The 114,978-nt window shown below is 49.1% G+C and carries 108 protein-coding genes (2 of these 108 only partly in view); 69 read left to right on the top strand and 39 right to left on the bottom strand.

All coding sequences use genetic code 11. The features are described 5' to 3' along the window. The 7 genes from JT719_RS08435 to JT719_RS08405 all read right to left on the bottom strand — a co-directional run. Positions 1-1,209, bottom strand: partial view of a hypothetical protein gene (locus tag JT719_RS08435; protein WP_207432411.1) — the 5' portion only. It extends 330 nt beyond the left edge of the window; only the first 1,209 of its 1,539 coding nucleotides appear in the window; it begins with the start codon at positions 1,207-1,209; its stop codon lies beyond the left edge, outside the window. 13 nt (positions 1,210-1,222) lie between these two features. Beyond that, positions 1,223-2,797, bottom strand: a complete 1,575-nt coding sequence (locus tag JT719_RS08430; RefSeq protein WP_207432409.1) for an NAD(P)/FAD-dependent oxidoreductase — start codon at positions 2,795-2,797, stop codon at positions 1,223-1,225. Between the two features lie 104 nt (positions 2,798-2,901). Then, positions 2,902-3,552 (bottom strand): flavin reductase family protein, encoded by a 651-nt coding sequence (locus tag JT719_RS08425; protein ID WP_207432407.1) that lies wholly within the window; start codon positions 3,550-3,552, stop codon positions 2,902-2,904. 273 nt (positions 3,553-3,825) lie between these two features. Further along, positions 3,826-4,455 (bottom strand): RNA polymerase sigma factor SigZ, encoded by a 630-nt coding sequence (gene sigZ / locus JT719_RS08420; RefSeq protein ID WP_207432405.1) that lies wholly within the window; start codon positions 4,453-4,455, stop codon positions 3,826-3,828. An 89-nt stretch (positions 4,456-4,544) separates the two neighbouring features. Continuing rightward, complete coding sequence (locus JT719_RS08415; protein WP_207432403.1) at positions 4,545-5,054, bottom strand: GNAT family N-acetyltransferase; 510 nt, start codon at positions 5,052-5,054, stop codon at positions 4,545-4,547. An 18-nt stretch (positions 5,055-5,072) separates the two neighbouring features. Continuing rightward, positions 5,073-5,519: an ArsI/CadI family heavy metal resistance metalloenzyme gene (locus tag JT719_RS08410; protein ID WP_207432401.1), complete on the bottom strand. Its 447-nt coding sequence runs from the start codon at positions 5,517-5,519 to the stop codon at positions 5,073-5,075. A gap of 297 nt (positions 5,520-5,816) precedes the next feature. Next, positions 5,817-6,902, bottom strand: a complete 1,086-nt coding sequence (locus tag JT719_RS08405; protein ID WP_242693105.1) for a mannose-1-phosphate guanylyltransferase — start codon at positions 6,900-6,902, stop codon at positions 5,817-5,819. 337 nt (positions 6,903-7,239) lie between these two features. On the opposite strand from JT719_RS08405, the gene JT719_RS08400 reads away from it, so the two are divergent. The 15 genes from JT719_RS08400 to JT719_RS08330 all read left to right on the top strand — a co-directional run bounded on the left by JT719_RS08400 (position 7,240) and on the right by JT719_RS08330 (position 25,770). Then, a complete protein-coding gene (locus JT719_RS08400; RefSeq protein ID WP_207432400.1) occupies positions 7,240-8,592 on the top strand; it encodes a UDP-glucose dehydrogenase family protein in 1,353 nt (450 codons plus the stop codon). Positions 8,593-8,628: 36 nt separating this feature from the next. Beyond that, entirely contained in the window at positions 8,629-9,606 is a 978-nt protein-coding gene (locus tag JT719_RS08395; protein ID WP_207432399.1) for a UDP-glucuronic acid decarboxylase family protein, read from the top strand. Positions 9,607-9,986: 380 nt separating this feature from the next. After that, a complete protein-coding gene (gene asnB, locus JT719_RS08390) occupies positions 9,987-11,894 on the top strand; it encodes an asparagine synthase (glutamine-hydrolyzing) (protein ID WP_207433317.1) in 1,908 nt (635 codons plus the stop codon). A gap of 63 nt (positions 11,895-11,957) precedes the next feature. Continuing rightward, a complete protein-coding gene (locus JT719_RS08385) occupies positions 11,958-13,310 on the top strand; it encodes a UDP-glucose dehydrogenase family protein (RefSeq protein ID WP_207432398.1) in 1,353 nt (450 codons plus the stop codon). A 1-nt stretch (position 13,311) separates the two neighbouring features. After that, positions 13,312-14,289: a UDP-glucuronic acid decarboxylase family protein gene (locus tag JT719_RS08380; protein WP_207432397.1), complete on the top strand. Its 978-nt coding sequence runs from the start codon at positions 13,312-13,314 to the stop codon at positions 14,287-14,289. A gap of 124 nt (positions 14,290-14,413) precedes the next feature. Beyond that, positions 14,414-15,853 (top strand): oligosaccharide flippase family protein, encoded by a 1,440-nt coding sequence (locus tag JT719_RS08375; protein ID WP_207432396.1) that lies wholly within the window; start codon positions 14,414-14,416, stop codon positions 15,851-15,853. Next, on the top strand, positions 15,853-16,998 hold the full coding sequence (locus JT719_RS08370; RefSeq protein WP_207432395.1) for a glycosyltransferase: 1,146 nt from the start codon (positions 15,853-15,855) through the stop codon (positions 16,996-16,998). Before JT719_RS08375 ends, JT719_RS08370 begins: the two co-directional genes overlap by 1 nt. A 58-nt stretch (positions 16,999-17,056) precedes the next feature. Continuing rightward, positions 17,057-17,998 (top strand): glycosyltransferase family 2 protein, encoded by a 942-nt coding sequence (locus JT719_RS08365; protein WP_207432394.1) that lies wholly within the window; start codon positions 17,057-17,059, stop codon positions 17,996-17,998. 111 nt (positions 17,999-18,109) lie between these two features. Then, complete coding sequence (locus JT719_RS08360) at positions 18,110-19,405, top strand: glycosyltransferase family protein (RefSeq protein ID WP_207432392.1); 1,296 nt, start codon at positions 18,110-18,112, stop codon at positions 19,403-19,405. Positions 19,406-19,488: 83 nt separating this feature from the next. Then, positions 19,489-20,667 (top strand): glycosyltransferase family 4 protein, encoded by a 1,179-nt coding sequence (locus JT719_RS08355; RefSeq protein ID WP_207432389.1) that lies wholly within the window; start codon positions 19,489-19,491, stop codon positions 20,665-20,667. Beyond that, positions 20,651-21,343 carry a CatB-related O-acetyltransferase gene (locus tag JT719_RS08350; protein ID WP_207432387.1) on the top strand — a complete coding sequence of 231 codons (693 nt, stop codon included), beginning with the start codon at positions 20,651-20,653 and terminating at the stop codon, positions 21,341-21,343. The genes JT719_RS08355 and JT719_RS08350 overlap by 17 nt, the downstream gene beginning before the upstream one ends. Next, positions 21,327-22,451, top strand: coding sequence for a glycosyltransferase family protein (locus tag JT719_RS08345; RefSeq protein WP_207432385.1), 1,125 nt, complete (start codon positions 21,327-21,329; stop codon positions 22,449-22,451). The genes JT719_RS08350 and JT719_RS08345 overlap by 17 nt, the downstream gene beginning before the upstream one ends. Next, entirely contained in the window at positions 22,444-23,283 is an 840-nt protein-coding gene (locus JT719_RS08340) for a glycosyltransferase family A protein (RefSeq protein ID WP_207432383.1), read from the top strand. Before JT719_RS08345 ends, JT719_RS08340 begins: the two co-directional genes overlap by 8 nt. Positions 23,284-23,430: 147 nt before the next feature. Next, positions 23,431-24,657 carry a glycosyltransferase family protein gene (locus JT719_RS08335; RefSeq protein WP_207432381.1) on the top strand — a complete coding sequence of 409 codons (1,227 nt, stop codon included), beginning with the start codon at positions 23,431-23,433 and terminating at the stop codon, positions 24,655-24,657. 42 nt (positions 24,658-24,699) lie between these two features. After that, positions 24,700-25,770 carry a glycosyltransferase family 4 protein gene (locus JT719_RS08330; RefSeq protein WP_242693104.1) on the top strand — a complete coding sequence of 357 codons (1,071 nt, stop codon included), beginning with the start codon at positions 24,700-24,702 and terminating at the stop codon, positions 25,768-25,770. On the opposite strand, the gene JT719_RS08325 is transcribed toward JT719_RS08330, so the two are convergent. Together JT719_RS08325 and JT719_RS08320 are read right to left on the bottom strand one after the other, a co-directional pair. Beyond that, positions 25,722-27,065: a hypothetical protein gene (locus JT719_RS08325; RefSeq protein ID WP_207432379.1), complete on the bottom strand. Its 1,344-nt coding sequence runs from the start codon at positions 27,063-27,065 to the stop codon at positions 25,722-25,724. The two genes, JT719_RS08330 and JT719_RS08325, sit on opposite strands and share 49 nt — an antisense overlap. A gap of 16 nt (positions 27,066-27,081) precedes the next feature. Further along, positions 27,082-28,350, bottom strand: a complete 1,269-nt coding sequence (locus JT719_RS08320; protein WP_207432377.1) for a tetratricopeptide repeat protein — start codon at positions 28,348-28,350, stop codon at positions 27,082-27,084. Between the two features lie 228 nt (positions 28,351-28,578). On the opposite strand from JT719_RS08320, the gene JT719_RS08315 reads away from it, so the two are divergent. The 10 genes from JT719_RS08315 (at position 28,579) to JT719_RS08270 (ending at position 40,057) form a co-directional block, all read left to right on the top strand. Beyond that, positions 28,579-29,493 (top strand): M20/M25/M40 family metallo-hydrolase, encoded by a 915-nt coding sequence (locus tag JT719_RS08315; protein ID WP_207432373.1) that lies wholly within the window; start codon positions 28,579-28,581, stop codon positions 29,491-29,493. Positions 29,494-29,600: 107 nt separating this feature from the next. Further along, positions 29,601-31,847 (top strand): sodium-translocating pyrophosphatase, encoded by a 2,247-nt coding sequence (locus JT719_RS08310; protein ID WP_207432371.1) that lies wholly within the window; start codon positions 29,601-29,603, stop codon positions 31,845-31,847. A gap of 113 nt (positions 31,848-31,960) precedes the next feature. Beyond that, on the top strand, positions 31,961-32,500 hold the full coding sequence (hpt, locus tag JT719_RS08305) for a hypoxanthine phosphoribosyltransferase (protein WP_207432369.1): 540 nt from the start codon (positions 31,961-31,963) through the stop codon (positions 32,498-32,500). A gap of 130 nt (positions 32,501-32,630) precedes the next feature. After that, the gene (locus JT719_RS08300) at positions 32,631-33,224 is read left to right on the top strand and encodes an adenylate kinase (RefSeq protein ID WP_207432367.1); all 594 of its coding nucleotides are present in this window, start codon (positions 32,631-32,633) and stop codon (positions 33,222-33,224) included. Between the two features lie 137 nt (positions 33,225-33,361). Beyond that, a complete protein-coding gene (obgE, locus tag JT719_RS08295; RefSeq protein WP_207432365.1) occupies positions 33,362-34,357 on the top strand; it encodes a GTPase ObgE in 996 nt (331 codons plus the stop codon). Positions 34,358-34,725: 368 nt separating this feature from the next. Beyond that, a complete protein-coding gene (locus tag JT719_RS08290; protein ID WP_207432363.1) occupies positions 34,726-35,301 on the top strand; it encodes a nucleotide exchange factor GrpE in 576 nt (191 codons plus the stop codon). Between the two features lie 4 nt (positions 35,302-35,305). Beyond that, the gene (gene dnaJ / locus JT719_RS08285) at positions 35,306-36,454 is read left to right on the top strand and encodes a molecular chaperone DnaJ (RefSeq protein WP_205499647.1); all 1,149 of its coding nucleotides are present in this window, start codon (positions 35,306-35,308) and stop codon (positions 36,452-36,454) included. Between the two features lie 389 nt (positions 36,455-36,843). Further along, entirely contained in the window at positions 36,844-37,749 is a 906-nt protein-coding gene (locus JT719_RS08280) for an ABC transporter ATP-binding protein (protein WP_207432361.1), read from the top strand. 4 nt (positions 37,750-37,753) lie between these two features. Next, a complete protein-coding gene (locus JT719_RS08275) occupies positions 37,754-39,064 on the top strand; it encodes an ABC transporter permease (protein WP_207432359.1) in 1,311 nt (436 codons plus the stop codon). A 120-nt stretch (positions 39,065-39,184) separates the two neighbouring features. Beyond that, a complete protein-coding gene (locus tag JT719_RS08270) occupies positions 39,185-40,057 on the top strand; it encodes a ChaN family lipoprotein (RefSeq protein ID WP_207432357.1) in 873 nt (290 codons plus the stop codon). A 912-nt stretch (positions 40,058-40,969) separates the two neighbouring features. Here the strand turns inward: JT719_RS08270 and JT719_RS08265 are convergent. Then, positions 40,970-41,320 (bottom strand): HesB/IscA family protein, encoded by a 351-nt coding sequence (locus tag JT719_RS08265; protein WP_207432355.1) that lies wholly within the window; start codon positions 41,318-41,320, stop codon positions 40,970-40,972. 208 nt (positions 41,321-41,528) lie between these two features. Here JT719_RS08265 and JT719_RS08260 point away from each other — a divergent pair, with 208 nt between their 5' ends. Further along, entirely contained in the window at positions 41,529-42,065 is a 537-nt protein-coding gene (locus JT719_RS08260; protein ID WP_207432354.1) for a DUF7935 family protein, read from the top strand. A 66-nt stretch (positions 42,066-42,131) separates the two neighbouring features. Then, positions 42,132-42,629 (top strand): DcrB/PsbP domain-containing protein, encoded by a 498-nt coding sequence (locus JT719_RS08255; RefSeq protein ID WP_207432353.1) that lies wholly within the window; start codon positions 42,132-42,134, stop codon positions 42,627-42,629. Between the two features lie 63 nt (positions 42,630-42,692). On the opposite strand, the gene JT719_RS08250 is transcribed toward JT719_RS08255, so the two are convergent. Both JT719_RS08250 and dinB read right to left on the bottom strand, forming a co-directional pair. Continuing rightward, complete coding sequence (locus JT719_RS08250) at positions 42,693-43,499, bottom strand: class I SAM-dependent methyltransferase (protein WP_207432352.1); 807 nt, start codon at positions 43,497-43,499, stop codon at positions 42,693-42,695. A 362-nt stretch (positions 43,500-43,861) separates the two neighbouring features. Beyond that, positions 43,862-44,923, bottom strand: a complete 1,062-nt coding sequence (gene dinB, locus JT719_RS08245) for a DNA polymerase IV (protein WP_341350747.1) — start codon at positions 44,921-44,923, stop codon at positions 43,862-43,864. A gap of 256 nt (positions 44,924-45,179) precedes the next feature. Here dinB and JT719_RS08240 point away from each other — a divergent pair, with 256 nt between their 5' ends. Next, the gene (locus JT719_RS08240; RefSeq protein ID WP_207432351.1) at positions 45,180-45,788 is read left to right on the top strand and encodes a hypothetical protein; all 609 of its coding nucleotides are present in this window, start codon (positions 45,180-45,182) and stop codon (positions 45,786-45,788) included. Positions 45,789-45,888: 100 nt separating this feature from the next. Here JT719_RS08240 and JT719_RS08235 read toward each other — a convergent pair whose 3' ends face one another. Both JT719_RS08235 and JT719_RS08230 read right to left on the bottom strand, forming a co-directional pair. Then, positions 45,889-46,074 carry a hypothetical protein gene (locus JT719_RS08235; protein ID WP_207432350.1) on the bottom strand — a complete coding sequence of 62 codons (186 nt, stop codon included), beginning with the start codon at positions 46,072-46,074 and terminating at the stop codon, positions 45,889-45,891. A 223-nt stretch (positions 46,075-46,297) separates the two neighbouring features. After that, positions 46,298-46,687, bottom strand: coding sequence for a hypothetical protein (locus JT719_RS08230; protein ID WP_207432349.1), 390 nt, complete (start codon positions 46,685-46,687; stop codon positions 46,298-46,300). 244 nt (positions 46,688-46,931) lie between these two features. Between JT719_RS08230 and JT719_RS08225 the strand changes: the two genes are divergently transcribed. After that, entirely contained in the window at positions 46,932-49,187 is a 2,256-nt protein-coding gene (locus JT719_RS08225) for a Tex family protein (RefSeq protein ID WP_207432348.1), read from the top strand. Positions 49,188-49,421: 234 nt separating this feature from the next. Here JT719_RS08225 and JT719_RS08220 read toward each other — a convergent pair whose 3' ends face one another. Both JT719_RS08220 and JT719_RS08215 read right to left on the bottom strand, forming a co-directional pair. After that, entirely contained in the window at positions 49,422-50,912 is a 1,491-nt protein-coding gene (locus JT719_RS08220; RefSeq protein WP_207432346.1) for a S41 family peptidase, read from the bottom strand. 87 nt (positions 50,913-50,999) lie between these two features. After that, positions 51,000-52,241: a helix-turn-helix domain-containing protein gene (locus JT719_RS08215; protein ID WP_207432345.1), complete on the bottom strand. Its 1,242-nt coding sequence runs from the start codon at positions 52,239-52,241 to the stop codon at positions 51,000-51,002. Between the two features lie 381 nt (positions 52,242-52,622). Between JT719_RS08215 and JT719_RS08210 the strand changes: the two genes are divergently transcribed. From JT719_RS08210 to JT719_RS08175, 8 genes are all read left to right on the top strand, one after another. Continuing rightward, positions 52,623-53,051, top strand: a complete 429-nt coding sequence (locus JT719_RS08210) for a hypothetical protein (RefSeq protein WP_207432344.1) — start codon at positions 52,623-52,625, stop codon at positions 53,049-53,051. 23 nt (positions 53,052-53,074) lie between these two features. Then, entirely contained in the window at positions 53,075-53,266 is a 192-nt protein-coding gene (locus tag JT719_RS08205; RefSeq protein WP_207432343.1) for a hypothetical protein, read from the top strand. A 10-nt stretch (positions 53,267-53,276) separates the two neighbouring features. After that, on the top strand, positions 53,277-53,537 hold the full coding sequence (locus tag JT719_RS08200; protein WP_207432342.1) for a hypothetical protein: 261 nt from the start codon (positions 53,277-53,279) through the stop codon (positions 53,535-53,537). A gap of 138 nt (positions 53,538-53,675) precedes the next feature. Beyond that, positions 53,676-54,353: a response regulator transcription factor gene (locus JT719_RS08195; RefSeq protein WP_207432341.1), complete on the top strand. Its 678-nt coding sequence runs from the start codon at positions 53,676-53,678 to the stop codon at positions 54,351-54,353. Next, a complete protein-coding gene (locus JT719_RS08190) occupies positions 54,350-55,612 on the top strand; it encodes a sensor histidine kinase (protein ID WP_207432340.1) in 1,263 nt (420 codons plus the stop codon). The genes JT719_RS08195 and JT719_RS08190 overlap by 4 nt, the downstream gene beginning before the upstream one ends. Before the next feature lie 224 nt (positions 55,613-55,836). Further along, positions 55,837-56,277 carry a hypothetical protein gene (locus tag JT719_RS08185; RefSeq protein ID WP_207432338.1) on the top strand — a complete coding sequence of 147 codons (441 nt, stop codon included), beginning with the start codon at positions 55,837-55,839 and terminating at the stop codon, positions 56,275-56,277. A gap of 165 nt (positions 56,278-56,442) precedes the next feature. Then, on the top strand, positions 56,443-57,327 hold the full coding sequence (locus tag JT719_RS08180; protein WP_207432336.1) for an SdiA-regulated domain-containing protein: 885 nt from the start codon (positions 56,443-56,445) through the stop codon (positions 57,325-57,327). Positions 57,328-57,375: 48 nt separating this feature from the next. After that, positions 57,376-58,335, top strand: a complete 960-nt coding sequence (locus tag JT719_RS08175; RefSeq protein WP_207432335.1) for a bestrophin family protein — start codon at positions 57,376-57,378, stop codon at positions 58,333-58,335. 112 nt (positions 58,336-58,447) lie between these two features. Here the strand turns inward: JT719_RS08175 and JT719_RS08170 are convergent, their stop codons facing one another. Beyond that, positions 58,448-58,810 (bottom strand): SPW repeat domain-containing protein, encoded by a 363-nt coding sequence (locus tag JT719_RS08170; protein ID WP_207432334.1) that lies wholly within the window; start codon positions 58,808-58,810, stop codon positions 58,448-58,450. A 193-nt stretch (positions 58,811-59,003) separates the two neighbouring features. Between JT719_RS08170 and JT719_RS08165 the strand changes: the two genes are divergently transcribed. The 5 genes from JT719_RS08165 to JT719_RS08145 all read left to right on the top strand — a co-directional run bounded on the left by JT719_RS08165 (position 59,004) and on the right by JT719_RS08145 (position 63,379). Next, complete coding sequence (locus JT719_RS08165; RefSeq protein ID WP_207432333.1) at positions 59,004-59,855, top strand: SPFH domain-containing protein; 852 nt, start codon at positions 59,004-59,006, stop codon at positions 59,853-59,855. Between the two features lie 3 nt (positions 59,856-59,858). Further along, the gene (locus JT719_RS08160) at positions 59,859-60,062 is read left to right on the top strand and encodes a type II toxin-antitoxin system antitoxin (RefSeq protein WP_207432332.1); all 204 of its coding nucleotides are present in this window, start codon (positions 59,859-59,861) and stop codon (positions 60,060-60,062) included. Between the two features lie 359 nt (positions 60,063-60,421). Continuing rightward, a complete protein-coding gene (locus JT719_RS08155) occupies positions 60,422-61,747 on the top strand; it encodes an inositol-3-phosphate synthase (protein ID WP_207432331.1) in 1,326 nt (441 codons plus the stop codon). Between the two features lie 445 nt (positions 61,748-62,192). Next, the gene (locus JT719_RS08150; RefSeq protein ID WP_207432330.1) at positions 62,193-62,564 is read left to right on the top strand and encodes a GtrA family protein; all 372 of its coding nucleotides are present in this window, start codon (positions 62,193-62,195) and stop codon (positions 62,562-62,564) included. 35 nt (positions 62,565-62,599) lie between these two features. Next, on the top strand, positions 62,600-63,379 hold the full coding sequence (locus JT719_RS08145; protein WP_207432329.1) for a CDP-alcohol phosphatidyltransferase family protein: 780 nt from the start codon (positions 62,600-62,602) through the stop codon (positions 63,377-63,379). 61 nt (positions 63,380-63,440) lie between these two features. Here the strand turns inward: JT719_RS08145 and JT719_RS08140 are convergent, their stop codons facing one another. From JT719_RS08140 to JT719_RS08130, 3 genes are all read right to left on the bottom strand, one after another. Beyond that, positions 63,441-64,466 (bottom strand): alkaline phosphatase family protein, encoded by a 1,026-nt coding sequence (locus JT719_RS08140; RefSeq protein WP_207432328.1) that lies wholly within the window; start codon positions 64,464-64,466, stop codon positions 63,441-63,443. Positions 64,467-64,495: 29 nt separating this feature from the next. Continuing rightward, positions 64,496-65,785 carry an exo-beta-N-acetylmuramidase NamZ family protein gene (locus tag JT719_RS08135; protein ID WP_207432327.1) on the bottom strand — a complete coding sequence of 430 codons (1,290 nt, stop codon included), beginning with the start codon at positions 65,783-65,785 and terminating at the stop codon, positions 64,496-64,498. Between the two features lie 93 nt (positions 65,786-65,878). Continuing rightward, positions 65,879-67,684 carry a glycoside hydrolase family 3 protein gene (locus JT719_RS08130; RefSeq protein WP_207432325.1) on the bottom strand — a complete coding sequence of 602 codons (1,806 nt, stop codon included), beginning with the start codon at positions 67,682-67,684 and terminating at the stop codon, positions 65,879-65,881. Positions 67,685-67,876: 192 nt separating this feature from the next. Here JT719_RS08130 and JT719_RS08125 point away from each other — a divergent pair, with 192 nt between their 5' ends. After that, positions 67,877-68,893 carry an NAD(P)H-binding protein gene (locus JT719_RS08125; RefSeq protein WP_207432323.1) on the top strand — a complete coding sequence of 339 codons (1,017 nt, stop codon included), beginning with the start codon at positions 67,877-67,879 and terminating at the stop codon, positions 68,891-68,893. 124 nt (positions 68,894-69,017) lie between these two features. Here JT719_RS08125 and JT719_RS08120 read toward each other — a convergent pair whose 3' ends face one another. From JT719_RS08120 to JT719_RS08105, 4 genes are all read right to left on the bottom strand, one after another. Continuing rightward, positions 69,018-69,815 (bottom strand): dienelactone hydrolase family protein, encoded by a 798-nt coding sequence (locus JT719_RS08120; protein WP_207432321.1) that lies wholly within the window; start codon positions 69,813-69,815, stop codon positions 69,018-69,020. Positions 69,816-69,894: 79 nt separating this feature from the next. Next, a complete protein-coding gene (locus tag JT719_RS08115; RefSeq protein ID WP_207432319.1) occupies positions 69,895-70,920 on the bottom strand; it encodes an AraC family transcriptional regulator in 1,026 nt (341 codons plus the stop codon). Positions 70,921-70,961: 41 nt separating this feature from the next. After that, a complete protein-coding gene (locus tag JT719_RS08110; protein ID WP_207432317.1) occupies positions 70,962-71,789 on the bottom strand; it encodes a phosphatase PAP2 family protein in 828 nt (275 codons plus the stop codon). A gap of 272 nt (positions 71,790-72,061) precedes the next feature. After that, a complete protein-coding gene (locus JT719_RS08105; protein ID WP_207432315.1) occupies positions 72,062-72,526 on the bottom strand; it encodes a DUF2059 domain-containing protein in 465 nt (154 codons plus the stop codon). Positions 72,527-72,692: 166 nt separating this feature from the next. On the opposite strand from JT719_RS08105, the gene JT719_RS08100 reads away from it, so the two are divergent. The 11 genes from JT719_RS08100 (at position 72,693) to JT719_RS08050 (ending at position 83,296) form a co-directional block, all read left to right on the top strand. Beyond that, positions 72,693-73,232, top strand: coding sequence for an NUDIX domain-containing protein (locus tag JT719_RS08100; RefSeq protein WP_207432313.1), 540 nt, complete (start codon positions 72,693-72,695; stop codon positions 73,230-73,232). Between the two features lie 301 nt (positions 73,233-73,533). Beyond that, positions 73,534-74,073: a hypothetical protein gene (locus JT719_RS08095; RefSeq protein ID WP_207432312.1), complete on the top strand. Its 540-nt coding sequence runs from the start codon at positions 73,534-73,536 to the stop codon at positions 74,071-74,073. Positions 74,074-74,285: 212 nt separating this feature from the next. Beyond that, entirely contained in the window at positions 74,286-76,832 is a 2,547-nt protein-coding gene (ligD, locus tag JT719_RS08090) for a DNA ligase D (RefSeq protein WP_207432311.1), read from the top strand. A gap of 4 nt (positions 76,833-76,836) precedes the next feature. Next, positions 76,837-77,859, top strand: coding sequence for an SDR family NAD(P)-dependent oxidoreductase (locus tag JT719_RS08085; protein WP_207432310.1), 1,023 nt, complete (start codon positions 76,837-76,839; stop codon positions 77,857-77,859). A 220-nt stretch (positions 77,860-78,079) separates the two neighbouring features. Then, entirely contained in the window at positions 78,080-78,421 is a 342-nt protein-coding gene (locus tag JT719_RS08080) for a cupin domain-containing protein (RefSeq protein ID WP_207432309.1), read from the top strand. Positions 78,422-78,566: 145 nt separating this feature from the next. Beyond that, the gene (locus JT719_RS08075) at positions 78,567-78,953 is read left to right on the top strand and encodes a CZB domain-containing protein (RefSeq protein ID WP_207432308.1); all 387 of its coding nucleotides are present in this window, start codon (positions 78,567-78,569) and stop codon (positions 78,951-78,953) included. Positions 78,954-79,112: 159 nt separating this feature from the next. Further along, complete coding sequence (locus JT719_RS08070; protein ID WP_207432307.1) at positions 79,113-79,394, top strand: hypothetical protein; 282 nt, start codon at positions 79,113-79,115, stop codon at positions 79,392-79,394. Positions 79,395-79,620: 226 nt separating this feature from the next. Beyond that, complete coding sequence (locus JT719_RS08065) at positions 79,621-80,550, top strand: M48 family metalloprotease (RefSeq protein WP_207432305.1); 930 nt, start codon at positions 79,621-79,623, stop codon at positions 80,548-80,550. Between the two features lie 172 nt (positions 80,551-80,722). Continuing rightward, positions 80,723-81,643 (top strand): M20/M25/M40 family metallo-hydrolase, encoded by a 921-nt coding sequence (locus JT719_RS08060; RefSeq protein WP_207432304.1) that lies wholly within the window; start codon positions 80,723-80,725, stop codon positions 81,641-81,643. Between the two features lie 257 nt (positions 81,644-81,900). After that, positions 81,901-82,383 carry an RlpA-like double-psi beta-barrel domain-containing protein gene (locus JT719_RS08055; protein WP_207432303.1) on the top strand — a complete coding sequence of 161 codons (483 nt, stop codon included), beginning with the start codon at positions 81,901-81,903 and terminating at the stop codon, positions 82,381-82,383. Positions 82,384-82,615: 232 nt separating this feature from the next. Then, positions 82,616-83,296, top strand: coding sequence for a porin family protein (locus tag JT719_RS08050; protein ID WP_242693103.1), 681 nt, complete (start codon positions 82,616-82,618; stop codon positions 83,294-83,296). Positions 83,297-83,369: 73 nt separating this feature from the next. On the opposite strand, the gene JT719_RS08045 is transcribed toward JT719_RS08050, so the two are convergent. Both JT719_RS08045 and JT719_RS08040 read right to left on the bottom strand, forming a co-directional pair. After that, positions 83,370-84,062, bottom strand: coding sequence for a ferritin-like domain-containing protein (locus JT719_RS08045; RefSeq protein WP_207432302.1), 693 nt, complete (start codon positions 84,060-84,062; stop codon positions 83,370-83,372). A 148-nt stretch (positions 84,063-84,210) separates the two neighbouring features. Next, the gene (locus JT719_RS08040) at positions 84,211-84,762 is read right to left on the bottom strand and encodes a hypothetical protein (protein WP_207432301.1); all 552 of its coding nucleotides are present in this window, start codon (positions 84,760-84,762) and stop codon (positions 84,211-84,213) included. Between the two features lie 264 nt (positions 84,763-85,026). Between JT719_RS08040 and JT719_RS08035 the strand changes: the two genes are divergently transcribed. Further along, the gene (locus tag JT719_RS08035) at positions 85,027-86,805 is read left to right on the top strand and encodes an aminopeptidase P family protein (protein ID WP_207432300.1); all 1,779 of its coding nucleotides are present in this window, start codon (positions 85,027-85,029) and stop codon (positions 86,803-86,805) included. Between the two features lie 254 nt (positions 86,806-87,059). Next, positions 87,060-88,151 carry a bifunctional transcriptional activator/DNA repair enzyme AdaA gene (locus JT719_RS08030; protein WP_207432298.1) on the top strand — a complete coding sequence of 364 codons (1,092 nt, stop codon included), beginning with the start codon at positions 87,060-87,062 and terminating at the stop codon, positions 88,149-88,151. Positions 88,152-88,252: 101 nt separating this feature from the next. On the opposite strand, the gene JT719_RS08025 is transcribed toward JT719_RS08030, so the two are convergent. After that, positions 88,253-89,950, bottom strand: a complete 1,698-nt coding sequence (locus JT719_RS08025; RefSeq protein WP_207432296.1) for a M28 family metallopeptidase — start codon at positions 89,948-89,950, stop codon at positions 88,253-88,255. 402 nt (positions 89,951-90,352) lie between these two features. Here JT719_RS08025 and JT719_RS08020 point away from each other — a divergent pair, with 402 nt between their 5' ends. Next, positions 90,353-92,437, top strand: a complete 2,085-nt coding sequence (locus JT719_RS08020; protein ID WP_207432294.1) for a prolyl oligopeptidase family serine peptidase — start codon at positions 90,353-90,355, stop codon at positions 92,435-92,437. 109 nt (positions 92,438-92,546) lie between these two features. Here the strand turns inward: JT719_RS08020 and JT719_RS08015 are convergent, their stop codons facing one another. Then, positions 92,547-94,703: a S9 family peptidase gene (locus JT719_RS08015; protein ID WP_207432293.1), complete on the bottom strand. Its 2,157-nt coding sequence runs from the start codon at positions 94,701-94,703 to the stop codon at positions 92,547-92,549. Positions 94,704-94,895: 192 nt separating this feature from the next. On the opposite strand from JT719_RS08015, the gene JT719_RS08010 reads away from it, so the two are divergent. From JT719_RS08010 to JT719_RS07990, 5 genes are all read left to right on the top strand, one after another. Beyond that, complete coding sequence (locus tag JT719_RS08010; RefSeq protein WP_205499697.1) at positions 94,896-95,177, top strand: ATP-dependent Clp protease adaptor ClpS; 282 nt, start codon at positions 94,896-94,898, stop codon at positions 95,175-95,177. A 16-nt stretch (positions 95,178-95,193) separates the two neighbouring features. Continuing rightward, positions 95,194-95,802 (top strand): recombination mediator RecR, encoded by a 609-nt coding sequence (recR, locus tag JT719_RS08005; RefSeq protein WP_207432292.1) that lies wholly within the window; start codon positions 95,194-95,196, stop codon positions 95,800-95,802. A 141-nt stretch (positions 95,803-95,943) separates the two neighbouring features. Then, positions 95,944-97,851, top strand: coding sequence for a glycosyltransferase family 2 protein (locus tag JT719_RS08000; RefSeq protein WP_207432291.1), 1,908 nt, complete (start codon positions 95,944-95,946; stop codon positions 97,849-97,851). 208 nt (positions 97,852-98,059) lie between these two features. After that, complete coding sequence (locus JT719_RS07995) at positions 98,060-99,283, top strand: pyridoxal phosphate-dependent aminotransferase (RefSeq protein ID WP_242693102.1); 1,224 nt, start codon at positions 98,060-98,062, stop codon at positions 99,281-99,283. Positions 99,284-99,389: 106 nt separating this feature from the next. Then, entirely contained in the window at positions 99,390-100,427 is a 1,038-nt protein-coding gene (locus tag JT719_RS07990; RefSeq protein ID WP_207432290.1) for a bifunctional heptose 7-phosphate kinase/heptose 1-phosphate adenyltransferase, read from the top strand. Positions 100,428-100,827: 400 nt separating this feature from the next. Here the strand turns inward: JT719_RS07990 and hemE are convergent, their stop codons facing one another. From hemE to JT719_RS07975, 3 genes are all read right to left on the bottom strand, one after another. Continuing rightward, positions 100,828-101,859, bottom strand: a complete 1,032-nt coding sequence (gene hemE, locus JT719_RS07985; protein WP_207432289.1) for a uroporphyrinogen decarboxylase — start codon at positions 101,857-101,859, stop codon at positions 100,828-100,830. A 139-nt stretch (positions 101,860-101,998) separates the two neighbouring features. Continuing rightward, a complete protein-coding gene (locus JT719_RS07980) occupies positions 101,999-102,616 on the bottom strand; it encodes a MarC family protein (RefSeq protein WP_207432288.1) in 618 nt (205 codons plus the stop codon). A 75-nt stretch (positions 102,617-102,691) separates the two neighbouring features. Next, positions 102,692-103,168 carry a hypothetical protein gene (locus tag JT719_RS07975; protein ID WP_207432287.1) on the bottom strand — a complete coding sequence of 159 codons (477 nt, stop codon included), beginning with the start codon at positions 103,166-103,168 and terminating at the stop codon, positions 102,692-102,694. A 315-nt stretch (positions 103,169-103,483) separates the two neighbouring features. Between JT719_RS07975 and JT719_RS07970 the strand changes: the two genes are divergently transcribed. The 3 genes from JT719_RS07970 to JT719_RS07960 are packed head-to-tail and all read left to right on the top strand — an operon-like array spanning position 103,484 to position 105,681. Next, positions 103,484-104,611, top strand: coding sequence for a 5-(carboxyamino)imidazole ribonucleotide synthase (locus JT719_RS07970; protein WP_207432285.1), 1,128 nt, complete (start codon positions 103,484-103,486; stop codon positions 104,609-104,611). After that, positions 104,608-105,135, top strand: a complete 528-nt coding sequence (purE, locus tag JT719_RS07965) for a 5-(carboxyamino)imidazole ribonucleotide mutase (protein WP_207432283.1) — start codon at positions 104,608-104,610, stop codon at positions 105,133-105,135. The genes JT719_RS07970 and purE overlap by 4 nt, the downstream gene beginning before the upstream one ends. 3 nt (positions 105,136-105,138) lie before the next feature. Beyond that, entirely contained in the window at positions 105,139-105,681 is a 543-nt protein-coding gene (locus tag JT719_RS07960; protein WP_207432282.1) for a GNAT family N-acetyltransferase, read from the top strand. On the opposite strand, the gene JT719_RS07955 is transcribed toward JT719_RS07960, so the two are convergent. Together JT719_RS07955 and JT719_RS07950 are read right to left on the bottom strand one after the other, a co-directional pair. Further along, positions 105,676-106,935, bottom strand: coding sequence for an outer membrane beta-barrel protein (locus JT719_RS07955; protein WP_207432281.1), 1,260 nt, complete (start codon positions 106,933-106,935; stop codon positions 105,676-105,678). The genes JT719_RS07960 and JT719_RS07955 overlap by 6 nt on opposite strands. Positions 106,936-107,158: 223 nt before the next feature. Further along, on the bottom strand, positions 107,159-107,515 hold the full coding sequence (locus tag JT719_RS07950; RefSeq protein ID WP_207432280.1) for a transmembrane 220 family protein: 357 nt from the start codon (positions 107,513-107,515) through the stop codon (positions 107,159-107,161). A 119-nt stretch (positions 107,516-107,634) separates the two neighbouring features. Here JT719_RS07950 and JT719_RS07945 point away from each other — a divergent pair, with 119 nt between their 5' ends. From JT719_RS07945 to JT719_RS07935, 3 genes are all read left to right on the top strand, one after another. After that, positions 107,635-109,095 (top strand): PQQ-dependent sugar dehydrogenase, encoded by a 1,461-nt coding sequence (locus JT719_RS07945; protein WP_207432279.1) that lies wholly within the window; start codon positions 107,635-107,637, stop codon positions 109,093-109,095. Then, positions 109,092-109,493, top strand: coding sequence for a c-type cytochrome (locus JT719_RS07940; RefSeq protein ID WP_207432278.1), 402 nt, complete (start codon positions 109,092-109,094; stop codon positions 109,491-109,493). Before JT719_RS07945 ends, JT719_RS07940 begins: the two co-directional genes overlap by 4 nt. An 87-nt stretch (positions 109,494-109,580) precedes the next feature. After that, complete coding sequence (locus tag JT719_RS07935) at positions 109,581-110,156, top strand: histidine phosphatase family protein (RefSeq protein WP_207432277.1); 576 nt, start codon at positions 109,581-109,583, stop codon at positions 110,154-110,156. 70 nt (positions 110,157-110,226) lie between these two features. Here the strand turns inward: JT719_RS07935 and JT719_RS07930 are convergent, their stop codons facing one another. The 3 genes from JT719_RS07930 to JT719_RS07920 all read right to left on the bottom strand — a co-directional run bounded on the left by JT719_RS07930 (position 110,227) and on the right by JT719_RS07920 (position 112,343). Further along, positions 110,227-110,991, bottom strand: a complete 765-nt coding sequence (locus tag JT719_RS07930) for a hypothetical protein (RefSeq protein WP_207432276.1) — start codon at positions 110,989-110,991, stop codon at positions 110,227-110,229. Positions 110,992-111,059: 68 nt separating this feature from the next. Next, positions 111,060-112,022: a helix-turn-helix transcriptional regulator gene (locus JT719_RS07925; RefSeq protein ID WP_207432274.1), complete on the bottom strand. Its 963-nt coding sequence runs from the start codon at positions 112,020-112,022 to the stop codon at positions 111,060-111,062. Positions 112,023-112,124: 102 nt separating this feature from the next. Continuing rightward, positions 112,125-112,343: a hypothetical protein gene (locus JT719_RS07920; RefSeq protein WP_207432273.1), complete on the bottom strand. Its 219-nt coding sequence runs from the start codon at positions 112,341-112,343 to the stop codon at positions 112,125-112,127. 99 nt (positions 112,344-112,442) lie between these two features. Between JT719_RS07920 and JT719_RS07915 the strand changes: the two genes are divergently transcribed. After that, positions 112,443-113,579 (top strand): neutral zinc metallopeptidase, encoded by a 1,137-nt coding sequence (locus JT719_RS07915; protein ID WP_207432272.1) that lies wholly within the window; start codon positions 112,443-112,445, stop codon positions 113,577-113,579. A 103-nt stretch (positions 113,580-113,682) separates the two neighbouring features. Here JT719_RS07915 and JT719_RS07910 read toward each other — a convergent pair whose 3' ends face one another. The 3 genes from JT719_RS07910 to dnaK form a co-directional block, all read right to left on the bottom strand. Next, positions 113,683-114,303 (bottom strand): 3'-5' exonuclease, encoded by a 621-nt coding sequence (locus JT719_RS07910; protein WP_207432271.1) that lies wholly within the window; start codon positions 114,301-114,303, stop codon positions 113,683-113,685. A gap of 189 nt (positions 114,304-114,492) precedes the next feature. Further along, positions 114,493-114,735 carry a hypothetical protein gene (locus tag JT719_RS07905; protein ID WP_207432270.1) on the bottom strand — a complete coding sequence of 81 codons (243 nt, stop codon included), beginning with the start codon at positions 114,733-114,735 and terminating at the stop codon, positions 114,493-114,495. Between the two features lie 203 nt (positions 114,736-114,938). After that, positions 114,939-114,978, bottom strand: partial view of a molecular chaperone DnaK gene (dnaK, locus tag JT719_RS07900; protein ID WP_207432269.1) — the 3' portion only. It continues 1,892 nt past the right edge of the window; 40 of the gene's 1,932 nt are visible here — the last part of the coding sequence; its start codon lies off the right edge, out of view; it ends in the stop codon at positions 114,939-114,941.

Below are 114,978 nucleotides of genomic sequence, written 5' to 3'. Positions count from 1 at the left end.
AGAAGAAATTACCCCTTCATCCGTCGCAAATTTGTAACTGGTAGGCAATGATTTCAGGTATTGAGCTACTTCTTTTCCTGTATAGAAGGGGGATTCCCAATCTGTATACAACGCGTACATTCCAGCAACAATTTGTAAAAAGCCAAAGATGTAAAGAGAGGCAAAAAGTGTGATATTGATCCAGCCCGGGTTCCTCTTTTGTTTGGGGCTTTGTTCATAGAAAGTTCTAAGCCAAAGCAGCACTATGGTGAAAGTAAAGAAATGGCCGTGGTGCCGCATACTGCCTTCCATCTTGAGGAAAAATAGAAAGAGCATAGCACTGAATAAGAGAAGCAGAGCAATCAATAGCCGCGAGATTCTGTGAAACACCGCGTAAAGAAGAATAACCAGTAGAGCGGAGAGAGGTATCTCAACACTGATTCTTAGAAAGGAAGTGTTCCAAAACTCAGTAATGAAATTGGGGACAGGAGCAAAAGCCTGCCAAATACGGGCTATAGCCTGGTAGAAGTAATAGGGATGGAAAAAGGAGAACAGTGATCCTTGGGTTTCATTAGGGCGCACCATACTCAAAAATGAGTAAAGGCAACATGCCGCCCAAATAAGCAATCCGATGGTTTTGTGAACCGCGGAGACCGGTACCCAGTGCGGAGATTGTCTCCAGATTCTGAAGGCTTCTGAAAATAGCAACAATCCCAATACACCGGCCATAAAGAAACCAAACAAGTTCGTCTGAGCAAGTATCCCCAACAATAGGATATATAGATACCAATGGGAGAAGCGCTTGGGGTATAAGGCACAAACCAAAAACACGGTGGCCAGTTCAATTGCGTAAAGCCTGCTAATGATTCCGTATTCAAAAAGGCCATAGTACCCGAAACAGAACATTAACCGAAGAGCCTTGGAGAATGGAGCAAACCGAAGGAAAAGGTAAACAAATGTTATCGCGAAAACAGCCTGGGTAATTTGAAGTGCCTTTAGGTTGTGAGTAAACTTTGTGATGACAAACAGGATGCTGTACCACAGGTTAGGGTGCCCCTCAAATCGTTTATTTTGTAGAAGATCAGCGTACGAATTACTATAGAGTCCCAGAAGCCAAGGTTCGGTTTCGTCAAACCATAGCTCATGAAACCCCATTGCCCAGGCAAGCAACAGGGCATAAAGCAATGTGAAAAAGAGTGCGAAGGAACTATCGCGTTGAAAAAGTATCATGAACTTATTGGGCTTATTCAGACTGTTCATGATACTCTTGCTCGGTGTTCACTTCCCAAATAGTTGATTTATCTGTACGCCCTTGGGCTATGTTTTCAACAGCCAGCATGGCGGTCAGCATGGAGTGGTCCTGGTTGTTGTATTTGTGCATGCCGTTCCGGCCTATCAGGAACAGGTTCTCTATCCCGTCTAAAAAGGCTTGAACCTTAGGGAACTCGTCATAGGAACCGAAGTAAGCCGGATATGCCTTAGGCATCTTCACTACGGTACCGTCAATGACTTGGTCAGCAGAGATAATGCCCAGCTTTTGCAGTTCTTTGACAGCTAATTGCTGTAACTCCGCTTCAGACATTTGCCATAATTCATCTTCTTCCTGGCAGAAGTATTCTACACCAAGCCACACTTTATCAGGATCTGTGACCAGGTAAGGGCTCCAATTATTGAACAGTTGGAGTCTTCCCGCCAGGACATCAGGTTCCTGGATATAAATCCAGTTGTCCTGTATAAGAGGATTGTCATCGGTTTGGATGGCCAGTTTGTGCAGCAGCAATCCCACGGAAATGAAGTTGCGGTAGGGAAGCTTCTCCGCAATTGCACGAATATCAGCTGGCACCACTTCGCCCAAGGCACAGATCAGATTCCGGATGGGCATGGTGGAAATCACGTACTCCGGGTTCAACTGGTAAGTAGTACCGGTTATATCATTCTGGACAGTGGCAGATACAATGCGGTTATTGCTCAACTCCAGCTTTACCACCTTCTGCTGCATATGAACCTCAGCGCCTTGGTCCTGTACTTTGCGGGTTACTACTTCCCACAAGTGCCCCGGACCTAATTTGGGGTATAGAAACTGCTCAATGAGTGAGGTTTGGGTTGTTTTCTGGGTAAAATCAGTAGAAGAGGATGAAAACTGTTGCCGCAGAAAGTGCTTGATGGCTTGGGTAATGGAAAGAGTCTTGATGCGCTGGGCACCCCATTCAGCACTAATTTCCTTGCAGGGCACGCCCCATACTTTCTCAGTGTACGCTTTGAAAAAGGTTAAATACAAGTGTTCGCCAAATCTGTTGATGAAAAACTCCTCCAGATTTTTCTCCTCTTTGATAGGCTGCACCACCTGTTTCAGGTAGCTCATCACCGCTTTTACGGACCAACCAATCCCTAACTGAGAAAACGTTCCCAGAGAAAAGGACAGGGGGTAATCAAAGAACTTTCTCCGGAAAAAAATGCGGGACTTCCGCTGGCGGAGCAACATCACATTGTCGCCTAAGGATTTATCAGAAGCCGAAACAGTGGGGATGGAGCGGCTTTTCCCTTGGTAGTTAAGTTCGCCTATGGTTTGTCCCGGTTCCAGTTGCAGCGGCAGAATAGAAAGCCACCAATCCATCACCCGGTCAGACTTGGAGAAGAAGCGATGCCCTCCAATATCCATGCGGTTGCCCTTGTAATTGATGGTGGCCGAAATGCCCCCAATCCGATCTGTGGCTTCTACCACGTACGGATGTATTTGGGTCTGTTGCAGCAATTCATAAGCGGCCGTTAAACCGGCCGGACCAGCTCCAATAATCAGAGCGGTGGAGGGAGAGGACATACACAAACAAATAAACTATTCAAAGATAACAGGAGAAAGCGGTTCTCCGAAGGCTATCTTACAAGGGGAAGGCTGGTTATGCGATTTGAATAGTTCTAACGCTTTTAAGAAAGCATTGACTCAGTGGAAACGATAAAGGAAGAGTCTGCCTCGGGGGTTGGTAACCGGTTGAGCCGATGGGTCACATGGTAACTGTCTAACCCTGAAACGGTCATGCTTTGGGCTTTTTCAAGGTCTACATACCCGTCTTCCTGCAGGCATTCTTCCGGTACCAGTGCTTCCACTATCTCCCCAATCACCAGAATGGTCCCGTTCAATTTAATATAGGTGCGCTGTACCAGTTTCAAACCCAGCTTAATGGAGGCCTCCTGCACATAAGGCGCCGGGTGCAAGTCTGAGAACTGAGGCGTAAATCCGCAGAGCTCAAACTCTGACTGGGTATGGTGGGCGCTGGCGTGATGCGCTGCCTGGTAGAACTCCGGCCGAACGTGGTTAAGGGTAAAATGACCGGTTTTGATGATGTTGTTCAACGTATCCCGCACCACTGTATCTGGTCGCACCAATATCCCAATCAGCGGCGGATTGGCACCCACATGGAATACCTGAGAGTATAGCCCCAGATTGGTTCGGCCTTTGGGATCTGTGGTGCCAACCAGACAGATGCTTTTGAAGCCGGAAAGGGAAGTGATGAAATTAGCCCGAAAGGGCTGCTCCATCTGGATGATATCGGCGGTTGAAAATTGGGTGTCTGTCATGGGAGAAGGGGATTAGCATGGAGACAACAACGCCCTCTAAAGGGATAGTAAGATAAAAAGAAATCAGAACAGCACCTAATCTTACTCGTTTTCTTGAGGAATTTAGCCCCTATTTCTAAAAAGAGGCGAATAACGATTTCAAGGGCAGAGGGCCTCGTTTTTAGTGTTGTGCCGATAAGCTATACGAAACGACGAATTAGACTTTGCACAATAAAAAGAGCCGTTTCGGGGCTGTTTTTACCAAAACAGCCCCGAAACGGCAAAACAAGAAGTCTAGGGTAAGCACTCCTGGAGAGCCCCGCAATCTGGCCTGATCTCGGCACTTATGAGGCGACCTTGTCGGTCAAGTTCCAGGTGACAACATTCCGCAAAGACGGCTTTCAGCTTTTCCCGGCCTCGTTGGATGCGGGATTTTGCCCCGGAGAGCGAAAGCCCTAATCTGCGTGCGATTTCCTGCTGCGGCACACCTTCCAGATCGCTCAACCGAAGGGGCTCTGCGTAGGCCTCGGGAATCAGTTTCAGCAGCGGAAGCACACAATCGGCCAGTTCCTGTACCGGGCTCTCTTCTGTTGCGGCAGCTGGTATATCTGTGTCATCGGGTAAAAAAGTTTCGCGCTGCCGGGCCCTGTTGAAATCATGCACTACATGCCGGGTAATTTCATACAGCCAGGCCCGCACGTTCCTGACTTGCGGTAACGTTTCGCAGTGCCGATGTACCTTCAGCAAGACTAGATGGGCCAGATCCTCGGCATCGGCTTGGTTTGGCACCCGCTTCCTGATGAAGCCCTGCAAAGCCTCCTGGTAGGTAAGGAACACCGGACCTACTGCCGCGCAGGGATCAGGCACCGGTCCAGCGTTGTAGGAGTTAGAGGTATGAGTACAGGAGGGTGTTTTGAATTGCATAAGGTTTTGAATTGCATAAGGATAGTAAAGGTTTGCCGTTTTGGACTTTGTTTTAGGAAATTACCTCCCAAACGTCTGACTAATTTACATTAATTTCCTACTACTTGGCTTCTGCGTTCTAACAGGTAAATGTCCCGCCAGTGGCCGTTTAGTTTTCCCAGCTTTTCCCGCAAACCAACTACCCTGAATCCGCACTTTACATGTAGCGCAATGCTTGCCTCATTCTCCTTCATGATGCTCGCTTGCAGTGTCCAGATGCCATTCTCTTCTGATGCCGTGATGAGGTGTTGGAGCAGCATCTGCCCGATGCCTTTTCCCCGGAAGGTTTCATCCAGATAGATGCTCACCTCGGCTACTCCGCCGTACACGCATCTGCCCGAGACCGGACTCAAGGCAGCCCACCCCGCCACTTGTCCTTGGGGCGAAAGGGCTACCAACCTGCTGTGAGAAAGGTGGCCGGCATCCCATTTTTCCCAGTCAGGGGCATTGGTTTCCAGGGTGGCATTCTGGCTCTCTATTCCTTGTTCATAAATCTCCCTTACTGTAGGGTAAAACTTAGCCTGTAAAGGCTCTACCGAGATGGTGGTGATCGTTTCCATGGAAGTTGCAAAGGGCATTTAGAGGGTAGTAGTTTCAGCAGGAGCCGGTGCGCAACAGGTGGAGGCACAACAAGTAGTTGTTTCTATGTCCCCACCATAGGTGGTGGACTCCCCAAAGGTATAGAACGTTTCCCACTCAATGCCCTGTGGATCTTGTATCCAGGATTTCTCAGACCTGGCATAGCAACAAGTAGTATTTCCTTCTACCCGAACGGTGCCTTTCGCTTTCTCCAAACGGGCGAATACCACTTGTAGTTCTTCGGGTGTTTCCACCTGAATCCCTAGATGCTCAACTCCCGCTACTTCCCCGTGCGTAGAGATGGCGAAGTTCACTCTGGGGTCTTCCAGCATCCATTTGGCGTAATCAGCTTTGAGTACCGTTGGCCCTGCCGCGAACAAAGCCGCGTAGAAGTTCACGGACTCTTCCAGATTGTGTACGGTAAGGTTTACATGTAGTCTTTTCATGGCTCTCTATTTTGATGTATGCCCCGATGACGGGGAAAGACCTGAAAAGACGCAGGATTGATGAAGATTTTTTAAAAATTGAATTAGACATCCGAACCTAGGATGCGGTAGAAAATAAACTAATAGTTTAAGGCAGAACTTCTAATATCAAGCTATAAACAGACTTGCTTTCTGACTTGTCTAAGGAATTGTTTGTCCTGAAAATGAACAGGATATCCCAGGTGTTTAACTCAAAATAAAAAGAGCAGATCCAGCACATAGCCTGAATCTGCTCTTCTCTTAACTAGAAAATCCTTGTTACACATACTCCAACCCCTTGCTTGCCTTCACGTCAGAGACAAAATCTTTTACTTTTTGCTCATTATTGCGCGGACAGATCATGAGAATGTTGTGATGTTCGGCTACTATATAGTCTTGTAGTCCTTGTATCACAACCAGTTTGTCCTGTGGCGTTTTGATGATGCAGTTCTGTGTGTCATATAACAAGGTGTCGCCATCTATCACATTGCCTTCCGGAGTTTTATCGGCTATGCTGTAAAGAGAATTCCAGGTACCCACATCAGACCAGCCCAAATCTCCCAAGATGACATGAACATTGTCCGCTTTTTCCATAATGCCATAATCAATGGAGACGTTCCGGCAGGTGGAGTAGATGGTGTCTATGAAAGAACTTTCTTCTGAAGTATAATAGGCAGCACTTCCTGCTTCAAAAAGCTCAGCAACTTCTTTCAAATGCTCTCTGAAAGCTGCTAAAATAGACTGAACATTCCAGACGAAGATGCCTGCGTTCCATACAAAGTGGCCATTCTCCAGAAACTTCTGAGCCACTTCTAAGGATGGTTTCTCTGTAAAAGTTTTGACTTTCTTCAAAGAGCACGCTTCGTCTGGTACATATTGTATATAGCCGTATCCGGTGTCAGGTCGGGTTGGTTTAATACCTAAAGTGACCAGCAGATTTTCTTTATCGGTAACTTCAAGAGCCTGATGTATACACTCCAGGAAAGCTTGTTCTCTCAGGATCACATGATCAGCGGGGGCAACAATCACATTGGCTCTGGGGTTCTTTTGAGCTATCTTATAGCAAGCGTAAGCAATACAAGGAGCAGTGTTGCGACCTACTGGTTCCTGAAGGATTTGGTCTTCCCCAAGTTCTGGAAGGTGTTCCTGTACCAGAAATTTGTACTCCCTGTTCGTTACTATGTATATGTTCTCTTTAGGGCAAACGGTGGAAAAGCGCTTAACGGTGGATTGAATCATGCTTTCCCCAATACCAAGTACGTCATGGAATTGTTTGGGGTAGTTATTCCTGCTAAACGGCCAAAACCTGCTTCCAACTCCACCTGCCATCACAACTACATACGTATTCTCTGATAAGCTACTCATATTAAATATACTTTAAGGTAAGTTCAGGTTTATATATTAAAAAGGTATAAAGCAAAATTAAGTAATTCTTTGTAATATACAAGATAATATTTAGTTTATTCAATAATACTAAAATATTGCATGAGGTAATATGTAATATCTAATTATTTGTATGAATTAATCTGATTGATTGAGAATGTGTTAATGTTTTGGATATACATCTACTCTATTGATAGCGTATGTTGTAGATGTTTTGCATTTAAATTTTGTTTTATAGAACAAAACCTTTATGTTTAAACGAAAGTTGTTTAAAAATGTACTAAGTAGGTTTGATATTTTACAGCTTAAATAGAAGATTATGAGAATCGCAGTAGTAGGCACTGGTTACGTGGGCCTGGTGACGGGCACGTGCTTCGCCGAGGTGGGCATCGACGTGACCTGCATCGACGTGAACGTCAAGAAGATCGAGGACCTCAAGCAGGGCATCCTGCCCATCTACGAGCCGGGGCTGGAGGAGATGGTGCTCCGCAACGTGGAGAAGGGCCGGCTGGGCTTCTCCACGGACCTTTCCGCGGCCATCAAGGGCTGCGACGCAGCCTTCATCGCGGTGGGCACGCCCCCCGGTGAGGACGGCTCGGCGGACCTGAAGTACGTCTTGGGGGTGGCCCGGGAGATCGGCCAGCACATGGACGACTACCTGGTCGTGGTGACCAAGAGCACCGTGCCGGTGGGCACCGCCAATAAGGTGAAGAACGCCGTGGCCGGGGAGCTGGCGAAGAGAGGGTCTGACTTAACATTTGATGTTGCCTCGAACCCCGAGTTCCTGAAGGAGGGCGCCGCGATCGACGACTTCCTCAAGCCCGACCGGATCGTGATCGGGGTGGAGAGCGAGCGGGCCGAGGAGGTGATGCGCAAATTGTACAAGCCGTTCCTGTTGAACGGGCACCCGATCATCTTCATGGACGTGCCCTCGGCGGAGATGACCAAGTACGCGGCCAACTCGATGCTGGCGACCAAGATCAGCTTCATGAACGACATCGCCAACCTGTGCGAGCTGATGGGGGCGGACGTGAACATGGTGCGCCGCGGCATCGGCTCGGACTCGCGCATCGGCAACAAGTTCATCTACCCGGGCATCGGCTACGGCGGCTCCTGCTTCCCCAAGGACGTGAAGGCGCTCATCAGGACGGCCGAGGAGAACGGCTACTCCATGCAGATCCTCAAGGCGGTGGAGAGCGTGAACGAGAACCAAAAAGAAGTTCTTTTCAACAAGGTGATGAAGCACTTCAATGGGGAGCTGGCGGGCAAAACCTTCGCCCTGTGGGGCCTCTCGTTCAAGCCCAAGACGGACGACATGCGCGAGGCCCCCTCGCTGGTGATCATCGAGAAGCTCCTGGCCGAGGGCGCCTCCGTGGTGGCCTACGACCCGGTGGCCATCAAGGAGGCCCGCCACATGATCGGGGAGAACGAGCGGGTGAAGTACGCCAAAGATGAATATGAAGCCCTGATCGACGCCGACGCGCTGCTGGTGGTGACCGAGTGGCCCGAGTTCCGCTCGCCCAACTTCCAGGTCATCGGCAAGCTGCTCAAGAACAGGGTCATCATCGACGGGCGCAACATCTACGAGGCCAAGGAGCTGCAGGAGCTGGGCTTCTGCTACTACGGCATCGGGGTGCAGGAGGTGCTGCCCGCCGTCGAGACCACCAACTAGAAAGGATTTACCACCAGACGCTACATTTGGATTGCAATGGCAAAAACGGATAGAAAACGCGTGTTGATCACCGGGGCGGCCGGTTTCCTGGGCTCGCACCTGTGCGACCGCTTCATCAAGGAGGGCTACCACGTGATCGGGATGGACAACCTGATCACGGGTGATTTGAGGAACATCGAGCACCTGTTCAAGCTGGGGCAGTTCGAGTTCTACCACCACGACGTGTCCAAGTACGTGCACGTGCCGGGGGGGCTGGACTACATCCTGCACTTCGCCTCGCCGGCCTCGCCCATCGACTACCTCAAGATCCCGATCCAGACCCTCAAGGTCGGGTCCCTGGGCACGCACAACCTGCTGGGGCTGGCCAAGGCTAAGGGCGCTAGGATCCTGATCGCCTCCACCTCGGAGGTGTACGGCGACCCGGAGGTGCACCCGCAGACCGAGGAGTACTGGGGGAACGTGAACCCGGTGGGCCCCCGGGGCTGCTACGACGAGGCCAAGCGCTTCCAGGAGGCCATCACCATGGCCTACCACCATCACCACGGCCTGGAGACCCGCATCGTGCGGATCTTCAACACCTACGGCCCCCGCATGCGCCTCAACGACGGCCGCGTGCTGCCCGCCTTCATGGGCCAGGCGCTGAGGGGGGAGGAATTGTCTATCTTCGGGGACGGCTCCCAGACGCGCTCCTTCTGCTACGTGGATGACCTCATCGAGGGCATCTACCGGCTGCTGCTGAGCGACTACGCCCTGCCGGTGAACATCGGCAACCCCTCCGAGGTGACGATAAAGGAGTTCGCCGAGGAGATCTGCAAATTGACCGGGGTGGAGCTCAAACTGGGCTACCAGCCCCTGCCCGAGAACGACCCGCAGAGAAGGCGGCCCGACATCTCCAAGGCCAAGGCCATCCTGGGTTGGGAACCCAAGGTCTCCCGACAGGAGGGCCTCAAAAGGACCCTGGAGTACTTCCGGGAGAACGTGGAGGTCGCCGAGGTCGAGCATCGCGTGTTCTAGTCAGAAAGATTTACACAAATCAAAAAGGCTTGCTGCAAACTGTAGCAAGCCTTTTCTGTTTCCGGTGGCCTCAGTATTACCAAATACTTGCTAATCTGAGTATTTACAGCATTTCTGGCCTCTTTCTAAGAAAATAGGCCTAAATCAGACTCCATGAAAGCTATTCAGGCTATCTGATGAGTTGTCAAAGGTTAGTGGGTCATTTTACAGATATTAAATAATATAATTTTAACCTGAAGTGATGTGGTAGTCAAGTTGCTGACTTTTAGTATTTTATATCAGTGGTAGGCTTGGTTAATGGCTGCTGGTATTTAGTTTAATCATATTAAAAAGAACTAGGTAAAAACCATTTCGCAGATATGTCGTACCTTTGCGGCAATATGTGCGGTATATCAGGAATCTACGCTTTTACTCAGGAAGGCCAATCGGCCATTCAACGTTTATCAGACTCAACTGACGCGCTTCAGCTACGAGGACCCGACTCCGGGGGGCATTTTACTCATGGCGTGGTAGGGTTAGGGCATCGGCGCTTATCCATCATTGACGTAAGCGATGTGGCGTGTCAGCCTATGCACACCGAGAATGAACGCTATACCATCGTGTTCAATGGTGAGATTTTCAATTATCAAGAGTTGAAAAAACAGCTTCTGGACAAAGGCTATACCTTCTTCTCGCAGTCTGATACTGAGGTTCTCCTTAAATACTACATTGAGGAAGGCCCCTCTTTCCTGAAAAAGCTGAACGGCTTCTTTGCCTTCGCCATCTATGACAAGGAGAAAGAATCATTGTTCGTGGCCCGTGACCGCTACGGAGTAAAACCGCTCCTGATGTACCAGGACGAAGACAAACTGGTGTTTGCTTCTGAGATGAAGTCCTTGCTGGCTTTCGATATTCCCCGTAAGCTAGACTATGTTTCTCTGTATGAATACCTTCAGTTAAACTACATTCCAGCCCCGGCCTCTATTTTCAAGGGAGTTAAGAAACTCATGCCTGGCCATTACCTGATGATTTCCAAGAATGGCAAGGTTGAGAATAACCGCTGGTACAAAATCCCATACGACGAGAAAAAAGTTAAGAAAAACGACCTCTCGTATGAGGCACAACAGAAAAAGTTGGTTGACCTTATGGATGGTGCCGTGCAGCGCCGCATGATCGCCGATGTTCCTTTGGGGGCTTTCCTAAGCGGGGGAATCGACTCTTCCGTGATTGTGGCCTTGGCTTCCCGCCATACAGATCACCTCAATACTTTCTCTATTGGCTATAAAGACGAGCCTTTCTTTGACGAAACTCGGTATGCAAAACTGGTAGCCGACCGTTACAAGACCAACCATACCGTTTTCTCGCTTACTAATAATGATTTGTACGAGCACCTGTTCCGGGCGCTTGACTATATAGATGAGCCTTTCGCCGATTCTTCTGCCTTGGCGGTAAACATCCTCAGCCATTATACCCGTCAAAAAGTAACGGTAGCCCTGTCCGGCGACGGGGCCGATGAGCTTTTTGCCGGCTACAACAAGCACATGGCCGAGTATAAGGTACGCCAGGGAGGCTTTGTGGCCGAAACAGTAGCAGCCTTGCTGCCCGTTTGGGAAATGATGCCAAAGTCGCGTAACTCTGCTTTAGGGAACCGAATCCGGCAGTTCCAACGGTTTGGCGAGGGAATGAACCTTTCAGCCAAAGACCGTTACTGGCGCTGGGCCTCCTTTGCCACCGAAGAAGACGCCAAGTCTTTGCTCAGCGGTAAAGCAAGACGTATACTTTCCAAAAACATCTACAAAAAACGCCGTCAGAAGATTTTAAGCCACCTTTCCCAAAAAGGGGACATAAACGAGGTGCTGTATACAGACATGCAGTTGGTGTTGCCAAATGACATGCTCACCAAAGTGGATCTGATGTCCATGGCCAATAGCCTGGAAGTGCGTACCCCATTCCTAGATTATAAGGTGGTGAACTTCGCCTTCTCCTTGCCGCAGTCGTCCAAAATTGATGGTAATATGAAGAAGAAGATCGTGCAGGATGCCTTCCGGGAAATGCTCCCAGCGGAATTATACAAGCGGCCAAAGCATGGTTTTGAGGTTCCTTTGCTGAAATGGTTCCAAAACGAGCTTCGGCCCATGATTATGGATGATCTCCTTTCAGACTCCTTTATCGAGGCCCAGGGAATTTTCAACCTGAAAGAGATTCAGCGTTTGAAAGCCCAGCTTTTCTCCAAGAATCCAGGAGATATTCATGCCCGCATTTGGGCCTTGGTGGTCTTCCAGCACTGGTGGAAAAAGTGGATGGCCTAAGAGCATAAATATCTTTTAATACTAGAATCGCACTAGAACAATCTTAACATTTAGAATTCTCCCATGAAAATTGCAGTAGTAGGAACAGGCTACGTGGGCCTGGTGACAGGTACTTGCTTCGCAGAAGTAGGTATTGATGTAACTTGTATTGACGTCAATGTAAAAAAGATTGAAGATCTTAAGCAGGGCATCTTGCCTATCTACGAGCCAGGTCTCGAAGAAATGGTAATGCGAAATGTAGCGAAGGACAGGCTACATTTTTCCACTGATTTGGCTACTGCTATTCAAGGGTGTGATGCAGCTTTCATCGCTGTGGGTACTCCTCCAGGTGAAGATGGCTCTGCGGATCTAAAATATGTGTTGGGCGTAGCCCGGGAGATTGGCCAACACATGAATGATTACCTAGTGGTGGTTACCAAAAGCACCGTACCGGTAGGAACAGCTAATAAAGTAAAACAGGCCGTGGCCGAAGAATTAGAGAAGAGAGCCTCTGACCTTTCTTTTGACGTGGCCTCCAACCCTGAGTTCCTGAAAGAAGGAGCAGCTATTGATGATTTCCTAAAGCCTGATAGAATTGTTATTGGTGTTGAGAGCGAACAGGCTGAGGAAGTGATGCGCAGGCTCTACAAGCCTTTCTTGTTGAACGGCCACCCTATTATTTTCATGGATGTGCCTTCGGCGGAGATGACCAAGTACGCGGCTAACTCCATGCTAGCCACCAAGATCAGCTTCATGAACGACATCGCTAACCTGTGTGAAATCATGGGCGCAGATGTAAACATGGTTCGCCGGGGCATCGGCTCTGATTCCCGCATCGGCAACAAGTTCATCTACCCAGGCATAGGTTATGGAGGCTCTTGCTTTCCTAAAGATGTGAAAGCCCTAATCAAAACTGCTGCGGAGAATGGATACCAAATGCAAATTCTACAAGCAGTAGAATCTGTGAATGAAAACCAGAAAGAGGTTCTCTTTAACAAAGTGATGAAGCACTTTGGTGGGGATCTTGCCGGGAAAACTTTCGCTCTTTGGGGCCTTTCCTTTAAACCTAAGACGGATGATATGCGTGAGGCTCCTTCATTGGTCATCATCGAGAAACTCTTAGCAGAAGGTGCCAGTGTGAAGGCATATGACCCGGTTGCTATAAAAGAGGCGAAACACATGATTGGCAAGAACGACAAAGTGGAATACGCTAAAGACGAGTACGACGCTTTGATTGATGCTGATGCTTTGCTGATCGTAACTGAGTGGCCTGAATTCCGCTCACCTAACTTCCAAGTAATTGGTAAACTTCTTAAAAATAGGGTAATTATTGATGGGCGTAATATCTACGAGGCCAAAGAACTGCAAGAGCAAGGTTTTGCTTACTATGGCATTGGTGTGAAGGAAGTGCAACCAGTAATTGAAATAACAAATTAGAATGGCAAAAACGGATAGAAAGCGCGTATTGATAACCGGCGCCGCGGGGTTTCTGGGCTCGCACCTGTGCGACCGCTTCATCAAGGAGGGCTACCACGTGATCGGGATGGACAACCTGATCACGGGTGATTTGAGGAACATCGAGCACCTGTTCAAGCTGGGGCAGTTCGAGTTCTACCACCACGACGTGTCCAAGTACGTGCACGTGCCGGGGGGGCTGGACTACATCCTGCACTTCGCCTCGCCGGCCTCGCCCATCGACTACCTCAAGATCCCGATCCAGACCCTCAAGGTCGGGTCCCTGGGCACGCACAACCTGCTGGGGCTGGCCAAGGCTAAGGGCGCTAGGATCCTGATCGCCTCCACCTCGGAGGTGTACGGCGACCCGGAGGTGCACCCGCAGACCGAGGAGTACTGGGGGAACGTGAACCCGGTGGGCCCCCGGGGCTGCTACGACGAGGCCAAGCGCTTCCAGGAGGCCATCACCATGGCCTACCACCATCACCACGGCCTGGAGACCCGCATCGTGCGGATCTTCAACACCTACGGCCCCCGCATGCGCCTCAACGACGGCCGCGTGCTGCCCGCCTTCATGGGCCAGGCGCTGAGGGGGGAGGAATTGTCTATCTTCGGGGACGGCTCCCAGACGCGCTCCTTCTGCTACGTGGATGACCTCATCGAGGGCATCTACCGGCTGCTGCTGAGCGACTACGCCCTGCCGGTGAACATCGGCAACCCCTCCGAGGTGACGATAAAGGAGTTCGCCGAGGAGATCTGCAAATTGACCGGGGTGGAGCTCAAACTGGGCTACCAGCCCCTGCCCGAGAACGACCCGCAGAGAAGGCGGCCCGACATCTCCAAGGCCAAGGCCATCCTGGGTTGGGAACCCAAGGTCTCCCGACAGGAGGGCCTCAAAAGGACCCTGGAGTACTTCCGGGAGAACGTGGAGGTCGCCGAGGTCGAGCATCGGGCGTTTTGAGGGCATTTTTCAGAAAATAGCCCCATAAACCTAATAGTTTAATGAAAAGATAAAGCTTTAGAAGAGAATAATCAGAAATTCATTTTAAAGCGTAAATTTTTTTTGAGACAATAAATAAAAAAAATTGAGTTTTAGAAGAGGTTTTTTTAAGAATGTATTAACAGTAGGTAGTTATTCTTATTTAACCCAATTAATTGGTTTTGGGTCATCAATAATAACATCAAGGTTTTTAGCTCCCAAAGATTACGGCTTTTTTGCTTTAATTACGGTATTTACAGGGTTTGTAAATGTGTTGGCAAATGCTGGTTTAGGAACATCAATTTTAAGAAGCAACTATAATAAAACCTATTATAAAGCAGTAAGAAACTTAACCTTAGTGTTGGGCCTGGGAATTTTTCTTCTGATGGTTCTTTTATCGTATCCAATAGCATGGTTTTATAATAATCATGCATTGGTCTTTCCTGTTATTGTATATTCTGCTGTTTTTATATTTAATCCTATAATGATTGTTCCAAACGCAATTTTGGGGAAACAGATGGAATATTCTTTTATAGGTAAAAGAGCTTTGGTGTCAACATTGATAAGTGTTGTGTTAACTTTTATATTGGCTTATTTTCAATTTAGATACTGGGCATTAATTATTCCCCAAATAGTTGTAGGTGCTATAAATTTTGTCTTGTTAGAAAATAAGGTAAAATTAGGATATAAAATATATCCATGGAATTATACAATAATTGCATTTAGGAAGAATAAAACTCTAATTAAAAATGTTTTAGGATTTAATTTGATAAATTATTGGGCAAGAAATATGGATAACTTATTGGTTGGACGTCTATATGGGCCATCCGAATTAGGGGTTTATAACAGAGCTTATACTTTGTTAACCCTGCCACTTAACATGATATCAGGTATAATAGGCTCCGTTTTAATTCCGAGTTTAAGAGATTTAAAGAAGGATAAAACTGCCATGATGAAGGAATATTCTTACATACTAGGAATAATTAGTATAATAGATTATCCCATAGCAGTAATATTAATTTTGTTCCCGGGACAACTAGTTTATATTCTATGGGGAGATAATTGGCTGAAAGTTTCTGAATACCTTCCGTATTTTGGACTATTAATTTTAACACAAGGATTGATGACTACTATAGGAAATATTTACTATTTGCTAGAAAAAGAAAAAACAAATTTTTATGTAGGAGCAGTCAATGCCATTTTGTTAGTGATTTTTATTGCCATTGGATCTATATTTTCAGTTTTATGGATGGTGAAAATTTATGCCTTAAGTTATTTAATAGTTAATATACCTATAAATGTATATTACGGATTTATAAAGACTTTTGGATTTGAATATAAATTTGTGTTAAAATTTTGGTTGCCAAAGGTGTTGCTTTCATTATTTATGCTGCTTTTGATGATGATTGACGAGTCTAGTTATCTATACATCCCAGTTGTTTTGTATGGGGTTTATATAATTATTAACCAATTCGGAGAGATTGAAAAGTTGGTTATAACTATAGTAAAAGGTGATGGTGTTTTGAGTATGAAAAGAAATAGGTAATGAATAAAATAGCAAAGGTTTGTGTAGTAATAAATAAAGGGAACTTGGCTTATTCTGAAACATTTATTAAGGCTCATATTGAGCGGCTAGGTGCTAAAGTATTACCCGTGAACTTATTTCCTGACGAAGAGCAGGAGAATATACATTCATTTAAAAGCCTATGGGCAAATAACAAAGGATTAACCCTTGTCTTAAGTATATTGAAAAGAATTTATATCTTAATTGATAATAAAATCAAAATATTAAAAATAAATAAATTTTTTAAAACAAATAAAATAGATGTGTTGCTGGCTGAATATGGCATGACCGGTGTAAGAGTTATGAAGGCCTGTAAGAGTAATAACATTCCTTTAGTTGTGCATTTTCATGGTTATGATGCATATAAGAACAATGTATTAGAAAAGTTTAGAGACAACTATAAGAGAATGTTTGATTATGCATCTGCAATAATAGTTGTTTCTAAAGACATGCAAAGCCAATTGATAAGGTTAGGTGCGCCTCAAGAAAAACTTTACTATAATGTGTATGGGGTTGACCTAAATAAATTTTCGGGTGAAAACATAGAGAAAGAAAATAAGCAGTTAATTTCCGTAGGTAGATTTGTTGAAAAAAAGGCTCCGTATTTAACTTTATTGGCATTTTCAAAATGCATAGTAAACCATCCTAATTCAACCTTATTGATGATTGGAAGTGGAGAATTGCTTAGCATTTGTAAACAATTGGCTAAATCGTTGAAAATAGATAAAAACGTAAAATTTTTAGATGCTCTTGCTCATGAAAAAGTAGGAGAGTTGATGAGGGAATCGATTGCATTCGTTCAGCATTCATTAGTGCCTGAGAATGGTGATTCAGAAGGAACTCCAAATACAATTTTAGAAGCGCAGGCATCTGGATTGCCAATTATAAGTACTCTTCATGCGGGAATTAAAGATGTTGTAATACATAATCAAACAGGATTCCTTGTTGAAGAAGGAGAAGTTGATAAGATGGCGGAATATTTAAATCTTTTATTAGAAGATAGAAGATTAGCCATAACAATGGGCGAAAATGCTAAGGTGCATGCAATGAAAAATTTTTCAATTGAAAAAAGCATTTCAAGCCTAAGTTCGATCCTTGAAAGTGTAGCATTAAGTGCTCAAAATTGAAGAATAATTTTAAGACTTAGAGGTAAAGTAAATTCAATGAATATTATTGTTATCCAAAATGCAGGAATTATATCAAACTCTAAAAAATAAAGGTTGGGAAGGCAAGTGCAATTCGTATCAGGATGTAATAGAAAGGTATGAATTGATAAGGAGGAGGTCGGAAGCGAAGATATCAGTAATAGTAATTTCCTGGAGGCTAGTAAAAGAAACCAAGTTAAACTTTGAGACTCTTGAAAAACAAAGAAAAGAGCAATTTGAATTGATCTTTGTAAATAATGGAGGTAGTGATCAAGAGTTTGAAGCTATATTGCCCTATGTGGATAAATATATAAAACTTAATAAAAATACGGGTGCCTATAAAGCAAGGAATATAGGCTCAGTTTTTGCAGAATCACCTTTGCTTCTGTTTTTAGAAGATGATGGTATTCCAAATATAACATTTATAAAAAGTCATTTGGAAGCCTTCGAGAAGTTTGATATTTTATGTTTGAGAGGAGTTTATAAACCTTTATCTAATAGTGTATACAATAAGTTAGCTTCTCATTATTATTTAGGCGAAGATCCTTTTCCAGCGCTTTTTAATTTGGAAGGGAATGCGTCAGTGTTGGCTAGTTGTTTTTTTGAGATTGGAGGTTGGGATGATGAGATTAAGTTTGGCCATGGTGGACCTGAATTTGCATTAAGGTTGTTTAAAAAGTATCCAGATTTTCGGAAACAAATTTATTATCCTAAAGCAATTATAAACCATGATTATGTCAAGAGTAAAGAGCATTTACAAATAAAGGCACAAAGGCAGAATGCGTCATTGCTGCGCTTGAAGGATAAACACGCTGATTGGGATGAGTTTGTAAACAGTTGGTATCAATATAGGAAAAAAAGTTATTTATTGATTAGGAAGAATCCCACTATAAAGGATAAATGTTCCGACATGTTGAATTTTTTAATAGAAAGAATAGTAACAGATATCTTGAGAATAGTGAAACACCAATTAAAGAAATAATGAAATTTAATGGTGCAGAATGTTGTTTCAATTAGAACTTTGTTAAAATAAATTTTATTATTGTTTTATTGTAGTTATGAGTAGGTTTAATTTAGACACAGATTTACAATAATGAAAAGGGTTTTAATAATTACTTACAACTTTTTTCCTGATAATGTAGTTTCAGCAAGAAGGCCAGAAAGTTACGCTAAATATTTGCCTAAACATGGGTATGAAGTAAACGTATTGACATTAAGGTTTGATAAAATACCAAATGGTAATGATAAATATACTTGGGCTTTGCATGATCATACTGCAACTACTATAATTGATAATTTTGAGAGTTCAAAGGTAATAAGAGTCCCAAGGGTACTGACTTTTTTGCAAATATTAATTGATAAAATAAGCAAATTTAGGTTTTTAAGAAAACTGACAATTCCCTTTATCTGGGCAAATGGATATTTTGATTTACCCATCATATATAGTTATCAAAATATAAAAAATGAATTGTTTAAACTTTTAAGCAAAGAAAAGTATGATTTGATTTATTCGATTTATTCTCCTCATATACTTTTAAAGATAGCTTATGAAGCAAATAAAAAATTTGGAATACCCTATGCATTAGATTTTAGGGATTTATGGAATAATAATCTGGCTAGTTTAGAATATCAACCGTCAAATATTGAAAGGATTCAAAATTTTTTTATTAAAAAATATTGGTCTAAGTGGTTGTCAAATGCAAAATTTTTTTCAATAACAAGTAATGAATGGCTTGGAGAAGTTAAAAAGTTAACACAAAAGACAGGGTATGTTCTAACAAATGGGTTTGAAAGTGAACAATTGCTTTTTAATTATACCGAAAAGAATGATTTATTCACTATTTCATTTGTAGGTAGTTTGTACACTGAACAGAATATTGACATATTTATTAATGGTGTAACTGATTTTATTGATAAGCATAGCCCTGTAAATTTAAAAATAAATTTTGTTGGGTTAAAAGATAAGTATAGACCTGGTGTTAAACAGGAAATTTTGAACAAATTAGATAGGAGATATTTGAATATTATAGACTATGTTGAAAAGGAAGAAGCGTATAAAATCATGAATTCTAGTTCTATATTATACTATCCTGCATTTTCAAGTATTCCGGGGTGGTGTTCTGTTAAAGTTTATGAGTATTTAGCTTCTAAGAGACCTATTTTAGTTTCACCTGGGGATAATGGAATAGTTGATGATATAATAATCAAAACAAAAGCTGGGGAAATTTGTAATTTGTCTTCTGAGGTTTACTCATTTATTTCAAGCAGTTATGCAGAGTGGGAGAAAAATAAATATTTAAAGTATAATGGAATTGAAGATGAGATTGAAAAATATTCTAGAAAATATCAAGTAAATTTGTTAAATGATATTCTAAGAAATCATTTGTAGAGTATTGAATATTTAATATTCTATAGGTTTGTGCAGTGTTGGTTAAAAGATGTTTTTTTGGTTTTAAATTTATGTTATAGTTAATGGGTAAAATAAGTGTTTTCCATATTTCATATTGGTATCCGTCGCAGGAGAATCAAATTGAAGGTGTATTTGTTAAAGAGCATATAGATGCTCTTAATACTTTTTGCATTAATAAGTTAGTTCATTTTCAATTTAGATCAAGTAAAAATGACTTATTCAAATTGAAAGTAACAAATATTTCTAGCTTTGAAACTTCATATTTTATTTATTCTAAATTAGACATTTGGTTTATTAAAGAACTTATTTCTGCCCTTTTTTTTATTTATTTTATATTTAAATTTAAAATAAATAAAAAATATGACATAATAAATGTTCATGTTTCTTATCCATTATTAACATATCTCAATATTTTTAAAAGGTTCATTAGAATACCTTTAATTGTGACGGAGCACTGGACAGCTTACCATTTTAATTTTGGATTAAAATCAAACTCACCTAAGTTAAATAAGATTAAACGTATTTTCTATAATCCTTTAAAACTTATTACTGTTTCGAAATCTTTAGCAGATGATATAATCTTATTTTCTAAAAATAAAAATATTGATTATTCTGTAGTGCCTAATGTAGTTAAAATTTATGAATCAAAAAATATTTTAACCAATTTGAGCTCTAATGTAAGTGCTCAAGTTGTTTTTTTTAGTCTTGCTTATTGGCGAGAAGTAAAGAATCCTTTTCTATTATTTGATGCTTTTAGAAAAATAGTAGATGAAAATGCAAATGCTTTGTTGAAGATAGGTGGTAATGGGCCATTACTACCAAAGATGCGTGAATATGCCGAAGAAATTGGTTTGCAAAATAATATTCAATTTCTAGGGGTGCTTACTAAACAACAGATAAATCAAGAAATGAATGGCATAACTGCTTTTCTGCATTCTTCTAAATTTGAGACTTTCTCAGTTGTTTGTGCTGAAGCTTTATGTTTTGGGGTGCCTGTTATTTCAAACAATATACCTGCTATTGCAGAGTACTTGCATGAAGATGTTGGTATTTTAGTTTTGAATGATGATGTGACATCTTGGGCGAAGGCAATGAGGAATATCATTATTGATCAAAGCCGATTTAACCGTGATAAGATTGCCAAATATGCTAGGAGTAAGTTTTCTCAACAAACAGTCGGTAAGCAATATTTTGATGTAATTGAGAATACAATTAAAAAATTTCATGAAAGATTCGGTTAAGTTTTTAATTGATAAAATTTTAATTGTCCTACTTAGAAGATTAAAATTTATTTCTCTTATTTCTAAACATTCTAAAATTCATCCCTCTGCATCAGTTGAAGGTTCAGTTATTATTGGAGATGTTAATGTTGGGCCAGGATGCAAAATATTAAATTGCCACTTAGAAGGTGTCATTTCTATTGGAAACTTTACTTCTCTTTGGGGCCCAAATATTAACATGTACTCGGCTAAGTTTCCGATAATTATTGGGAAGTATTGTTCCATAGCACGCAATGTCTCTTTCCAGGAATTTTATCATAATTCTCGACTTTTAACTACTTATCTTATTCATAAGAATATTTTTAAAGTCGAAAATGAAAATTCAATTGTTTCTAAAGGTGGAATTACAATTGGAAACGATGTATGGATCGGTATGCATTGCTGTATACTTTCTGGAGTACATATTGGCCATGGAGCGGTCATAGCTGCTAATAGTGTTGTTAATAGTGATGTGCCTCCTTATGCTATTTGCGCGGGTAGTCCTGCAAAAATCGTTGGTTTTCGTTTTAATAATGAAATTATAGAAGTACTTCTTAGAACGAATTGGTGGGATTGGGATTTAGCTAAAATTACAAGAAACAAGTTTCTATTTGAAAACGAGTTAACTTTAGAGTTGTTAAATGAAATTATTGAATAGTAGAAAGCTTCTCGATAAGAGAATTTTAATTGTTTCTCCAGAAGCTTGGAGTCATTCTTTTGTTTCGAAACATCATTATGCATTAGAACTTGCTAAGTTTAATAAGGTTTATTTTTTGAACCCTCCCTCTAAAACTGGTAAGTTTTTCAAACCTAAAGTTTTAATGGTTGGGGCTAATTTATTTGTTATTGATTATAAACCAATTATAAGAGGCGTTAATTTCTTTTCATTAAAGTTACGATTGATTTTAACAAAAATTCAAATAAAAATTTTTGAAATGGTTGTTAATAGTAAGTTTGACGTTGTCTGGAATTTTGAAACTTCTAGATTCTACGATTTTGATGCTTTCAATAAAAATGTACTTAAAATTTTACATATTGTTGATTTGAATCAAGATTTTCACTTTGAAGAAGCAGCTAAATCAGCAGATATATGTATTTGTACAACTGATTTTATTAAAACTAAATTAATTAAACATAATAAAAATGTTTTTAAAATACATCATGGCTATAATTCTTTGACTAAAAGCGATGATATGTTATATTTTAAATTTGATAACAATAGAGTTAAAGCGGGTTATGTTGGAAATTTAAATATTAAATATATTGATTATGAACTTATTTATAAGCTTATAACCACTAATCCTAATGTTGATTTCTATTTTGCTGGTCCCCTAGATTATAACAACATTGAAAAAAGTTCGTTTTTAATATTAGACCGACTCAAGGTGTGCCCAAATTTTAAATTATTAGGGCCTATTCCTTCTGCAAGTATTCATGGGTTTCTTAAGAATATGGATATTTTACTTGTTATTTATAAAGTTAAAGAACATTTAGAACAATTAGCTAGTCCACATAAACTAATGGAGTATTTCGGTAGCGGTAAAGTCATTGTAGCTACTTATACTGACGAATATAAAGATAAACGACATTTACTTGCAATGAATAACGAAAATGACAATTATCTTTTGTTGTTTAAAAATGTAGTGGATAATTTGGACTTTTATAATAGCAATGAAAACCAAAGATCAAGAATTGATTTTGCTAATTCTAATAGATATATCTGCCAGTTAAATAAGATTGAACAACTAGTAATTGAATATGTCTGAGTTTGATAAACCTTTAGTTTCAATTATAATGCCAGCATACAATGCAGGATCTTATATTTTTCAATCAATTCAATCCGTTGTCAATCAAACTTACCTAAATTGGGAATTAATTATTGTAGATGATGGAAGCACTGATAATACGGCCGAAGTTATTTCTCAAATTAATGATGTTCGTATAAAGTACTTTCGGCAAAGCAACCAAGGTGTGGCATCAGCAAGGAATAAGGCTTTAACTCTTATTTCAGGTGATTTCTTCTGTTTTTTAGATGCTGATGATGTCTATCCTAAAAATAGTTTGCTTTGTAGGCTTCAAGTTTTCAAAGCTAATTCTGAAGTTAGCTTTGTAGATGGTGTTGTGCGAATTATGGATTCTACCTTAAAGCAAAACAAAGGTACTTATCAGCCAAGTTTTAGAGGTAATCCCAGAGTTGAATTGGCTAAACTTAGTGGCAGGTGTTTTATGGGGCCATCTTGGATGATAAAGCGAGTGCCAAATTTTAATTACTGTTTTAGAAGTGACTTGACCCATAGTGAAGATCTTATTTTCTTCATGAGTATTTCTGACCATGGTTTTTATGATTATACCAAAGAGGAAATTTTACTATACAGAAGCGGTCATGTTTCAGCGATGTCTAATTTGGACGGGCTTGAAAAAAGTTATGTAGCTGTTTATAATTTAGTGAAAGATGAGTTTAAAGGAAGTAATTTTATACAATTACTCTTGTTGAAGGTTAAGATAATGAAGATAATGTTTCTAAGTTTTCTTGTAAATGGAAAGAGGCCTTTACGTGCTTTAAAATCTTTTATTTATCTTTTATTTTCATTAAAATAATTAATAAAAGGTGTTATACTATTTGTGATTCCCTTTTTAGTAAAAAAATTATTGTCCTAACTTGATTGTTTTTTTATATACGACTTTGCTTTGTTGATTGAGTCTTAGATGTTATTAATTGCTCTTGTTTAATTAAAGTGATTTTTTATGGAGAAGAGGAGAATCTTCATTTTTGCATATTATAGCCTGTTAGATCCAATTTTTCAAAGTGCTGTATTACCATACTTCAAAAATGTTGGTCCTGCTAACAATATTGAATTTGTTCTGCTGACATTTGAGCAATCCAAGTACAAATTAAACAGAAGTGAATCATTGAAATATTTAGAAGAGCTAAAACAAGATAATATTATATGGTACCAAACTAATTGGAGATCTGGTAGATTCAAAATTTTTAAAAAAGTATTTGATTTTATTTGGGGCTTTGTATTTGCAGGATTTCTTTGTTATAGGTATAAGGTCAAAGCTGTTTATACAGAGGGTTTTCCTGGGGCTGTTATTTCACATTATCTCTCTAAATTTTTTAAAGTCCCTCACTTAGTACATACGTTTGAACCTCACGCTGATTATATGATTGAGGCAGGAGTTTGGACTTCTGGTTCTTGGGAAGCAAAGTTTTTAAAAAAGTATGAGATTATTGTTGCTAAAGGAGCTAGTTATATTTTTACTGCTACAGATGCTATGATAAGTAAGTTGCGGCACTTAGGGGTTTCAGGTAATATTTTTCGAGTACCCTCTTGTGTAGATACTGAAGTTTTTAAGTTTTCTCAATTTCATAGAGATGAAGTGAGAAAATTGTTAGGTGTCAAAGATGATGAATGCTTGATTACTTACCTTGGTAAATTTGGGGGGATGTATATGGATGAAGAAATTTTTGAATTCATGGCTTCCTGTATAAAGTTTAGTTTGAATAAAATTAAATTTTTAGTTATTACCCCAGATAGCCATTCTCATGTTTATCAATCTTTAGATTTGAACGGCATTGAAAAAAGCAAAGTTACTGTACTCACACTTAAACGGAATGAAATAAGCGCTTACTTGTCAGCTTCTGATTTTGGGCTCGTTCCTGTTCGACAAAATCCAAGTAAAAGGTTTTGCTCCCCTATAAAGGATGGTGAATATTGGGCTTGTGGCTTACCTATTATTATTCCTAGAGGAATCTCTGATGATTACCTTTTTGCCAAAGACAAGAAAATTGGAATTGTTTTAGATGAACCCTGTGAAAGTTCTTATATAAAAGTAATAAAAGAGGTTGATTTTTGGTTGAAAAATGAACCAAAGAATTCTATTGTTGATAGATGTAGAAGTTTTGCTATAAGTGATCGCGATATCAAGCCTTATAAAAACCTTTATTCTGAAATATTTTTAAAACTTTAGTTTTTGACTTAAGAACACTTCTCTGAGTTTTATTTGATCTTAATGAGTATTAGAGTATTATTTGTTGTACCATATCCCTTAGGTAAAGCACCTTCTCAACGTTTTAGGTTTGAACAATACTTTGACATCTTATCTACTGCTGGATTCACTTTTCAAGTTGCTCCTTTTCTGGATGACTCTACATGGGCTATTCTATATAAGAAAGGTAAATCTCTTTTTAAAGCATTTGGTATACTCAAAGGTTTTTTGCTTAGGGTCCTTCTTTTATTTAAGATAGGTAGGTTTGATTTTGTTTTCATTCATAGAGAGGCCACGCCAATAGGTCCTCCTTGGTTTGAATGGATAGTGGTCAAGGTGTTTAAAAAGAAAGTTATCTATGATTTTGATGATGCCATTTGGATTCCTAATACCTCAGAGGCAAATAAGATTGTAGCGGGTATCAAGTGGCACCACAAGGTGGGACAAATATGTAAATGGGCTTATAAAGTAAGTTGTGGAAACGTTTATTTACAGTCTTATGCAAAAGAATTTAATAACAACGCTTATGTGATCCCAACTACTATAGATACAGTTGGACACCACAATAAAATCAAAGAGCAAAGAGAAGAACCGGTTGTAATTGGCTGGACCGGTACGCACTCCACTATGAAGTATCTGGAGCCATTGGTGCCCGTGCTGCAGCAGCTTGAAGAACACTATGCATTTAAATTTCTAGTGATCTCCAACAGTAACCCTGAGTTATCACTTAAATCATTAGTGTATCTTCCCTGGCAAAAGGAAACAGAGATAGAGGATCTTTTAAAATTCAACATAGGTGTTATGCCCTTGGTGAATGATCCCTGGTCCAATGGTAAGTGTGCTTTTAAGGCCCTTCAGTATATGGCCCTGGGAATTCCTGCAGTAGTTTCTCCGGTAGGCATGAATACTGAAGTAGTAGATGATGGCCTGAATGGGTATGTGTGTGCAACGCCACAGGAATGGTATTCTGCTTTGGAAACTATGCTGTTAGATTCCAGACTAAGAAGCGAGTTTGGGAAAGCCGCTAGAAATAAAATTGAAAGCTGTTATGCCGTCACTGCCATTCGAAATAATTTTTTAGGTCTTTTTGCGTGAGCCTGCATGATGTAGATAGCGCTTAGGTAAAAAGGCATTAAAGGAATCTTGTAGCGAACTAACGTTCCGAAGTTCCCGCTGTTGGTACCCACCCCAAACGCAAAGACTAATGAAAATACCATACAAAAGGTGAGAATAGACTTAGACTTAATTAGGCTCAATGTTTTAAAGAATCCTGTTCTGTAAAAGAAACGAAGTGTCAAATACAAGAAAATAAAAGCCTCAATAGCCGAAAGGAGCATTACTGGGTTTCTGGTCTCCCATAAGAACGGGCGATACAATGCCACCACAATGGCTTGCGGAGCTACTCTTATAATACTACCAATACTACCATCAAAGGTGCCAATGCTATAAGCAGAACCTGACGCAACTTGCTCACTTAAATAGACACTGTTGATTTTGCTTCTTTCTGCCAAGTTGTCAACATCATACCTTGCATCGCCCTCTGTCAATTTAGTTCCGCCAATATAAGCTATCCCAAGCCCCACCAGAATAAATACTGGTTTAGCCAGGCTTCGTAGCAAGACATTCTTGATTCTATTGCTATTTTCAAGAAATACCCAGAAAATAGCAGGAGGCAAGAAGGACATCAAAATGTATACCTTTACTGAGTAGAGCACATATGCTGCTACAAAAGCCAAGGTCAATGATTTAAATATCCTTTTCTTTTCTATCAGGCCTGAGTAAAACCCATAAAAAAGCCAGCCTAAAGCTCCAATGGTAATGGAGTCTTTTAATAAACCAGAGCCCCAAAAGAAAACGGAAGGTAAAAAGAAGCAGGCAATTGCAAACTCTTTGTGAAGTCTGGGATACATTTTCAAAAAAGTCAGGTACATTGCCCACATACCTGTAAAGCTGATAAAAGCAAAGAAGATGGCAATCACTGAATAGGAACTGCCACTCAAAATGCCAAAAAAGGTTGCGAGTTTAATGATGAAGAACTCTGTAGAAGACGTATACCAAAGAATTCGGCTGGCATACTGAAAGGTGCTAGGGTCATATTCTCCGTTAGAGAAAAGTAACTTTAAGCCTAAGTTTGGATCAGTATAGAAGGCATCTACTACGATTCTACTCTGTCTGAAATAGTTACCTGAGTCTCCCCCTACTGAATTACCATTGCCATAATAGAACTGATAAATAAGCCCAATGCAGATTGCCCCTATAATCTTGACAGTTAAGGCTGGGATAAAGTGCTTCTTAGTATACTTATTCGTGAGTTTCGGCCTTAGCCAGTAGGCTAGTGCATAAATAAGAATCAAAAAAAGAGGAGCAAGAAATAAGTCTTTTAATTCCATTCAGTTATGTTAATTCTTATTTCACCTTCCGGTTCTTCCTCAAGTAAGCTTTCGCTTCCTTCTCTGCGTCTGACTTTGAGCTGGCTAGCTTCACAACCGTCTCATAGTACTGTTTCGCTTGGCGGATGTCCTTTTCTTTGTCGCTCATTCTGGCGAGGTTTACAAAGGAGGAGATGTAGTATCCAGATTCTGTTTCGCCAATCTGTTCCGCAAATCTAATACATTGCTGGTAGTATCCCCGAGCTTTGGCGTAATCTCTGTTTCGGTATTGGTTAATATAGCCCAGAAAGAAGCTGGCGTACCTTCCGCTGATAGCTTCATACCCAAAGATACCATGCTGAATTTTATCTAAAATTTGGGTAGACAGTTGCTCAGCCACCAAGAAGTTCCCTTCTGTGAACGCCATTCTAGCGTAGAAGCGTTGGAAGTAGGGGTTATCTGGGTAGGTACTGGCTAAGTACTGAGCCAGAGACATAGCAGCAGGGCTGTTTCTGGAGTCATTGGCGTAAATCTTCATTAACCAGTATTTGGCCTCGGTACCGGTGTAGAACCCGTTGAACGCTACTTGCTGCAGCTGTTTCAGGCCTAAGTTCTTGTTTCCTTTCGGGAAGAAGTAGAGGACCGGCCGCAGCAGGGGATAGTTCTCATGTATCCAGACAGAGTAGTAGTTGAAGAGCGCTTCCCCGAACAGAAACTCATCACTCAATCCATTCGCCTTTTTACTCTTTTGCAGATAGTCCAGGGCGCGGTTGCTCATGATGGCCGCTTTGCGCCAGTTTTTACGTTCTGAATGTAACCGGGCCCCAAAACCGTTAGCCGCCGAGAGAAAGAAGGCTGCTTCCAGGTTCTTGTTATCATCGTCATACAACTCCTCAGCCAGGGTGATGGTGGTATCCATGTAGGCCAGGAAGTAGTTGTCGTAGCGGGTATCGGTGATATTGGAGGGCACCATCTTCCACCATTGGCTCAGTCCGATGAGAAAGTAGGGCATGGGGTGTTTGGGGTACCTCCGACGTAAAGACCTGAACTGCTTCTCGGCGGTTTCGAACTTGAAATTGTACATGTTGTCTACCGCGCCGCCCAGTTCATTCATGATGCTCTCGTTCAGCAGCAGCCACCCTTTGATGTCAAGGGCCTGGGGCAGAACGTCAATAGAATCCAGGATGATGCTCGCCTGAAGGGAGTCCAACAGTTTTTGGTCAATCTGCTTGCTGGAATCAGGAACCTGGGCCTTGGCCTGGAGCACACAGAAAAGCAGCAGAAACAGGAAAAGGGTCTTTTTCATTCAATTATTAGAAAGCTGGCTAAAAACGCTTTATACGCTAATGCTTAGATGTACTTCAGATCGTGCTACTGACGCAAATAGCCGCTCGCACAACAAGCACAATCTTCAGTAGGTTTCAAGTACGGGTAAATACTGAGACTGATTTTGCTTTCATTTATCCAAAATTAGTCCAAAAACGCGCAAATTGCTCTGAAAGAATTCAGTTACTTTTGAAAAAAACGCACAACTATGGAATTATTGCGCCAGCTCTGCCAAATACACGCACCCTCTGGGAATGAGGTGAAAATGAAAGAGTTCTTGCTGAAGTATGTGGAGGACAACCAGCAAACCTGGAAAATGAAGCCTCAGGTCATCCACGGCAATGGGTTCCAGGATTGCCTGCTGTTGGTGTTCGGGAAGCCCAGAACGGTGATCTTCGCGCACATGGATTCCATCGGGTTCATGGTTCGCTACGGTAAACAACTGATCAGGATAGGCGGTCCGGATGCGGAGACAGGATACACTTTGGTGGGCGAGGACAGTCAGGGCAAGATTGAATGCACCCTGCAGGTGGACGAGGACGAACGAAGCCTGAGTTATGACTTCGAGCGGGAGATTGAGCGCGGCACCGAACTGGTGTTTAAGTGTGACTTCCGGGAGACGGAGGAGACCGTCCAGAGCTGTTACCTGGATAACCGATTGGGTGTCTGGAACGCCTTGCAGGTGGCGGAGACGCTGGAAGACGGCATCATTGCCTTCGGGTGCTGGGAAGAGACCGGCGGCGGATCAGTGGCGTACCTGGCCAAATACATCCATGAAACGTATGGTGTAACCCAGGCGCTCATTTCTGACATCACGTGGGTGACCGAAGGCGTACATGCCGGGGAGGGCGTGGCTATTTCCCTGCGGGATTCCCTTATTCCCAGAAGGAGCTTTGTGCAGAAAATTATCCAGTTGGCCAGAGAAGCCAACATTCCGCACCAGATAGAAGTGGAGAGCGCCGGTGGCTCAGACGGAAAGGAGCTGCACTACGGCAATATTCCCTGGGATTGGTGCTTCATTGGGGCCCCCGAAGACCATGTGCACTCCCCCAATGAGTTGGTGCACAAGAAAGACATTTACGCCATGGTGGAGCTGTATAAATATCTGATGCAGAAACTCTAAGAAAGGCTGCATAGAGTATACAGTATATTTGTTTTTTAGGCGAATAAGATTAGCTTGCATGGAGCTTCTTATCCATACATCCAGTCTAACAAACAAAACTTCACTCTATGCAGTCAATCCTCTACGCTATTCCTGCTTTCGGGGTGGTGGCCCTGTTGTACACGGCCATCAAATCCGCCTGGGTTGCCAAACAAGATGCTGGCGATCAAAAGATGAGTACCATCTCTAAGTACATCGCCGAGGGGGCCATGGCCTTCCTGAAGGCAGAGTATAGGGTGCTCACTTATTTTGCGATCATCGCATCGCTTTTTCTGTTTTACCTGGGGTATGTAGGGGAGAAGTCCTCGCCCATCATTGTGGCCGCTTTCCTGATTGGAGCGGTTTTCTCGGCCTTGGCCGGTTTCATAGGCATGCGCATTGCCACCAAAGCCAACGTCCGGACGGCCCAGGCGGCCAGAACCAGCCTTTCCAAAGCTTTGAATGTATCCTTCGGCGGGGGAGCCGTGATGGGGATGGGCGTGGCCGGTCTAGCGGTTTTGGGGCTTGGATCACTCTTTATTGCCTTTTATTACTGGTTTGTGGAGCGCGTCGGGGCAGGGGCTTCCAGTGAACAGATGGAAATAGCCCTGGAGGTGCTCACCGGTTTCTCTCTGGGGGCCGAGAGTATTGCCTTGTTTGCCCGGGTAGGCGGCGGAATCTATACCAAAGCGGCCGATGTGGGGGCTGACCTGGTGGGAAAAGTAGAGGCGGGTATTCCGGAAGATGACCCGCGCAACCCTGCCACCATCGCCGACAACGTAGGCGATAACGTGGGCGATGTGGCCGGTATGGGTGCTGACCTTTTCGGATCCTACGTGGCCACCATTCTGGCTACCATGGTACTGGGCCGCGAGATCTCCGTCACTGATAATTTCGGCGGTTTGTCGCCTATTATTCTGCCCATGCTCATTGCCGGACTGGGAATTATCTTCTCCATGATTGGGACGTTGTTTGTGCGCGTACGCGAAGGCGGCAGTGTACAGGCTGCTTTGAACATGGGTAACTGGTCCTCGGTGGTATTGACGGCTATTGCTTCCTATTTCGTCATTGAATGGTTGATGCCAGATACCCTTACCTTGCGCGGCTATGAATTCACGTCAATGGGTATTTTCTGGGCTGTGATCATCGGGCTGGTGGTGGGCACCCTCATCTCTATCATCACGGAGTACTACACAGCCATGTCCAGAAAACCAGTGAACTCCATTGTGCAGCAGTCTTCAACCGGGGCGGCCACCAACATTATTGCGGGCTTGAGTGTGGGAATGATGAGTACCGCCATGCCGATCATTGTGCTGGCCGCCGGTATCGTGTTTTCCTACGCCGTAGCCGGACTTTACGGGGTGGCAATTGCCGCCGCCGGCATGATGGCCACCACCGCCATGCAGCTGGCCATTGATGCTTTCGGGCCCATAGCCGATAACGCGGGCGGGATTGCCGAGATGAGCGAACTGCCCAAAGAAGTCAGGGAGCGCACCGATATTCTGGATGCCGTAGGCAACACCACCGCCGCTACGGGTAAAGGATTCGCCATTGCCTCCGCGGCCTTAACTTCGCTGGCCCTTTTTGCGGCCTTTGTGGGCATCTCCGGCATCAGCACCATTGACCTGTACAAAGCGCCGGTATTGGCAGGGTTGTTTATCGGTGGCATGATTCCGTTCGTGTTCTCGGCCTTAGCCATTAGTGCGGTGGGTAGGGCGGCCATGGCTATGGTTCAGGAAGTGCGCCGTCAGTTCAGGGAAATTCCCGGAATCATGGAAGGAACCGGCAAACCCGAGTACGATAAATGTGTGGCTATCTCTACCCAGGCGGCCATCCGGGAGATGATGCTGCCGGGCGCTATCGCCTTGATTGTGCCGTTGATCGTTGGCTTTGGGTTGCGTGGCGTTTTTGACGAAGTTTCCAGTGCCGAGATTCTGGGTGGTTTATTGGCTGGGGTGACAGTTGCGGGCGTTTTGATGGCTATTTTCCAGTCTAACGCCGGTGGTGCCTGGGACAACGCCAAAAAATCCTTTGAGAAGGGCGTGCTTATTAATGGCGTGATGGAATACAAAGGCTCTGATCCGCATAAAGCCTCAGTGACCGGTGACACCGTGGGCGATCCGTTCAAGGATACTTCCGGGCCGTCTATGAACATCTTGATCAAGCTGATGTCCATTGTGTCTTTGGTTATTGCGCCGCACATTGCCGTGCGCGAAACCCCTGCCGAGGCTCCTGAGAACCGCATTGATGTGGAGAGTATTAACCAGCGGGTACAGAACATAAACCAAGCGGCCACCGCCCTCTATTCACCGCAATCTAACAGCTACAATCGCTGATAAAGCGATGGTTCAGGTACTTCCGTTTATAGCCTCTTTCCGCAGAAAGGGGCTATTTTCTTTTCTTTAAGGCAGTTTTTGCGCAAATTTGATGCTTCCTATACCCTAGACTAATGCAAAAGCCACCGGTAACCATCCAGGACAAGCAATTCAGTATCTACATTCCAGAGCGCAAAATCCTTCATAGCGTGGAGATTGTAGCGGCCCGTTTAAGCCATGATTACAGAGGGAAACAGCCGCTTTTCCTGTCGGTGTTGAATGGCTCTTTTATGTTTGCCTCAGACCTGATGAAAGAAATGAGCATTGAATGCGAGATCGCGTTCATGCGCCTTTCGTCTTACGCAGACATGGAAAGCACCGGGCAGGTGAAGGAAATCATGGGCCTGAAGGAAGACATCAGAGGCCGTCATGTGGTAGTGGTGGAGGACATTGTGGACACTGGGCATACCGTTGCGGGGTTGATTCCACAGTTGCAGGAGAAAGGAGCAGCCTCTATTGAAGTGGCTACGTTGCTGATCAAGCCCGAAAGCTTGCAGCACGAACTGAACATCAAGTATCCGGCCATGTCCATTGCCAATGATTTTGTGGTTGGCTACGGATTAGATTACAACGGCCTGGGCCGAAATCTGCGCGACATTTACAAGGTCATGTAGCCAAGGGCATTCTGGGCCGTTTTCTGGAAAGTGGCCCAGAAACGTAGCCTGATCTGAAGCCAGCGTCTTGAAAGGCTGTCATTTCCAAGATTTTATTCTTACTTTTGTTTTTCTCACAATTTCAAAACTCATGCTGAACATCGTACTCTTCGGTCCTCCAGGTGCAGGAAAAGGCACGCAGAGCCAGAAACTAATTGAAAAATACGGCCTGATTCACCTTTCTACCGGTGATTTGCTGCGCTCTGAGATTGCGCAAGGCACAGAGCTTGGCTTGAAAGCGAAAGGCCTGATGGATGCCGGGCTTCTGGTGCCAGACGAAGTAGTGATTGGCATGATTGAGTCTAAGCTGAACGATAACCGTACCGCCGCCGGATTCATCTTTGACGGTTTCCCGCGTACCGTTCCGCAGGCCCAGGCTCTGGATCAATTGCTGGAGAGATACGGACAAAGCATCAGCTGCATGGTGGCGCTGGAAGTGTCAGAAGAAGAGTTGGTGAAGCGCCTGTTGCTGCGCGGGCAGACCTCGGGCCGTCCGGACGATGCGGATGAGACGTTGATCCAGAAGCGCGTGCAGGAGTACAACAACAAAACCGCTCCGGTGGCCAACTATTACGCAGAACAGAACAAGTTCTTCGCTATTGATGGCATTGGTGAGATTGATGAAATCTTTGCCAAAACCTGCGAGATTATTGATGCTTGCCAGATAGCACTGAACAATAAATAACAAGCGGTTGTTGTAGAGAGGCGGGAAGGTTTTTTCCTGCTGTACAGCACAGCCGTACATTTCTGATAGATTATTCCGGAAGCATTCCCCAAAAAGGAATGCTTCCTTTTTGAAGGTTAAACACAAACTTACTTACTGTGTCATCATCCAACTTTATTGACTACGTCAAGATATGCTGCCGGTCAGGGCACGGCGGTGCCGGTTCTGCGCACCTGCACCGCGACAAGAAAACTGCCAAAGGCGGTCCCGATGGCGGTGACGGTGGCCGGGGAGGGCACATCATCCTGAAAGGAAACGCCCAGCTCTGGACCCTGCTGCACCTGCAATACCAGAAACACGTGATCGCGGAGAACGGCGGCAACGGCGGACCCAGCCATTCCAGCGGAGCTTACGGGAAAGACATCATCCTGGAGGTTCCCATCGGGACTATCGCGCGAGATGCTGAGACCGGCGAGATCAAAGCCGAAATCACCCAGGACGGGCAGATGGAGATCATCACACCAGGTGGCCGGGGTGGTCTGGGCAATGCCCACTTTAAATCACCCACAAACCAGACGCCTATGCACGCCCAGCCGGGTGAGCCGGGTCTGGAAGAATGGACCATCCTGGAGCTGAAACTGCTCGCCGATGTTGGTCTGGTGGGCTTCCCCAATGCCGGTAAGTCTACGTTGCTCTCAGTGGTATCGGCGGCTACTCCGAAGATCGCGAATTACCCGTTCACCACGCTGGTGCCCAACTTGGGCGTAGTGGCGTACCGCGATTACAAATCCTTCGTGATGGCCGATATTCCGGGAATTATTGAAGGCGCCTCAGAGGGCAAAGGATTGGGAATCCGGTTCCTGAAGCACATTGAGCGGAACTCTATTCTGTTGTTCATGATCTCGGTGGAGAGCCCGGATATTGCCGAGGAGTACGAGATTCTGGTGAACGAACTGTGCACCTACAATCCCGAACTGCTGCACAAACAGCGCCTGCTGGCTATCACCAAAACCGACCTGATTGACGATGAACTGGAGGCCGAGATGCGTGCTACCCTGCCGCAGGATCTGCCTACCATCTTCATCTCCAGCCTCACCAACAAGAACATCATGCAACTGAAAGACATGATCTGGAAGGCGCTGAACACCGCGTAAGTGGTTAGCCTCGGCCACTCTTGCTTTGAGGCTTTCCTCTTTGACGCGGAAGTTACCCCTCTATGGCGCGGAAGTTACTTCCGTGACTTGCTCATCATGCACGGAATTAACTTCTGCGCCATAGATGGATTTTTAGAGTAGGGTTTTGAGGCTATTTTCTACAATTCGGCCTTAAAATCTGCTGAACCAATCTGTCCGCCCAACTTGTTCTGCCACTGCTGAAAACTGCCATCTGCGTGACAGAAAGAAAGAAAAGAACCAGATGGCAGTTTAAGTAAAATGCCAGTTTGGCATAAAAAACGATTTGGCAAAATAGTTGCCTCTGTAAGGCACGCCATAAATAGAAGAATTAAAATCTTTAAGGATATATGACGACATCAGCTGAACAAAATCCTCAGGAACAAGAGAATATACAACCAGAGAACGCTCAGGAAACAACTGAGCAAACCGCTACTGCAACTGAGGGGCAGGAACAGAATGCAGGGGCTAAAGCTTCAACTGCCCAGGCCGGTAATTCTGATCTGGATGAGCTGAAAGACAAGTACCTGCGCCTGCACGCAGAATTTGACAACTTCAGACGCCGTACCTCTAAGGAGCGCCTGGAGCTATTTAAAACCGCCAACCAGGAACTTATGGTGGCTCTGTTGCCGGTACTGGATGACTTTGAGCGCGCCCAGGCGGCCATCAAAGACGCTCAGGATGTAACGGCAGTACGCGAAGGGGTGGAACTGGTGTTCGGGAAGCTGCAAAGCATCTTGACCCAGAAAGGACTGAAGCCAATGGAAGCCGTAGGGCAGCCATTTGACGCCGAGGTGCACGAAGCCATCACCCAGATTCCGGCTCCTTCAGAGGAGATGAAAGGAAAAGTGATTGATCAAGTAGAGAAAGGATATTACCTCAATGACAAAGTGGTTCGCTTTGCCAAGGTGGTAATTGGAGCATAAGACCATGGCTAAGAGAGATTATTACGAAGTATTAGGCGTAGCCAAAGGGGCTTCCCAGGACGAGATCAAGAAGGCGTACCGCAAAATCGCCATCAAGTATCACCCTGACAAGAACCCCGATGATCCTTCTGCCGAGGACAAGTTCAAGGAAGCGGCTGAGGCTTACGAGGTCCTGAGCGATGAGCAGAAACGCCAGCGCTACGACCAGTTCGGTCATCAGGGCATGAACGGCGGCTTCGGTGGCGGAGGTGGCATGAACATGGAAGACATTTTCTCCCAGTTCGGCGACATCTTCGGCGGCGGAGGCGGCGGTTTCGAGAGCTTCTTCGGGGGCGGAGGACAGCGCGGCGGACGCCGGGTGCGCAAAGGCAGCAACCTGCGCATCAAACTGAAGCTGAACCTGGAGGAAGTAGCCAAAGGCGTTGAGAAGAAAATAAAGGTGAAACGCTACGAGGCTTGCCAGGTCTGCGACGGAAACGGTTCTAAAAACGGTTCTTCTTTGCAAACCTGCGGTACTTGCCAGGGCCAGGGCCAGGTAAAACGCGTGGTGAACACCATGCTGGGCCAGATGGTCTCTTCCAGCACCTGTCCTACCTGCCACGGCGAGGGCAAGATGGTGAGCCAGAAATGCGATGCCTGCCACGGCGAAGGCCGTCAGCTCCGCGAAGAGGTAATTTCCATCAACGTACCCGCCGGCGTGGCCGATGGTATGCAGCTGTCTATGAGCGGTAAAGGGAACGTGCCTGAAAGAGGCGGTATTCCAGGTGATCTGCTTATCCAGATTGAGGAAGAAGCTCACCCAACCCTGCGCCGCGACGGCAACAACGTGATGTTTGAGCAGTATGTGAGCTTTGTGGATGCCACGTTGGGTGCCAGTGTGGAAGTGCCAACCATTGAAGGCAAGGTAAAGATCAAGATCGATCCGGGAACCCAGTCTGGCAAGATCCTGCGCCTGCGCGGCAAAGGTATTCCAGACATCAACGGCTACGGCAAAGGTGACCAACTGATCCACATCAACGTCTGGACACCCAAGAACGTGAACTCAGAGGAGCGCCAAATCTTAGAGCGCCTGCGTGATTCACAGAACTTCGCGCCAAACCCAGGCAAAAACGAGAAAGGCTTCTTCGAGAAAATGAAGGAGTACTTTCAGTAAGGAGTTCGACAAAGAGTTCTGAGTCTAGAGTTCTGAGTCAAGATATGATGCAAGGCCCGCTTTTCATCTGAAAAGCGGGCCTTGTTGTTTATAGGCTGCTTTCTGGAAATGAGCCTAAAACGTAGCGGCGTTACACTGTAACGCCGGGGTGCCATGAAACAGAAACGCCTCACCCCACGCAGGCCTGCCACCACCTCAGAGGCTAAAGTTGCAAAAAGCCGTGTTAGGTGTTTGAACCGGACCTGCTCCGTAGAACCACGTCGTTACGGTGTAACGCCGCTACGTTTCAGGCCTTCTTTCTGGAAAACAGGCGTGAAACGTGTTTTTGCCGGCCTTGCAAAGGGTGCCGCTTTCTCTTAGCTTTAGCACAGAAACAAATACCTACTTCTTTGCAACCTATCCTGCAGATTCAAGGCGTAAGCAAATTCTACGAGGCGCACCAGGCATTGAACCAAGTCTCTTTTGACGTTCCCAAGGGCAGCATTTTCGGGCTGTTAGGGCCAAATGGGGCCGGAAAGACCTCGCTCATCCGCATCATTACCCAGATCACCGCGCCCGACGAAGGGCGCGTCTTCTTTGAAGGTCAGCCGTTGCAACCTCAGCATGTGCAGCAGATCGGGTACCTGCCCGAGGAACGTGGCTTGTACAAGAAAATGAAGGTGGGAGAGCAATTGGTGTACCTGGCCCGGCTCAGAGGCATGGAAAAAGCAGATGCGGTGCAACGCATCAAAGTCTGGGCCGAGCGGCTGAACCTCAAGGAGTGGCTCACCAAGAACGTGGAAGACCTCTCCAAGGGCATGCAGCAGAAAGTGCAGTTCATTGCTACCGTTTTGCATGAACCCAAACTGCTGATTCTGGACGAGCCGTTCTCGGGCTTCGATCCGGTCAACGCCAACATCATCCGGGACGAGATCCTGAAACTTCGGGAGCAGGGCTGTACGGTCATTTTCTCCACGCACCGCATGGAATCGGTGGAGCAGATGTGCGACTACATTGTCATGATCAACCAATCGCAGAAAGTGCTGGAAGGCAGTGTGCGCGAGGTCAAGTCAAGATATACCAGCCACACGTATCAGGTGGAGGGAACAGGTAAACTCATGATCACGTCGCCTGATTTTAAGGTATTATCGCAGAAACAGCACGGAAACCACTTTCAGGCGCAGGTGCGGTTAGAGCCGCAGGTAGGACCTAACCAGTTGCTCCGCTACCTGATTGAGCGGGTAGAGGTGCAGCATTTCCAGGAGGAGGTGCCCAGCATACATGATATTTTTGTTCAAACCGTAACGCAGAAATAAGCGCATGGATAAGATTTGGTTAGTGTTTCAGCGCGAGTACCTGGTGCGGGTGCGCAAGAAAAGCTTCATTGTGATGACCATTCTGGGGCCGCTATTGATGGCCTTGGTCATGATTGTACCCATCTGGCTCGCCACCATGTCAGATGATACCAAGATTGTGCAGGTGCTGGATGAGAGCGGCTACCTCAAAGGTAAACTCACGTCTACGGAGGAACTTAAGTTTGTGAACGTGGCGGGTACCCTGGAGGAAGCAAAAGCCAGTTACCTGAAATCTGAAGACGCGGCCCTGCTGTATATCCCGAAAATTGACCTGGAAAAACCGCAGGGCATTCAGCTGTTTTCGCAAAAGAGCACCAGTCTGGCCATGAAAGGGTCGCTGGAGAAACAAGTGCGGCAGGAACTGGAAGAGGTGAAATTCGCCAACTCGGGCATTGACCAGCAGGTGCTGGATAAGATCAAAACGCCTATCAGCATCAGAACCGTGAATTTGAGTGTCGAAGGCGAGAAAAGCAGCGATGTAGCCGTAACCACGGGCGTAGGCTTTATCGGGGCGTTCCTTATTTATTTGTTCATCTTCATTTACGGCGCCCAGATCATGCGCGGCGTGATTGAAGAGAAGACCAGCCGGATTCTGGAGGTGATGGTGTCTTCGGTAAAGCCATTCCAACTGATGGCGGGTAAAATCATGGGCATTGCCGCCGTGGGGCTCACCCAGTTTCTGCTCTGGATAATCCTGACCTCAGCCATCAGCGGGGTAGTAGCCGCCCGGTTCGATCTGAAGCGGTTCTCAGATGCTCAGATAAACCAGACCATGCAAGGCATGGAGAATGACCGCGATGCCCTGCAGGCGCAGGAAATACATGAGGTGGTAAGTGCCGCCCAGAACCTCAATGTGCCCCTGCTGGTAGGAAGTTTCCTGTTCTACTTCCTGGGCGGGTACTTGCTCTACGGAGCGCTGTTTGGGGCCGTAGGTGCCGCCGTAGATTCCGAGACCGACAGCCAGCAGTTCATGCTACCCATCACGGTACCACTCATTTTGTCGTTCATCGTGGCGCAAACTATCATTGTGAAGAACCCGAATGGACCGGTAGCCTTCTGGATGTCCATGATTCCGTTCACCTCGCCGGTGGTTATGATGCTACGATTGCCGTTTGGCGTGCCGGGTTGGGAAATGGCCTTGTCAATGCTGCTCTTGGTGCTCGGGTTCATCGGGACCATTTGGGTGGCTGCCCGTATCTATCGGGTAGGAATCCTGATGTACGGAAAGAAAGTGAATTACCGCGAGTTGTCTAAATGGCTTTTCTATAAAGGCTGAGGAATGGATGTTAGAAGCTAGAGGTTGGACCTAAGACTTTCTGATTATTCTGTTCTGAAATCTAGCGTCTATTAACTAAATGTCCTTTTGAGGCCATTTTTCGCAAAACAGCTCAAAATCATGAAGAAATTACTGCCGCTCTTATTGGCTATGCTGATTTTTAGTTCTTTCACCATGGATAAACCCGCCTATCGCTTGTTCCAGGGCAGCGGCAAAGCTCTGTCATATGAGAAAATGCTGAAGGAGCTGACCGAGGCCGATGTAGTGTTCTTCGGGGAGCAGCACAATGATCCCATCGCGCATTGGCTGCAACTGGAACTGGCGAAGGACCTGTATCAGAAACACGGCAGGCAACTGGTGCTGGGAGCCGAGATGTGGGAAACCGATACCCAAGCCGCGGTGGATTCTTTTCTGCTGGGCCAACTGGAAGAACCGAAGTTCACGGAGGTAAGCCGCGCCTGGCCTAACTACACCACCGATTACAAACCTACCTTGCTGTTCGCCAAAACCAATGGGCTGAAATTCATTGCCACCAATGCACCCAGAAGATCAGCAAGAATGGTGGCCCGCGAAAGCCTGAAAGGGTTGGAGGCACTTCCCGCCGAGGAAAAGCAATGGCTGGCAATATTGCCAATTACGGTAGACCTGGAGCTACCTGCCTACAAACGCATGCTCAGCATGTTCGGGAACTCGCACGGAAACTCGGCGGCTTCGGCGCAGATTGTGGAAGCCCAGGCCCTGAAAGACGCCACCATGGCCCAGTTCATCAGTAAGAACCTGCAGAAAGGCCAGCATTTGCTCCACCTCAACGGTTCCTACCACTCAGACCACCACGAAGGAATAGTCTGGTACCTGCGCCGCCTTCGGCCCGAACTGAAGATCAAAACCATCTCCACGGTACTGCAGCCGCAACTGGAAAAACTGGACAAAGAACACGAGAAACGCGCTGATGTGGTACTGGTGGTACCGGAGGGAATGACCAGAACGTACTAATAATGTGCTAATGGTTTCATGTGCTGATGTGCTAATTTGAAAATTTGAAGAATTTAGCTAAGACGTTTTGGGCCCATTTTCTGGGAAACACACCTGAAATAGCTTGGGATTGGGTTCAGCATTTGCCTTAAGCAGCCTTGGTGAGGAAAGCCTTTTCTTTGCTGGAGGAAATCCCTGTTGAAGCAATTTTAATTCCTGGTACGGTAGAGCACTACATCAGTATTCTTTCTGATAGATCACGAAAGAACCCCTATGGCGCATAAGTTGCTTCCGGGCCTTACTATTCCGTCACTTACCAATCCTAACAATTACTTTCGCGCCATACTGGATTCCTAACGGCTTTACAAACTGCCCGCATGGTAGGTCCAAGTCACAGACTTGAACCATGGAAAGAAAAGAAATGCACGGAAGTAAACCCGCGCCATAGAGAGCCAAAGAAGCCGAAGTTTTTGGAGTAAGCAAAGGTGTAGATGTACATAGACACTCGCAGGTCTGGAAGACGCTGCGAGGTCTTGCGTTCTGAAGCAGTATCGCTGCTATGCAACGCAACTGGTTGGAGATCCCGATTCCAGTCTTTGGCTCGAGCGCCTCGCTTGTGGCCCTTGAATAGCTACTACTAAGCGCAGACTACAGAATTGGGCCGCAAGGGCAGTGCGAGGGGCAAAGACGAGGCCCCGCGGCCGTGAGCGCACCCAGCTCCCTATGCAACAACACAGCCCATGAAATCATAGAAAAGCAAATACTCGCTAGCAACAGCAAACCCATATACAACCGGCATCACACCATCAATGCTATCCGCGCCAGCAACAAGAACACTTGGTTTTAAGCTAAAACCTGAAAAACAGACTTAAAACAAAAAGCCTGCTCATGAACACATGAGCAGGCTTTAAAAAAACTAAAAGAAAGGAAGTGTTACGCTGAGAAAGAGCTTCCGCAACCGCAGGTGCTTTTGGCTTGTGGGTTGTTGAACGTGAATCCGCGGGCGTTCAGGCCATCCTGGAAATCTACTTCCATGCCCATCACATACATGCCATGCTTCTTGTCCATGATGAGTTGAACACCTTCTACATCGTAGATCTCATCGCCGTCTTTGGCTTTGTCAAAACCCAGCAGGTAAGACATGCCCGAGCAGCCGCCGCCTTGTACACCAATGCGTAAACCGTACTCTTCCGGTACGTTTTTATCTTTCATGATCACTTTTACCTCGTGCAGAGCACGCTCGGTTAGTGAAATAGGAGCTTTTTTTACAGTTGTGCTTTCCATAGATAGTGGCTTTTGCGCTGTAAAGGTACTAAAAACTAGACTGTTTCTAAACTACGGCGCTATACTAAGAGTAACCAAGGAACGGGAAAAATGATTCAGCCTGACCAGCATCAATTTTTTACCGATATTTACCTGTTCATCTACCCTGCACCAACCTGCGCGGCGGCTGGTGGGCAAGCTCCGTACAAGGGTTATATACGTTTTACCTATGACAACAGACACTTCTTCTATTGTACTTTTAGTTTTACTGAGTTCTATTCCGGCTCTGGTGGTGGGTGGAGCCTTGTACCTGCTCACCCAACGCTACCTGGAACGTGATTACCGGAGAAAGCTGTTGGACGTGCGGCTGAAAAACACCGAGACCATTCTGCCCATCCGGTTGCAGGCCTACGAGCGCATCATTCTGTTTCTGGAGCGTATCACGCCTAGTAACCTGCTCATACGGGTGAGTCCGGCGGGATTAACGGCAGCCGATTACCAGGCGCAGTTACTGCAAGAAATTCGTGCCGAGTACACGCACAATCTCTCGCAGCAGCTGTACATGAGTGAGGTGGCGTGGCAGCAGGTGAAAAGAGCCAAGGAAGACGTGGTGTCCATGATCAACCAAAACTACCAAAACCTGCAGGACAAAACCCGAGGCACCGAACTGGCTAAAAGGGTACTGGAAACCGTGCTGCATAACGAGGTAGACCCCACCGCCCAAGCCATTCAGGCGCTGAAGCGGGAATTGCACGAAGTTTTCTAGTCTATTGAAATGAAAGAGCTAAAAAGATTGAGGCTGCGTTGGCTGTTGTTTGTAGTATTCAACGTTATGAGTCTGGTCTCTGCCAGAGCGCAGGAGATTTCACTGGAGAAGAAAAGCATCCTGAATAACAAAGTTTCGGTGCTGATCCCGGCCACGTTTGGGGTAATGGAGGAAGAGATGCTAAAGTTTAAATATCCCTCAGAACGCAGACCTACCTTGGTGTACACCGATGAAGATGCGAAAACAAACCTAGCTTTCAACTATATATCCAGCAATGCTTCCCAGGCGGTACTGGAAGCTTATAAGCAATCTATGGAAACCAGTTTCAGAAATAGCTTTCCTACGGCAGAATGGATTGACAAGGGCGTGAAAACCATAAATGGGCGAAAAATAGGATATCTGGAGGTAGTTACCCCAGCCGCGGATCAAAAGGTGTACAACCTTATTTTCTTTACCGATGTGGATGGAAAACTGCTTCTTGGAACCTTCAATTGTCTGGAGAAGGAGCGCCAGCAATGGCAGTCTATCTCTCACCAAATCCTGAATTCTGTACAGGTAAATTGAAGCATCTCATCTGATTTCACCCGAAAGGAAGACAATCCAGTCCTCCTTTCAGGTGATTTTCTTTTATAATGGTTTTACCATTTTCATGCTGTACATCATGGGCAGTTTGTCTTCAAAGCCTTTGATGCGCCAGTAGCCGTCTGGGCCCTGTACGGTGTTGGCAAAGCAGTTGTAGTAGGAGTAGGGCAGTTCCTGAAAATCTACCAGTTGAAGCTTTTGCCGCAGAAGCGCTCCTATGACTTCGCTCAGGGAATGGTTCCAGGAAACCTCGGTGTAGGAAATGGGGGCCTCCGTGTCTGCGTAGGTGCCGGTAGATTCCTCCACAATGGGGCCGCCGGTGTTGAAGTAAGGATACTCCACCCGGGTGAAGCTGTTGTCAAACATCCAGATGGCGGGGTGGAACTCGGCCAGGAAGAACGTGCCGCCGGGCTTCAGGAAATGCGCGATGACCTGGGCCCACTTGTCCAGATCCGGCAGCCACCCGATGACACCGTAAGAGGTGAACACAAGATCAAATTGGCCCTCCAAGTGCTGAGGCAGATCATACACATTGCAGCACACAAACTCCGCATCCAGCTTCAGTTCTTCGTTCAGTTGCCGGGCCAGCATAATGGCCTCGTCTGACAAATCAACGCCGGTAGCTTTGGCGCCCAGCCGCGCCCAGGAAAGCGTATCCTGCCCGAAATGACACTGCAAATGCAGCAGTTTTTTGCCTTTTACATCGCCCAGCGCTTCCAGTTCCAGCGGGTTCAGGCTGTTTTTGCCCTGTTTGAAAGAATCTACGTCATAAAAGGCCGAGTCTTTGTGCACACCGGTGCGCAGGTTCCAGGCCTGGCGGTTCAGTTCAAAATAGTCAACGGGTGATTCCATGATAGATACCAGATGTTGTATGTTAAATTTTAGACAGTTGAAAATATATTTACCCTTTGATTCATCTAGTTGCTGCATTAGAGCCTGTTTCGTTCAGGAATTCCTCTAATAGCTATTTTGCTGGAATCCGTACGTCGTTACAGTGTAACGTCGCTACAAGAACCCGAATGTAGCGTCGTTACACTGTAACGACGTCATCTGGCAGAATAAAAGGGAGCTGTCTTCCACAGGTAAGTGAGGTAAGGTGAAAAAAAAGCGTCTTTCACACGTGGGAGGTCTATACGTTGACCTTTCCTAAACAGCCTCATAGTTAGTCTATTTTCTAGCTACTAACGTCTAATATCCAGCGTCTAGCATCCAACTTAAAACGGAATAGAAAGCTGCCCACCCTGGTGTTTGCCGTAGCTGAGGTTGGAAACGGTAATGCCCAGCAGCCGCACGGGTTTGGTGGGGAAGAAGGGCGTGCGCAGTAAATCAGTGGCGATGTCCAGCAAAACTTCCTCGGCGCGTACGTTGGAGAAAAAGGTTTTGCTGCGGGTATTGAGGGTGAAATCGTGGTACTTGAGTTTGAGCGTGACGGTTTTGCCAGAAGCTTCCAGCCGGTGCAGGTCATAGGCCACTTCCTCGGCCAGGCGCTGCAGCTCCGGGAGCATTTCAGCCTCGGTTTCCAGGTCCTCGCCGAAGGTGCGCTCAGAACCGATGCTTTTCCGGATGCGGTTAGGCTCCACGGGGCGTTCATCCTGCGCCCGGGCAATCTGGTAAAAATAGGAACCAGATTTTCCAAAATGGCGGCGCAAATCTATCTCGGAGCGGGCTTTCAGATCGGCACCGGTATGGATACCCAGTTGCTTCATTTTGGCTGCGGTCACATCACCAATGCCGTAGAATTTTTCAATAGGCAGAGCCTCCACAAAAGCCTCGGCCTCGTCGGGCAACACCACAGTGAGGCCATTGGGCTTGTTTTTGCCCGAGGCTACCTTCGCCAGGAACTTGTTAAACGACACGCCCGCCGTAGCGGTGAGGTTCGTTTCCTGCAGAATCTCGTGCTTGATGCGCTGCGCGATAAACATCGCCGATTTCAGCCCCATTTTGTTCTCGGTCACGTCCAGGTAGGCTTCGTCCAGGGAAAGGGGTTCCACCAGATCGGTGTAGCGATGGAAAATCTCTCGGATCTGCCGCGACACCTGTTGGTAGACCTCAAACCGGGTGGGCACCATGATGAGGTGTGGGCATTTGCGCAAGGCCACCTGCGAGGGCATCGCCGAAAACACGCCGTACTGCCGGGCTTCGTAACTGGCTGCCGCCACCACTCCGCGTGCCTTGGTTCCACCCACGGCCACGGGTTTCCCGCGCAGGGCCGGGTTGTCGCGCTGCTCCACCGAGGCGAAGAAGGCGTCCATGTCTATGTGGATGATTTTGCGCACAAATGCAGGAATTAGGTTCTGGGGAAGTGGCGTGCTAAGGCCGGTTTTAGGAACGTGAGAAGCTTGATTGAATTTTATTCTATTGATTTACAAGCGTTAAACTTTTGAGGGTTTACCCGTGTAAAATGATTCATGAACTTGCGACGTTTCCCGTACGTACTGCGAAGTTAGCTTATGGATTCATTCTGGGCTAGGGTTACGCGTACGTACTCTCAATTTAAGCTTTTAACCATCTATTTTTAACCTCTCTTAAACTATGAAAATCAAATCTCTACTGTCTCTCTTCGTGTGCGGTGTGGCTAGCCAATTGATGATTGGCTGTAGTTCCTCAAACCAATACTTTGATTTCAGCACTCCTGCTACCACTTACCATAAAGCGGCTCCCAAAGCAGCTGAGGCTACTGCCGTAGCTCCGGCAGAGTCTGTTACAGCTGAAACGGCAGTTATTGCCCAGGCTGCCCCTGAAACAGCAAATGCTCCGGTAGCAGAAAACCAAGCGGAGAAAGCGCCGGTGCTGGAAGCAAACGCAGCCAAACCAACCGCCTCCAGAGAAGTAGCCCGTACGGCTCCCTTAACGTCATCGGCGGTGGCATCTGCGTTGGAGGCAAACCCACACGTGAAAAACCTGGCGAATGAACTGGCCGGCGCCAAGACCAAGAAAGACGTGAAAACGGTGACCAAGAAAATCATGCGCGAAGCCAAAGCCGTGAAGAAAGCCAATGCCATCAACCAGTACATCAAAATAGGTTTAATTCTGCTGGTGGTGGGTGCCTTGCTGAGCTTGATTCCGGGCTTAGGCTTGGTAGGAGCCATTGCGGCCATTGTAGGTCTGGTATTTATCCTGCTGGGCTTGCTGGAAATGTAGGCGCAGAAGAAATCAACTATACATCAAAGGCATCGCTCTTAAGGGGCGGTGCCTTTTTGTTTTAGCCCAGATTTTGGGAAAACAGCCCTGAAACAAGTGCTTAATCATCTTCACGGTGCAGGTGGTACAGGAAGTAGCCCAGCACCACAATACCGGCTCTGATGGCCCAGCCTAAAGGCCTTCCCCAATTATCAACCCACAAAAGCAAAAAATGATACGCACCAAACGTGGCCACCAGCAGGGAAACCAAGCCTACTAGGAACATGCCTAAGCCTATGTACTTCATGGGGAAAGTTTGTTTAGGGTAGCAAAGGATTGAAGATACAAAATGATGCAGAAACCCGCTTCTTTCCACAAGGGCTTGCCAGAAATTTTTAGGAAAAACCGGTAACCAAAAATGAAGGCATGCCGGCAAAAGAAAATCTCCGTTTCAGGGCTGTTTTCTGAAAAGCAGCCCTGAAACGGAGATCTATGCAGTTGCGCTTGCCGGTGGCGTAAGGAGGTACTGCTTAGTTGCTATACTCTTGCGGTACGCCGCCATTGGTACCCGCCTGTGACGGAATCCCAAGTTTGCGCTCACGCTGCTGTTGGTACTGCTGGAACTGAGTCACAGAAAGTACGCTTTTCAAAGACTCCAGGCGGGTGGCCCCAATCAGATCCATGGTAGCTTTCAGTTGCCGCGGATCGTTTTTGAAGTCTTTTTTTGCTTTCTCCAGCTGCTGAATACTGGACAGGTTTATTTCTTTCACCTTGGCGGCTTGGGCCGAATTGAGTCTCAGGTGCTGGGTCATGCTGGTAGTCATGGCCTGGGCACGGGCTTCCGGGGTTACTGAGCGCGACTGTGCGTAGCCGGAAAGGGTGGTAAAAGTCAGGGCCAGCAAGAATATAATCTTCTTCATATTGTAAATCGGTAAAATCTTAGCGTAAGGGTGCTTAGGTTTTCAAAAGCCTAAGGCCGTGAATTAGTTCCGGGTTTTAAGGCGCAATTTACAAAAACCGGGCCAGCCTTAGCGCCGGAGAGGGCCAAAAAGCCTCTATTTGGGTGCAGGGTTTCCGCTAAATTCGCCTTATCTTTGAAATCCATACGCTGTTTATAGAACGGCGTGTAGAGAGAACAAAGTCTTTTCAGTCCATTTTTTTAGCATGCCAGAGAACCATTTCAAAAAGATTGCCGGAGAGCTGCAGGTAAGCGAGCGCCAGGTAGAAGCCACCGTGCAATTGCTGGATGAAGGAGCCACTGTGCCTTTTATTGCCCGTTACCGCAAAGAAGTAACCGGAACCCTGGACGAGGTAGCCATTGCCGCCATCCGCGACCGCATTGAACAACTCCGCGACCTGGACAAACGCCGCGAGAGCATCCTGAAGTCGTTGAAAGACCAGGCCAAACTCACGCCCGAGCTGGAAGCCCAGGTACTGGCCGCCGAAACCATGGCCGTACTGGAGGATATCTACCTGCCGTTCAAACCCAAGCGCCGCACCCGCGCCACCATCGCCCGCGAGAAAGGCCTGGAGCCCTTGGCGCAGACCTTGTTTGAGCAGGCCAATGTGGATGTAACCGCCGAGGCTGCCGCTTTTGTGAGCGAAGAGAAAGAGGTAAAAGACACTGAGGAAGCCCTGGCCGGCGCCCGCGATATCATTGCCGAGTGGGTGAACGAGAACCCTGAGGCGCGCGCCAGCATCCGGAACCTGTTTGAGAAGCAAGGTGTGTTCAAAGCCCGCGTGATTCCCGGCAAAGAAGAGGAAGGCCAGAAATACAAAGATTACTTTGAGTGGGACGAGCCCATTGAGAAAGCCCCCAGTCACCGTATTCTGGCCATGCGCCGCGGCGAGAAAGAAATGGTGCTCATGCTGGATGCCCAGCCCGACGAAGAGGCAGCAATTGAGGCTTTAGAGCGTCAGTTCGTGAAAGGCAACAACGCCGCCGCCCAACAGGTGAAACTGGCCGTGAAAGATTCCTATAAGCGTCTGCTGCGCCTGAGCATGGAAACCGAAGTACGCCTTTCCTCCAAGAAACGCGCAGATGAGGAAGCCATCAAGGTATTCGCCGATAACCTGCGTCCTATGCTGCTGGCGGCTCCGCTGGGGCAGAAACGGGTGCTGGCCATTGACCCCGGCTTCAGAACCGGCTGTAAAGTGGTAGCCCTGGATGAACAAGGCAAACTGCTGCATTATGAGGCTATTTTCCCGCACAACGGCGCAAACCAAGCTACCTTGGCCGGCCAGCAGGTGATGGTGATGTGCCACAAATACAACATCGAAGCCATCGCTATTGGGAACGGGACCGCTTCCCGCGAGACCGAGACCTTTGTGCGCGGCCTGGGCTTGCCCAACAACATCGCCATCATTATGGTGAACGAGAGCGGTGCTTCTATTTATTCCGCGTCTGAGGTAGCCCGTGAGGAGTTCCCGGACCAGGACATCACCGTGCGCGGAGCCGTTTCCATCGGTCGCCGTTTAATGGATCCTTTGGCGGAATTGGTGAAAATCGATCCGAAATCCATTGGCGTAGGCCAGTACCAGCACGACGTAGACCAGAATGCCCTGAAGCACAGCCTGGACGATGTGGTGATGAGCTGCGTGAACGCCGTAGGCGTGGAAGTGAATACCGCCAGCAAGCAGCTGTTGACGTACGTGTCGGGCTTAGGACCGCAGTTGGCCCAGAACATTGTAGACTACCGTAACCAGAACGGCCCGTTCAAAACCCGCAACGAACTGCGCAAAGTAGCCCGTCTGGGCGACAAAGCCTTTGAACAGGCGGCCGGTTTCTTGCGCATCAGAGGCGGCAAACACCCCTTGGATTCCAGCGCCGTGCACCCAGAGCGTTACGAACTGGTGGAGCAAATGGCCAAAGACCTGGGCGCTACCGTGGAAGAACTCATCAAAAGCGCCGAGCTCCGCAAGAAAATAGACCTGAAGAAGTACGCGTCTGACACCGTGGGTTTGCCTACGCTGCAAGACATCCTGAACGAGTTGTCCAAACCCGGCCGTGACCCGCGTGAAAGCTTTGAAATCTTCAGCTTCACCGAAGGCGTGAACGAAATCACCGACCTGCGCACCGGCATGAAACTGCCTGGCATCGTGACCAACATCACCGCTTTCGGGGCTTTCGTGGACATTGGAGTGCACCAGGACGGACTCGTACACGTGAGTCATCTATCAGATCGCTTCGTGAGCAATCCGCATGACGTGGTGAAAGTAGGGCAGAAGGTAGAGGTAACCGTGCTGGAGGTGGAAGTGGGTCGCAAACGCATCGCCCTTTCCATGAAAGGTGACCCGCAATCCGCTACCAAGCCAAGCCACGGTGGTGACCGCAAGCAAGGCGGCAGTCGCCGGGAAGCTCCCGCCGAGGAGGAAGATATGGCAACCAAACTGAACAAGCTGAAAAGCATGTTCCGGTAATCGGATTCATATAGTATAAAGAAAAGGCCAGTGATTTACACTGGCCTTTTCTTTTGTTAGGGTATCTTCCCTCGCTCGCCTCCGGCGAGTGTGAGGTAGGGTGCGGCCTCTGGCCGCGTTTTAAGAAAGACTACATCTAATCTGCATAGCGGCGGGACGCCGCTGAGTAACTCACACTCGCCGGAGGCGAGCGAGGGAACCGAGTGCGTGTTGCTAGCCAATTACTCAGAGCGCCTACTTGGAGGCTGCCGAAGCTCTTTTAGACTTAATCAACTCCATGGCAAACTCCATGTCCACATCCCGCTTACGGATAATGTCTTCTGCCGTATATTCAATGGGGTAATCTGGTAGAATGCCGCGGTCTTTGTGGGGATAGCCTGATACCGCCATGAAGTAATTCCACTGCGGCACAGCCAATTCAAGATCGGTATTGGGGAGTTTGACCGGCACGTGGAAGCCGCTGGTATTGCCGTAGTAAGCTCCGCCGGTCTCGCGGCCGATGAAGGTGGCGCGCTTGTGGTAGTGGGCGATGGCGCAGAACTCGGAGGTCACGGAGAAACTGTAGCCATCGGTCAGGATGTAGACATCGCCTTTGAAGTTGTTCTTTTGGGGCTTCTGCTCGCGCAGGGTTTTCTTGAACCGGAACGTGTAGTTTCCGCCATCGGTCTTGCTGATGAGTTTCCGGTAGAGGGGGTACATGCCGGGTAGCCACACAATATGCTCAGCAAAGGTGAATTTGGCCTTCTTAGGCACCAGCAGGCTGTCATAGTACTTGAAGCGCTTATCGGTGAGGTAAGAATAGAGCAGGGCGCCCCATTTGTCTATGCCGCCCTCGTTGCTGCGCAGGTCTATGATGAGGTTTTGGGTGTTTTTTGCGTTAATCTGCCAGAAAATGTCTTTCATGACTTTCTCCACATCCAGTTCGTTTTTGTAGATGTTGAAATGGTCAATGGTGAGCAGGGCCGTGTTGTTTTCCTTGTACTCCACCCTGATGGGGCTCTGTTTCGGTTTTTCCCGTTCTTTTTCCAGCTTCTGGATGGTTTCTAAGGTAACCGACGGTACCTGTGCGGTTTTCACTTCAGAACTGCCCGGGGCTTTAAACGCAATTTCATACCTAGGAGCTGCGCCAATGTAGGTGCCGTAATAGAAGGGCAAAAAACGGTCTAAGGAAAGATACTTCACGGCCTGGCTGTTACCATCGGCGAAGAAGACGGTGGGCAGCAGTTTCTCCACCAGACTGGCCACAGAAAGGCCGTTGATGCTCAGGATCTCGGAACCCAGCGGAATAGCCGATTGGCCGGAAATGTCATGCACAAGATGGCCCTGCTTGCCCGTGAAATGAAGCTCAAGTGGGAAGAGCTTATCCAGGTTATAGTAGTATTGGTAGTGTTTCCGCTCGCGGGGCATCCATTTCACGTGTCCGTCTTTCAGGGCAGTTACCAGCGGGGTGGCGGCTACAAAGAACTCCTGCTGCGTCATAGGCCGGTTGAGGGTCTGGGCGACACTGTCAAACAGCGCCTCGAAGCGTTCCTTGGAAGTGTAGCGGTACATGCCGGGGTGCCCTTCGTCCAGCACTCTGTGCATGAGTTGGAGATCGGCCTGCAACTGGGCAGGGCTGAACTGCTGCTTTGGATCAGGAGCAGTTGTTGTAGTCTGGCTCAGGCCTGGATAGGAGCCCAGCAGACAAAGAGAGAATAGACAGCGTCTCAAGAAGTTTGATTTCATAGGTTTTAACTGATTGAACGCTGCAAACCTACGCGGCTCAGGTACTTGAATCGTCTGGCCCGCTAAGTTCAGACTTGTTTTAAAGGGTTATGTTAGCTGATCCGCTGAGTTCAGACGGGCCTCGGTGTGGGTCTTGATGTATTCAGACGGTGTTTTTCCGGTCTGTTTTTTGAAAACGGCGTTAAAAGTAGCCTTGGAGTTAAAACCGGCTTCCTCGGCCACCGCCAGGTTGGTCAGGTGCCGGTACTTGGGGTTTACCAGCATCAACTGCGCCTCGGCCACGCGGTACTGGTTCACGAAGTCGTAGAAGTTTTTGCCCAGCCGGTTGTTGATGATCTGCGAAAGGTGGTGCCTGGAGATGCCCAGTTTGTCTGAGAGTTCCTGGATGGTGAGGGTAGGCTCAAGGTACGGCTTCTCCTGGTCCATGTAGGTGAGCAGTTGATCCAGGTAAGTCTGGCTGTCTTCCTCCTTCAGGGTTGACTTTTGGTATTTGGGCGATGGTGTTGTAGCCATAGGAGCCTCCGCGTGAGGCGCTACTTCCTGTAAAACGGGGGCAGGTACTGTCTCTTGATAATCCATCGGCACAGGCGTAGTGGGTATGGCTGTGAAGATCTGCGGTTGCGCCAGAGCCTTGTAGCCAATCCAGTAGATGAGGCCAATCACCCCGAAGTAATGTAGATGGTACCGGTAAATCTGGGTGAGCACCGGAATCTCCCATTTCTTGGCGTAAAAAGAAATTACGGCCATTACCAGAATGCCCAGCATGATATAGATAAACTGCTGCAGCCACTGCAGCCTGATCTTTTCCAGCTCAGAGAAGGAATTGGCAATGGTTTTCCGGTAGCGGCGGTAGGCAACCAAGGAAAGCAACAGGTAAAAGCTCACCATCAGCAAGGCTAGCTGGCCAATAAACCCGAAATCATCGCGGGAGGCCAGTTCAAAGTCGTTCAGGTAAGCAACTTTTTCCTCGCGGCTTTTCAGGTAATAGGGAAGCAGGCTGAAGAAAACCAACAGGGCTGGCACAAAATGCAAGGCATCTAAAGACCGCAGCCGGGGCTGTTCCTGCGTCAGTTTCTCGGTGAACAGGTACACCAAAGGCGCAAAAATGATGGGCAGCAGCCAGCTTACTTTACTCAGGTGCGGAAACGTCAGGAAAAACTCGCGGGTATCAAATGCCACCAGAATGGCCTGAAAAGAAATCAATATAATAAGCGCCGCCAGCAGCCGGTTGGCCAATTGGTTTGCTTTGCGGGTAGCCAGCAGAAAAGCCAGTACCAAGCCCTGTACCGCTCCCCCTACAATGATAATCTGGATCGCCTGCGTTGACATAGCCTGTAAATGCGTTGACTATCCAAATCTACAGAAAACTTGGGCAGTTTAAACCTGTATGGGAAAATTGCAAGAAGGCAGAGAGAAGGCATTGGCTCGGCAAACGCAGAAATTTGTATTCCATGGCTTCTATCCCTCTGCAGGGCTTGAATTTAGCCTTTTTATCAAGTGACTAGGTCTTAATTAATTGCATTCCTGTAAACCTGCTAAGTATTCCATAGGGTTAAAATGTTAGCCTAGTGCAATTGATATATTATTTCTCTGCAAAACCAGAATTTCGCAATGAAGGTATCTACATTGATAGATACTGCTAAGCTGTTTCTCTTTTTAAGTGGATAGTGGACGAAGGAGATATGAGAGACAAAGAACTCAGAACGCGCCATGGAATCGGAAGAATACTTATTGCTGGAATCGGATCGGTTGCACCATCTCTTAGTGTTGCATTGGTACGGTTTTGTTCCCAGTGAAGTATACCGCGAGGGGCTGCTGGAGGCGGTGCAGATTTCCAGAAGAGAACACATGCAGAACTGGGTGATGAACATGAAAAGCATGAAAGTCATCCGGCAGGCCGATCAGGAATGGACCATGAACACCTGGTTTCCGCAGTTTCAGTTGCTGAATATAAAGCGGCTGGCGTTTGTGGTGTCAGATGATATCTTCAACCAGATGGCCGTAAGCAACATGATTGCCACCCTGCGCCCTAAATTCCTGGCCGAGGTGGAGTATTTCCAGGAACTGAACACTGCCCTGCGCTGGGCGCAGGAAAGTACCCGCGGATTAGGCGATTTTGGCCGGTTTTCCGTAAAATAGCCCCAAAACGATTAACGTACTGCATGAACATCCGCAAGAAAGTAAAAGCAATCCTTCCGCTGGAAGGTGGCCGCTTTGTGGCCCTGGGCGTATTTGTGAAAGCCGCCGAACAGGCGCAATGGTCAGACAAGGAGATCCAGACCGTGATTGACGAGGTAGTGGAGGCCGAGGAAGCCGAGGCCCTGACCATTCTGCAATCGTACACCGAATCTTAAACCAACGCCTATGCCCCTGAACCCCAGGCTGGAAGCCAGACTAAGCAAAATCTCACAGCCCGATGCCCGCATTGACGATGTGTTTGCTGGCAATGACCTCACCATCATCACAGACAAGCAGGGGCACGCCGTCACGCTGTTCATTGGTAAGCGTAGGCCAGACGGCAGCATCAATGGGGAACGGTACGTGCGCCGCATGAAGTTTGAGGCCGATGGCGTTACCCTTAAATCCAGCCACTGGGAGGCCAAAGGCAAAGTAACCCGCTCCTGATTTGGCGGTGTTTCCCGGAAAACAGCCCTAAAATGGCCTTCGTCTGAAAGTGAATTTCTTTGGGCGAAGGTTTTTTTGTTTCCATTCCCAACTCTTTCCAGTTTCCCTGCCGTATTTGCCCAGTAAACCCAACTGGCTATGAAAATACTGGTGATAGAAGACGAACCTGAAATGCAGGACACCGTGGTGCGCTCGCTGGAACAAGAGAAATACCTGGTAGAAACCGCCTCAGATTATGACAGTGCCCTGGAAAAAGTGGCCCTGTACGCCTATGACTGTATTTTGCTGGACATCAATTTGCCCGGCGGCAGCGGCCTGGCCATTCTGGAGGAACTCAAAAAGCAGCAGAAAACCGATGGAGTGATCATCGTCTCGGCCCGCAACTCCGTAGATGACCGCATCCAGGGTTTGGAACTGGGCGCCGATGATTACCTGCCCAAGCCGTTCCACATGGCCGAGCTGCACGCCCGCGTGAAATCGGTGCTGCGCCGCAGGAAGTTCGATGGGCAGAACCAGCACCAGCTCCAGAACCTGCAGATTGACCTGGACAAGCACCAGGTGTGGGTAGCCGGCGAGGAGCTGGCGCTTAACCGCAAAGAATATGACATTCTGCTGTACCTGGTCACCAACAAAGACCGGTTGGTAAGCAAAACCGCCCTGGCCGAGCACGTCTGGGGCGATTACATTGACCAGGCCGATAACTACGAGTTCATTTATTCCCAGATCAAGAACCTGCGCAAGAAACTGAAAGACCACGGCGCCGAGGTAGAGATCCAGGCCATTTACGGCATCGGGTATAAACTGGTGACCGCATGAAACTGCTCAACCACGCCACCGCTTACCTGGCGGGATTGCTGCTGGTAGTCATCTCTGCGTGGGCGGCGCTGTTCTATTTCAACATGCTGGACGAGATCTATGACAGCATGGACGACGGTCTGGAAAACCAAAAGATTCTGGTGATTCAGAAAGCCGCGCAGGACAGTACCGTGCTGGCGCAGCGCAGTTTTGAGGCCGGTTACTTCAGGGTAAAGGAAATCCCGTTCACGCTGGCCATCCACCGCAAAGACACCTACCAGGACACGCTCATGTACATGCAGAACGAAAAGGACTTTGAGCCCGTGCGCATGCTCACCACCGTGTTCCGGCACCACGAGAAGTACTACGAACTGCGGGTAATCACCTCCATGGTGGAAGAAGATGACCTTATTGAAGACCTGCTGTACTCGCTGCTGTGGCTGTACCTGGGGCTGGTGGCCAGCATTCTGGTGCTTAACAACCTGCTCCTGAAGCGCATCTGGAAACCTTTTTACCACGTGTTGCAGCGCCTGCAGCAGTTCCGGCTGGAAGACGCCAAACCCGTGCCGGTGCAGAAAACCAACATTGAGGAGTTCCAGCTCCTGAACCAGACTGTGGAAAAGCTGCTGCAGCAGAACGTGGCCGCCTACCAGAACCAAAAAGCCTTCATTGAAAACGCCTCGCATGAACTGCAGACACCTTTAGCCATCAGCCTGAACAAACTGGAACTGCTCGCCGAGAGCCAACCTTTGCAAGAGGAGCAACTGCTGCAGATCGGGGTCGTGATGGAGAACCTGGAGCGCCTCACCCGCCTGAACAAATCCCTGCTGCTGCTCTCTAAAATAGAAAACCGGCAGTTTGGGCAGGAAGAAGAGGTGTCCATGCGGGCACTCCTGCAGAAAACCTTAGATGATTTCTCTGACCAGATCGCCTTCAAAGACATCAGGGTTGAATTAGAGGCCCCAGATGAAGTCACCCTGCAACTGAACCCCGATTTGGCCGCCATGCTGGTGATGAACCTGCTCAAAAATGCCATTGTGCACAACGCCAAAGGCGGCTACCTGCGGATTCAGCTAAGCAAGGCTGCATTGAGCATTGAGAACGAAGGCAAAACACACCCGCTCCCCGCCGACAGGGTGTTCAACCGGTTTTACAAAGAAGAGGCGTCCGCTTCTTCCACGGGCCTAGGGTTGTCCATCGTGAAAGCCATCTGTGATCTGTACGATTTCACAATTGACTACACTTACCGGCAGGGGCACGTGTTCACGGTCCGGTTCTAGGCCTGAATTCTGTAAATGCCCAGTAAAGTAAAAGCAGGGAAAAACCCTGCTTTTTGTTTTAAGGCCGATTTCCCCAAAAAGGCCCTAAAACGGATTGTCTGTCCAGCTTTCCCTGGCTCAAAATTTTTCTAAATTTTTTCTTCTGGTCTACAGATTCCCAATTCTTTCCTGATTTGGGTCCGAGCTTTGGGGTACAATAACCTGATAAACCAATGTATAGACCTATGAAAAAGCGCCTTTTTATCTTGTTAGCGGTGGCCGCTCCGGCTTTGGGCTGCAGCCAGAAACTGACCGGCGTGCAACCTCCGTCTTTGGTGCAGAACTCTCTGCAAGTGAAGTATCCCGCGGCTAAAATGGTGGAATGGGAAAAGGAGGGAGCGCTCTACGAGGCCGAGTTTGCTATAAACCAGATTGAACATACCGTGCTGCTGGATGCCACCGGCCGGGTAGTGATGCACAAACAGGAAATCACTTCTTCGGAGTTGCCTCAAGAAGTTACGCTGGGCCTCCAGCGCGATTTCCCGTCCCACCTCCTGGATGACCTGGAGAAAGTGGAAAAAGACGGCCGCGTGTACTTCCAGGTGGAGTTGGAGAATAACAACCAGGACCTGAAGAAAGTATATGCCTCTGACGGATCGGTGGCAAACCTGCCGTTCTGGGACTAACCACGGCAAGAGCACTCCTGAAGTTGCCAGCAGGGCAACCTGATTCTGGGCTGATTTTAGAAAAACAGAATAGAAACGAAATACCGCGGCAAAAGGAGAAAGGCTTGCTTTAATTCTGAGCACCACTTTCCGCCGCTTTTCTTACCATCAAAAAAAGAGAAACATATGAAACGCTTTCAGATCATAGTAACCAGTCTGCTGTTTTCATTTGCCGTGCTGGCCTGCGAGAGCAACAGTGCCCACGGCATGGCCGACGAGAAACCCAAGAAGAAAAAGAAGAACAAGACCGTAGAAATGGCTTCCAATGCCGTGCAGGTAAACCAGAAATGGGAAGTGCCTGAGATTCTGCGGGAAGTATCTGGTATTGCGTACCTGGGCAACGGGCAGTTTGCCTGCGTGCAGGACGAGGCCGGCGTCATTTTCGTCTATAACACCAACACCAATAAGATAGACCGGCAAATTACCTTCGGGGCGGCCGGCGATTATGAAGGCATCGCGCTGGCGGGCAACACCGCCTACGTGGTGAGAAGCGATGGACACTTGTTTGAGGTGGCAGACTGGCAATCAGAGGCTTTCAAGATCAGTGACTATGAAACGCCCCTCACCGAAGCCAACAACGTGGAAGGTCTTACCTATGACCCTAAAAACAAGCGCCTGTTGCTGGCCATCAAAGGAGAGGAAGCCGGTACCTCAGAATACAAAGGCGTGTACGCGTTTGACCTGGCAACCAAAAAGCTATCTGAGCAGCCGGTGTTTAAACTTAGCCTGAAAGACCCGATGCTGAGCCAAACCGAACAGAAGAAGGTGAGCAAAGTGTGGCAGCCCTCAGAAATTGCCATTCACCCCATCACCGGCGAAATTTATTTGACCGAAGGGGCTAATCCGCAGTTGTTCATTCTAAACCCAGACGGCAGCATTAAAGTAAGGCATAAACTGAGTGACACAACTTTCTATAAGCCGGAAGGCATTGCGTTCAGTCCATCGGGTGAGTTGTATATCTCCAACGAAGGGAAGAAAGAACCTGCCAATATCCTGCGCGTCCGCTTGTAGAAAACAAGCGGACCGTTTACCGGTTTAGTTCTTGCTAATTCGCTTTTTATGCTTGTACAACGAAATCTTAAGTGGAGTGTAATTGCCCACTACACCTGGCAAGGTGTGCTGTATTATCTTCTGCTCTCCGTGGCGGTCTACCTGCTGCATGATTATTTTGAGGCCCTGCATCTGCACTTGCCGTTCAGCACGCTCACCGCGCTGAGTACGGCGCTTGCTATTTTCCTGGGTTTCAAGAACAGCAACGCCTATGAGCGCTGGTGGGAAGCCCGCCAGATCTGGGGCCAATTGGTGAACAGCAGTCGGGCCTGGGGCCGGGAAGTCATCACCATGATTGTGCCCACCAACCATGAAGATACCGAGGAAGTAAAGCAATTGCAGAGACGCATGGTGTACCGGCACATGGGGTTTGTGCACGCGCTGCGGGTATTCCTGCGCCATCCTAAACCCTACAATGAAACCAAGCAGGAAGAAATCATTGAAGAAACCAATGACTATACAGATACGGTTTCGTTCCTGTCCCCAAATGAGTTTAAGGCGTTCAGCGGCAAGAACAATCCACCCAACTACCTGCTCAATTTACAGGGCGATGACCTGAGGTTTGCCTTTGAACGGGGCTGGCTTTCTGATTTCCGTTTTGTGCAACTGGAACAAACCCTGGTGGAGTTCAACAACATCCAGGGGCGGTGCGAGCGCATCAAGAACACGCCGTTCCCAAGGCAATACAGCTATTTCTCCCGGGTATTCGTGTTTATTCATGCCTCCTTGCTGCCCTTTGTGTTTGTAGATGAGATTGGCTGGGCCAGTATTCCGGTATCGGTGATTATCTCTTTTGTGTTCCTGTGCCTTGATCTGGTGGGCGAACGCATGGAAGATCCCTTTGAGAACCGCCTGGAGGATGTGCCGCTTACCGCGCTTTCGCTGTCCATTGAAACCAACCTGAAAGAGCACTGGGGAGATACCAACTTCCCGGCACCCAAGAACCTGGAAAAAGGAGTTGTCTTATAGCCCAGGTCGCTGATCGGCTAATTACGGCCTGTTTTCCCGAAAACAGGCCTGAAACAGAAAGGCTCCTCTGCCAAGCAGAGGAGCCTTTCTGTTTCACATAAACAAACAAAACTTACCTTGAAACGGAAGTAGAGGGAGTCATTCTGGTTAAAATAGCTTCACCCACAATCATCACTCCTATCACAAAGTGAGGTCCCCAGATCACATCATGGAACATGAACAGCCAGGGAGACAAGGCCAGGAACAAACCAATGGCTAAATCGCTCACAATGTGGGCAGGCATCGGCAACATTTTGATAGCCCCGGTTTCATTACGGGTCATCAGGGCCTGGATGAGAATAATAGCGCCAACGGCAACCGGCACCCAGGTTTCTGCTCCGCCCTGGTAAAAGCCAAACAGCCAGGGTGAGGCAATCAGTAAAATGGCAGTGAGATAATCAATAACACCGTGAATACTGGTGGGGATAACACGCATATCAACCTCCTTTAGTTAATCAACAAATCTTTGCTTTTATATACGCAGGCGAAACTGAGTGGCTATGCGGGTTTGTACTGATTTTGAATAAGTTACGGTTGGTTAAATACGGTTTTTGAAATAATGCTTTCTTCTGTAAGCTCCATACATTATCTTAGTTGATATCAATATGATATCAAAATGAAATAAGTCTATGAAAGCTGAAAAACCATACCATCCCGCCTCAGGTTATACCATCCTCATTCTTCTGCTGCTGCTGATTGGAGTAGCTATAGCTTCTGTCTATTACCTGGGAGCTGGGACCCTGGGCCCCTTTTCCCTGATTTTTGTGTTCATCGGGAAGGGGTTCAAGATCATCAACCCCAATGAGACTAAGGTGCTTACCCTGTTTGGCGAGTACAAGGGAACCATCAAGCAGAACGGTTTCTTCTGGGTAAATCCTTTTTTCGCTTCTAAAAGCATCTCGCTCAGGGCCCGCAACCTGGACACTAACCCCATCAAGGTGAATGACAAACTGGGAAACCCTATCATGATTGGGGTGGTGTTGGTCTGGCGGGTAGAGGAAACCTTCAGAGCCGCTTTTGAGGTAGACAACTTTGAAACCTTTGTGAAAGTACAGAGTGAGTCTGCCATGCGGAAACTGGCCGGGGCTTACCCTTATGATAATTTTCAGGATGAAAGTGAGATTTCTCTCCGGGGCAGCAGCCAGGAAGTGAACGATGAACTGGAGCGTGAACTGATGGAACGGCTGGCCATTGCCGGTATCCATGTGCTGGAGGCCCGTATTAGTTATCTGGCGTATGCGCAGGAAATTGCCAGTGCCATGTTGCAGCGCCAGCAAGCCACGGCCATTGTAGCAGCCCGGGCCAAAATTGTGGAGGGCGCCGTGGGTATGGTAGAGATGGCTTTGGCTGAGCTCAATGACAAACGGTTGGTAGATTTTGACGAGGAACGCAAAGCCGCTATGGTAAGTAACCTCATGGTGGTTCTGTGTTCAGACCGTGCGGTGGCCCCCGTGGTAAATGCCGGAACTTTACATCACTAGCCTATGGCCGAGAAAAAATCGTTTGCCCTGCGCATGAACGCTGAGATGATGAAAGCTGTGGAAAAATGGGCCGCAGACGAGTTCAGAAGCACTAACGGCCAGATTGAATGGATTATTCAGGAAGCGCTTAAAAAATCTGGCCGGTTGCCTAAACCCAAAGAAGAACCTCAGGAAGGCGAAAGTACCCCTGAGGGTTCTGGCAGTTAATATTTAATCAAAACGGCTTATCCAGAAAAATCAGGAGCACATAGACATAACGTGTTGAGACTCTGTAGGAAGTACATGAAACGCTTTCCTGCAGAGGCTCTGCCTTTTTACCGGCTGGTTATTTTTTTGAGAGGTGCGCTAACTTTTACCTAAGCAAGACGTACATAGATTCTTTCTAAGATATATAGTAAGTCATATATATAGATGAATTTGTGACTAAGTAGTTCCTCAGAGGAAACTAGTAAAAATGCTTGCAGAAAGTGGGTATATACCTAGTTGAGATTGAGTAAATTATAGATAACTTAAGCAAGCATAATCTGCCAAAAGAGACACCCATTACTAAAGCTTAATTTGAACATATGGAATATCAAGTAAAAGATGCCAAAGGGCGTTTAGGAATCCTGATTCCGGGTTTGGGAGCCGTGGCTACTACCTTTATTGCCGGTGTAGAGGCCGTAAGAAAAGGATTGGCGCAGCCTATCGGGTCTCTTACCCAAATGGGAAGCATCCGGTTGGGCAAGCGCACCGAGAACCGTTACCCATTGATCAAAGACTTTGTTCCGCTGGCAGATCTTTCTGACATTGTGTTCGGAGGCTGGGACGTGTACTCAGACAACGTGTTTGAGGCAGCGGTGAACGCCAAGGTGCTGGAGCCCATGCTGCTGCACGCCATCAAGCCGGAGTTAGAGGCGTTGAAGCCCATGAAAGCGGTGTTTGACAAAGCCTACGCCCGCAACCTGGACGGCACCCACGTGAAAGAGGGCGCCAACAAGATGGAGCTGGCCGAAATGCTGATGGACGATATCCTGAACTTCAGAGAAGCGAATGACTGCGACCGCCTGGTGATGGTATGGTGCGGTTCCACCGAGATCTACATCGAAGAATCTGATGTGCACAGATCCATCGAGGCGTTTGAGGAAGGCCTGCGCAACAACGACCCGGCTATCGCCCCGAGCATGATCTACGCGTATGCGGCCATCAAGTCCGGCGTTCCTTTCGCCAACGGGGCGCCTAACCTGACCGTGGACATCCCAGCCATCGTTGAATTAGCAAAAGAGCACGGCATCGCCATCTCCGGCAAGGACTTCAAGACCGGGCAGACCTTGATGAAGACCATCCTGGCCCCCGGGCTGCACGCGCGTGCTTTAGGCGTGAGAGGCTGGTTCTCCTCCAACATCCTGGGAAACCGCGACGGGTACGTGCTGGACCATCCGGATAACTTCAAGACCAAAGAGGTAAGCAAGCTGAGCGTGCTGGACGAGATCTTCAAACCGGAATCAAACCCAGAACTCTACGGAGACATGTACCACAAAGTGCGCATCAATTACTACCCGCCGCACGGCGATAACAAAGAAAGCTGGGACAACATCGATATCTTCGGCTGGCTGGGTTACCAGATGCAGATCAAGATCAACTTCCTGTGCCGCGACTCTATTTTAGCGGCCCCACTTGTTCTTGACCTAGCCCTGTTCACCGACCTGGCGCAGCGGGCCGGCATGAGCGGCATCCAGGAGTGGCTGAGCTTCTACTACAAGTCGCCGCAAACCGCCGAGGGACTTGCCCCCGAGCACGACATCTTCAAGCAATTGATGAAGCTGCAGAACACCCTGCGCCACATGATGGGCGAGGACCTGATCACCCACCTGGGCCTGGATTACTACCAGGATCTGGTAGAGGCTTTATAAGAAATATTCCCAGACTGGTTTCGGCTGGTTTTGGGTAAAACACACGAAAAAGGGAGGTGGTACGGTAGCAACCGAGGCTACCTGCCTTTTTTGGTATCTGCCGCAGATGAATGACCGCCAGAGACAATAGCCAGAAAATCTTATTGTTTTAGGCATTTGGTGAGCCAATAAAGTAGAACCTTAGAACCTTACCAGGAAAAAGACGATAAAAGGTTGTGATAGATGAAGTGGTAGGCAGGTGTATGGCTGTGAGAGCGGTACGGGCTTTTTTCTCTTCTCTTCTGACAAGATTAGTGTTGTTCCGGTTTTTGACATTCTCAACCCTTTGTACATCAGTTGAACCATTCAAGTGAAAGGCAACTGGGGTGTGATGCTGGCCGATGTGGTGGCCGGAGCGTTAGCTAATCTTGTGTTACAAATGTAGATTCACATTAAACTGCTTTAGATGCTGACCTTCTTAAAGGCCCAAACCGCCTCGGCGGTTGCCACAGTAGTTGATTTTCTGGTAACAATTATAGCAGTAGAGTTTTTCAAAAGCTGGTATGTAACAGCTTCTTTGCTGGGTACCGTGTGCGGCGGGGTTTTCCATTTTGCCTTAGGCCGGTCATGGGTCTTCCACTCAGAAGACGCTGATGTGGTGCCTCAGGCTATGAGGTACTTCATTATCTGGCTGGGAAGTATTTTCCTGAATGCGGCGGGTGTGTATGTGATTACTCATTACAGCGGCACCAGCTACATTATCTCTAAAGTCATTACGTCGCTTCTGGTGGGAATTGGGTATAATTACCTCATGCAAAAGAAGTTTGTATTTAGATAGTCTATGCATTTTGCCAATTTTTTGACTTTGGGTACATGGAAACAAGTGAGAAAATAGATCTGGATACCAACTTTGAGGTGCAGAAAACCACAGACGAAAAGGCATGGAAGGTCTTTCTGCAACAGGGTATCTACAAGATTGTGAATCCCTTTGTCAGGCTGCTGATCAGGCTTGGTTTTACGCCTAATGCCGTTACCACTACCGGGTTCATTATGAACGTGGGGGTGGCCGTCATCTTTGTGGTTGGCGGGGAGAGCGAGAACCGAGACGATTTGTCTTACGTGGGTTGGGCCGGTTTCCTAATTATGATGGCGGGCCTCTTTGATATGCTGGACGGGCAAGTAGCCCGGATGGGCAAGATGGGATCCACCTTCGGGGCTTTGTATGACTCGGTGCTGGACAGGTACAGTGAGCTGATCATGTTCCTAGGCATCTGTTACTACCTCATGGCGCATCATTATTTCCTGAGTTCGCTTTTCGCGTTTATTGCCATGATTGGCTCTATGATGGTGAGTTATACCAGAGCCCGGGCCGAGGGATTAGGCGTGGACTGCAAAGGCGGTTTCTTTCAGCGGCCAGAGAGAGTGGTGCTGATTGCCCTGGCCGGTATGTTCTGCGGTATTGCCTCCTCCATTATTGGCGGTGACTACAAGCTGTATGTGCCCGGCATTCCGTTCCACATTTTCGAGACCATGTCCATTTTCACGGTTCCTATCACGGTCCTCGCCATTTTCACCAATATCACTGCCATTACCCGGTTGAGGGAAGCCAAGCATGCCATTGAACTGAAGGAGAAAGCCCTGGCAGACCAGTAAAAAATTCAAGCTTGTGAAAGAATACGGAAGCGTTTTTAGGGCTGTTTTACAGAAAGCACCCCTAAAGCGCTTTTGTTTTGTTCAGGTTTCTGGCCTGTTTTCTTTCAAATAGCTCCAGCATGGGCTCGCCATCCCGCTGCGGGAAAGGAACGCCTAACAGTTCTGCCATGGTGGGCGCCACATCTACCTGGGACCGGGGCCTGGATGCCAAAGTGCCGGGCTTTACATCGGGGCCGAGCACCAGCAAACTGATATGCCGACAGCCCTTGCAATTATCGCCGTGATTCTGGAATTGGGTGCCGGTGTGCCGCCCATGGTCATTGGTGATGAGCAGGGTAGTGGTGTTTTTGTATTCTGGGTGCTTTTGTAGCCAGCTCCAGAGGTCCGACACCATCTTATCGGTTTCCTGAATAGCGCCCAGATACCCTTCCCAGTTTTTAAGGTGAGCCTCTGAATCCGGCCCTCTCAGGTTGATGAGTGCTGTCTTGGGGGTGTGTTTCGCCAGCAGTCTTTTGGCAACCCTAAGGGTGGTGGTATCATCGCGGTAGCCGGAGCCTAAGCCTTCCACGCCGCAGTCAACAGACGGGGCAAAGGCTGCCGCAGATTCTGAGCTGTTGGTACGGGCCAGTATTTCCAGTTTGTCTTTACTGGTAATAATCCAGGCATCCTGGGCGGGAGCACCGGTGAATTTCCGGTAATAATGAAAAACCGATGGATAATCAGGAATCTCGCTGCCGTTGTTCTTCAGGCGCTGGTATTTACCGGTGGTTAAGGCTGCGTGCCCTGGATTAGTGAGGGTAACTCCCTGGTTATAAAACGCTGGGTGGAAGAGGCCCTTGGAGGCCAGTTTAGTCATGTGCGGAATATAGCGCCGGGTAGAATCACCCCAGGACTCAGAGTACCGTACCCCGTCTATGACCACCAGGATCACGTTTTTAGTGGCGTATGAGTGTTTTGGTTCCTCTAAAACAGTGGCAGCCTTAATAGTTGCTGCTTCATGGTTTCTGGTGTTGGTGGAAGATTGACAGCCGTGCAATCCTAATCCAGAAAGTAAAAGCAGGAGGTAGATCGAAAACCCTTTACCCATGTATTCTTCTCTTGTATGATGTCAGCCTTTTACGGATAGAGCAGGTATTTGGCTCTAACTTGCTTAAAATAAGTCAATTCAGGTGTCCAGTCAGAAATGATATTTTTAGGAGAATCACCCGCTAAAAGGCGGGTGCGGGGCACATCGGTTTTCCAGAGGCCATCCAGGCGAGTGTTCTTCCACTCCAGCTGGGTAGGGTAGAGCGTCTTGAGGGCATGGATGATGTAGACGCTGGCCTTAGCCGATTCAAACTTACTTCGGTCTGTGATCACGGCCTGTACTCCGCTGCAGGTCTGGCCCACAAACTTGGGCGGATAAATCCGGATGCCGTCTACCACGCTGTCTGGTTTGAACTGGGTAGGTTTGAACGTGATGCCCGCCAGTTTATAGCTGTTCAGTTGCTTCGCCAGTTTTTCGCCGTCAATCCAGGGAGCGCCAATGAATTCAAACGGTTGCAGGGTGCCGCGTCCCTCAGAAACGTTGGTGCCTTCCAGAATGCAGGTAGCCGGGTACAGAGAAGCCGTGGTCAGGTTCAGCATGTTGGGGGAGGGTTTTACCCAGGGCAAACCAGATTGGTCAAACCACTGGCTGCGGGCGTAATGGCGCATGGGCACTACCATCAGCTCGGCTTGAGGTAACTTCCTGGCGGCACGTTCCCCGTTGAACATCCGAGCCAGTTCCCCTACCGTCATTCCGTGCGTGATGGGCAGGTAATTAGGTCCGGAAACGGGTTCTTTGGCGTTTTTCCCTACCACGCCGTCTACATACACTCCTGTGATTGGGTTTGGCCGGTCCAGAACAATCATCTGCTTTTTGTTTTCAGCGGCGGCTTCCAGCACGGCGGCCATGGTGGCAATGTAGGTGTAGTAACGGGCTCCCACATCCTGAATATCAAAGAGCAGCACATCAACGTCCTGCAACATCTCTGGGGTTGGTTTGCGCACCTTGCCGTATAAAGAAATAACCTTCAGGCCGGTTTTCTTATCCACGTCATCAGACACATGGGTATCGGCCTCGCCCCGGATACCGTGTTCCGGGCTGAATAATTTGACCACCTTCACATCTGAGCGGGCGTGCAGCAGATCCACAATGTGGCTTTGGTCTGGCATAACACCGGTATGGTTAGTAAGAATGGCTACCCGCCGGTTCTGGATGTAAGGCAGAAACTCCGGCGTAACCAGGCGCTCTATGCCAATAATGACCCGGTCAGAGGGAGAGACGGCTTTGGCCGTTTTGCTTGATTGCGCGGAAGCCGGCGCGTGTGTAAGCAACTGGAAGATCAGCAGGTAAAACACGCTGAGGGAAAAACGTATTTTCATGCCTACAATATAGTGAAAGAAGTATATCTTTCCACTACTTGTTTTAGGGCTATTTTGCTGAAAATGAACCTGAAACAGGAGTGAGTATGGAGATTAGAGTCCCTCGCCGTACTGGAAATGTTTGTTCACTGTTACCGGCAGTTTGCCCTGCGGTTTTAAATTGCCCATGATCAGTCTGGCCGCAGCGGCCTGTACCGCGGGTAATTGCTGGTAGCCTACCAGCAAAGCAGTGGCCTGATGGACATCCTCAAACCGGTTCAAGGTATAGGCGTTGTCAAAGAGCACCACAATGCTTCTTTTCTTGCGGATGAGCTCATTCACCAAGGCTCTGTCTTCTGGCGTGAACCCCAGGTTATTGCTGGGCCTGATGCTGGGACCGTAAATACTGATCAGAAGAAGGTCATGCTTGAGCAGTTCTTTCCTGAGTTTCTCCAGGTCTTTCTTTTTGGTGCGGCGGGGTAGAAAGTAATCTTTAACTGCCAGTTGTTCCTTTATTTTCTTCTGGAAAAAGGTAGTTCTGGTGCCTCCCACGGCCAGGCTGGCAATGGTCCGGCGCTTCTTGTTTTCCAGCGGAATCTGGTTGCGCTTGTTCTGCAGCAAGGTAAGCGATCCCTCCGCTAGTTGCCGAAGCATTTCGTGTGCGTGCGGGGCGTGCAGGTCCTGGTACAGGCTGTCTATCTTGATGGGCTGGTAGTTATTGAGCCCCACCCAGTACTTGGCTGCGAGTACTTTCTTGCATCTGCGGTCAATTTCCTGTTGGCTGAGCCTGCCTTGCCTGATGGCTTTCCTGATAGCGCTCAAAGCCTTGGGAACACTTACCAGGCGTTCCAGCACATCGTTGCCCGCCTCCAGCGCCATTACTTCGGCTTCGCCAGGCTCAAAGTATTTGGTAACGCCTTTCATGACCATGGCATCGGTGAAAATGAGCCCCCCATAGCGCAGTTCCTTTTTGAGGATTCCATTCACAATAGGTTTAGAAAGGGAGGCAGGAAGGTTGGTGGTGGAGTCAAGTTTAGGCAAGTGGATATGCCCTACCATGATACCGCCTACCCCGCTTTGGATCAGATGCCGGAACGGATACAGTTCAAGTGAGTCTAGCCGATTGCGACCGTAAGGGATTACGGGCAAGTCAAGATGCGAGTCTACATCGGTATCGCCGTGGCCAGGAAAGTGTTTGGCGGTGGCAATGATGCCGTTGTCCTGCATGCCCTGCATCTGGGCCAGACTTTTGGAACTCACGTCGTTTTTATTCTCCCCAAACGCCCGGTAACTGATAATGGGGTTCTGCGGATTGTTGTTCACGTCTACCACCGGGGCAAAATTCAGGTGCATGCCCAGGCGTTTAAACTCAAACGCCATCTCGGCGCCCATGCGGTAGATGAGGCTATCGTTGTTAATGGCACCCAGCAACATGGGCAGGGGATATTGCATGGCGCTGTCCATGCGCATGCCAATGCCGTTTTCAGCGTCCATTCCAATCCAGAGGGGCACTTTGGAGGCTGCCTGTAGCCGGTTGGTCAGCTTAGCTTGCCGTACCGGTCCGCCTTGGAAGAAAATCAAACCACCCACCTTGTACCGTTTAATGAGTTTGAGGACATCCTCTTCATGTTTCTGGCCCTGGTTGGAGAAGACCTCAATCATCATGAGTTGGGTGATGCGCTCATCTGGTGTCATGCGCCTGAACACCGAGTCTACCCAGCGGTTTTTCCGGTTAAGGGTAGTGATCAGCTCATTGGGGTATTTGATGGTGTCCTCAGGGGAGATGGGCTGCGGTTTAAAGACCACGGTATCCTCGGCATGCGGATTCTTCTTTTTACACGCCGAAAAAGCCATGCCTGCCAAAAGCAAAACCAAACCATACACAAGAAAAGACGATCTCTGAACAGAAACTGAGGGCATTTGAACTAGGGGTTACAACTTGGGTGGCGGCAAAACGGGGGATGTTCTGCAGAAGCCTTATCCTTACGGTATCGGCAGGTGATAGTTAGACCTGCTTTGCGTAAATGGTCAAATCAAATACGTAGGTGGTCAACACCAAGGTTTTCAAAGGGCGTAGCTTTGTTTCATTCTTTCACCTTAACGCTGAACGCCATGAAAACCAATTCTTCTCACCTGTCTAGCCTGGTTCTGGGAGCCACAGGGGCCATTGGGTACGCTGTTACCAAAGAGCTGCTGGAGCAAAACTTTTCTGTAACAGTTCTGGCTAGAAACCCTGCTAGAGCCCGCCAATTGTTTGGGGATGCTCCTGGCCTGCAGATTGTGTCAGGCGATGCCACCAGGAAAGAAGAAGTGCTGGCGGTTGCGCAAGGAAAGCAGTTGGTGGTACATGCCGTGAACTATCCATATCACCAATGGGAGGAGTTCATGAAACCAGTCACCCAGAACATCATAGAAGCGGCATCAGCGGCAGGAGCCACCCTGCTGTTCCCCGGTAATGTGTACTCCTACGGCAACACCTCCAGGCCTATCAAAGAAACCGATGTTCCCGCCCCGGATACCAGAAAAGGGCAGCTACGGCTTCATTTGGAGCAGTTGTTAGAAAAATTGGCCCAAAACGGAAACCTGCGCGTGGTGAACGTACGCCTCCCAGATTTCTGGGGACCCAATGTGACCAACGCGGGCTTTGCCCCCATTTTTGAAGGAGCCTTGCAAGGTAATGCCATGCCTTGGTTGGTAGACGCAGATATACCCCATCAGATGGCGTATACCCCAGATGCCGCCCGGTTTATGGTAGCAGCTGCCTTGTCTTCGTTCCCCACTGCTTATACTGTGCTCAACTACGCCAGCCACACGGTGCCCAGTATGCGTTCCTGGCTAACCCAGATTGCCGAGGTAGCTGCAGTAACGCCTAAGGTAAGGGTATATCCCAAGATGCTGTTCAAAGTACTGGGTTGGTTTCAGCCCATGATGCGGGAGCTGGAAGAAATGCTTTACTTGTTTGAGAACAGCATCCTCCTGGACGATAGCCTCCGGAAAACCATGTTCCCCAACCTGAAAGAAACACCCATGCAGGAAGCCATTCAAACCACTTTAGATTGGTTCACCGAAAACCGGCTGAAATCAGGAAAAAAGGTTAAAAACAGGAGAGAGGCAGCGGCAGTGGCTTAAGAAGGACCAAGGTTCTGGTTTGAATGATCTTTGGCCATAACTGCCTCAAAACACCTGCCACGCCATAAAAAAAGCCGATGCAGGAAGCGTACCTGCATCGGCTTTGAGGTTTCTCTTAGAATGTCTATTTCCTGGCCGAGAACAATTCATTAAAGAACAGCTTCATCGCCTCCCAGGACCGACGGTCGGCGGTGGCGTTGTAGGCGGCTCCTTGCTTGATGTCTGAGCCCGCCCCCGGATTGGTGAAAGAGTGCACCGCGCCGCTGTAGGCGTTGAACTGGTAATCTACGTTGGCGTCGTTCATTTCCTTGAAGAAGGCATCTAGTTCAGCTTTCGGCACGAAGGGGTCAATGGCACCGTGGGCAACCAGCACTTTCGCTTTGATGTTGGAGGCATCGGCTGGGTTTGGGGTGCCCAGACCTCCGTGGAAGCTTACTACCCCGGCTACATCGGCACCGCTGCGGGCTAGTTCCAGCACCGTGGTACCCCCAAAACAGTAGCCAATGGCAGCAGTTTTAGAGGCGTCTACGTTTGGTTGTTTCTTTAACTGGGCCAGGGCGGCATTTACCCGTTGGCGCAGCAGCGGAATGTTGTTCTTGTATTTTCCGGCTTCGGCCCCAGACTCCTGAGGGGTTTTGGGTCTTACGCCTTTGCCGTAGATATCGGCCGCAAAGGCCACGTAGCCCATCTTGGCTAACTGCTCACAGCGCTGTTTGGTGTAGTCATTGAGCCCGTTCCACTCGTGTACCACCAATACCCCGGGAAGTTTGCCTTTTTTGGAGGCATCGTACGCCAGATATCCTTCCAGGGTGGTGTTTCCCTCTTTGTACTCTACCAGCTGCGTTTTAATTTGCTGGGCCTGGGCGGAGAGTTGTGCCATGACAGTAAGAATGAAGACAAAAGCAAATGAAAGCTTTTTCATAGATGATAATAAGGTTATGGGTGTTACGCTTAGCCAACCTCTATACTTACGCTGCGGTCATAAAGATTTGCAAAAGCCGCTACGAAGGTAGCAGTTCAGCCTGGTATTGGCTTGGGGTAGAACCTGTCCACTTCTTAAAAGTTCTGGAAAAGACGCTTACCTCTGAGAAACCAAGCAGATACGCGATGTCTGCTTTGGAGAGGTGCCGGTCTCTCAGGTAAAGCTGGGCCAGTTCTTTGCGTGTTTCGTTCAAAATAGCTTGAAAAGAGGTATTCTCCTGTTGCAACTTCAACTGCAGGCTCCGGACGCTCATACCCAGGTTATGGGCAACCATCTCTACGGTGGGGGCCTCGGCACGCAAAAGTTTCATCAACTCTGCGTTGACCAGGTACGTCAGGGAGTGCGTTTGCTGATGCTTGGCCAGCAGGGTTTGGGCGTGCTGCTCAAAGATGCGGTACAAATCCACGTTGGCACCACGCACGGGTGTTTCCAGGTCCTCCGGCTTAAATTTGATGTAATTGATGTCGCAGTCAAAAAGAAACTCTGTTCTGGGCAGAATGCGGTGATAGCCGGAGACATCGGCGGGAGCCGGAAACTGGAAGCCTACCTGCACGGGAGCTATGTCCTGGCACGTCATCTGCCGCATGACCATAGTGAACAGGGCCACCATTTTATCTATGGTGTACCGGGTCTCCGGAACCCAGGGCACCAGAAACTCCAGGGTGAAGGTGGCTTCCTGCGGATGGTACCGCAAATGGGTGGCATCGCAAAGCAGGGCCTGGTATTGGCCGCATTTCTCCATAGCCTTGCCCAGGGTAGGGGCATGCATCATGACATAGGCCACGGTGCTGGCGGCTTGCGGTTGAAACCGTTCTCCCACCAGTAAACCAAACTGTTCATTGCCAGAGGCATCTAAGATGGCGCGCCACAGCCGGTTTTGGGCACTGAAGGGAACCCGCGCTTCCCAATCGGCTAAAAGACGAAGGTCCAGACCTGCCGCCTGGCATAGGGCAGCATTGTCCAGACCTTCTTCCTGGGTTATTTGCAGCGTCATGTTCAGCAGCTGCACTGAAATGGTGGGTTCTTCGCGAAGGGAGATTGGCATACCTTAAAGGTAACCAAATTAACTAAATGGCGCCACCAGGCCTAGAACCGGAGCGAGGCATTTACGCCCGCCTGACCGCTTTGCCAGGTTGGGGTTACCACCCATTTGGGCTTAGAGAGTTTCCCCTTCAGGTGGCTGTACCCCCAATACGTAGCTTTACCGGTTAGGTACCCAACGGCTGCGCCCGCCAGTACATCTGAGGCCCAATGCTTGTTGTCATTGATCCGTGAGAGGCCTACCAGTGTGGCAACCCCGTAGGCAAGCTGCGGCACCCATCGGCTGTCATGGTACACCGAGGCAATGGCCGTAGCAGCGGCAAAGGCATTGGAAGTGTGCGACGACGGAAAGGAGGTGTTGGTACCGTTGCCGTCTGCCCCATCAAACAATTGGCTGTCACTTGTGTTGGAGGGTCTGTGGCGCTGGAAAGTTTTCTTCAGTTTATCGGTGACCAGGGAGTTGATATAGAAGCTTCCCAAACCAACAATGGCTGCGTCTCTCATCTTGGGGCGTTTGGCCAGGGCACCAATGGTGAACATAGCGGCAAACGTGGCGTGCAGCGGAAGCGCTGTACCCATGGGTTGCAGTACTTTTGCGGTATTGTTGGTTAAGGGAGTACGACTGGCCTGGGACAAAACGTGGATAGGCCGGTCAAAGTGTTGGTAAGAGGCAATGAACAGTCCGGTGGCCAGCAGGGCCGAAGAAGACCGCAGCAACAGTTTCCGGTGTTTCTGAGTCCAGGTAAGTTCCGGTTTGGTCTGGAGAAAGGTAGTGTCAGTAGTTACATTTAAAGTGTCAAGCCCAAGGGTAGCAGCAGACACAGTTGCTCTAAACAGGAAGAGCAACGCCAGAGTTAGAAGCAGGGAACGCATGCAAAAGCTTAATTGTCAAAAGGGTAGATGTTCAGGAAAGTATAAATTACCTTTTTTAGTTTCCTGATGCATTACTTTTCGGTGAATTAAGTCGCGTTCTCTTTTAATCCGGCAATTGAAGGGACCAATATAAGATAAGTTGGAGCCTGGTAGAATTAGTAAACGAACCGTAGGCTACTGGTTCATACAGCATTAGGGTAAAAAGAAAATCGCCCTGGCCGGAAGGCGAGGGCGATTGAAAAGTAGATAATCCAGCGGGGTTGAGACCAGGCTTAATTATCGCCTTGCATTTTCTTCTGAATGGCTTGCTGCAGCTCCATCATGTGCGGTTCTACCTTCGCCTGTCCAATCTGAGCGCTCTTCATGGTAAGGATAGATTGCTTGGCGGCCAGTTTTTTACCGGTTGGGGTCTGGTAGAAAGTGTTCATGTCTTTCAGTTCTTTCTCCGTGAATTCATCCATGTAAAGCTTGATCAAATCATCTTTGATGGCATCCCAGTTCATGTATTTTGAAAAGAAAGAACGTACCTCCAGTTCAGCGGCCTTCATGGCAGGCACCTGCTCCATTTGCATGGTCAGCATCTGCTGAAGGTTGTCGTCAATGGTTTTGGGGCTGCCCATGGTGAGGAGCAGGGTTTCTGCCGCTTTGTAGTGGCTGCTTTGGGGTTGAGTCTGTGCTTGTGCACTGCCTACTGCAACCAACAGCAGGACCACCCACATGGATAAGAATTTTTTCATTTGAAAACGGATATTTGCTCCTAAATACGCATTTAGGCCCAGAATAGCCACTTAACCAGTTTATTTATTTTGGAAGCAACCTTAGACGTAAACCGGTGCCCGCCCCCGCGCGTACCACGGGGAAAGAAATTCTACCATTGATTTTTCCTTAGCCATTCTCTCACTTATGAAAATAACCAAGAAAGAAACCGCCTACCAGGGCTACTATCGTCTGCAGGTTTTCACCGTGGAAGACCAGGGCAAAGAATTTACCCGCGAGGTCTTCCAGACCGGTAAAGCCGCCGCTGCCCTGGTGTATGATACCAAAAAGCAGAAATTCATTTTCGTGAAACAGTTCAGGGCCGCCATTGAGCAGGACCTGGTAGAAACCGTAGCGGGCATGCTGGACAGCAAAGACGAAAAGCCCGATGTTGCCATCACCCGCGAGATTGAAGAAGAGATTGGCTACGCCGTAGACCACCTGCAACCCCTCTATGAATATTATCCCTCGCCGGGGGCTTTCTCAGAGAAAATCTACCTGTTCTATGTGGAGGTAAGCAAGAAAATAGCCGAAGGCGGCGGGAAAGAAGACGAGAATGAATCCATCAACACCGTGGAATATTCAGCCGAGCAGTTGGCCAAACAATCTTTCATAGACGGAAAAACCATCATGGCCGTAGAGTGGGCCAAAGTCAACCTGCTGCCCAACTTACAGAAACAGAAATAGGTCATCGCCTTTGCGTGAAACTGACTGCTTGCTTCTGTAACTGCCGCAATGAAGAATATTTGTTTCTGTGTTTTAAACCCGGTTTCCGAAAACGAGCTTAAAAACAGGAAGAGCTGGTTTAGCTACAACCGTGATGACGTAAAATGGAGCAGTTCAACCATGAGGCAGCCGGGTTAGTTGAGCCGGGAACTGGAGCACCTGATAGGATTAATCTTAAAAAGCTATTGAAGATTAACTCTCCCTGCTGGCTCCCGTAAACAGATACGCAAGTTTGTTGTAACAACCAAAACCTGACGAGACTATGGAAGAGCAAAATAGAGACCAGGACACTCCAAAAATGAGCGGATCTGGCAGCAATAACAACGAGGACGGAAACAACGGGAATGGCGTATTCGCAGACCATAACTACGGTACCAAAGCCGAGGGTGGCAGCACCGCCAACTATGACTCCAGCGGAAACATCGTGGATGACAACGGGAAACAGGATGGCGGTACGCCCCACATAGACATTAACGGCGGAGGCGACGTGCAGGGCCGCCGCGGCGGTGGCTACGGTGAAAGAGATATGGAGCTGGGCAAACATCCAACCGAGAAGACTCGACCCATTCACGGCGCCGAAAGTGACAAAGACACTGGCTATGGTACCCACACCGGTGGTTTGAGCGATAGCCACAGCGGGTTCAAAGGAAACCACAACGGCAACGACGGTACCGGCGGCGGACGCAGCAGCGGACATGCCGGTCAAGGTGGTGACCCCGAGGATAAAAAAGTCTCTCCTAACAAAGGAGCCAAAGACGATAACAACAATCCAGACATTGCGGGTAGAGGTGCCAGACACTAATCCGTTTTACCCAGAGAGGCCTGTTTCTTACCAGAGACAGGCCTCTCTGTTTTTCAGGAGTTTGAAGAAAACAGGCTTGAAACATCCTGTAAGGGCCACATGGCAGCAAAGTGGTTTTATCCGTACAAGGACTGAGCCGCCCCGCCAAGCGGTTTTTATACTACTAAGCAAGGCGGAAATAAGGCAGGCTCTTCACCCGGAACCCCGTACCTATGAGTCTAGAAGAATATAACCAGAAAAGACACTTTGACCAAACCCCGGAGCCTGCAGGAAAAGAGGCCAAAAACAAAGGCCCTCTGCAATTTGTGGTGCACCGGCACCAAGCCTCCAAACTGCATTATGATTTCCGGCTAGAACTGGAAGGCGTTCTTAAAAGCTGGGCGGTACCCAAAGGTCCGTCTCTTAACCCCTCAGACAAGCGGCTGGCCGTAGCCGTGGAAGACCACCCGTTCAGCTACCGCACCTTTGAAGGCGACATACCAGAAGGAAACTACGGAGCCGGCCACGTAGACATCTGGGACCAGGGCACCTTCCACGCCGTGGAAATTACTTCCCGCGCCCAGGGCGAAAAGCAGATGCTCCAGGAACTGGCAGAAGGCAGCCTGCACTTTGTGCTGGAGGGCGAAAAACTCAAAGGCGAATTCTCGCTGGTGAAAATGAAAGGCCGGCAGGAAGACGCCTGGTTGCTCCTTAAAAAGAAAGACGAGTTCGCAACCCCTGAGCCGTATGATGCCGAAGACTACGCCGAGGGAAGAGCAGAACCAGGCAAGAAATTGGTTAGCAAGAAATCCACTGGTAAAAAGAAAAGCAAAGACCAACCATCTCCCCAAGAGGGGAAATCGGGACCGATGCCGCACCAGGTTGTGCCCATGACCGCCAAACTCACCGATGGGCCCTTTGATGACCCCAACTGGCTTTTCGAGGTGAAATGGGATGGGTACCGGGCCGTGGCCGAGGTGGAAAACGGGCAGGTAGAACTCTACTCCCGTAACGGTAAATCCTTCAGAGAGAAATACGCGCCCGTGGTGAAAGCCCTAGAGAAACTGCAGCACCAGGCCGTTTTTGACGGGGAATTGGTAATTCTAGACCAGAACGGCAAAGCCGATTTCCAGGCGCTGCAGAACTACCAGAACACCCCATCAGAGCACCTGTACTACTATATTTTCGATCTGCTGTACCTCAACGGGCAAGACCTTACCCAGGAACCGCTCATCAGGAGAAAAGAAAAGCTAGCCGAGGTGCTGAAAAACGCCCCCGACCCGCTGCGCTACAGCGAACATCGCGTTGGAGACGGAACCTCGTTTTTTAAAGAAGCGCAGCAGAACCAATGGGAAGGCATCATGGCCAAAGCCGCCAGCAGCAAGTACCTGCCAGGGAAACGCTCCGCCGATTGGCTCAAGATCAAAACGCATCTCAGGCAAGAGGCCATTATTGCCGGCTTCACCCAACCCAAGGGCAGCCGGGAGCACATTGGGGCGCTGGTTTTGGGCGTGTACCAAGGCAAAGAGCTGAAATACGTAGGCCAAAGCGGCAGCGGCTTCAATCGGCAAAGCCTGCAGGAACTGAAAGAAAAGCTGGAGCCGCTGGTGCAGGAAAAATCGCCGTTCAAAGAGAAAGTACCCCTGAGTCGCGACGTGACCTGGGTAAAACCCGAGCTGGTCTGCGAGCTGTCCTTCGCGGAGTGGACCGCTGACGGGCAGATGCGGCAAGCCATCTTTGAAGGCCTGCGCGTAGACAAGAAAGCCAAAGACGTGGTGCAGGAACAGTCCGTCGCCTCCCAGGACGTACGTACTAAGTCCTCCACCCAAAAAGAGCCTAAAAAATCGAAAACAGCCCCAAAACAGAAAGTGGAAGAACATGAGTTTGTCCTGGAATTAGACCACCATTCGGTTACCATCAGCCATCCCGATAAGCTGTATTGGCCAGAGGAAGGCATTACCAAGAAAGACCTGGTGCTCTACTACCAAACCATGGCCGATGTACTCTTGCCTTACCTGAAAGACCGGCCTGAGTCGTTGCTGCGGCACCCGAACGGCATCTCCAAACCCGGTTTTTTCCAGAAAGACGCCGGAGAGCACGCCCCAGACTGGGTGGAGACCACCGCTATCACCGCTGAGTCTACGGGCAAAGACGTAGACTATATCATTTGCCAGAACAAAGCCACCTTGGCGTATCTGAACAACTTAGGTTGCATCCAGCTGAACCCGTGGAACTCACGGCTGCAGCACCTAAACAAACCCGATTACCTGGTGCTGGACCTGGACCCCGGCGAGAACACGTATGATGAAGTGGTGGAAACTGCCCTGGCCGCCAAAGAGGTGCTGGATGACCTGGAAATACCGGTGTACGCCAAGACCTCCGGGGCCACGGGCATGCACCTGTACGTGCCACTGGGCGCTCAATGGCCTTTTGAGCAAGTGAAAGAACTGGCGTATGCCCTGGCTCAACGGGTGCATGAGAAGCTGCCCAAACTCACCAGCCTGGAGCGCAGCCCCAAAGAACGCCGGAACCAGATCTATATTGATTTCCTGCAGAACGCTATTGCCCAGACCATTGCCGCCCCGTACTGCGTGCGCCCTAAAGAAGGCGCAACCGTTTCCACGCCCTTGCAGTGGAAAGAAGTGAAAACAGGATTGCACCCTTCGCAGTTTACCATTAAGAACGTGCCGCAGCGCGTGAAAAAACTGGGCGATATTTTCCAGCCGGTGCTGGGCCAGGGCATTGACGTAGCGGCATACTTGAAGAGACTCCAAAAATAAAGCTATGGAAAACAGAAAAAAGAAAAATCTATTGTTGGCAGGGGCAGGCGTGGGGGCGCTTCTGGCCTTGACCTACTACTCCCGCAAGAAAAATGAATTCTCCTTCAAAGACCGTACGGTGCTCATTACCGGCGGTAGCAGGGGGCTGGGTTTGGTGCTGGCACGAATGTTCGCTGAGCAGGGGGCTAAAATTGCCATTTGCTCCCGCACCCAACATCAACTGGACGCTGCCCGCGAAGAGTTGCAGGCGGGTGGGGCAGAGGTGCTAGCCTTTAACTGTGACGTGAGCGATCAGGCCCAGGTAAAAGCCATGGTTGCCGAGATAAGCCAGCAGTTAGGACCCGTGGAGGTGCTCATTAACAACGCCGGCATCATTGCAGCCGGTCCGCTGGAAGAGATGACGGTGGAAGACTTTAAAGCGACCATGGACATCCACTACTGGGGCTCTCTGTACACCATGCTGGAAGTAGTCCCCGAGATGAAGCGCCGCGGCGAGGGCCGCATTGTGAACATCGCCTCTTTTGGCGGCAAAGTGAGTGTGCCGCACCTAGTGCCGTACAGTGGCAGTAAGTTTGCTCTGGTGGGCCTGTCAGAAGGTTTCCGGGCTGAGTTACTGAAAGACGGCATTTACGTCACTACCATCAACCCGTGGCTCATGCGTACCGGCAGTGCCCGGAACGCGTTCATCAAAGGGCAGAACCAGAAAGAATACACGCTCTTCGCCTTGACAGACGCCAATCCATTGATTTCCCTGGCCGCCGATGTTGCCGCCCGTAAGATTATTGACGCCTGCCGGTACGGCAGAGCCGAGGCTACCCTGGGTATCTACGCCAAACTGATCATCAGCTTGCACGGCCTTTTCCCCGGCACGGTAACCGATATGCTGGGCCTGACCAACTACCTGTTGCCGGGACCGGGCGGCATTGGTAAAAAAGCAGTACGCGGCCACGAAAGCGAGACAGAGCTTACGCAATCGGGGCTGAATGCGCCAAACCAAAAAGCCGCCGAGGAAAACAATGAGTTTTAGGCAATTGCTGCATGGTTCTCTACAGGTCTGCACCAGAATTCTGTTTTAGGGCTGGTTTCCAGAAATCGGGCTTGAAACAGAATTCAAATTATGCTGCTCTTTAGATTTCTGCTTTCTATATCTACCAAATCCGCAGGAAATCTGTGACTTAGCAGACCCCATTCGTGACAAAACAATGAAAACACCGTACATCTTAACTCGCCAACCAACAGATAAAACGATGAGTGATACCACAGTAACCAAAATTGACGGTGCGTTTTCTCCCAAAGGGGAAGACGGAGAAAAATACCTGGCTTCAGGTAAAACAGTTTCCATGCGCCTTTGGGAAAACGAGCAACCCGGCGATTCAAAGCCCGAGGTGCGCCGCGAGTACGAAACCGTAGGATATGTTATCTCCGGTCGGGCAGAACTGCACGTGGAAGGGCAGATGGTGTTATTGGTGCCCGGCAATTCTTACGTAGTGCCCAAGGGAGCCTCGCACACCTACAAGATTCTGGAGCCTTTTACCGCAGTGGAGGCTACAGCGCCACCGGCGCAAGTGAAAGGACGTGACGAAGGCTGATGGCTTTGAAGCTCCTGCTATCCTCTTGGTTACCATCCCTGGCTTGTTGCAACCCTTGGTTGCTGGCATAATGTTACTGTTCTTGCAAAGCAGAGAGCACCATTAGCTCTCTGTTCTTGTTGTTACGGCATCAAGTAGAGAAGACATGAATAGGACCGAGCAGAATAATTATAAGGAGAGTATAGGAAGGCTTGACTTTGAACAGGCCCGCATCAAGCACGTCTTGTTTAAATCAAAGCTGCGGGCCTTGCTGTACGGAGCCAGCATTGATACTGAGCCGGTGATCTCTACCAGAGACTGCTCCCTGGGCAAATGGATCTATGACGTAGCCATGCCCAGGATTGGCCACCTGCCCGAGGTAAAAGAACTGGAACGGGTCCATAATGACATGCACGTGATAGCGCGCCGGCTGTGGTCTGAATACCAGAAGGGAAATCAGGAAGTGGCCCTGCAGGGACTGCAGCAAGTAGATGAAACCGCCGAAAAACTGCTCCATTTACTCAACGTGATTGAACGAAAGGCTATCGCCTAGGCTTTGCAGAGTTGTCTTTTTTGAAGGGCGTGTCCTTTCTGTTTACAGGGTGTTTTCTGCTTTTTGGCTCTAATTAGAAAGAACCTTTTGCCTTGGCTGCAAGTACAAGAAAGATGCCCGCTCAAACAGGGCAGTATGTTTTACTTAAGCCATACCGTTATGCCAGATAAAGAAAATAAGACCGATAATGCAGATAATGTGCAGCAATCTGACAATGCGCACTCTGAGCAGAGCTCGGCAACCAACATGAACCAGGGCCGTCAGTCAGAACGTCAGCGTGACAGTGGCAGTAGCCATGACATGTACAAGCGTTCTGTGACAGGATATGACGCTACCAAGCAGGACGAGAACTTCAGCGGAACCGAAAGAGCCAGTGGCGGGGCCTCTATTGACGAGCGCGATCCCAATGATGGCGATGCCAATCAGGAAAACAACTACTAACCACGCAGAAGAGCCCTTGGATACCTTTTTTCTAAGGGCTTTTTTGTGCTTTTTGGGGAACTAAAAAAATATTTTTGTTGCACGGCTCCATGGCTTTGTCTTAGCCCTGTTTTTCTAAAAACTGGCAGAAAACTTGCTAATAAGAGGTGTACGCAATGATTTGACAGGTTGAGCGTTGAATCAAATAGCGTGTTCTTCTGTTATAGAATTGACTATGGAAAAGCATATGAAAAAGGTTCTTTTATCACTACTTACCGGTTTGGTTTTAACCGGTGCTTCGGTTACCACACCAGCTGTGGCTGAGGTGAAGGGAGGGGCTGCCATTGAATATGCAGCGCCTGCAGTAGGAGCCAGAGATATTATCACTGAGATTATTGACGTAGTAGGGTTGAAGCCTCGGTTTGAGGTGCGAGCCGCTAACGTGCCCAATGCTGCGGCCGTGATCATGAACGGTCAGCGCTACATCCTCTACAATGAGCAATTTGTAAGCTCGCTGAATAACGCGCTGAAAACCGACTGGGCTGGGGTAAGCATCCTGGCGCACGAGATTGGACACCACCTGAACGGACACACGCTTTCTAAAAGCGGCAGCAACCACCGCGATGAGCTGGAGGCCGATGAATTCTCTGGTTTTGTGCTGCGCAAAATGGGAGCCAGCTTAAGCGAAGCCCAGGCCGCCATTGGCGCCTTAGCCGAGGACGAGGATTCCTATACGCACCCAGGCAAGTCTTCTAGGTTAGCCGCTATCAGCAAAGGCTGGAGAAACGCTGAAAACCAGATCCTGGCCAGTGCCAAAGCGGGTACGCCTAACCGTACGGTGAACGTGAGCAGACCTGCTGTTGCCCAAAAGCAACAATCCATTGCCACTACTGCCAGCAAACGTTCTTCCTCTTCCAGAAGAATGCCAGAGCAGTACATCTTACGTCAGGTGAAGTTGCAGAGCGCCCCTCAGGAGCGTATTTACGTGACTACTTCTTACAACCTGGTGCGGGAAACCTCTGATGGGGTTGAGGTGATTGGAAAACTGCAGAAAACCAACAACAGCAAATTCCCTTATGTGTTGGAGAGCCGGTATTTTGACTACCTCTTCGTGAGCACAGACGGTTTGCTTCTGAACGAGCAAGGCAGACGGGTAGGGGTCCTGACTACTACTTAATCTGAACCTTCTTACCATATACACCGCCACTTTCTTTCCAGGAAGTGGCGGTTTTTTTATGTCTTTACGGAGCGTATCTGTTTTAGAGGTATTTCCCGGAAGGAGAGCTAAAAACAGGCTGGCAGTGACGGCGGCAAGTACATATTTCCGTTTTTTGCCGTACCTTTTCGGCATGAACCGTTATAGTCTTTTGCAGCGCCTTTTTCTGGCATCCGTGAGTGGTTGCCTGCTCAGTTTTTCCTCTTGCGCCCAGCAGGTGTATGAGCCCAACCAGATCCTGAAAGACGTGGAAACTCTGGCCGCCGATTCCCTGGAAGGCCGGTTACCTAACACTCCCGGCCATGCCAAAGCACAGCAATACTTGTTGCAGCGGTTTCAGAGCATAGGCTTACAGCCGGTGGGCGTGCAGTTCCAGCAGCAGTTTACGTTCACGCCCCGTAACAGCACCACGCCTCAGCCTGGCGTAAACCTGGTGGGCATGATACCGGGCAAATCTGAGAAGGTGATTGTGATCACGGCGCACTATGATCACGTGGGCATCCGGAACGGAAAAGTTTATAACGGAGCCGATGACGACGCCTCGGGCATTGGGGCTATTCTGGCCTTGGCTACCCATTTCCAAAAACAGAAACCGCAGCATACCCTAATGTTTGTAGCGTTTGATGCCGAGGAGCAGGGGCTGCAGGGCTCCAAGGCGTTTGTGGCTAACCTGCCCGTTGCCAAAGAGAGAATCCTGCTGAACGTGAACCTGGACATGGTGAGCATCTCTGAAAAGAATGAACTATACGCCGCGGGCACGTACCATAACCCAACCTTCCTGCCTTTGCTGCAACAGGTGAAAGTGCCCCAGGGGCTGAACCTGCGTTTCGGGCATGACCGACCGGAGCAGGGCCATGATGACTGGACCATGCAGTCTGACCACGGAAGCTTCCATAGGGCCAAGATTCCCTTCATCTACTTCGGGGTAGAAGACCACCCGCATTACCACCAGGAGACCGATGAGTTCCGGAATATCCACCAGTCGTTTTACCTCAAAGCGGTGGAAACCATTCAGAAAGCCGTGCAGGTACTGGATAAACAACTACCCGCCTAGTCAGTATAAACCAGGCAGATTCAGGTATTTATTTCAAAATCCGTTTTTGGCTCTTTTCATGAAAATGAGCCAAAAACGGATTTTTCATATTTATTAGGTTCTATGATCCTATTTGCAATAGAAGTTGATCTGGACCCTGCGGAGGCATTCTATATACAAATTTTAAAATTTGCACTTTTTTGACATGTAAAACCCTTTAAAATATAATTCGTTTAAGACCTAGTGCCTAAAACCGATGTTTCACCAACAACGAAAGCATGGTCAAGAATCAAACGTATGGACTTTTACTACTAATTATTCTGCCTTTCCTGAAAGAAATCACAGGATCAACTACGCCGGCTCCAGCCATGCCGGTGTTTGAGCACAGACCCCTCACCGTGAAGGCGCTCCCAACTGTAGCAGAACCGAAGCACATTGATGTGGACGCTTCCGTTTATTTTCCGGTGGAGGAACAAACCGATGAAGATCCCTTCATTACCGCCGATGGCTCCCGCATCAACGAGAAGAATCCCCGCGGACACCGTTGGCTGGCTTTATCCAGAAATTTATTGTCGCGTTGGGGAGGCCAGATTGAGTACGGCGACTCCGTAAAAGTGGAAGGGATCTCTCCGCAGCTAGACGGCATCTATATTGTGAGAGATGCCATGCACCACCGCATCCGCAACCGGGTAGATATCCTGGTAGGGCCCAATGATAAAATCATGGGGTATTGGGAGGATGTGAAGCTTACCAAATTATAAAAACCACTTATTTAAAGTTTGAAGAAGGCCTCCCCTTACGCAAAGGAGAGGCTTTTTTGTGTACCATAGGTATTGTTAAGTGAATTTTATTTAACTGATAGCCAATTAGTTAATGAGTGATTGTTGTCTTTTTGATCACCTTCTAATCCAGCTTGCTCAGATTTTGGCACGGTTTTTCCATTTAGCCAAGCACAAGCCCCGATAAGGGCGGCTAAATAGAAAAACAAGCGTCATGAAAAAGATCATACTAATGATGGTAGTTCTGCTGGCAGGACTCCTCAATGAAGGGTTCGCCCAAACTGGTAGCGGCGTTAGATTTGGGATTAAAGGTGGCTACAGCGTTACCGGCTGGCAGGGCGAAACGGTAAAGAGCTTCGGTGACCTGTTGGAATATACCAACGGCAACGTGAAAACCAAGATGCGCCAGGGTTTCCATGCCGGGGCGTACCTGAGCATCCCAATGGGCAGCGGTTTTGAGTTTGAGCCTGGGGTACAATACTCACAAAAAGGGATGGTGCTGGAAGGCCGCGTTCCCGGCGATGTAGGAACTTACACCAACGCCAAAATTACGCTTACCAACAAAGCAGAATACATTGATGTGCCTTTGCTGGCCAAAGTATACGTAGGTGAAGGGTTCAACCTGTTTGCCGGTCCGCAGGTTTCTTTCCTGGTTTCCAATAAAGTGAACGTAAATGCCGGAGCTTTTGGCTTCTCTGCTTACAACGATGATTTTGAGTGGCAGAACAGCCAGCGCAAAGTAGATGTAGGAATTTCGGCCGGAGCCGGTTATCAATTCCAGAATGGCCTGAATTTTGGAGGAAGCTATGATATGGGATTGACTACCCTAGATGCCACTGCCGATTATAAATCATACAACCACGGCTTCAAGGCCTCGGTGGGATTCAGGTTCTAAAAAGATTTTAGTTGTAGTGAATGTGTTATAGGATGAGTGAAAAAAAGCGGCGGACATTGTCCGCCGTTTTTTTTTATTGGTTTGCTGTGGAAGCATTCGCTCTGCTGCCCACCCCCTGGCCGTTAGAGCCAAATCTGCCTTTGGTTAGGTTAGACAGGCTGGAAACCAGTTTTTCAGTTGGGATTTTCCTGGTGATAAGCGCATAGATAAGGGCTGCGCTGGCCGCACCCGCTACAATAAACAATGCGGTTCTCAGAGTCTTGTTAGCGGCTGGCGACGCAACGGCGGCTGGCAATCCGCCCGGAGCCGGTTCATAGCCCGCGGCCTCCCGTAACTGATGCAGGTAAGTCAAGACATCAGTGGAGGCTTCGCGCTGGCGCAGAATCACGCCGCGTACTTCGGCGGGTAATTCATGGTCAAGCGCATCGCGGTAGGCTTTCTGCGCCCACTCTTCCCCGTAGATACAAGAGCCCAGAATGGCCTCTTCATTGCTTCCGGTGATGGTGGCTTTGAAATCCATCCATTGGCGGTACAGTTTTCCTTTGGCTGTGGTATCGCGCTCCGGACTGCCGCCGTGCTGCTGGATGATTTGGTTCAGTTCATTGGCGAAGGCCAGGCGCTGCTGCGAAAACCGACGGTAGACATCTTGCCTCAACGTGTCAGTACTTTCTTTTGCCGCACGCTCATAGCCTTCCAGGCCATCATGTACAAATTCGTTCAGTTCCTTCAGAACTTCCACGACTTTTTGTTTTCCGTTAGTTGACATAGGTTCGGTTTTGGGTTATTGTCAACTTTCATGAACGTGAACCAACGGAACAGGTTTAGGAAAAATACTGACCGCGCTATATTGGGGTTTCCCGAGGTGGCGAATTAAGGCTAATTGAGCCAAAACAGATCAAAAACGAAGGCAGAACCTAGGCTACTTCAAACTGCCAAGGCAGGTTGAACGGAAGTTGGCGGCGTTTGCTGCGGCCGTTCAAATCTGTGAGAAAGGTATTGATCTGGTCCTGGAACTCCATATGGTAGTCCTCGTGCAGGTACTTCGTGATGAGCGACATAGTCCGCAGCACCAATCGGGCCGTGGCCACATAAAAGCCTTTGTAAATGCTATCAAACTGGCCGGTGAAGTTCTCGAAGATCAGGCCCAGCAGGTACAGGTGCAGTTCCACCTCGCCTTTGCGGTCTTTGGTGATGCGGTAGTACCGGGCAATCTCCTGCGAGCATTTCTTAAGGGCGCGGTTCAGGGCTTTGCTCAGGCTCCGGCCATTGGCGGTGAACAGGATGTCATGGATGGTTTGGCTGCTGCGTTCAAACAGGGTTTCCAGGGTAACATCGTCCAGCAACTCAAAGGCCAGGGCATCGTACGCCTCAGCGTCTTTGCGCACCAGCCGCAGAATAAGGGCTTCCTTCTCTTTCTCACTTAATTTTTTCAACGCCTGCTTGAAGTCAGCGGAGGGTATGGGCATGCTCTGTTAATTAGGAATTATGAATTGGCAATCAGGAATTGAAGCCGTTGAGAGTACATGAGGCTCAATTCTTTAGCAAAAGTACGGCATTGTTAGCAATTGCGCCACAAAGAGCAAAGCAAGCGGGAATTTTCTGGTAGTAGGGCCAAGGTTGTTACTGCAGGAGCCATGGTGGGCAACGGAAAGGGAGTGCGGTGCCTGTGGGTTTTGGGCCTTACGTTCATAAAATCGTAATTTGGGCCGCAAAATCGAAGATCGACTTCTATGAACCATACAGATAAATTAGACAGTATCCGGCAGCAGATGCAGGCGCAGGGCGTGAGTGCCTATATCATTCCCTCGGCAGATCCGCACATCAGCGAGTACGTGCCAGACCGTTACAAGTGCATTGCCTTCGCCTCAGGCTTTACCGGCTCGGCGGGTACCCTGGTGATCACCCAGGATTTCGCCGGCCTCTGGACCGATGCCCGTTACTTTGAGCAGGCGCAGGAACAGTTGGCCGGATCGGGCTTTGAGCTAGTGAAACTGAAGGTGCAGCACGCGCCGGAGTACATCCAGTGGCTGGCCACAAAATTGCAGAGCGGCGAAACAGTAGCCTTTGACGGCCGGCTGATGTCCTTATCGCTGGCCCAGCTTTTGGAGCAGCAGTTGAAACGCCGCGGCATCCAATTGGCCAGCGACCGTGATTACCTGGATGCTATCTGGGAGAACCGTCCGGCTCTGCCTACCGCTCCGGCGTTTCTGTTGGAGGAGCAGATCACCGGAAAATCAATGGAGGAAAAACTGCAGGAAGTCCGCGCGGCTTTGCAGCAAGCCGGTACCGAGTATCACCTGATTTCCTCCTTGGATGATATTGCCTGGTTGTTCAACGTGCGCGGCTCCGACGTGAAATGCAATCCGGTGGTGCTGAGTTTCGCGCTGATCAGCCAAGACCAAGCCGTGTTGTTCATAGACCAAGCCAAACTGAACCCCGCAGACAAAGCCCGTCTGGAGCGCGCAGGAGTTACACTGCATCCGTATGACACCGTAGGGCAGGCGCTCAGTCAATTGCCCGGAAATTCCTCTATTTACCTGGATCCGAAGCGTACCTGCCAGGCCCTGTTTGAGCAGTTACCCGGAACCGTAAACGTGGTGCAGGATACCAACCCAACTACCGTTTTCAAAGCCTTGAAGAACGAGGTGGAAGTGGCCCATACCCGCACCACCATGGGGAAAGACGGCGTGGCCCTCACCCGGTTTTTCAAGTGGTTGGAGGAAAACATCACGAAAACAGAAATCACCGAGATCTCTGCCGCCGAGAAACTGAGAGAGTTCCGGGCCGAGCAGGAAGGCTTCGTGGGCGAGAGTTTCGATACCATTGCGGGCTACCGCGAGCACGGTGCCTTGCCCCACTACAAAGCCACCCCAGAGAGCGATGTAGTTCTGAAACCCGAGGGCCTGTTCCTGCTGGATTCCGGCGGACAGTACCAGACCGGTACCACCGATATCACCCGCGTCATCTCCCTGGGCAACCTCACACAGGAAGAGAAAACCGATTACACCCTCGTCCTGAAAGGCACCATTGACGGTTCCACCGCCCGTTTCCCCAAAGGAACCCGCGGTTACCAGATAGACGCCATCACCCGCAAACCATTATGGGACCACGCCCGCAACTACGGCCACGGCACCGGTCACGGTGTAGGCTTCTTCCTGAACGTGCACGAGGGACCACACGTTTTCAATGCCACCCCCACGCCAATTGATATTGAACTGGGCATGATCACCTCGGTAGAACCCGGCATTTACCGCTCTGGCCGGTACGGCATCCGGATTGAGAACCTGGTGCTCACCGTGCCTGATGAAACAAATGAGTTCGGGGAGTTCTACACCTTTGAGACGCTCACCCAGTTCCTGATTGATACCGCTCCCGTGAACAAAGACCTGCTGGAGCCGCATCACATCCTATGGCTGAACAACTACAACCAGCAGGTAGTGGAGAAACTCAGCCCGTATTTGAACTCTGAGGAACAGGCCTGGCTCAAAGAAAAAGCAAAGGCAATCTAAACGCAGCTTGATATAGATGAACAAAGGCGGAGACTTTCAGGAGTTTCCGCCTTTGTTGTTTTAGGTCTGTTTCCTGAAAATCAGGAGAAAAACGATAGGTTAGAAATTAAAAAAATAGGTGTCCATTTTCCGGTTGTAAGAGGCGGCGGGAATAGGTTGCTTTGTAAAGAAGATGCGGAAAAAGGCTTGAAAACGCACCTAACGCATCAGAAGAAAAGCGTTATCAACCAGCAGCTATTCTCATTTGTATGGAAATGGAAACCATCACCCCAACCCAAGACGAGATCTTCTACCAAGCCTTGGTGGCCAAGGACGGTTCCTATGAAGGCACCTTCATTGTGGGCGTGAAAACCACCGGTATTTTCTGCCGGCCCACCTGCACGGCCCGCAAACCGAAGCGCGAAAATGTGGAGTTCTTCAAGACCACCCGGGAAGCCATGCAGCACGGGTACCAGCCTTGCAAGGTCTGCTCGCCGCTGGAGAAACTGGGCGAAACGCCCGCGTACATCCGGGAAATCCTGACCGAGATCAACCAGGATCCCTCCCGGAAGTTCAAGGATTGGGACCTGGTGCAGCGGGGCATTGAGCCGAGTAAAATCCGGCGGTGGTTTCTGAAAAACCACGGCATCACGTTCCACGCCTACCAACGCATGGGGCGGCTCAACACGGCGTTCAAGAAAATCAGGGAGGGCGAGGCGGTTACCGCAGCAGCCTTTGACTCCGGGTATGAGTCGCTGAGTGGCTTCACCGATTCGTTTAAATCCATCTTCGGGGTGGCGCCTTCGCTGAGTAAAACCCAACGGATCATCCATCTCACGCGGTTGCAATCGCCCTTGGGGCCCATGTACGCCTGCGCCGTGGAGGAGGGAATCTGCCTGCTGGAGTTCACCGATAGACGGATGCTGGAAACCGAGTTCAAAGCCTTGACCAAACTGCTGAACGGCACCATTGTGCAGGGCGAGCACCCCCATTTTACCTTGCTGAACCAGGAACTGAACGAGTATTTCGCCGGGGAACGGAAGGAGTTCACGGTACCCTTATATGCCCCCGGAACGGATTTCCAGCGCGGAGTGTGGCAGGTGCTGCAGCAGATTCCGTACGGCACTACCCGTTCCTACAAACAGCAGGCTCTGGCGTTAGCGCAACCGGGTGCCGTGCGCGCCGTGGCCAACACCAACGGCATGAACCGCATCGCCATTATAATTCCGTGCCACCGGGTCATCGGTGAAGACGGAAGTTTAACCGGCTACGGCGGCGGACTCTGGCGGAAAAAATGGCTCCTGGATCTGGAACGGGAACACAGCGGGCAACCGGCAAATGCCGGGCAACAAGGCGAGCTTTTCTGATATGGCAGGATTTGAAAACAGCAGCGGCTGGCTCAAAGGTAGAGCCAGCCGCTGCTGTTTTAGGGCTGTTTCGGGGAAAAAAGGCCCAAAACAAACAAATATTATTTCATGTACTGGTCCCGCACGGCCTTGAACTCAGAACCGGCTTTCCATTGCGGCCACTGGTTGGAGAAAGCCAGGCGTTTGCCCACCTGGTACAGCAACTGCAGATCGGCGGCGGCACCGTCCGTTTTGAAAGCGGCGTTCACCTCGTCGTTGGGTTTGTGGTAAACGTTGGCGGTGAAGTTGTCCAAGAGCTTTTTGCCCTCGGCTTTGCCCAGTTGCACGTGGTCAATGCCCATGCCGGTGAACAACGCCGGAATGCCCATCTTCGCGAAGTTGAAGTGGTCTGAGCGGTAGTACAGGCCGGCTTCGGGGTTGGGGTCACGCGCAATGTAGCGGCCCTCTTTCTGCGCTTCCTCAGCTAAAATTTCTTCCAACTCAGACTGCCCTATGCCAATGAGCACGATGTCTTTGGTGGTGCCGTAGGGGTTGAGCATGTCCATGTTGAGGTTGGCCACGGTTTTCTCTTTGGGAAAGGTGGGGTTCTCGGCGTAGAACTGTGAGCCCAACAAACCTTGCTCCTCGGCGGTCACGGAAAGGAATACCACGGTTCTATCGGGTTTCTGTCCTTGCGCCTGGAACGCCTTGGCTACAGCCAACAAACCGGCGGTTCCGCTGGCATTATCGGCGGCGCCGTTGTAGATGCTGTCGTTCTGCTCGTTTTTCTTCCCGATGCCCAGGTGATCCCAGTGCGCCGAGTACACAATGGCTTCCTCGGGTTGTTTGCTTCCGCTGATCTTCGCAATGAAGTTGTAGGATTTGTCATACCGAACTTTGGCTTTGAGGGAGGTGCTCACGGTCAGGCCCAGTGCGTTTCCTTTGAAGCCGGGTTTAGCGGCCCGCTGCAGTTCCGTCTGGAAGTTCTTGCCGGCCGCAGCGAAGAGCTTCTCGGCAACAGGCGTGGTGATCCAGCCTTCCATGGCGCAGCGGTAGGCGTCCTTGCCCTTGGGGTCGAGGTAGAACTTGGAGGTGTTCCAGTTGTTCTGCACCACTTTGAAGCCGTAGCCGGCGGGCTCGGTGGCGTGCACAATGAGGCAGCCCTTGGCTCCCTGGCGGGCGGCTTCCTCCAGTTTGTAGGTCCAGCGGCCATAATACGTCATGGTGCGGCCTTTGAAGAAGGTAGTGTCTGAAGAATAGAACCCAGGATCGCTCACCAGCACCACCACTACTTTGTCTTTCACGTTGAGCCCGGCGTAGTCGTTCCAGTTATATTCCGGTGCCACAATCCCGAACCCGGCAAACACCAGCTCGCTGTCTTTGATGGAGACATTCTCCTCGGGGCGTCTGGCCCAGATCACGTAGTCTTCCAAGCCTTTCAACGTCATGGACTTTTTGCCTTTCACGGTCATGGTCTGAGCAGGGGCAGAGGTGATTTCCACCATGGGCACTTCCTGCAAATAGCTGGTACCGTTACCCGGTTCCAGACCCAGTGCCTTGGCTTCCTGCTCCAGGTACGCGAGGGTTTTCTTCTCGCCGTTGGTGAACGGCTTACGGCCCTCCATGGCATCAGACGCCAGCGCAGTCACATAGGTACGGTAGCTGTCTTCCGTCACCCGCACTTCACGCGCAACCGGTGCCTCCGTTGTAGCGGAAGTAGTATTGTTGACAGCAGCCGTATTCTGCGGACCGGTGGACTGGCAAGCGGAGAAAAGGCCTACACTGAGCGGAATAGCCCAGGAATGAAATCGTTTAAGCATATCTGAATTATTAAAGATCAATCATTAAGCAGAGGTTGTTTTTTACCTGATTTTCTAAAATGAGCTTAAAAATGCTGTTGCGTTTCTTTTGAAGAATCACCTTACTAGCGGTATTCAAAATTAGAAATAATAGGCAGCGTATTCATGCCTGTACGTAGAGATTTCAACAGGCTGCTTGAAAATATTAAGGTTATTTACATTCAGTTAACATCAGCAAGTTTATAAAAATTTTGAATGCATTCTTTTTGAATGGCTTAGAGATATGGTTTACTTTTGGCTTTGTCTTTCCTGCACAGACGCGGAAAACCAAAGGCTCTTTATTAAGATATTAACTTCCCCCTTTCATCCCACCTCTGGAAATAGCATAACATCTCCCAAATTATATTTATCACACATTTTAAAATGAAGCACTTATACGCTTTAGTAGTAACCTTTTTGTGGCTTGGAAACGCCTTTGCCCAGGAATTTGAGTACCCGGTTTCCAGGAAAGTAGAAATCGCTGATACGTATCATGAGAAGTACAAAGTCAAAGATGAGTACCGCTGGCTGGAAGAACTAAACGGACCCGATGTCAATGTTTGGCTGGAGTCCCAGAGAAAGCTTTCCAACAAGTTTCTAACGAAGGTAGAGTTCAAATACAACACCCTGGAAATGCTGAACAAATTTGGGTACACCAGATTTGATTATCCCCAAAAAGCTGGTAAGTATTATTTCCAATACGGGACGTACAACTCCCTGGCAGTACCGGCTCTCTTTTACCAGTCTTCACTCATTGACAATCCCCGTGTGCTGGTAGACCCCAATTATATTTCCAAAAAGGAAAATATCTCTATAGAAGGATATGCGCTCTCCAAAGACTCTGAGTTGCTGGCGTATCAGTTCAGCAGGAACGGTAGTGACTGGGCAGAGGTGCACGTGGTTTCCATGAAAGATGCGGTACAGTTAAAAGACCACCTGGTGAATGTGAAATTCTCCAACCTGGCCTGGAAAGACAATGGTTTCTTCTACTCTACTTTCAAAAGGGAAGATGCCCTGGGGAAAACCCTTGGGCAGAAGGTGTATTACCATAAAGTGGGCACAAGCCAGTCTGAAGACAAACTTATTTTTGAGCGCCAGAACCCCGCCATTGAATTTGATTTCCTCACAACCTCTGATGAACGCTTTTTCATCCTGAAAGAGAAAAACGAGCAGGCAGGAAAAAGAAATATCTTCTACATAGACTATCAGGCTGCTCAACCCACTTTAAAGCCCCTGCTTACCAATCTTACCTATACAGTGAATATTCTGGATGCCCGAAACGGTAAGTTTATTGCCGCCACCGGCGTTGATTCAAATACGGGCAGTGTGGTGGAGATTGACCCGGCTAACCCCTTGAAGTGGAATACTATTTCCCCGGGCTTTTCCAAGGCAGTGTTACTGGATGCCACGCCTTTGCAGGATAAACTCATCACCGTATACCAATCCAATCAAAGACCCATCATCTCTGTGTTTTCCTACGAAGGCAAACCCCTGTATAACCTTGAAATGCCAGTGGGAACATCGGTAGGAGGTTTCAGGGGCGCTGCCCAGGATCAGGAGCTACTGTTTCATTATGGCTCTTACACGCTGCCGCCGGTGGTGTACAATTTCAACGTAGCCAATTTTGAGCGGAAAGTGTTCAGGCAAACTACCATCAACTTCTTAACCGAGGGGATTGAATACAAAGAGGTAGAATTCTCAGGCAAGGACGGGACCAAAATTCCCATGATTCTGGTGTATGAGAAAGGGCTCAAATTGGATGGTAAGAACCCGGTCATTCTGGAGGCCTATGGAGGATTTGGAGTGATAGAACAACCTTCGTTTGATCCTGGGGTGGTTTATTTTATCAAAAAAGGAGGTGTGTACGCCTTTGCTAACATCAGAGGAGGCGGTGACCTGGGCGCTGATTGGGCAAGACAGGGTAGAGGAGCCAGAAAACAGAATTCCTTTGATGATTTTATTTCAGCAGCCGAATACCTGATTAAAAGCGGGTACACCTCACCCAGTAAATTGGCGATCACCGGTGCCTCTAACGGCGGATTAGTAGTAGCCGCGGCGGCCATCCAGCGACCTGATCTATTCAAAGCGGTGGTACCGGTGGTGGCTCCGCTGGATATGATCCGGTTTGAGAAGTTCACGGTTGGGCACTGGCATACCGATGAGTATGGAACCGTGGCCAACAACGATGGTTTTCTGCGCCTGCAAGGCTACTCTCCTTACCACAACATCAAGGAAGAGGTAAATTATCCAGCCATGCTCATCATGACCTCTGAAAATGATGAGCGGGTGCCTCCTTTCCATTCTTACAAGTTTGCGGCTCGTTTGCAGAGCAGAAAAGCGCAAAAGAACCCAATTCTGCTCAGGGTAACAGCCAACGCCGGACACCAAGGTGGAGTTACCCGGTCCTCAAGGTTTAATGAGAAGGCCGAAAAGTTTGGCTTCATCATGCAGATGTTGGATAGCCAGTAAAAGTTTTTATATAAGAAAACAGCCCTAAAACAGAAGCCCACCTTACTCATGAGGTGGGCTTCTGTTTTAGGGCTGTTTTTCAGAAAGGAAGGCTAAAACGCTCTCTCTTTTACAAATGCTCATCAAAGTACTGCGTCACTTTCTTGTACAGGTGCACGCGGTCTTTGCCCATCACGTTATGCGGGTGGCCCGGGTACACGAAGTAATCCAGCAGAACACCTTCGTCTACGGCTTTCTTGAGGAAGGCCTGGCTGTGTTGCCATACCACCACATCGTCAACGGTGCCGTGGATCATGAGCAGTTTGCCTTTCAGGTTTTTCACGTAGTTGAGCAGGTTGGCTTTTTCGTAGCCCTGCGGGTTTTCCTGGGGCGTGTCCATGTAGCGCTCGGTGTACATGATTTCATAGAGGCGCCAGTCAATGACGGGACCACCGGCGATGCCTACTTTGAACACATCGGGGTGTTTCAGCATTAACGAAGTGGTCATGAAGCCACCGTAGCTCCAGCCGTGTACGCCCAGGCGAGACGCATCTACGTAAGGCAGGCCCTTGAGGTATTCCACGCCTTTCAGTTGGTCGCTTACCTCGGGGGTGCCTACCTGCCGGAAGATGGCCTGCTCAAACGCCCGACCTCTATCGGCCGAGCCGCGGTTGTCCAGGGTGAACACAATGTAGCCTTTCTGGGCCATCAGCTGCATCCAGAGGTTAGAGCCGCCCAGCCAGCTGTTGGTGATCATTTGGGCGTGCGGACCGCCGTACACGTACACCACCACCGGGTATTTCTTTTTCTCATCAAAGTTGGGCGGCGTGATCATGCGGCAGAAAAGATCGGTACCGTCCTCGGCCTTGATGGGAAAAATGGTGGTCTCGCCTAGTTTGTAGTCCAGCAGCGGATTTTGCGCCACCAGCAAGGTTTTGGCCACTTTCCCGGCATCGGTGTCCAGGATGCGGATGGTGCGCGGGGTTACCGGGCTGCTGTAGTTATCAATGAAGTACTGGCTGGTGGGCCCGAAGCTGATGTTGTGCACGCCGCTTCCCTGGGTGAGTCTACCAGTGCGGCCGGTGCTCAGTTCTACGGCATACAAGTGGCGCTCCAGCGGGCTTTCGGCGGTGGAAGTGTAGTACGTTTCGCGGCCGTTTTTGTCAAAACCCACCAAATCCGTCACCACCCACTCGCCTTTGGTCAACTGGCGGATGAGTTGGCCATTGGTGTTGTAGAGGTACAGGTGGTTGAAGCCGTCGCGCTCACTAATCCACACGAATTGGTCAGTTCTGCCCGGCACAAAGTACAGCGGGTGCTCGGGCTCTACCCATTTCTCGTTCTGCTCCTCAAACAAGGTTTTCACGAAGGCACCGGTGGCGGCATCGTACTGGTTCAGCCACATGTGGTTCTGGGCGCGGTTCACCACGGCCAGGTAGATGTGTTTCTCGTCGGGGCTCCAGGTCAGGTTGGTGAGGTACTGCTCGGCGGGCTCGCCGGTCTTCAGGAAGATGGTTTTGCCAGAGGCCACGTTGTACACGCCCACGGTCACGTGGTGGCTTTTGCCGCCCGCCATGGGGTACTTGATGTTGTTGAGTTTGGCGGGCATCTGGTCAATGCTTACCAGCGGGTAATCGGTGACCATGGTCTGGTCCATGCGGTAAAACGCCAGGCTGTTGCCGCTGGGGCTCCAGAACGTACCCTTCGTGATCCCGAACTCAGAGCGGTGGGCCGCCTGTCCGTTCACAATCTCGGGGTTGGTTTCCTGCGTGATGGGCACGTTCTCTTTGCCGGGCTGGGAGATAAACAGGTCCTGCGCTTTGGTATAGGCGGCGCGTTGCTTGTTGGGGGCAAAGTCTACGTTCTCGGCGGCGGCATCCAGTTTGTAAAAAGCTTGACCAGTTTTGGTTTGCACGTTGTAGCGGTACACGGTGCCTTTCTGGTTCAGGAGAACTTCCTGGCCGTTAAGCCACTGCAAACCATTCACGGTGGAAACTTTGCTGGCTCCGGCTTTCTCCAGGGCAGCACTCAGGTCGGTGGCGGTTAAGATGACCTGAGTATTGCCTTTAATGGAGCCGCGCAGAAGCTGGTCGTAGCGGTCACTTACGTAACTGTACTCGTTGGTGCCGGGCACCCAGGTGAGCTGGCGAAGGTTGGCGGGGGTGAGGGAAGGATTCTGGAAAGCATCCTCTACGGTAAGCGTCTTTTGCTGCGCCATTACCGAAAAAGAGCCCAGAAACGAAAGCCAGAGCAGCAGGAGCCCGGCAAGCGGTTGTTTATGCGTCATATCAGGGTACAATGAAAAATTCAGGCCTCAAAACGGAAAAGTAAACCAAATTCAAAGGCCGGTAGTACAATCAAAAATTAGGCTAAACTACCCATTTTTCAGGAACAAGAGGCGTTTTTTAGCTGTTTTACTTTTGCTGAGACCGGAGCAGAGGAGCTTCCTATACTCATGTTAATTGCTTAATTTTGCGTTATGGACATTCTAACCGAAATTCTGGAGCAGGAAGACGTGCTGTTGTTGGAGGAGACCACTGACATGCGGGAGCTGGTGGTGTACAACGACGACGTAAATACGTTTGAGCACGTGATTAATACCTTGGTGCAGGTCTGCCGCCACACACAGGAGCAGGCCGAGCAGTGTACCATGTTGATCCACTACAAAGGGAAATGCACCGTGAAGCTGGGTACTTTCACCGAGCTGCTGACCATGTGCACCGCCATCCACGACCGGGGTATCTCAGCGGATATCGTTTAAACCCTGAATTAACTGGATGAATTTTCCTTCCAAACTGATTGAAAACGCGGTAGATGAGTTGGCCAAGTTACCTGGCGTAGGCAAGAAAACGGCCCTGCGCTTGGTATTACACTTGCTCAAAGCCGAAACCGAAGATACCAAACAACTTTCTGAGTCGCTGGTGCGCATGCGTACCGGCATCAGGTATTGTAAAACCTGCCATAACATCTCAGACACTGAGGTATGCGGCATCTGCGCCAATCCGCTCCGCGACCGTAGTTTGCTCTGCGTGGTGAGCGACATGCGCGATGTGATCGCTATTGAGAACACGGCGCAGTACAAAGGCCTGTACCACGTGCTGGGCGGCGTGATCTCTCCGCTGGAAGGCGTTGGCCCCTCAGACCTGCACATCCAGTCGTTGATTGAGCGGTTGCCTACTTCTGAGGTAAAGGAAATCATCCTGGCCCTTAGCCCTACCATGGAAGGAGACACCACGGCGTTTTACCTGACCAGAAAATTGAAAGATTATCCGGCCCGTATCTCCAGCATCGCGCGGGGCGTACCCGTGGGCGGCGAACTGGAATACACCGATGAGATTACCCTGGGCCGCAGTATCCTGGACCGCACCGCATACAGCCAAAGCTAGGTTTTTGGCTTATTTTACAGAAAACACACCAGAAATGGGCAGAAGGCAGGAACATTCGTTCCTGCTTTTTTTATGTTTGTAGTTCTTTTCTGAAATTACAACCATAATCCCCAGCATCTACAGACTCCAACGGTACCCTGCTTGAAAGACCTCTCCGTCATTATTGTTAATTACAACGTCAGCTATTTTCTGGAGCAATGCCTGCTTTCCGTCAGGAAGGCCGTGAGAGGGCTGCAGGTAGAGGTGTTTGTGGTAGACAACAACTCGGTAGACGGATCGGTGGAGATGGTGCGGCGGCGCTTCCCCGAGGTCATCCTGATGGCCAACAAAGACAACCTGGGGTTCTCCAAAGCCAATAACCAAGCCATTAGGCAGGCGCAGGGCAAATACGTGCTGTTGCTCAACCCAGACACGGTGGTGGAGGAAGACACGTTTCTGGCCTGTTTTCAGTACATGGAGGCCAACCCAAAGGCCGGGGCGTTGGGCGTGAAAATGATGGACGGAGCGGGTAAATTCCTGCCTGAGTCCAAACGGGGGCTTCCTACGCCTTGGGTGGCTTTTTCCAAGGTATTTGGGCTGGCCGCCCTGTTTCCCAAATCGGGGGTATTCAACCGTTACCATTTAGGTCACCTGTCCTGCGATGAGGTGCATAAAATTGACATCCTTGCCGGGGCCTTCATGTTCATGCGGGCCGAGGCGCTGGAGAAAGTAGGGCTGCTGGATGAGGACTTCTTCATGTACGGCGAGGACATAGACCTCTCTTACCGCATCAAGGAAGGCGGCTATGATGTCATTTATTTCCCCCACACCCGCATCATCCATTACAAAGGCGAAAGCACCCGCAAAACCAGCGTGAACTACGTGTTCATGTTCTACCGGGCCATGATGGTGTTTGCCGAGAAGCATTTCAGCGGTCGTCAGGCCAGGCTTTATTCCTTCCTGATTAGACTGGCGATTTACTTGAGAGCCGGGGTGGCGCTTCTTTCAAGGGCGGTACAGAGGGTGTTCCCTATCTTCCTGGATGGGCTGTGCCTGGCGTTGGGCGTGTTGGTAGGCGAGAAGGTAGTGCCAGATCCGTTCTCGTTAGAGGTTTCTCCCATGTGGGCGGCGTACTTTGGGGTTTGGTTGGGGGCGGCTTACTTCAGCGGTGCTTATGACAGGCCCACGCGCCTGTACTGGCTAGTACGGGGCATGCTGTGGGGCAGTATCTTGCTCATGGCCTTCTCCAGCGTGGTGAGCATTGTAGGAAAAACCAATAAGAAACATTTGCTGGTAGCCGTGCTGGTTGGCTTGGTAGGCATGACCCTCTGGCGACTGATCTGGCACTACATCAAATACGGGCATTGGCGCTTTGGTGAGCAGAAAGCCAAGCGCATTGCGGTGGTGGGTAGTAGCAAGGAAGTGAAACGCGCTTCGTCGTTGTTGCGGCAGGCCGGGGCCCAGGAACCAGTAGCGCACCTGGAGCCACAGCACACGGGGGCAGATTTGCGGCAGATCAAAGAAGTCATCGAAATCTATAAAATCAATGAGCTGATTTTCTGCGGCAAGGACTTGCCTGTTTCCCAGATTATTGAGTGGATGGTGCAGATCCATAACAGCGCCGTGGAGTTCAAGATTCTGCCCGAGAACAGCACCTACATCATCGGGAGCTCGTCCAAGAACGCCCCCGGCGACTATTACGCGCTGCACATTGAGGTGAACCTGCTCAACCCGTACCACCGCCGGAACAAAGCGGTCTTGAACTCGCTGGTGAGCGCACTGTTGCTGGCCGTGTCGCCGTTCCTGATCTGGCGCATCAAAGGCAAAAAGCAGTTTCTGAAGAACTGCCTGGGCAACCTCATCGGGCTGTATCAGTGGGTGGGCCTCAAAGCCACGGCCACGCCAGACTCCAAGCCCGCCATCCTTTCGCCGGTAGACAAGGTAACTAGTAACCGCATCAGTCCGGCTGTTGCCCGCCAGATGGAAGTGGTTTATGCCAAAGATTACACGCCTTATGCAGACTTGGTCATCCTGGCTCGCAATATCTCCAAGCTGGGGCGCCCGGCTTAGATAAGTAAATAGGGGAGCAGAAGTAAGACTTTTTGAGCTCCAATCCGTATTAAATTAACTGTCTACCTTTCCTCCAAAAAATATGCTTTGCCTAAAGATTGCCCGTTAGTTTGGCATCAATGAGGGCAGTTTAGCTGAAAGACTAATTAATTCCAGAAGATTTCACTATAAAAACGGCAAAAGCTCCTAATTTTGAACCTACACCGTTATGTCTTTTCAAGAGATGATTACTAGCCAACAAAAAACACTTTCAGACCGCATCACCTCCCTCGCTGAGTCCCAGACCATCGCGATGGCGAAGAAGGCCCGGGAACTGGCCGCCAAAGGGGTAGATGTTATCAACTTGAGTTTCGGGGAGCCAGATTTCCAGACCCCTCAATATATCAAAGACGCTGCCAAGAAAGCCATTGACGATGGCTACACTTTCTATACGCCGGTGGCCGGCTACCCTGAGTTGCGCAAAGCCATTGTAGAGAAACTGCGCCGTGATAACGGCCTGGAGTATGGACCCGAGAACATTGTGGTGTCTACCGGTGCCAAGCAATCTATTGCCAATGCCGTGATGTGCCTGGTGAACCCCGGCGATGAGGTAATCATCGTTTCTCCGTACTGGGTGAGCTACGAAGAAGTTGTGAAGCTGGCCGAGGGGATTCCGGTGCCGGTGCGCGGCTCTCTGGAGAACGACTATAAAATCACTGCGCAGCAACTGGAAGACGCCATCACCTCCAACACCAAGCTGGTGATGTACTCTTCGCCGTGTAACCCAACCGGTTCTGTGTTCACCAAGGAGGAACTGGCTGCTTTTGCCGCTATTCTGGAAAAACACCCGCAAATCCACGTCATCGCCGATGAGATTTATGAGTACATCAACTTCACCGGTGAGCACTACAGCCTGGCTCGTTTTGAGTCCATCAAAGACCGCGTGATCACCGTGAACGGCTTCTCCAAAGGATACGCCATGACCGGCTGGCGCGTAGGCTACATTGCGGCCCACAAAGACATTGCCGAAGCCTGCGACAAAATGCAGAGCCAGATCACCAGCGGTACCTGCTCTATTGCCCAGAAAGCCGCCCAAGGCGCGCTGGAAGGCGGCCGCGGTTCTGCCGAGGAAATGAGCGCGTCTTACCTGCGCCGCCGTGACCTGGTGCTGGGCCTGATGAAGGACATCCCGGGCATTAAAACCTACGTGCCGCAGGGCGCTTTCTACATCTTCCCGGATGTGAGCGAGTTCTTCGGCAAGTCAGCCGGCGACACCGTGATCCAGAACGCCAATGACCTGGCCATGTACTTGCTCAACGATGCGCACGTTTCCCTGGTGGAAGGCGGAGCCTTCGGGGCGCCAGAATGTATCCGGTTCTCTTTCGCGGCCTCAGACGCCAAATTGATTGAGGCGTTGGAGCGAATTAAGGCTAGTTTGGCCAAACTGAGCTAAAAACTAGTCTCGCAAATTCTTACTAACTTTACCTTTGCATTGGATAAAATGCCCCGAAAACGGGCGTTTTATCCAATGTTTTGTTTCCAACCTATTCTCTCTCTGAATGCCCATTCAGCAAACTGTCTCCGCGCTGTTCAGCCGTTTTAGCCAATTAAAAGTCTTGGTGGTAGGCGATGTCATGATTGATGCGTACCTCTGGGGAAAATCCACGCGCTTGTCGCCCGAGGCCCCGGTGCCCATTGTGAACCGCACCAAAACCGAGCAGCGCCTGGGCGGAGCCGCCAACGTGGCCCTGAACGTGCAGAGCCTTGGCGCCACCCCGCTTCTCTGCTCCGTTGTGGGCGATGACCAGGAAGGCGCTGACCTGCTTAAACTGCTGCTCGAGCAAGGCCAGACCCAGGAGGGCATCGTCCTGAGCCCAGATCGGCCCACCACCGTGAAGCAGCGCATCATCTCCGGCGGCCAGCAACTACTCCGGATCGACTCCGAAGTGGAAACGGACCTGAACGAATGGGAGCGCGAAGCCCTGGTAGACCGGTTCAAACAGCTGCTGGAACAAGCCCACGTGGTCATCTTCGAGGATTACGACAAAGGCGTGCTGAGCGCCGAGGTGATTGCCGAACTCCTGACCCTTTCAAGGCAAGCCGGTGTGCCCACCGTCATTGACCCTAAGAAAAAGAATTTTCTCTCCTACAAAGGCAGCACACTGTTCAAGCCCAACCTGAAAGAACTCAAAGAAGGCCTGAAAGTAGATTTCGCTGAAAATAACCTGGAGGCGTTTGAAGCCGCCGTGAACCAACTGCAGGAAAAACTGGCGCTGGAGAATGTACTGGTGACCCTCTCAGAGCGCGGTGTGTTCTGCCAATCGGCCCAGAAAACCAAAACCTACCTGGATGCCCACGTGCGCACCATCTCAGACGTCTCCGGGGCCGGTGACACTGTGGTAAGCATCGCGGCGCTGAGTCTGGCCGTTGGCCTCCCGTTACCTGCCTTAGCCGAACTGGCCAATCTGGGCGGCGGCTTGGTCTGCGAACACGTAGGCGTAGTTCCCATTGACCGCGAGCGCCTGAAACAGGAGGCGCAGCAATCAAAAGTACTTCAGAGAGAACTGGCTGCTTTTGAAGTGAAAGTAGAACTGTAGGGGTAGTGCTCAGAAGTGGGATAACCTGATGGGAATGCTTGAACTATTCCCCTCGCTCGCCTCCGGCGAGTGTGCGTTATAGGGCGGCGTCCCGCCGCTATGTGAATGATTAAACTTTCCCGCATTTCGGCCAGAGGCCGAAAAATAACTCACACTCGCCGGAGGCGAGCGAGGGGAAAGTTCAAAAGAGAGGCAGTGCAAAATTGAACTACATAGCGGCTTTTGACTTGTTAACGTGGGCATTGATTCTAATGCCTCATCTCCCATCTGCGAAACAGCGCGTAATTTCTCCCACACTCCAGAGGCGAGCGAGAAAACAGCTTACAAACCGAAACGGCCTCTCGCACCAGGTGCAAGAGGCCGTTTCGGTTTTATTTTCAGGAAATCAGGCTAAATACGCTTAGCGGGCGCTGTACTCTTTCACCGTTTGGATGAAGCATTTCACTTTCTCCGGATCGGTGTCTGGATACACGCCGTGACCCAGGTTGGCGATGTGGCGGCCCGGCCCGAAAGCGTCCAGCATTTTGATGGTTTCCCGCTTCACGCCTTCAAACGAGTTGTAGAGGGCGCAAGGGTCCAGGTTGCCTTGCAGCGTTTTAGTATCACCCACGGTGGCGCGCGCGTCTTTGATGTCCATGTTCCAGTCCAGCCCGATTACCTGGCAGTCCAGCTTCGCGAAATCTGAGAGGGAGAAGAACGCGCCTTTGGCGAAAACGGTCACCGGCACGTCTGGCAGGGCCTGGCAGATCTCGGAGATATAGCGGTACGAGAATTCTTTGTAATGCGCCGGTGGCAGAATACCCGCCCAGGAATCAAAGATCTGGATGAGGTTAGCGCCGGCTTCTACCTGGGCCTTCAGATACGCGATGGTAGTATCAGTGATTTTGCGCAGCAGTTGGTGCGACATCTCGGGAGCCTCGTAGAGCATTTTACGCGCTTTGGAGAACGTCTTGGAGCCGCTGCCTTCCACCATGTAGGCGAAAATAGTCCACGGCGCGCCCGCAAACCCGATGAGCGGCACGCGTCCGTTCAACTCACGCTTGGTTACTTTGATAGCCTCCAGTACGTAGTTCAGGTGCTCGTACGGGTCGGCTACGCGTACGTTTTCTACATCGGCAGCGGTTTTGATGGTGTTTGGGAACAAGGGGCCGCGTTTTTCCACCATCTCGTAGGTGCAGCCCATGGCCTCGGGCACTACCAGGATATCGGAGAAAATAATGGCGGCATCCACGTCCAGCAGGTCTACCGGCTGAATGGTCACCTCGGCGGCCAGTTCAGGGGTTTCTACCAGTTCCTTGAAGCCGGAGAGACGCGCACGCACGGCACGGTATTCAGGTAAAATGCGGCCTGCCTGGCGCATGAGCCACACAGGGGTTCGTTCAGTTGGCTGGCCCAGGGCGGCGCGCAGCAGCAAGTCATTCTTTAATTGCATGGCGCAAAGATAAGGCATAAAAATGAAGTCCTGAGTTCTGAGTTCAGAGTTCTGAGTCAGAATTTTAGGAGAGCCTGGATTATCTGCCTGAGCTGGTTTTAGGCTTGTTTTACAGAAATAAGCTTAAAAAGAGAGCTGCTTACTTGAACAGGGCCAGTAAAGCAGTGACAATGAAGCTTACCCCCAGGGAAAGCACAATGAAACCCATGATCTTGGCCAGGGCGGCCAGGCCGGCTTTGCCCATGAATATCATCAGGCGGGGAGAGAAAAGCAGGATGATGTACGTCACCAAGCCCAGTAACACAATCGCCAGCACCGTCAGGCCCATGTCAATCACGGTCAGGGATTTGGTGAAAAGGCTGATGACCACGGCAATGGAACCCGGACCTGAGAGCAGCGGCATGGCTAAAGGCGTGAAGGAAATGTCTTCTTTTTCCACCCCCTCGGCTACCACGTCTTTGGAGATTTTCTTGCCATCTTCGGCTTTGGGGTTGAGCAGCTCAAAACCCGCCCGCATAATCATGATGCCGCCCGCAATACGCAGATCATGGATCCGGAGACCGAAGAAGTCCAGCACGGCCTGCCCCGCCAGGAAGAAGACCGTCAGAATTAGGATCATGTACACGCAGGCGCGCAGGGCTTGCTGGTTTCGGCGGGAGGTGGTGTCGTCTTGCGTAAGGGTCAGGAACACCGGCATAGCACCAAACGGGTTGACTACCGAGAAGAGAGCCGAGAAGGTAGCGAGTAGGATTTCCATTGCTCCCAAAATACGGAAAATACCTACACCTGTTGATGTAGGTACCTTAAAGCAAATGGAATTTTAAAACAGGAATTAGCTCATCATGCTGCGGAGCTTGCCCCAAAATCCAGTGGGCTCTGGTTTGGAGAATCTGGTGTAGGTGCGCTGGATTTGTACTAATTGCAAGCGTTGGATAGCCCTAATCAGCCATCTGGATGCTTCCTGGTTGCGTTCTATCACGCCGTTTACACCGGGTTGCCAGTAGGAAAGAATCTGTTTGGCATCTGTGGTAGCAGTCAGGACAAACACGTGGGAACGAACTAACTGGGTGAGCACGGCTCTGAGAAGATTGGTGTCTGGTTCAAACTGAAGGCTGGCTTTCCCGCCCATCACAATCAGTTCACGGGTAGAATTACGGGCAGTGCCAAATCGGTCCTCAAACTCTTTGTAGCGGAGAGCCTGAACGTCAATGCGTTGGGAGTAAAGGTTCTGTTTGTTTAAAGCTTGGACAAGGGTCTCAGCCAGGGTTTGGTCATCTTCCAGGAGGAGGAGCCGGTAGGAAGTAGTCATAAAATTATGAAAGTGGGTATGGGTGCTTTTCTTGTATCTATATCTTTTAAAAATCTCACAAGCAGAAAAGCCAGGGTTTTAGCGCTATACTGATTTTTTTAAAGAATCTGAGATTTAGGATTTCGTAACTTATATGGGGACTTACCTCAAAAGAGGAGCCAAATATAAGCGACCTAAGAAAATAAACCGTGTTCTGGGCAAAAAACTTGTAGCTTACCCGCATAACTATGAGATTTGGGCTTTGGGCTGAACCAGGGCTTGTCTGCCCGCTGGCCTTATTCAATTTTTACAAAAATCTGAAGCAAGAACATCTTCATGAATAATATACGATTAGGCATATTAGGAGGAGGGCAACTGGGCCGCATGTTGCTCCAGGCCGGTATTGACTACAATTTATACACGCTGGTGCTGGACCCAGATGAACACGCACCTTGCCGGCACCTCTGCGAGGAGTTTGTACACGGCAGCTTCAAAGATTATGACACGGTCTATGCGTTTGGGAAGCGTTGTACCCATCTCACCATTGAGATTGAGCACGTGAACGTGGATGCCCTGTTTGCGCTGGAGAAAGAAGGGGTACAGGTGTATCCTAAACCGGCATCGCTCCGCACCATTCAGGACAAAGGCCTGCAGAAAGAGTTTTTCCAGCAACACTCCATCCCCACCGCAGATTTCAAATTGCTGCAAGACTTCACCGAACTGGAAGCCAGCGTTGGGTTTCTGCCCGCCTTCCAGAAACTGAGACGCGGCGGTTATGACGGCAACGGCGTAATCAGGTTGGCTTCTCAGGATGACTTCGGGAAAGCGTTCCAGGCTCCCAGTGTGCTGGAGAAACTGGTGGACTTTGAAACCGAGATTTCAGTGATCTGTGCCCGTAACGTGCAGGGCGAGGTGAAGGCGTTTCCAGTAGTAGAGCAGGTGATGCACCCAGAGCACAACCTGGTAGATTACCTGTTGGCGCCGGCCCAGGTGGCGTACAAACTGCAACGCATGGCCATTGAGATTGCCACTCACGTAACTACCGCATTGGACATTGTGGGGCTGCTGGCCGTGGAAATGTTTGTGACCCGTGACGGACAGATCCTGGTGAATGAAGTGGCGCCCCGGCCGCATAACAGCGGGCACCACACCATGAAAGCCAATGCTACCTCTCAGTTTGATCAACACTTGCGCGCCATCCTGGGACTACCTTTGGGTGATACTGAGCCCCATTGCCCGGCGGTTCTGGTGAATTTACTAGGAGAAGCAGGTTATTCAGGCGAAGCGGTTTATGAGGGCCTGGCAGAGACCATTGGAGAACCTGGTGTTTACATCCATCTGTACGGCAAGAAGTTCACCCGCCCGTACCGCAAAATGGGACACCTAACCGTGTTGGCTCCTACTATTGAAGAAGTAAAACAAAAAGCAGATACCATTAAGAACCGCTTAAGAATCATTGCATGAGCCAATCACCAGATAAAAACACTCCCTTAATTGGAATTATCATGGGCAGCCAGTCAGACCTGAAGGTAATGTCAGGCGCCACAGATATCCTGGAACAGTTGAACATTCCGTTTGAAGTGACCATTGTGTCAGCGCACCGTACCCCGCACCGCATGCTGGAGTACGCCGAAGGAGCCCGCAAGAGAGGCTTAAAAGCTATTATAGCCGGAGCCGGTGGGGCGGCGCACTTACCGGGCATGGTGGCGGCCCTTACCACACTGCCGGTAATTGGCGTTCCGGTGAAATCCAGCAACTCCATTGATGGTTGGGATTCTATCCTGTCTATTTTGCAGATGCCTTCTGGGGTGCCCGTTGCCACCGTGGCCCTAAACGGAGCTACCAACGCCGGTCTGCTGGCCGCCCAGATCCTGGGAAGCACTAACGCCGTCATCGCCGATGCTTTGGAAAAACACCGTGAAACGCAACGCGACAAAGTAATGCGTTCTGTAGAGCAACTGCGCCGCGGCGATATTGAAATGGACTAAGCCTTGTGCACCGTACATCCCATACACTCAACTGCCACGCCGGAATTTCATCTGGCGTGGCAGTTGTATGAAGAGGCTTTCCCAACTGAGGAACGCCGCACGCTTGAGCAACAGGAACAGCTTTTCTTAAACCATGGTTATCGGTTCCTCTCTATTGTCTGCCAGGGTGAATTTGCCGGATTCTTCGGGCTTTGGCAGTTTCCGAGGTTCACTTTTCTGGAGCATTTCGCTGTTCAGCCTTCCCAACGAGGCAAGGGAGCAGGAACAAAAGCGTTGACCGCCCTGCTGGAAATCTCTAAGCAACCCATGATTCTGGAAGTGGAACCGCCTTTCACCCAGGAGGCACAGCGCCGGATAAATTTCTATGAGCGCCTGGGCTTCCACTTGAATGATTTTGAGTATTGGCAGCCTCCGTATGAGGAAGAAAAACCATGGGTACGATTGCAACTCATGTCTTCTTTGAGACCTCTGACCAGCTCTGAATTTAAATCTGTCAGAAACCAATTGTATGCTTCGGTTTATAATAAGGGAGAAGGAATCCTATAAAGAAAAGCCAACCAATACTAAGAAGTGCTTTGTGTCAGTGCCAAAGTTCTGGTTTCCAGAAAAACCATTGCTCGCTTCATAACGTGCTTCCAGAGAAAGCTTATGCTTAGTACCAAAAGGTAATTTAGCTCCTGTACCTACAAAGAAGGATTGAGAATAACTTCTGAAAGATTCTACATACCCCCACCTTGATTCTGATGGATTAAAGTCCTGGAGGAAATAACGTTGTTCTTCTGTTTTTTCACCAGAACTGCTGGTAGAGGTAATATGCACCTCTTGCTTATGCTTTATAGCGAAGGAGTGGGCCATACCTATGTTCACAAAGGGTTCTACCTTGCCTACCGGAAGTGAGTAACGTACTAATAACGGTACTTTCAAGTACGTTAAATCTATATCTATCTTATACTCATTCTCCTTGAATAATTCCTTATCTGATAGATCTTGTGCATATCTCACGCGGTTGTACAAAGCTTCTAACTGAAAAGATAGCTTTTTACTTACCCATGGAGTTGTAGAATTAATGAATAGACCACCTGTTGGTTCTAGTCCTGAATTGTAAGTTTCATTGAATACCTTAGGATTAACATTCTCAACTTGCAAGGTAGAGATGGCTCCTCCAATAACAGCCCCCCACGTCACCTCTACTTTTTCTGGTTTAGAAATGTAGGTAAGGCTGGTGGGGGCAGTGCATTGGTTGTAATTTACAATAAAGTCACTGAAAGAATTTTGGTTGAAAGTAAGCTTTTTCCTTTTGATAGTTAAAGCAGGGCAATCTTGGGTCATTTCCTGAAGAGTGCCTTTATAGAAATCATATGTTTTAAGTACTCTTTGTCCGTCTGGCTGAACTTCTTTTACCTTTTTCCTGATTAACTCCCGGGTTGTTCCCTCTTTTATAACATAATAATGAACTTCACTTTCCTCATCCCGATAGGCGTATAAACTGGTTTTTCCTTGTACCAAGACATTAAGAAACAGACTTCTTGCCGTATCTCCCTTACCCAAAATAAAAGATTCAAATCGGTGCCCATCTTGAGTGCCGTATCCATCAATCTGAGAGGGAGTGTAGATAATGGCAGTAGCCTCAGACGAAGGTCTGAATATCACTTTTTGGCTACTCTTAACTGCTCCCTTCTGACTGATTTGTCCTTTCAGGGTATCTCCTTTTTGAATTATATAACCTGGTTTAAAATTCCTTTGAGCAAAGACTGTAAAAGCAAGAAAAGCAAAGAATAGTGAAAGTAAACTTTTTTTCATTTGGTAATGAGAAGAAGGAATTTGAAAGTATGATTATGATTTAAAAATAAGTAGATACAATTGCGGATCTGAATACTTTTCAGGTTCTAATATATAGGGAAATTTCAAATGACAAATTCCTTCTTTTACCTCCTCCTGTCAATTGGAAAGAAAAAGTGCCAAGAAAATACATTTCAATGAAGAAAGGTGAGCCATTCTGTAATAATTAAGGATTGCATATTCTTTAGCTGCGCCCTTTTCTGTAGCCCCAGCCAAGAATAAGGCAATACGCCATGGCCAAAGCGCAGATGGAAAGGCCCAGCGACTCCCGAGCTTCTTCAATTGCCGGTGAACGGTCCATGCTGAAGGTAATGCCCTGGTAGACCGTAGGCCACATTACCACGGCGCCTATTGCATAAGCCAGAAATGCTGCTCCGTATATCCATTGCGCCAGCCTGCGTTTGTAGGCCATGTAACACAGAACTGCGGCCACCAGGTAAATAGGAATCCAGATCGCCGGATCTGGGTCATTCCATTGTACAATGGCAAAGGCCACAAACATCAGCACAAACACAAGCAGGAGCAGAAAGCGGATTCTCATGGGTTTCTTGGCAAGAGAGTGATTGCTTCGCTAAAGTAATCGTTTCCGGAGAAGGTACAAAGGCAACTCTTTTTCTTCCTAAAAGTATTGAAAAAGAGACTTACTCTTTGTCACTGCCTATGAAGAAACAGTACAGACTTTTCGTGTGGAGCTTATTGACTTTCCTGGCCTTCGGGTGCTACAAGATAAAAGGACATTACGGGGGGCCTAAGACCTTTGAACCCCTGACCAGGGCCTTGCAGCCTCAGGATGTAGCCTTGCCCGCCGGCTATACCATTGCGCCGGTAGCCACCAACCTGACGTATCCTACCGGTATCACGTTTGACGAGCAGGGCACGGCTTACGTAACCGAGGCAGGTTATGCTTATGGCGAGGTCTGGTTACCTCCCAAACTGCTGCGCCTGAACCCAGACGGAACCACTACCCAGATTGCGGCCGGAGATAAAAACGGTCCCTGGACCGGGGCCACTTACCATAACGGTTTCTTTTACATTTCAGAAGGCGGAGAACTGGAAGGTGGGCGTATCCTCAAGATTTCCAAAGCCGGGCAGATTACCAGACTGGTGGAGAATTTGCCCAGCATGGGCGATCACCACACCGATGCTCCCGTGGTAGGGCAAGACGGTTACCTGTATTTCGGGCAGGGAACGGCTACCAATTCGGGGATAGTGGGCACCGATAATTACCATTACGGCTGGCTTAAACGGAACCCCACTTTCCATGATATTCCCTGCAAAGACATTGTCCTGAACGGGCAAAACTTCACCACCTACAATCCCTTAACAGAGAACGACAAAGACGAGGTCTCCACCGGTGCTTATCTGCCGTTCGGGACGCCCAGCACGCCTAACCAGGTCATTAAAGGCGCTCTGCCGTGCTCCGGCGCTATTCTGCGGGTGCCCCTGCAAGGCGGACCCCTGGAGTTGGTGGCCTGGGGCTTGCGTAACCCCTTCGGGTTGGCGTTCTCGCCCAATAACCAGCTGTACGTGACAGATAACGGCTATGACACCCGCGGCAGCAGACCGGGTTACGGAACCGGCGATGTGCTGTGGGCCGTGCAGCCCGGCCAATGGTATGGCTGGCCAGATTTTGCCGCGGGGCAGTCCATGGCCTCAGACGATTACAAAACGCCGCATGATGACCCTAAATTCCTGTTGGCCAAACACCCGGGCACACCTCCCAAACCTGCTGCCATCCTGGGAGTGCATTCCTCTTCCAATGGGCTGGACTTCTCCCGCAACGCCGGTTTTGGACACGTTGGCGAGGCGTTTATCGCTCAGTTTGGTGATATGACGCCCGAAGTAGGGCACACCTACGGCCCAGTGGGGTTCAAAGTGGTGCGGGTGAATCCGGGGAATGGCGTTATTGAAGATTTCGCGGTGAACAAAAGTAAGACCAACGGACCGGCTTCCATCATGAAGAATGGCGGCTTGGAAAGACCCATTGCCGTGAAGTTTAACCCGGCCGGCACAGAACTGTACGTGGTAGATTTTGGCATAATGCCCATGACAGAACAGGGCCCCGCGCCCAAGCAGCAGACCGGAGTTGTATGGAAAATCACTAAAACCGCAGGCAGATGAGAAAGCAAATAAATCAAGGCAGCTATTGGAAGGCAGTTCTGGGTGGCCTGTTCCTGCTGGTAGTAAGTAGTTGTGGCTCGGCCCGGCGCAGTGAACCTATTATGGGCCCTATGTCCTTCCGTACCCAGCAACTGGAAAATGGGCGCGTGGTGTTCATGCAGAACTGCCAGCGCTGCCATCCGTTGGGCGAGGCCGGATTAGGACCATCGCTTAACAATATCCCGCTGCCCGGCATTGCCCTAAGGTTCAGGGTGCGGAGCAAAGCTTTTTTTCTGGGCATCGGTCGGATGCCTTCCTTTAAGAAGCACGAGATCTCCCGCGAGCAGATGGATGAACTGGTGGTTTACATGAAGGCGCTCAGGCGGCACAAGGGCAACAATTCCATGGCGGCTCAATAATACATTGGGGCGTTTTCCTGCCTGTTTCCTGAATACCGGTCTAAAACAGAAGTAACCGTAGGGTGGTACTTCGCGGTATGCAGTGGTATGAGTACCAGCACCCCGCACATCTACCTCATCCGGCACGCCCGCCCCGTTCTCAACCGGAAAGGTCTGTTCAGTAAAGAGCAGGCCACCCAGTACCTGAAAGACTACAACTTGGCCGAAGTAGAGCAAATTATTGAACGCAGCGAGCATCTGCCGCTGGAATTCATCTCCAAGGTGTACTGCAGCACTCTGCCCCGCGCCAAAGCCACCGCCCGCATGCTGTTTGGCCCAGATGTGCACATGATAGAGGATGCCACGTTTGTGGAGTTTGAGAACCGCATCTGGGGATTGCCCCTGGGGAAGTTTCCGCTTATCTGGTGGCAGGCTACCTCACGCGTTCTCTGGATGCTGGGCCTGAACCAGAAAGACATTGAAAGCTTTAAACAAGCCAGAAAACGGGCCTCGCAGGCAGCGGATAAGTTAGCCTTAGAGGCCGAGACCAGCGGAATAGCTGTATTGGTGGCCCACGGGTTCCTGAACGAGTTCATCAAACGCTCGCTCCGCAAAAAAGGCTGGAAAGTGGTACTAGATGGCGGCAGGGGCTTTGTGAGCGTGACGCAACTGAGTAAAAAGTAACTCCTGTTTTAGGTTATTTTATGGAAATCAGGTCTAAAACAACCTGCGGGAAGCTGCGGCGAGCACCTGGTTAGGCTGTTACTGTTCTCTGTTTCTGATGAACCCTGGCTTCTTTTCTTTCCAGGGCAGCTTTCCTGAGGGAGAAGAAATGGAGCGTATAGGCCAATGGCACCAGAAACGTGGGCAGAAACATCACCGGAAAGGTAGCCATAATGCCCGATCCTGGCGCCTCAAAGAAAACCCGGAAAGGTGTGGGCAGAGAAAGCATTCCCGTAGCTACAATATTGAGCAGCAAAGCTAAACCTGCCAGATTGTAAAAAGTGGCTAGTTTCTGATTGTACCGCGTGCCTCCGTAGCATAGCAAGGCAAACACTGGGCCCGCAATGCCTGAAAGCACGTCCCAATTCTGGCCCTCAAAGGTCATGCGCTCGGGCAAGGCTTGGGCCAGAAACAGCCACCACAGAAAAACCTCCACCGGTATTCTGAAAGCCTGCAGGTTCAGCAATCCTTTTGCGGGCAGGTGACGGATGAAGCGTTGGGTGCCGCCATGAAAGGTTACTACCAGCACTACCACCAAGGGCGGGAGCAGAGCGGGCATCATGTTCAACGGAGCTACGGAAAAATTAGCCATAAATCCGCTCCAGGCCAGGATGCTGGTAAAGGCAAGCCAACCCACCAGGAGGGCAGCAACTGTTCTGGTTCGTTTTGCGGCGGTTTCTGGGGAAAGACCCATTCTCAGGAAGGTACGGTGTACACCTACTATGCTTAAGAGGAGACACAGCAGGGTGAGAATGGCAAAACCGGCTTGGGCTTGGGTTAGATAGTCTGCTTTCATAACACACATTGTTGTTTGTATGCGGCAAAGATGAAGCGTAACAGCCCCAATCTGTTTGACAAAAATTGCTAATTTCTGGCTTGCCGGAACAAAGCGGGGGAGCAGCCCATGACCTTCCGGAACGTGCGGCTGAACACCGAAATCTCCTCATACCCGCACAGCAAAGCCACCTCGGCTATCGGCATTCTGGTTTTGAGCAACAGAGGCACACTGCGCTCAATGCGGTGCCGTAGCAGAAACTGGTGCGGGGTGCTACCGTGCACTTGGGTGAAGGCCCGCAGGAAATGGAATTTAGACAAGCAGGCTACCTGCGCCAGCTCCTCTAAGGTTGGGTTCAGTTCTGGGTAAGACAGCAGGTAATCAGTAGCCAGGGCGATCCGTCTGAATAGCTCAGCGCGGGCGCTTGCCTTCGTGACAACAAGCTGGTTGAGTTTCTGATGAAGCTCTTCTTTCTGGTGGAACAGGGCTTGCAGCAAAGGAACCAATTGCTCCTGCAGTTCCAGGGTATCTACTTTGAGCAGGGAACCAAGTTGATGCAGCCGCTGCAGAGCCTGGCTTAGCGCAGGCGATTTTCGTTGCAGCTGATTAGGGAACTCAGATAGTCCGGTCGCAAGGGAGGCGGAAAAGGGATTGTCTAACAAATACGGCGCCTGGTGGATGTTTGCCCTGATATAATCTTCCCACAGATTTTGGCCTATGTGCAGGTTAAAGGTTTCCACGGGTTGGTTCTTGCTGTCAATATCAAGGGTGTAGTACTGAGCCCGGTTGGTCAGGAAAAAACAGTCTTGCGGTACCGCTACTTTCTTGCTGCCCGCGCTCACGTAAGAGGTTCCGCTGATGTTGGTAAACAGCGAAAAAGGTCCTTTGATGTCGGGCCGGTGGCAGTGGCTGGAGTGGGTGTTTAGAATGACCAGCGGCCAATCAAACGTAGGTTTAAGTGAACTTCCTGCATCAGGCACAGCATCGTCCTGAAAAGCCCTGTCGGCTTGGGCTTTCAGCTGTTGGTAGTCAGGAAACTCTTTCAGGAACATTTTCGGGCCGTTTCCAGAAATTTAGCCTAAAAACCGGAAAGATGAAACAGGCAAGAACGGCTCTTATGGAGGTTGTTTTTGCCCGAGGCGGCAAATTCAAACTTAGGTTAAAGGTAGGAGGGCAGCGGCAGTGCTTGGCTTTCTTTCAGAACCGGTTTCAACTAAACAAAGGTACTTCCAGCCAGAATTTTTCGGCAGGCTTAAGTTGTACTCTGGAGGTTTTAAGACAGCGGCAGAAAGTTGTTCTTGCCAGATAATCAGGTAAAAGAAAAAAATAACATTGTGGTGTTCTGAGAATAAAATTGTAAATTCAGTTTCCAAGGTTTCTTAAACTTTAATTTTTATCTCCTGTGAGATAATTGAAAAACTCATATATACAGAAACACATTTCTAATTTTATTCATAATCAAAATCCCTTCAATGAAAAAATCTACGTTTGCCCTGATGTGCCTTGCGGTAGGATTTGCTACCGCTTCCTGTGAAAACCAGATGGAAGAGCTGAGCGTGAAAACAGGCTCTCAGTTGCGGAATGTAGGCGTGTTGCCTGCCTCTGGCCTAGAAATCCCCCAAAACCTAGCCCTCACTACGCCAGCTGACTATGCGGCACCGGGTGAGAACCTCAGAAATCTCTTCACCTATGATGCCGTGGCTCCCAGCACTTGTGGTCCCACCCAGTTCGTAGCCGTGCAGAATAAGTATTTAGCTCCCCTCGGAAAAGACCTGATCGCCCTCTTCGGGTCGGCGCAGGCCGCCAATTCCGTATTGAACCTGTACATGACCCTGAACCAGTACTCGGCTTACTTTGATACTTCTGAGCAGTATTTCGGCCAGAACGGAGAATATACTGAGCTGATGGCGAAGCGGAAGAGAGACCTGGAGGCTTTCTGGGACATGCCTAATCTGATTCAATTGAACGGGCAGCACACCGCCACCCTGAACGACCGCGAGAAACTGGCAGACGTTTACCAGATTGTAGGGGCCAACATTAAGACCCGTGAGCAGGCTTACGCCGCTGCCGACCAGATTCTCTACTTTAACACCTTCTCGTCTTACCTTCCGGAATCACCTTTCTTCGCCTTGGATGGATTCGCTACTACCTACCGGAACCTGATCGTGATTGGAGACGGTATTGTAGAGATGCTCACCGAGACAGGAGTAGAGCCAGGCATTGTTTGGACTGGCATTCTGGCGCACGAGTGGGCTCACCAGATCCAATTCAAAAATATGTCTGCGTGGTACCCCAACGGAGCAGCCCAGGACAGAGCCGAGGCAACCCGTTATACTGAACTGGAAGCAGACTTCATGGCAGCGTATTATATGACGCACAAAAGAGGGGCTACCTATAACAGCAAGCGCGTAGAGGATTTCCTTACTCTTTTCTTCCAGATTGGAGACTGCGGATTTGCCAGCTCAGGACACCACGGCACCCCGGCCCAGCGTATGGCAGCTGCCCGCCTGGGCTTCCAGTTAGCCGATGAGGCGCAGAAGCAAGGCCACATCTTAACCCGACAGCAGGTGCATGAGGCTTTCGTGTCTAAAATCTCTACTGTTTTGTAATTACTTTGAAAAAAGTAGCCATAAAAAAGAGGCTGCCTTAAGCGGGCAGCTTCTTTTTGTTTTGACGAATTACTCAAAATAAGTGAAGTAGGGGAGCGTGTTTCTAAAAAGGAAAAGCTTTTTTCTTCTTAGGCGCTTTCTTTACCGACGAAGCCGTATAGCCTCCCTCAAACAGCCGTCCCAGGTTGATGTTTAGCTTCTCGGGGAAATCTGCCAGGTTGCTGCAGTTGGTATGTTCCAGGGCTTTCAGGGTTAATTCGGCGCAGGCCCGGGAATCTGCAGCGGCGCGGTGGTGGTGGAATTTGATCTGGTGCCGATTGCAGAGCGATTTCAAATCATATTGTGGTAGACCCTGCCACACCTGTTTGCAGAACTGCACGCTGCAGGCGTATTCTAGCTCCGGAAAAGGCAGGCGGTAAGTGGTGAGGGTGGCCCGTAGCACGCTCATGTCAAAGCTGGCATTATGCGCAATAACCAGTTGGTTCTGCAGCAAAGGCCGCAGTTCCGGCCACAGTTGGTTAAACTCGGGTTTGTCTTTCACATCCTGCGGCTTAATACCGTGCACCGCAATGTTGAAGCCATTATAATATGGGTAAGATTTGGGTTTGATTAGCCAGGCTTCTGTGCCCACAATCTGCCCCTTCTGCACAAATGTTAATCCAATCTCACATGGGCTGTCCCGTTCTGGGGTGGCCGTCTCAAAATCTAGGGTAATAAAATCCATTCTCTTCCGTCTTTGCGTTGCCCCTGCAAGTTACAACGGTTTTAAAGCAATGGAGACAATCATCAGAAAAGAACTTGAATTTGAAGATGCCTTCAGGAAAGGAAAACGGGGAAGTGTGGAGAGAAAAGTAATAGGGAAATATAAAAGCCACTCTTTCTAGAGTGGCCTTAGGGTGCTGGTGATGGACTGCTATTTCAGTCCGATTGGATTGGCTACCTTCTTAAAATCCAGATCCAGATAATCCGCAGCAAGCAAGGCCTCTTCTAACGGTTTATGCCCTTCCTGTTTGATAGGGTATAAACAACCTTCTTCATCCAATAACGCAACGGGGCTAACTTCAGGTAGCACTTTGAGGGTGTTTTTTGCTAGTACCAAGGTTTCCTCTTCTAAAAAGGCGGGGGTACCGTTTCGGGAGTAAATGGCGTAATGCATGGTAGTAACTTTATCAGCCTAAGATTACGCACCTAATAATTTATTGGTTATCAATATTTAACAATAAAATAAAGGTTGTTTTCAAGTCATTGTTAAAATGCTTGTAAAATCAGTAAAAAGCAGGATTTTTCATTTAAACTGATTGAAAACAAAAAAGCCTCACCGTAGTACGGTGAGGCTTTATCAACTAAACCTATTTTAAATTACTTCACTTCTTCGTAGTCAACGTCGGTCACGTTGTCA

Origin of the sequence: Sabulibacter ruber (assembly GCF_017355955.1) — a bacterium.
In the GTDB taxonomy this organism is placed as follows: domain Bacteria; phylum Bacteroidota; class Bacteroidia; order Cytophagales; family Hymenobacteraceae; genus Nibribacter; species Nibribacter ruber_A.
Note: the sequence above shows the minus strand (reverse complement) of the source record. Positions and strands in the feature narration are given on the sequence as shown.

Coding starts and splice junctions, on each gene's coding strand:
- JT719_RS08430 (WP_207432409.1), bottom strand. CDS start 2,797: ATGTCCTCTCCCTCCACCGCTCTGATTATTGGAGCTGGTCCGGCCGGT.
- JT719_RS08425 (WP_207432407.1), bottom strand. CDS start 3,552: ATGACAGACACCCAATTTTCAACCGCCGATATCATCCAGATGGAGCAG.
- sigZ (WP_207432405.1), bottom strand. CDS start 4,455: ATGCAATTCAAAACACCCTCCTGTACTCATACCTCTAACTCCTACAAC.
- JT719_RS08415 (WP_207432403.1), bottom strand. CDS start 5,054: ATGGAAACGATCACCACCATCTCGGTAGAGCCTTTACAGGCTAAGTTT.
- JT719_RS08410 (WP_207432401.1), bottom strand. CDS start 5,519: ATGAAAAGACTACATGTAAACCTTACCGTACACAATCTGGAAGAGTCC.
- JT719_RS08405 (WP_242693105.1), bottom strand. CDS start 6,902: ATGAGTAGCTTATCAGAGAATACGTATGTAGTTGTGATGGCAGGTGGA.
- JT719_RS08400 (WP_207432400.1), top strand. CDS start 7,240: ATGAGAATCGCAGTAGTAGGCACTGGTTACGTGGGCCTGGTGACGGGC.
- JT719_RS08395 (WP_207432399.1), top strand. CDS start 8,629: ATGGCAAAAACGGATAGAAAACGCGTGTTGATCACCGGGGCGGCCGGT.
- asnB (WP_207433317.1), top strand. CDS start 9,987: ATGTGCGGTATATCAGGAATCTACGCTTTTACTCAGGAAGGCCAATCG.
- JT719_RS08385 (WP_207432398.1), top strand. CDS start 11,958: ATGAAAATTGCAGTAGTAGGAACAGGCTACGTGGGCCTGGTGACAGGT.
- JT719_RS08380 (WP_207432397.1), top strand. CDS start 13,312: ATGGCAAAAACGGATAGAAAGCGCGTATTGATAACCGGCGCCGCGGGG.
- JT719_RS08370 (WP_207432395.1), top strand. CDS start 15,853: ATGAATAAAATAGCAAAGGTTTGTGTAGTAATAAATAAAGGGAACTTG.
- JT719_RS08365 (WP_207432394.1), top strand. CDS start 17,057: ATGCAGGAATTATATCAAACTCTAAAAAATAAAGGTTGGGAAGGCAAG.
- JT719_RS08360 (WP_207432392.1), top strand. CDS start 18,110: ATGAAAAGGGTTTTAATAATTACTTACAACTTTTTTCCTGATAATGTA.
- JT719_RS08355 (WP_207432389.1), top strand. CDS start 19,489: ATGGGTAAAATAAGTGTTTTCCATATTTCATATTGGTATCCGTCGCAG.
- JT719_RS08350 (WP_207432387.1), top strand. CDS start 20,651: ATGAAAGATTCGGTTAAGTTTTTAATTGATAAAATTTTAATTGTCCTA.
- JT719_RS08345 (WP_207432385.1), top strand. CDS start 21,327: ATGAAATTATTGAATAGTAGAAAGCTTCTCGATAAGAGAATTTTAATT.
- JT719_RS08340 (WP_207432383.1), top strand. CDS start 22,444: ATGTCTGAGTTTGATAAACCTTTAGTTTCAATTATAATGCCAGCATAC.
- JT719_RS08335 (WP_207432381.1), top strand. CDS start 23,431: ATGGAGAAGAGGAGAATCTTCATTTTTGCATATTATAGCCTGTTAGAT.
- JT719_RS08330 (WP_242693104.1), top strand. CDS start 24,700: ATGAGTATTAGAGTATTATTTGTTGTACCATATCCCTTAGGTAAAGCA.
- JT719_RS08325 (WP_207432379.1), bottom strand. CDS start 27,065: ATGGAATTAAAAGACTTATTTCTTGCTCCTCTTTTTTTGATTCTTATT.
- JT719_RS08320 (WP_207432377.1), bottom strand. CDS start 28,350: ATGAAAAAGACCCTTTTCCTGTTTCTGCTGCTTTTCTGTGTGCTCCAG.
- JT719_RS08315 (WP_207432373.1), top strand. CDS start 28,579: ATGGAATTATTGCGCCAGCTCTGCCAAATACACGCACCCTCTGGGAAT.
- JT719_RS08310 (WP_207432371.1), top strand. CDS start 29,601: ATGCAGTCAATCCTCTACGCTATTCCTGCTTTCGGGGTGGTGGCCCTG.
- hpt (WP_207432369.1), top strand. CDS start 31,961: ATGCAAAAGCCACCGGTAACCATCCAGGACAAGCAATTCAGTATCTAC.
- JT719_RS08300 (WP_207432367.1), top strand. CDS start 32,631: ATGCTGAACATCGTACTCTTCGGTCCTCCAGGTGCAGGAAAAGGCACG.
- JT719_RS08290 (WP_207432363.1), top strand. CDS start 34,726: ATGACGACATCAGCTGAACAAAATCCTCAGGAACAAGAGAATATACAA.
- dnaJ (WP_205499647.1), top strand. CDS start 35,306: ATGGCTAAGAGAGATTATTACGAAGTATTAGGCGTAGCCAAAGGGGCT.
- JT719_RS08275 (WP_207432359.1), top strand. CDS start 37,754: ATGGATAAGATTTGGTTAGTGTTTCAGCGCGAGTACCTGGTGCGGGTG.
- JT719_RS08270 (WP_207432357.1), top strand. CDS start 39,185: ATGAAGAAATTACTGCCGCTCTTATTGGCTATGCTGATTTTTAGTTCT.
- JT719_RS08265 (WP_207432355.1), bottom strand. CDS start 41,320: ATGGAAAGCACAACTGTAAAAAAAGCTCCTATTTCACTAACCGAGCGT.
- JT719_RS08260 (WP_207432354.1), top strand. CDS start 41,529: ATGACAACAGACACTTCTTCTATTGTACTTTTAGTTTTACTGAGTTCT.
- JT719_RS08255 (WP_207432353.1), top strand. CDS start 42,132: ATGAGTCTGGTCTCTGCCAGAGCGCAGGAGATTTCACTGGAGAAGAAA.
- JT719_RS08250 (WP_207432352.1), bottom strand. CDS start 43,499: ATGGAATCACCCGTTGACTATTTTGAACTGAACCGCCAGGCCTGGAAC.
- JT719_RS08240 (WP_207432351.1), top strand. CDS start 45,180: ATGAAAATCAAATCTCTACTGTCTCTCTTCGTGTGCGGTGTGGCTAGC.
- JT719_RS08235 (WP_207432350.1), bottom strand. CDS start 46,074: ATGAAGTACATAGGCTTAGGCATGTTCCTAGTAGGCTTGGTTTCCCTG.
- JT719_RS08230 (WP_207432349.1), bottom strand. CDS start 46,687: ATGAAGAAGATTATATTCTTGCTGGCCCTGACTTTTACCACCCTTTCC.
- JT719_RS08225 (WP_207432348.1), top strand. CDS start 46,932: ATGCCAGAGAACCATTTCAAAAAGATTGCCGGAGAGCTGCAGGTAAGC.
- JT719_RS08220 (WP_207432346.1), bottom strand. CDS start 50,912: ATGAAATCAAACTTCTTGAGACGCTGTCTATTCTCTCTTTGTCTGCTG.
- JT719_RS08215 (WP_207432345.1), bottom strand. CDS start 52,241: ATGTCAACGCAGGCGATCCAGATTATCATTGTAGGGGGAGCGGTACAG.
- JT719_RS08210 (WP_207432344.1), top strand. CDS start 52,623: ATGGAATCGGAAGAATACTTATTGCTGGAATCGGATCGGTTGCACCAT.
- JT719_RS08205 (WP_207432343.1), top strand. CDS start 53,075: ATGAACATCCGCAAGAAAGTAAAAGCAATCCTTCCGCTGGAAGGTGGC.
- JT719_RS08200 (WP_207432342.1), top strand. CDS start 53,277: ATGCCCCTGAACCCCAGGCTGGAAGCCAGACTAAGCAAAATCTCACAG.
- JT719_RS08195 (WP_207432341.1), top strand. CDS start 53,676: ATGAAAATACTGGTGATAGAAGACGAACCTGAAATGCAGGACACCGTG.
- JT719_RS08190 (WP_207432340.1), top strand. CDS start 54,350: ATGAAACTGCTCAACCACGCCACCGCTTACCTGGCGGGATTGCTGCTG.
- JT719_RS08185 (WP_207432338.1), top strand. CDS start 55,837: ATGAAAAAGCGCCTTTTTATCTTGTTAGCGGTGGCCGCTCCGGCTTTG.
- JT719_RS08180 (WP_207432336.1), top strand. CDS start 56,443: ATGAAACGCTTTCAGATCATAGTAACCAGTCTGCTGTTTTCATTTGCC.
- JT719_RS08175 (WP_207432335.1), top strand. CDS start 57,376: ATGCTTGTACAACGAAATCTTAAGTGGAGTGTAATTGCCCACTACACC.
- JT719_RS08170 (WP_207432334.1), bottom strand. CDS start 58,810: ATGCGTGTTATCCCCACCAGTATTCACGGTGTTATTGATTATCTCACT.
- JT719_RS08165 (WP_207432333.1), top strand. CDS start 59,004: ATGAAAGCTGAAAAACCATACCATCCCGCCTCAGGTTATACCATCCTC.
- JT719_RS08160 (WP_207432332.1), top strand. CDS start 59,859: ATGGCCGAGAAAAAATCGTTTGCCCTGCGCATGAACGCTGAGATGATG.
- JT719_RS08155 (WP_207432331.1), top strand. CDS start 60,422: ATGGAATATCAAGTAAAAGATGCCAAAGGGCGTTTAGGAATCCTGATT.
- JT719_RS08150 (WP_207432330.1), top strand. CDS start 62,193: ATGCTGACCTTCTTAAAGGCCCAAACCGCCTCGGCGGTTGCCACAGTA.
- JT719_RS08145 (WP_207432329.1), top strand. CDS start 62,600: ATGGAAACAAGTGAGAAAATAGATCTGGATACCAACTTTGAGGTGCAG.
- JT719_RS08140 (WP_207432328.1), bottom strand. CDS start 64,466: ATGGGTAAAGGGTTTTCGATCTACCTCCTGCTTTTACTTTCTGGATTA.
- JT719_RS08135 (WP_207432327.1), bottom strand. CDS start 65,785: ATGAAAATACGTTTTTCCCTCAGCGTGTTTTACCTGCTGATCTTCCAG.
- JT719_RS08130 (WP_207432325.1), bottom strand. CDS start 67,684: ATGCCCTCAGTTTCTGTTCAGAGATCGTCTTTTCTTGTGTATGGTTTG.
- JT719_RS08125 (WP_207432323.1), top strand. CDS start 67,877: ATGAAAACCAATTCTTCTCACCTGTCTAGCCTGGTTCTGGGAGCCACA.
- JT719_RS08120 (WP_207432321.1), bottom strand. CDS start 69,815: ATGAAAAAGCTTTCATTTGCTTTTGTCTTCATTCTTACTGTCATGGCA.
- JT719_RS08115 (WP_207432319.1), bottom strand. CDS start 70,920: ATGCCAATCTCCCTTCGCGAAGAACCCACCATTTCAGTGCAGCTGCTG.
- JT719_RS08110 (WP_207432317.1), bottom strand. CDS start 71,789: ATGCGTTCCCTGCTTCTAACTCTGGCGTTGCTCTTCCTGTTTAGAGCA.
- JT719_RS08105 (WP_207432315.1), bottom strand. CDS start 72,526: ATGAAAAAATTCTTATCCATGTGGGTGGTCCTGCTGTTGGTTGCAGTA.
- JT719_RS08100 (WP_207432313.1), top strand. CDS start 72,693: ATGAAAATAACCAAGAAAGAAACCGCCTACCAGGGCTACTATCGTCTG.
- JT719_RS08095 (WP_207432312.1), top strand. CDS start 73,534: ATGGAAGAGCAAAATAGAGACCAGGACACTCCAAAAATGAGCGGATCT.
- ligD (WP_207432311.1), top strand. CDS start 74,286: ATGAGTCTAGAAGAATATAACCAGAAAAGACACTTTGACCAAACCCCG.
- JT719_RS08085 (WP_207432310.1), top strand. CDS start 76,837: ATGGAAAACAGAAAAAAGAAAAATCTATTGTTGGCAGGGGCAGGCGTG.
- JT719_RS08080 (WP_207432309.1), top strand. CDS start 78,080: ATGAGTGATACCACAGTAACCAAAATTGACGGTGCGTTTTCTCCCAAA.
- JT719_RS08075 (WP_207432308.1), top strand. CDS start 78,567: ATGAATAGGACCGAGCAGAATAATTATAAGGAGAGTATAGGAAGGCTT.
- JT719_RS08070 (WP_207432307.1), top strand. CDS start 79,113: ATGCCAGATAAAGAAAATAAGACCGATAATGCAGATAATGTGCAGCAA.
- JT719_RS08065 (WP_207432305.1), top strand. CDS start 79,621: ATGAAAAAGGTTCTTTTATCACTACTTACCGGTTTGGTTTTAACCGGT.
- JT719_RS08060 (WP_207432304.1), top strand. CDS start 80,723: ATGAACCGTTATAGTCTTTTGCAGCGCCTTTTTCTGGCATCCGTGAGT.
- JT719_RS08055 (WP_207432303.1), top strand. CDS start 81,901: ATGGTCAAGAATCAAACGTATGGACTTTTACTACTAATTATTCTGCCT.
- JT719_RS08050 (WP_242693103.1), top strand. CDS start 82,616: ATGAAAAAGATCATACTAATGATGGTAGTTCTGCTGGCAGGACTCCTC.
- JT719_RS08045 (WP_207432302.1), bottom strand. CDS start 84,062: ATGTCAACTAACGGAAAACAAAAAGTCGTGGAAGTTCTGAAGGAACTG.
- JT719_RS08040 (WP_207432301.1), bottom strand. CDS start 84,762: ATGCCCATACCCTCCGCTGACTTCAAGCAGGCGTTGAAAAAATTAAGT.
- JT719_RS08035 (WP_207432300.1), top strand. CDS start 85,027: ATGAACCATACAGATAAATTAGACAGTATCCGGCAGCAGATGCAGGCG.
- JT719_RS08030 (WP_207432298.1), top strand. CDS start 87,060: ATGGAAACCATCACCCCAACCCAAGACGAGATCTTCTACCAAGCCTTG.
- JT719_RS08025 (WP_207432296.1), bottom strand. CDS start 89,950: ATGCTTAAACGATTTCATTCCTGGGCTATTCCGCTCAGTGTAGGCCTT.
- JT719_RS08020 (WP_207432294.1), top strand. CDS start 90,353: ATGAAGCACTTATACGCTTTAGTAGTAACCTTTTTGTGGCTTGGAAAC.
- JT719_RS08015 (WP_207432293.1), bottom strand. CDS start 94,703: ATGACGCATAAACAACCGCTTGCCGGGCTCCTGCTGCTCTGGCTTTCG.
- JT719_RS08010 (WP_205499697.1), top strand. CDS start 94,896: ATGGACATTCTAACCGAAATTCTGGAGCAGGAAGACGTGCTGTTGTTG.
- recR (WP_207432292.1), top strand. CDS start 95,194: ATGAATTTTCCTTCCAAACTGATTGAAAACGCGGTAGATGAGTTGGCC.
- JT719_RS07995 (WP_242693102.1), top strand. CDS start 98,060: ATGTCTTTTCAAGAGATGATTACTAGCCAACAAAAAACACTTTCAGAC.
- JT719_RS07990 (WP_207432290.1), top strand. CDS start 99,390: ATGCCCATTCAGCAAACTGTCTCCGCGCTGTTCAGCCGTTTTAGCCAA.
- hemE (WP_207432289.1), bottom strand. CDS start 101,859: ATGCAATTAAAGAATGACTTGCTGCTGCGCGCCGCCCTGGGCCAGCCA.
- JT719_RS07980 (WP_207432288.1), bottom strand. CDS start 102,616: ATGGAAATCCTACTCGCTACCTTCTCGGCTCTCTTCTCGGTAGTCAAC.
- JT719_RS07975 (WP_207432287.1), bottom strand. CDS start 103,168: ATGACTACTTCCTACCGGCTCCTCCTCCTGGAAGATGACCAAACCCTG.
- JT719_RS07970 (WP_207432285.1), top strand. CDS start 103,484: ATGAATAATATACGATTAGGCATATTAGGAGGAGGGCAACTGGGCCGC.
- purE (WP_207432283.1), top strand. CDS start 104,608: ATGAGCCAATCACCAGATAAAAACACTCCCTTAATTGGAATTATCATG.
- JT719_RS07955 (WP_207432281.1), bottom strand. CDS start 106,935: ATGAAAAAAAGTTTACTTTCACTATTCTTTGCTTTTCTTGCTTTTACA.
- JT719_RS07950 (WP_207432280.1), bottom strand. CDS start 107,515: ATGAGAATCCGCTTTCTGCTCCTGCTTGTGTTTGTGCTGATGTTTGTG.
- JT719_RS07945 (WP_207432279.1), top strand. CDS start 107,635: ATGAAGAAACAGTACAGACTTTTCGTGTGGAGCTTATTGACTTTCCTG.
- JT719_RS07940 (WP_207432278.1), top strand. CDS start 109,092: ATGAGAAAGCAAATAAATCAAGGCAGCTATTGGAAGGCAGTTCTGGGT.
- JT719_RS07935 (WP_207432277.1), top strand. CDS start 109,581: ATGAGTACCAGCACCCCGCACATCTACCTCATCCGGCACGCCCGCCCC.
- JT719_RS07930 (WP_207432276.1), bottom strand. CDS start 110,991: ATGAAAGCAGACTATCTAACCCAAGCCCAAGCCGGTTTTGCCATTCTC.
- JT719_RS07925 (WP_207432274.1), bottom strand. CDS start 112,022: ATGTTCCTGAAAGAGTTTCCTGACTACCAACAGCTGAAAGCCCAAGCC.
- JT719_RS07915 (WP_207432272.1), top strand. CDS start 112,443: ATGAAAAAATCTACGTTTGCCCTGATGTGCCTTGCGGTAGGATTTGCT.
- JT719_RS07910 (WP_207432271.1), bottom strand. CDS start 114,303: ATGGATTTTATTACCCTAGATTTTGAGACGGCCACCCCAGAACGGGAC.
- JT719_RS07905 (WP_207432270.1), bottom strand. CDS start 114,735: ATGCATTACGCCATTTACTCCCGAAACGGTACCCCCGCCTTTTTAGAA.